Origin of the sequence: Polycladomyces zharkentensis, assembly GCF_016938855.1 — a bacterium.
Lineage (GTDB): Bacteria > Bacillota > Bacilli > Thermoactinomycetales > JIR-001 > Polycladomyces > Polycladomyces zharkentensis.
On sequence record NZ_JAFHAP010000008.1, the window covers coordinates 344,802 to 460,144 of the forward strand.

A 115,343-nucleotide genomic window follows, 5' to 3' on the forward strand; every position below is an offset into this window, starting at 1 on the left:
ATTCAATCATATCGAACCTTATCAAACCATACGGATTTTCCTGTGACAGGCTGGTCGTAAGAAATGACGAAATGCAATACGGTTGGAGCGGATGACGGATTGATGTATTGATGCGGTACATCCCCGTTGAAGCGGATGACATCATGTTCGTACAGTTGATACCGTTCCCCCTCGATCACCACGTCCAACCGGCCGGACATGACCGTGACAAATTCCACCACACCGGGCGGATGCGCCTCCGAATGATAGGAACCATGCGGCTGCAAGTACCCCCGGTACAACTCAAACACATGCGGTTGATGCGAACGGAAAACGGGTTCCACCACAAACACTTCGTCGGGATCGGACAAAACGAACCCCTCTCTTTTTCTGGAGACGGCCACATCCGTCTCCACCGATAACAAGGCAGTGACGGGAACAGACAAACCGTTGGCGATTTTCCAAATCACGGAGAGGGTCGGATTGGCTTCCCCGTTTTCAATTTTGAGCAGCGTTACTTTGCTGATCCCGATTTGCCTGGCCAATGCTTCCATGCTCAAACCGCGGTGGACACGGATTTTTCGCAGATTGGCGCCCACCCGTTTTCCGATGTGCTTCTCTTCCCACGGATTTTCCATCCTGCTGTTTTTCCCTCCAAGTGTCGTTTTCTTTCGATTTGTATATTATAATGAACCAAAAGATAAATAAAGTATACCGATAGGATCGATAAAAGGGGTGATACCCATAGCAGAGAAAACACACGCCCAAACCATCACAGCAAGATCGGAATTCACCGCAGGGGTATTGTCGGCCGTTCCCATCATGGTGGGATACCTTCCCATCGCTGTGGCGTTTGGCATGATCGCTCAGCAGGCCGGAATCCCGCCCCTTTTGTCCGTTTGTATGTCGGCCTTGGTTTATGCCGGAGCCAGCCAGTTTATGGCCGTCAATATGCTGTCGGCGGGAGCGGGAACGTTGGAAATCGTGCTGGCGACGTTCGTATTGAATTTCCGCCATTTTGTGATGGGATTATCCCTGATGAACAAACTGAAAAAGATGCCCGCCGCATGGAAAATGGCCGTCTCCAGCGGCATCACGGACGAAACCTTCGCTGTCGCCTCCTTGCAAAAAGAAACGATCGGCAAGTGGTTTCTCGCGGGACTTGTCCTCACCTCCTATACCACTTGGGTCGTCGGTACCCTGATCGGGGGACTGCTATCTCAGTTCATTCCCCCGAGTATCAGTGAAAGCATGTCGGTGGCGCTGTACGCCATGTTTATCGGATTGCTGATCCCGGCGGTCAGGGACAATGCAAAATGGGGATTGATCGCCTTGGTCAGCATGGGGCTCAATACGGTGTTGGGCATGTTTCTCAGCAGCGGTTGGTCGATCGTGTTGTCCACCGTACTGGGAGGAATGGCCGGAGTTTGGTTGAGGAGGAGGAAGAAAGGATGACCGACCGTCTACTGCTCATCATTTTGGGCATGTCGGTGGTGACACTGATCCCCCGATGGCTACCCGTATGGATCATGGATCGTATCACATGGCCCGACTGGGCACGGGAATGGCTGGACAGCATCCCGTATGCGGCATTGGGAGCATTGATCTTTCCCGGAATTATGTCCGTCACCAACGGAGAACCGTGGATCGGTCTGACCGGAGGGATCGTTGCCGCGGTCCTGGCATATTTGCGGCTGCATATCATGTATGTCGTCTTCGGGGCGATATTGACCGTGATGTTGGTGAAAGCGATTTGAATCAAAATCACCCGGCGGACAAACGGATTTCCCGCCGGGTTTCGTTCCACTTGTGGTTTGAAAATCGGGTTGTAGGAGTCTGTTTTGCAAACTGGTTTTTATTTTATGATTGAGAGACCCCTTATCCGAATGATCCGCTGCCATGCTTCAGAGGCGAACGACAGATCCACCTCGTCCGGCAACCAATCAACCCGGGAGTTCCGGTATTCCTTCACAAATTCAAGGGCTCGGATCAGGCGCCGGTCCTCAGAAGTGGAATCGAGCCGGAGTGTGTCAAACGGAACAGGATCGGACGATGGTTCTGTCGGAAAAACTTCAGAATCAAGGGAAGGTAGTTATTCCCTTGACAAGAAGTGACGGCCTCACAGTCATCGAGAAGGTCGGGGATCCTCCCGCGGGTAGCCAGAACCTCCTTGACTAAGCGTCCTGCTTCTGCGTCTTCGGGATAATCCTGCAAGGCCTGCAGCACTTCAGTGAAGGCCGAAACCAGAGATTCCGTTTTCTCCCGGTGTTGTTCCCTCAACCGCTCCAATTCCTGTTTGGCCGCTTTATGCAGGCTGGCCATCCGTTTAATGAACAGTGTTCCGAGATGGTCGCGTGTCTTTGTTTGCCCGCGATAAATCAGGCACAGGAGAAGCGTGATTCTTTTCTCCTGGGAAAAGTCTTTCATCTCCTGGGCATCCAGAGCTTTCGCCTGGTCTGCAAAATGGTTTACCTTGGCTGGTGGAATACCCTCTATGTATGGTTCCGCGTCGCCAAAGGTGGTCAACCAGGCCAGATGGTCTAACCGATCCCTAATCTCCGACAGTTTGGCCTTTTTGGGAAGGTTTTCCAACCGGTTATAGTCGCTGAAGTACGACTCTCCCCGTTCCAGCAAGTCCTCCAACCGCTGGATCTCCCGACTGTTAAGACGCAGGAACACCATTTCAAAAAAGCTGTCGTTGACGGCTTTCCGAATGTGCCGAGACATTCGGTCCAGTGTGCTGAAAGCGGGAAGTTCAAAGCCTTGTCGGATAAGTTCGGCAATCGCCACGTTAATTAGGTCTGCCGGATGGTCCATGACTTGGGCTGCCTTTTGTACCGCATCCAGGACGACGCGTTTCGCCTCATTCCCAAAGGGCCTTGATCCCTCGAAATTTACGGATGGCCGTCTGGTGCTCATACCGTGTCCGAGGTTTATCGTATCCCGGAACAGTTTCGGGTGGCAGATTCATTCGGACACGGATATGGTCCACGATCGGTGCAGGAACCTCTTCCAACTTGGGGAAATAGCCCAAGCGTTGCGAAGTCTTCAACAGAATCATCGCACTCAACAGGGATTTGGGACCACGTGTCAATTCATATACAAAGCGGATTTCTTCTCCGGAAGGTGTGTAGACACGTTCCAGCTCCTTCTCTGTGTACGAGCGCTTGAGCCGGGGGTAAGCTGTACGTTCGATGGATGCCAATGGTTCGTTTCCCCCTTAAGATGCCGTAATCACTTCCACGCGATCTTTTCCACTTCTGCCTGAAGATCAGAACGTGTCGCCTGAACGTAAATCATAGTGGTGTCCAAGCTGTCGTGCCCCATGATTTGAGCCAATCGGTGAAGCGGTGTCTTTTCCGCCATGACGTACCCAAACCGGTGTCGGAGATCATGGGCGCTAAGGCCCTCCAAACCGGCCAAGCGCATGTACTTTTGAATCAGGTGCCGTAAGGCTCGTTCTGTCAAGCGTTTCCCGGTCTTCTCCGATGGAAACAGGAATTCCGATTCACTTGGCAACGACTTCAGGTACACCGTCAACGCTTCGCGGGCTGTGGCGTTAAGCGGTACCTCCCGCTGTTTGTTCCGTTTCCCTGAACGGACTACAAGTGTCCCGCTCCGCTTCCCGATCGTTATATCTCCGGGTTTGAGATTACATACCTCCATCGTGCGTAGTCCCGTATGCAACATAAGCAGAATGATCGTTCGGTCCCGGATCGTACCATGACGCTGCACTGCGGAGACTAGAGAGGCCTCCTCTTGATCCGTCATTTGGCGCGGGCTGACTTTTTCCATCGCCACCAGTTTGACCGGTCGGGCAGGATTTGCAGGAACCACGCCCCGCTTGACCGCCCATTCAAAAAAGCGCTTGATCGTGATCAACCGTCGGTTGATGGTGGCCGGCTTTAATGAACGGGCAATTTGCATATACTCCCGGTAGCGGATCAATGTTTTCGTCGTGATCATCGCGGGGTGAAACAACGTTTCCTCTTCGCTGTGGCTGTTCCATGTCGCCTCAAACCATTCGGCCAAGTGCCGCAAATCGCTGGTGTAGCCCCGAAGCGTTTTGGGGTTGAGGTCTTCATGTCTGGCCAGATCGTTGATGAAACGATGAATCCACTCTTCAGCCTGATTGGAAATCATGGGAGATTGACTCAAACAGATTCCCCCTTTTGGAGTTTGACTTACATTATCGGACATGATATTCTAAGCTTATCTGAAACATTATCGGACATCAAGAGCCGGATTTTAGCGGGATCATATCCGTTAATTACACTTAACGGACATTCAAAGTGAAACGGAGGAGTCCCCATTGAGTATCGAGAAGGAAGACCTTTACAGGCTCGTGGACCGTCTGGCCGAACAGGACAAAAAAAGCGCCTACGACTTTCTCCGCTACTTGATTGACCGACATAAGAATCCTTATTATCACATTGACCAGTTGGAACCGGACGATGTTCCCTTTAACCAAGAGGAACAAGAACAGTTCGACAGCGAGGACGAGAAGACTGTCTCTCTGGAGGATTTAAAACGTGAACTCAAGCTATAAGGTCGAGCTGAGGCGACCAGCGGCCAAATTCCTCGCCAAGCAGGACCGTGCAACACAAAGACGGATCATCCAGGCGCTGGAGGGACTGCAGAAGGTTCCACCGGAGGGGGATATCAAACCGATGAAAGGACACCCCGGCCTATATCGCCTCCGGATCGGTACATATCGAGCGGTTTACGAAGTGGATCACTCAAAGCGAATCGTCTATGTCAGAGTGATCGGGAACCGTGGGGGATGTTTATAATGGGTGAGAGCCAACGAAAAAGCCGTTCCTTTCGCTAGGAATCGGCTTTTTTCAATAATACCCATTTAAAACCGTATATTTTACACGTATCTCGGACTTACCCCTTCTTACCAACAACCATCGTTACATCGATCGTGACGGAAGAAATACCCATTTGGAGAACGCGTTGAATGTTTTTCTCCGTTGTTCCCCAAGACAGTGGAGTCATGTAAATCAAGTGCTTCAGGTCTGTCGGATTTAGTCTTCTGCTGTATCGGATTTGTCGAGTATCCACCAGTCTGAAATGCTGGCGGAAATGTGTGACCACTCGTTCATTTGAATAAGATTGTTTGTCGGTTTGTCCGTAGAATATATTTCTCAGTTCCTTGAGGTAATCTCTGCCCGGAACAATCTTGATCAATACCCCGTCATCATGAAGCATTCGCGCAAATTCCGAATAATTGGATGGTGAAAAAATGTTCAGGATGACATCGAATTGCTGATCCATGAAAGGACTTTGGGCCAAATCGGCAACGCACCAGATGAGGCCGGGATATTCCCTTGAAGCGATCCGAATCCCATATTTGGATATATCCATACCGACTCCCAATACCTCAGCATCCGTCAAACCCAAACCCTTTACCAAATCCGCCAAATGGGAACCTTCTCCACAACCGGCATCTAATACGTTGATCCGTTTATGGGTGTTTCCGATTCCATTTCTCACGATATCACGGATTTGCTCGACCAATTCACTGAAAAATCCGCTTCTGCAAATAACATGCCTGGACTCAAACATCGCTTTATCATATTTGGCCGGTTTCACCGGGCGTGGAAGCAAGTGAATATATCCATATTTGGATAAATCAAAGCAGTGACCGGTTGAACAAATCAAACTGCTTGCCTCGTTGAAACTCACAGGCGCACCACATAAGGGACACATGAATAGACGACTGTGCTTACGGATTAGACGCTTGGCTCGATCGATTTTTCTCATGTGGCCCACCACACTTTCGGGGCCTTCCGCTCGCGTCCCGAATCCCTGGCCAGACGCTTGTTTGCGGAACTCATACATCCATCTCCCAAAGCCTCGCAGATCGTTATCGGATTCGCAGTAAATCGGCGAGACGCTCCATATTCACGTTGTAGTGAAATGGTTGACCGATCCATCCGTTTTCCGAGCATGGGGGGCGTAATGGAAACAGAGCAGGCAGAGAGGGTCTTCGCTGTCTTTTTATGATAAAAAGCTCCTGTTTTTCCGGGGGTTCTTTTGGGCATAAAAAAGCACCTCACTCATTCGTATTCGGTAATGAGAAAGGTACAGCACAAATAGACCCAACCTCTGGATGCAAAAACGGCTGAGCCTAAATGTTCCGTACCCAAATTTACCGAATGCGAATGAAGTGGATGCCCATGGAATGGATTCCTCCGCTGATTCAACATTGAAGTGGTATCTCATGTCAAGTTTACAATGAAAATTCAGGTCTTGACAACACGAAAATGAACAAGCTTGGATCATCCCTTCGTCCGACACACTATCCGCACCGTTTGGGACATTGTTTCCCGAGCGTCGACTCACTACAAGCTTTTTGGACGTTCCCGCCAGACCTGCTCCAGAATGAGTGCGATCAGCGTTCCCACCATCAAACCGTTGCCCGCGACATATTGGAGAACTGACGGTACGTGAACAAATACTTCGGGGGGCAGAAACATGACACCGGTACCCAACGAAATGGAGACACCGATGATCGTCAACTGCCTCTGGTCCGGTTCCCGACTCCACAAGGAGCGAAGACCGATGCCGACCATTTGGGTGAACGAGGCCAGCATCGCTGCATACGCCACCGGCCCCGGCAACATCGCCAGAAACGATGTCAGGATGGGGAAAAACGAAACGATCACCAAAGCGGCGCAAGCGATCAGGAACGGCATGAGCCGTTTCTGGCCCGTCATCTGAATAAAACCGGCAGAGATGGACAATGGGACCATACCCACAGTGGAAAACAATGCGGACACCGCATTGGACAGACCGCCGACCCAACTGCTGCGATTCAACGTTGGGATTTCTTCCCCCTTGAACCCCACTACCTGTCGGACAGCGGACACACTGGCCACCACATTGGACAGCAACACCAGCGCCATCATCACTCCCGTCACCATCAATCCGAGATCCCACCGTGGCAAGCCCCATGCAAAAAGTGCAGGGAATCGGAAGGGAGCAGTCACACTCGTCCGTTCATGCCACCCAAGCAGGATGAATACCAGCCAACCCACTGCAATCCCGATCAATACTGCGTAACTTTTAACAAATCCCTTTCCCCAGATTGACAATCCGAGCACTGTAAGGAACACACCAAAAGCCGTCAGCGCCATCCCGACAGACATAGGGTGCACCCGGTCGCCAATGCCCAGCATCCCTTTTAAAAACGTCCCGCTCAATTGGATGGCCAGCAACAACAAATTCGTACCGATCACCAAGGGAGAAAACAGCGACAATATCCGGCCCGTCCATCCCGATATCCCCAGCCAAAACAGGACCGCTCCCGTCACCAGCATGGCTCCTTCCAACGCTCGCAACGTAGTGGAGGCCGAAGCACCGGCCTGAACAGAAGAGAGACCGAGGATGACAAAGATCCCCAACCACAGCCCTGCCGGTCCATCCACCACAGGCAGACGGTGACCCCACCGGCCTTGCAAGAACGATGTCAGACCCACCACAAACAACGTACGCTGCATCAGATCGGCCACCTCCACCGGGGATAAGTGGTAAATCTGACCGATGATCACCGGCAGGGCCAACGCATTGGCCAATAGAAATACCAACCATTGCAACGATTCCATCAACGTATCCCACGTGCTGAACACCTTGCGCATCCGGTTCGCCTCACTCTTTTTTCGATTATCGAAAAATAAGTATATCACGCGATCATGATTGCAGTCACCCGCAGGATTGGATAAAATAGTATATGAATATATGATCAAATAATAAAGAAATGAAGTGAGGAACTGACATGAGCCATTTCAAAGCATTGCCGTCACTGGAGCCGCATATCGTCGAAGCGGCCTCGCAAACGTTTAAGGCATTGTCCGACCCTACCAGACTAAAGATTTTGCACCTGTTGTCGATGGAGGAATGCTCCGTCAGCCGCATCGCCGAACAGTTGGGACTGACTCCATCGGCGATTTCCCATCAACTGTCCTATCTTCGCACCTTGCGTCTCGTCAGGCACCGCAGGGAAGGACACACGATTTATTACAGCTGCGATGACGATCATGTGCTGACATTGCTGAGACAAACGATTGAGCATGTTACGCATACATCGAATTAGGGGGGAAACCATGCACCATCATCATGAGCATCATCATGGGCATCATCACGGTCCATTCGAACAACGCATCCGTAACAAAAAGGGATTGACCGTCGCCTTGGTCATAACGTCAACCATCATGTTTCTGGAAATTGCAGGAGGGATTTTCTCCAACAGTTTGGCGCTGCTTTCCGACGCCGGACACATGTTCAGCGACACCGCTTCTCTGGCCTTGAGCCTGTTGGCCATCTGGTTTGCCACCAAACCCCCTTCCCCCCGTAAAACGTATGGTTTTTACCGGTTGGAGATCCTTGCCGCCCTGATCAACGCGATCGCCCTGTTTATCGTTGCCGGCATGATTTTACTGGAAGCATACGAACGCTTTTTCAATCCTCCGCAAGTTGCGGGAAACACCGTACTGATCGTTGCCTTCATCGGATTGATCGCCAATCTGGTCAGTGCGATGGTCCTCGTCAAAACGAGTGATATCAAGGAAAACCTCAACGTCCGCAGTGCCTACCTCCATATCTTGGGGGATGCCCTCGGCTCGGTCGGCACCATTGTCGCCGGACTGCTGATCACCTTTTTTTCATGGGATATGGCAGACCCGATCATCAGCGTGATCGTCGCACTGTTGATCCTCAAAAGCGCCTGGGGCGTTATCCGGGACACCACCCACGTCCTGATGGAAGGTGCACCCCAGACCATTGATCAGGATGAATTGAAACAAACCCTATTGAGCATCGACAAGGTCATCAATGTGCATGACTTGCACATTTGGACGATCACATCGGGGATGGACTCCCTCAGCTGTCATTTGGTGATCGAGGATGACGGCGACAGTCAGCGGATTCTGCAGCAAGCCGTGCGAATCATCGAAGATCGCTTTCAGATTCGTCACACCACGATCCAGGTGGAAACATCGCACATGCAACACGCCGAACTGGAAGTGTAACCTGGTCAAAGGCAGTTGGGATAACCATAGTCCCTCCCGAATGGATCTGCTATATTATTGATGGTGACTTCGGTCACGGGTGGGAGAGGGTCTATCAGGGAAAGAAGGTAGGATATTGCGGAACAAGTTGCGGGAACGGTTTGCTCTTCACAGATACCAAACCACGTGGAAGCAGGAATTGCTGGCCGGCCTGACTTCATTTTTCACGATCGCCTACATCATCGTGATCAATGCGGCCATTTTGGCTGATGCGGGCATTCCGATGCAGGCGGGCATCATCGCCACCGCATTGACCGCATTTGTGGGATGCATGCTGATGGGATGGTGGGCCAACGCGCCGATCGTGTTGGTTCCCGGTATGGGCGTCAACGCTTTTTTCTCTTATACCGTCGTACAATCGATGCATCTGACTTGGCAGGAAGCGCTCACGGTCGTCTTCCTGTCCGGCTTGTTGTTTACGATCGTTGCGTTTACCCGGCTGGTCGACTGGCTGAGTGAAGCCGTGCCCTCCTCTCTCAACGCAGGGATCAGCGTGGGGATCGGATTGTTTCTGACATTGATCGGCCTGCAAAAAGGCGGCATCGTGACCGCCAACGATTACTCCATGATCGCCATGGGCAACTTGGCTGAACCTCGTGTCATCGTGACACTGATCACATTGCTGCTGACCGTCATTTTGATGATTCGCGGCGTGCGCGGCAACTTCCTGATCGGCATCTTGGCCGGGAGCGCGTTGGCGAGCGTATGGGGGTTAATCGAGCGATCCGGCGACACGGATGTGACGCTGCAAACCTATTGGAAAGTGGTGGGTACGCTCACCACTGACGGATGGGATCGCCTGCCGTTCTGGATTGCCACCTTCTCGTTGACGCTGATCCTCGTGTTTGAAAACATGGGTCTGCTTCACGGCATGTTACCTCGGAAAGAACAATTCCGCCGTTCATTTCAGGCCAACGCCATATCAGCCATGACAGCCGGGTTGCTGGGCACCAGCTCCACTGTATCCACCGTGGAGAGCGCTGCCGGGATCGCGGCGGGCGGACGAACAGGGATCACGGCGATCACCACCGGTGTGTTGTTCTTGCTATCCCTGCTGTTCCTGCCCTGGATGCAATGGATCCCGCCAAGTGCGGTCGCACCCGTCCTGATCGTGCTCGGTGGACTGATGTTGGGCAACGTGCGCCGGATCCCGTGGGACGATATGAGCGAATGGTTTCCCGCTTATCTCATCGCCGCCGCCATTCCGCTGACTTACAGTATTGCGGATGGCATGGCATTCGGGTTTATTGCCTATCCGGTGTTGAAAATCGCCAAAGGCCAAGCCAAAAGTGTGCCGATCCCACTGTACATCATCGCTGGACTTTTTCTGCTCAGTTTTCTCTTGCGAATCTGGATGTAAAAACCCCCTGCATCATGCAGAGGGGGAATGCTGACAAATGGGTCAGACGCATGACAAGGTGATTCGTTTTTCTCGCTCGCTCCACCTGTACTCTGTGAGGAAACGGAATCAGGCCGACGCTTTGCTAGAGAAGACCGCGACGAAGCGGTCGGATTAAGAACCGCTCGGGAAACGTTGCAGACGCTCTGGCCCGATTTTCCGTCGTGGAACCCACAGGCTTTGTCCACAAACTACCTTCCCTTTATCACACAGGGAAGGTTTTTGTTTTCTGGTGAGAGGAATGCGGACAAGAATCAAACGTGCAACAACATCTGGGCGATCGTGAAATAGATGATCAATCCCGTGCCATCCACCAACGTGCTGATAAACGGTCCGGAAACCACGGCGGGATCGATACGCAGCCGGTGCAGCACCAACGGCAGGATTGCCGCCACAAATGACGCCCAGATCACGATGACCAGGGCCGACAACGCCACCACAAAACCGATGTCGTATGAAACACCCAACAGATACGCGCGCAAAAAACCGACTACCCCCATGGCGACACCCAAAAAGACACCGACCATCAATTCTTTTCTAACCACCCGAAACAGATCCGAAAACTGCACTTCGCCCATCCCTAACGCCCGCACCAACATACTGACGATTTGGGAACCGGTATTTCCGCCCGTCCCGATCAATAACGGAACGAAAAAGGACAGGGCGATGATCTTGGACATGGCTTCGTCATAATGACTCAAAACATTGGCCGTATAGGCACCGCCCACAAAAAGAATCAACAGCCATCCGATCCGTTTGCGAAACAGCCCCCACACCGACGTTTTGAAATACGGTTCGGTCAGGGGTTGGCTCCCCCCCAGCTTTTGAAAATCCTCCGTCGTCACTTCCTGGATCACATCGATCAAGTCATCAACTGCAATGATTCCAATCATTCGCTTTTGCGCGTCGATCACGGGCAATGCCACAAAATCGTAGCGGAACAACAGCTCTGCGGCTTCCTCCTGTCCCGTGTCGGCGGTGACGGCGATCACGTCTTCCGTCGCGATTTCGGACAGCCGTGTACCGGGATGGGCCAGAATAATCTCCTTCAAAGAGACAACGCCCACCAATTCACCGCGAACGTTGGTTACGTAGATATAGGAAATGATTTCTGCTTCATGCCCTACTTTTCGGACGTGATTCAGCGTTTGCTCCACCGTCCAGCCTTCGCGGGCGGAAATATAGTCAACCGTTGCCAAACTTCCTGCCGTATCTTCGGGGAACGTCATCAACGTGTCGATCTTTTTTCGGTAATCTTCAGGGAGCAGGTCCAAGAGCCGAGCCGCCTGCAGGGGATGAATGGCCAGCAACATATCCACAACCGTGTCAGAGGACATCTGCTTCAGCAAAGGAGAGGTGATCTCATCCTCGAGATGGTGCAAAATCCGATACTGCAATTCGGGTTCGATGTACTCCAACGTCTCCGCCGCGACCGACAACGGCAACATCGAGATCAACTGAAGCTGTTCCTGATGGTCCATTTCACGGAGCATCTCGGACAGGTCATACGGTTGCAACGAACTGACGCGTTCGGCCAACGCTTCTTTGTCCTGACGATCCAATACGGCCCGGATTTCTTCCAACGCTTCTGTTTTCATCCCTCTCACCCTCCTTGGCTACCGTTCGTTCATTTATCATTCCCTCCTGTGCCCGAGAAAGGAACAACTTTTTCAGCCCAATCGAAAAACCCCTCATCAACGAGAGGGGTTTTTTGGCAATAATCACCTATCCGCATGCCGTTATATCCCGACATTCGGTTGCAACACCACTCCCTCGTTGAGTTTTAGCACTATACGGCATAGGTCGGCAACGGATGCCTCCCAGCTACATTAAAAAAGACCTTAATCCGATCTTTCTTGTTGACCCATTGGCGTCTCTCGACATTTTTGGGCAGTAGCCTGTCTCCGTATAGGAGCCTCACCTAACAGAGGAGTCCGCTATTCGATTTTGTTAAAACCCAGCGTTAATATACATGGAAACCAATCCAATGTCAACGATCAATCCATGGCCGCTTCGTTAAGATTTCATTTGGCCGGATTCCCCATCAACGACCGAACAACCGAAGGAAATCCCGTTTGCGCTCCGGTCGTTCGACCAACCCCAACCGGGCGAACAGCGCCAGGCTGAACACGCTCAAGCCTGCCGTAAAAACAGCGATCGGATGATCCCACTGCTGCAGCCAGGGCGGCAACCAAGGATGGATATCCAACCCGTAATCAAGCGCATCATTGAGCAACACCCAAGCACCAGCCAGAACCAGATGAAACGGACGGTATGTGAAAAATCGGCTGTAGAGCACCGCTTCCGCCGCCATTCCCAGATGGGACGACATCAACATCCAATCCGTCCAGTGCAATGCCTGAAAGAACGGGGCCGGCGCCATCCACGCACCCAAAAGAATCATCGCCACCGCCCAAATGCCGTATTTAAACAACGTCACTGCCGCAAATGCTTCCAAAAGCGGACTGCGACGCCCCATTATATACAACAGCAGTACCAATGTGAACAGTGTGCTGGCTGTGGGGCTGTCCGGTACGAACAACTTCAGCCAGCCCTCCGTCATCTCCAGCTGCAAATGATACCAATAAAAGCCATAGACGGAGCCGAGCGCATTGATCACCAACATGCTCCACAGAAACCACCGCCGATCCAGTTGCTCCATCCAAAAACGCCACCAAAACTTCATACCGATTCTCCCTGTCTGTTTCATTTTAAGTAGCAAAAAAGGTGATCATGACGACCACCTTTTTACACTCTCCCTCATTATTTCTGTTTGGCCAGCCATTCGGCCAGCTTTTCCTTTTCAGCTTCCGTTCCTTGGAACATGCCGGGCGGCATCGGTCCAAGACCTTCGTTCATGATTTTGATAATCTCTTCTTTGCTGTGACGTTTTCCCACACCGATCAGGGTCGGACCGTTTACCCCTTCCAGTTTTTCACCGTGACATTGCACGCAGGCCTGCTGCTTGTAAATCTCGTAAGCGGGATCATTGGGCGCCACGATGGAGCCTTTCGGACCGCCCAATTGGACCGGCGGCGGCTGAGTGGCGAGCTGCTTCTCGTGCTCATCATACGCCGCCCAGGTCAGGACGACAGTGGCAATCAGTGCGAGCAGCATGATTCCCGTCGCAACCGGTCGACGCAACGGACGGCGCTCAGGACTCCGATCCAGCCACGGCGCCAAGAGCAGTGCGGTAAACGCGATACCGGGCAAGATCACGGTACCGATGACGACGTAAGGTCCGCCGGCCCATTTGAATTTCAGGAGCTGGTACAAGAACAGGAAGTACCAGTCCGGAACAGGGATAAAGCTCGTGTTGGTCGGATCGGCCAGTTCACCGAGCGGTGGCTCTTCAGCCATGACAGCCGACATGAATCCCACGAGGACGACAACCGCAACCATCCATTCCTTCAACAAAAAGTTCGGGAAAAACGGCTCGGTTTTCCCGGGGAACTCGGAGTAATCTTTCGGGTACATCTTCGGGCGATCGGCACGAATGCGCGAGTCGCCGACATAGATGATTTCTTTGTCGCCCTCACCATGTTGATGTGCCAATGATTTTCCCCCCTAACGCGTGAGCATTATAGCGGCCCGGAAATTCCTTGTCTTCGAATCAGCAGGAAGTGAGCGCCCAAGAGAGCCAGCAGGACCGCAGGGAGGAAGAATACGTGCAATGCGAAGAAACGTGCGAGCGTCTGAGCTCCGACGATTTCTCCCCCTTGCAGGAACGTGGCGATGTACGGGCCGATGTAAGGAACCGATGCCGCGATCTGCACCCCTACTTTCGTGGCGAAATACGCCTTATTGTCCCAAGGCAACAGGTAACCGGTAAAGCCGAGTCCCAACATCACGAAGAAGATCAGCATCCCGATCACCCAGTTGAACTCACGGGGATTTTTGTACGCTCCGGTAAAAAAGACGCGCAGGGTGTGAAGGAACAGCATCACGATCGCCACACTGGCTCCCCAGTGATGCATTCCCCGAACGATGGACCCGAAGGCCACTTCGGTCTGCAGATATTTCACACTCGCGTGAGCGTTCACAATATCCGGCACGTAATAGAGGGCCAAGAACATACCGGACAAAATCTGAATCACGACAATAAAAAAGGTCAACCCACCAAAGCAGTAAATAAATGCTGAGAAATGGTGAGCCGGGTTCACATGCTCCGGAACCTCGTGGTCGGCCACGTCACGCCACAGCGGAGTGATGTCCAGCCGACGATCCAACCATTCGTACATGCTTCGCAACATTCTTGCCTACACCCCGCTTCGCGGTTTAATCTTGCCGAGATACAGTTTGCCGTTTTCCACCTTGGTTTCGTAGGTGTCCAACGGCGCCGGCGGCGGTGTTCCCGGGATGTTGACCCCGTCTTTGTCGTAGCGCCCGAAGTGGCAGGGGCAAAAGTACTCATCTTTGAATTGCGGGTTCCCGTTCCACATCACAGTGCATCCCAAGTGTTTGCAAATCGGAGAAAGAGCCAGGATTTCACCGTTCGGTGATTTCCGGATCCACGCGGTAAGCGTTTCCCCTTCTTTGGGTTCGTACCAACCGTCTTTCCGGTGGACCTTGAATGTGATCGCCCGAGGTTGTTCATTAAATTCATTCACGTCACCGACTTCCACGAACTGGCTTCCTTCTCCCTTTTTCAGCATGGGATCGATGGCAAAGCGCACCATCGGGAACAACACGCCTGAGGCAAGAAAACCGGCTGTGCCCGCCAACGTGTATGTAAGAAACTGACGGCGGGACACACCGGATTTCTGCCGTCCCTGATCTTTGCTCACGACTCGTCCGACCTCCCTCTATGCGGGTTAAACGTCCACCGGACCGGAACCATCTAGCTTACTAGGACATATCCATGATAGCCAACCGTCTCAATGAATGTCAAGAATTCGGAGTCTTCCGTATCGATTGATGACCGAATCGTTAAAAAGGTGTAACGTTTTCCGTCGCCTTCTTTTTATACTGTATCCCTGATTCCTTCTCTTCATTCAGATCATCCCGTTTGCCATAGTCTGATGATGCGTGCCTGCAATCGTTCCGCTTCCGTTTGGATGTCCTGATCCGACACCAACCGGTATACGGTTACCCCGGCCACCAACAGCTTGATGGAATCAGGACTTTGAAACTCTCCCCACTCTTCGGCGAGATCCTCCGGTACGAGCAGGATGAGATGGTGAAACAGGGAACCTCCCAACTGTGACAGAACACTCTCAACATAGGGTCGGAATACTTTCGGACTGGCGCCGCTGTATGGAATCGGCGGCAACAGCAACACCCGCCCCGTCAAGGTCTTCTCCAAGAGATCCGCCACCGCACCGATTCCCGCTGCCTCTTCCAGCTTCGGCTGTTTCTCCTCAAACCGCAACCGGAAGACCGGCAGGAGCAGCGTGTCCAAAAAAGGAGCATACCGCCCCCATTCGGTCGTATCCAACTGACTCCACTTCATTGATTTCCCTCCAACAAAAAAATCGCCCGGCTTACGCCGAGCATTATATCGAACTTAACGATTGAATTCCAGCAGGTTCTTCCATTCTTCTGTCAGCTGTAAAAACGCCGCTTTATTTCCTTCGGCCAGCGCCTGGTCAATTTGACGATAAAGATGTTTTTTTTGAAATTCCTGTACCGCTTTATCGAGGATCATCTCCGCCATCAGACTCAACAGGGGTTCTTGCAACAAGTCTGGTTTTTCCATGGGATTTCCCTCCAATACAGCGGCATATTCAGGACAGGTCGCCCTGTCTTTGAAGCTCAGGCCAATGTAGATTTCTTCATCGGGACAGGAACGGATATCATAAAACGCCGTTTCGACGTCGGTATACACTTTCCGGTTCTTTTGGAAACGAAACGCGGGCATTTGGGAACATTTCGTGGAGATCAACAAAGTCTTGGGCAAACCGCGTAAGTTGTCGACAAAATGAACCCGTTGGAGCAATCGCTCTTCCGAGGAAAGATAGCAAAGCAACCAGGAGGCCTCCCGTTTTTGGAGCTCATAGTGGGTCAAAAACCACTCGATGAACTCCTTTTTCTCGGACGTCGTCACGCAGTCGCTCATCGTTCATCCCCCCATCCCGCGATTGAAAATTGAGATATCTTGTTATTTTATTTATTCCATGGGAAGCGGTAAGTTTCCTTCCGGCAAGCGAAAATTACCGAGTTGGAAAAGGACGGAAAAAATCCTCCTCCATCTCCTTTTCACCCAATCCGGAACCTTGTTGCAAAAAGCGACGTCCCAACGGTGTCATCCGAACCAGCCAACCGCCACCGGAGGCTTCGCCCAAGCACACCATTCCCAGATGAAGCATCATTTTCAACAGACGGTGAAATAATTGTTCTCTCGTCTCATAGTAGTAATCCTGTACCCACCCTTCCAGAGCGACAAGCAGATCGGACGATGACATCCAACGGTCGCCGGCCAGTAAATCGACCCACCGGATCAACACCGGCAAACAGGGTAACGCGTGTCGATACAGACGAATCCAGAAGTGGATCATCTCCCGGGTTTCATCCGGTCCTTCAGTAATGATTTTCCCCGCACCCGCTTCCGTTAAACGGAGATAACCGTCCATTTCTTCGGCGATATATCCCTGATAATACGCATAATCGTAAATCAGCGAAAAACGGTCCGGATATTGATGATAGCGGCGTCCGAAACCGAACCGGTAACCTTTTTTCATAATCAGCTCTTCGCGAACCGCAAATTGCGCCAGCAACCGGCGTTGTTGTTGCCGGTAGATGGCGCCTTCAGACGTCAATTGAACGATATGTTGGGAGACAAAGGACAAAAACCGTTTCAAATCCTGTTGAATCAATCCTTGTTCATCCCGGTAGACCGTCGGTTCCGGTTGATCCCCGGATAGCGACTGCCTTTTGAGTTCCGCCATCACACGCATCACGCGCTGACGAAAATCGAGAGGCACCCGATACAAATGGCGGGAATCGGAGGTAAATCCGGGAAACAGCCAACCGGACCGCAACCCTTTGCTCACCAGTTCACGTGGCTTCCCCTCGTTTTTTCCCCATGCCATCCGCTCTTTGCTGAGCAGATCTTCCATGCTGTACACTTCCCGGGAATCAAGGCAGAGCAGTTGCAAAAAACGCCGCTCCTCCTCTTCCAGCCCGTACACCAGCGCGCTCAAAACGGAAGGACGCCCCAAGTGGCGAAGCAACGAACAGATCATATGATGTTTGGAATGAGCGTCGCCTTCCACCCCATAATGCTCCTGCATACGCCGTAATTGTTCGATGTCCGCGTAAGTCAGCAAATCCGCCAGGTTCACCGCGACCCCTCCATCCCAACTATTTCCTATTCCTTATCATCGACGAAATCGGCGAAACTTACACCTCCGATTCTGGTGATGTCGATGTCTCGTCACGCATGGTAAGCGTGGGGATATAAAGGAGGATGGTTTGTGGAGCAAACTTGTTTATGAATTTGCAAGTAAAAAATCGCACATTTCTTCGTGCGACCGGACCGTGCATTATTGGCACGGAGTGATGTTTCAGCTTTCTGGGATTTACAGAAACGAAGCACACGCCGACCATGGGATATTTGAATCATGGAATGTGCTTTGCCCGTTACCCCTTCACGGGGATAGTCAGAGCGTACACGAAAGGTTGGTATATTCATCGAACTGTGCGCATCCTGCCGGCAGTAGGATTTTGTACGTCATGACAGGAGGTGCTGGTGGCGAAGACTCCCACCGGGTGAAACCATGAGCGTGATCAGGAGGAAACGGCATACTGGTAATAGGTGCGCCGCCCATGCGGATAATGCAGCATTGCTGCACCGTATGGGACACACCCCCGAATCCGGGCCTTGTCCAAAGCGGAAACGGACTTAGGACGACAACAACCCAAGAATCCCACGTCTTCAGACGTGTGGCGTGTCAATTTTCTGCTACATGCGCTTTGAGGGACGGTTTTCCTTCTTCGTCGGGAGAGCGTGGATGGCAATCGGGTACCTCACACGGCGTTGTGCTTCCTCTTCCGTGTCACGCACTCGCAACAGCCGCCCGATCATCAACAAACCTGTACACACCATCCACATTGTCAAGGAGGAGGGACGGATACCCGGCAGGAACAAATGTACACCGTCTCCCAACAAACCGGTCCAGCTTTCGCGGATGGTGGCGGTCCAAGGAAAAACGGGAACAAAAAAGACTGCATGCAACAACGTTCCCATTCCCCATACCGAAGCCAACGACAAGCCGTAAACCTGGTTGGAAACGGAACCCAGTCCCACATACACCATCGCAGTCATCACGGCAACGGCAATATGCGTACCGATCAACATATTGGAGGCTGCATCGCCCGAACCGAACCACTGCCATATGAGAAAAGGAAACACCCATTTTTTCAACAACAGCAGCATGCCGATGACAAAGACCGCTTCCATCAACCACATATGCGGTTTCTCTTTCATCCGACTCCCTCCCCTGCCACAGATGTATGAAAAATGGGACAAAAAAAGAACCGCCTCGCGGCGGCAGGCACAGAACGTGCACCAATGGATAGGAGTGGAGAGAAACCATACTGTACTTTCATTATAGTCATACGATACAGGCAGGTCAACAGGTAATTCCCAATTTTCTGTTTTATGAAAAAGAAGATCCATCCTACAGAACTGCGAGCAACAGAGCGGTTCGGGGAGAGAAAATGAACTCACTGGGGAGACGGGGATGCGCCCCCAACCTGCTGGCCGATGAATGGTCGACCGATGCCGTCATCCGAACGGCCATCGACTGGGTTCACCGTTGTTGCGGTGTTATGTTTTTGAGCGGACAGATTCCCGGGATTTATTACCTGTTTACGTCGTTGATCGTGGTATGGGTGTCTCTTTTCATCTGGCGCGTCCGAACCATGGTTCGCTAAACCCGACGCTTTTTGGACACACTCCTCCCCTTGAAAGTGAATCATCCGGTCCATCCGGTGTTGCTTCGTTTCCAACAAACCTATGGCGTTCCGGTCGGGGAAGAGAAGGGTGACCTTTTTCCCGCGAGCGACCTTTGCGCCGGCGAAACCGTAATGCTAAGGAAAAAGGTACACCCGAATCTGCCTAGTCTCCGGATCAATCCCAAACTTTGCCCGTCACGCTCCCAATTGTTCCAGCAGCTCGGCGAAACCGGGGAAAGACACATCGATGGCGGCCGCATTTTGAACGGTCACTTCGCCCGATGCTGCCAGACCGGCAATCGCCATCGCCATCCCGATGCGGTGATCGCCGTGGCTGTCGCAGACGCCGCCTTTCAATCGGGTCGGACCGTGGATGATCAGGCCATCTTCCGTCTCCTCCACTTGGGCGCCCAATTTGCGCAACTCCGTCGCCGTGGTGGCGATGCGGTTCGTTTCCTTCACCTTCAGCTCGGCTGCATCCTTGATGACCGTCGTCCCTTCCGCCTGGGTCGCCACTACAGCCAACACCGGGATTTCGTCAATCAAGCGCGGGATGAGATCGCCTCCCACTTCCACGGCACTGAGACCATCCGCCGACACCGTCACATCGCCGACGGGTTCACCGCACCATTCCCCTTTCGGTTCCACCACCACTTCAGCGCCCATCATGCGGAACACATCCAAAATACCGGTCCGGGTCGGATTGAGCCCCACATCCCGCACCGTCACACGACTGCCCGGCACCATCAGTGCTGCCGACCAAAGGAACGCTGCCGACGAAACATCTCCGGGTACGCGGACGGATTGACCTGTCAACGTTTGGCCGCCCCTGACGGCCACCCGGCCGGGCTCGGTTTCCAGTTCCACACCGAAAGCCTGGAGCATCCGCTCCGTATGATCCCTGGAAACAGCCGGTTCGCGTACCACCGTCGTTCCTTCCGCCTGCAAACCGGCCAGCAGAAGACACGATTTTACCTGAGCACTGGCCACCCGGCTCACGTGCTCGATTCCCCTCAAATGCCCCCCGCGAACGGCGAGCGGCGTAAACGAACCACCCTCCCGGCCGTCAATGAACGCTCCCATCTCCCGCAACGGTTTCACCACGCGTCCCATCGGACGGCGCGCGATGGACTCATCCCCGGCCACGGCGGAGAAAAAGGGGCGTCCGGCCAAAATGCCGAGCATGAGTCGAATGGTGGTACCGGAATTGCCCACATCCAACCATTGGGACGGCTCGCGCAAACCATCCCACCCTTTCCCCTTGATCAGTACCGTCGTGGGGGTTTCGCGTTCGATCTCCACGCCCAGCCGACGGAAACACGCGATCGTGCTGAGACAGTCCGCTCCCGGCAAAAAACCGTCCACCTGCGTAGTCCCCTGCGCGATGGCTCCAAACATCACCCCGCGATGGCTGATCGATTTGTCCCCCGGCACCCGGACCGATTGATGAAACGGCCGTTTGGGGGTGGATCGGATGATGTCCATGGTTCTCTCCCTCCCGCACTTATTCGATCACCGTATAATCGGCTTGTTTGAGCACCGCCACCGCCTGCGTCAAATCTTCTTCGGTACGGAACGACAATCGGAGTACCCCGGCTTCTTCCTCGCGGTTTTCCATTACACCGATGTTGCTCAAGTTGATGCCATGCTTCCCCAAAAGCGTCGCCACTTCCCCGATCATTCCCGGACGGTCGGGGACGTTTACATAGCATTCATAGGGTCGCAGCAGGATGCCTTTTTTCCTCTCAGGCAACCGCTCGCGCAGACGTCTCGCCCGGTCGAACAGCGCCTCCACTTCCTGCGCATCACCCGCTTCAATCGCCCGGCGGAACCGCTGCATCTCCTCCAACCAGTCGTCCATCAACGACAACATCATCTGGCGATTGCTCATCAGAATATCCCGCCACATCACGGGATGACTGGCGGCAATGCGCGTCAAATCCCGGAAACCGCCCGCCGCCAACCGGTGGAACCACTCATTCTCCTCATTGTAGCGCCCCACCTGGTTAACCAAGCCGGCCGCGATCACATGCGGCAAATGACTGATCGCCCCCACGACCCGGTCATGATGATCCGGGTCCATGATCACCAACTGAGCACGAGTGGCCACCTGCAACAAACGGCTCAACCTTTGCACATCCACCAACGGTGTTTCCGGCGTCGGCGTCAATATGTAATACGCATTTTCAAACAGCAACGGATCAGCCGCTTCCACGCCGGAACGGTGAGAACCGGCCATCGGATGCCCGCCGATGAAAGTGACACCGATCCGGCTCAGCTCCCGGCCGTACCGGACGACCTCCCCTTTGGTGCTGCCGACATCCGAAACGATGCATCCCGGTTTGAGCGGCATTTCCCGCAATTGTACCAACAGACGGGTAATCAGCCCGACGGGAACCGCCAAAAACAGAAAATCGGCATCTTTGACCGCTTTCGCCATATCCGTGGTTCCTTCATCAATGACGCCGGAGGCGCGGGCCAATTCCAACGAACGCTCGGAAACGTCACAGCCGCAAACCGTGCACCCCGTCCGCTCCTTGATGCACAAAGCAAGGGACCCGCCGATCAGACCGATCCCGATAACCGTCACTTTCCCTTGATTCAACGGACTTCGTTCCTTTGCCTGCCCAGACTGACGGCCAATGCGTCCAAGAAGCGGGCGTTTTGTTCAGGTGAGCCGACCGTGACCCGGATGTGCGTCGGATAGCCAAGCGCCTGTCCGGAACGGACGATAATGCCTTGTTTCAAAAGCGATTGAAACACTTCGTCAGCCGGCTTGCCCGTATCCAGCAACACAAAATTACCGTGGGAAGGGAAATGGGACAATCCCCATTCGTGCAACTGGCGGCTGATCGTCTCCACCCCTTCGCGATTGAGACGGCGGCAACGCTCCACGAACGCTTGGTCCGCCAATGCAGCACGGGCAGCCCGTTGCGCCAGACGGTTGACGTTGAACGGTTCGCGAACACGATCCAGCTCCGTCACGACGTCCGGGTGACCGATGCCGTACCCGATTCGGAAAGCGGCCAACCCGTAGATCTTGGAAAACGTGCGCAGAACAAACAACTGCGGATAGCGATCCAAAAGAGAAATTGTATCCGGGTAGGCGGGATCGGTCACATATTCATAATAAGCCTCATCCACCACAACCAGCACATGCTCCGGCATCCGATCGAGAAAACGGACCAATTCGTCCCGATCCACAATCGTGCCCGTCGGATTGTTGGGATTGCAAATCCACACGATGCGCGTCCGTTCGTTCACGGCCGACGCCATCGCCTCCAAATCATGTGTGCCGTCAACCAACGGCACTTCCACCGGTGTGGCGCCCTCCATCCGCGTCAATGTCCAGTATCGCGGAAACGTCCGATCCGCCATCACCGACTCGGTCCCCGGTTCCAGGTAGGCACGGGCCAACATCTGGACGACTTCGTCCGAACCGTTTCCGAAAATCAGGCGCGCTTCGTCCACACCGAGATGAAGAGCCAGTTCCCGACGCAAATCGGGTGCCGCCCCTTCCGGATACATGGCAAAAAATTCCCGTTCGGTGGCCAACGATTCCCACACCGCCGGCGAACAACCGAACGGATTTTCATTGGAAGCCAGCTTGATCACTTCTTTGAGTCCCAGCTCACGCTTTACTTCTTCAAGCGGTTTGCCCGGTTGGTACACAGGCAAACCGCGAATGGCTGCTTTCGGTTTCATGCCACGGGCTCCTCCCACCGTTTTTCTCTCTATCTTACTCTGTTTTCAGCTCCCTGACAAATGCCCGGATCTCGGCGAGCGCTTGTTCCCGTTTGGCGGGATTTTGCAGGGCTTCCCGGCGTTCGCCGATCAAGCGCACCAACGCGCTGCCCACGACAACGGCATCAGCATGGCGGGAAAAACGGCGGACGTGTTCCGGACGCGAAATGCCGAAGCCGATCGCAGTGGGAACCGGACTGACACGCCGGACTTCTTCCAAAAATGCGTCCACATCCCGTGAAAATCCGTCCCGCACCCCAGTCGTTCCCAGTGAAGAGACACAATAGACGAATCCCTGCGCCTGCCCGGCGATCATCCGGACCCGCTCCCGCGACGTCGGCGCCACCAGCGGAATCGCATCCAAACCGTGATCGGCACAAGCAGTACGCAATGCTTCGTTTTCCTCCACCGGCAAATCAGGAACGATCACCCCGTCGATCCCCGCCTCGCGAGCCGTTTTCGCAAACCGGTCAAAACCCATCTGTATCAAAGGATTCACATAAGAGAACAAAACCAATGGAACGCGCACCCCCTGCTCACGCGCCGTTTTGGCCAACGCCAACACACGGGACAGATTCATTCCATGGGACAACGCCCGGGTGGCCGCTTCCTGAATCACCGGACCATCGGCCAACGGATCGGAATACGGTACACCCAATTCGACCACGGCCACCCCTTCTTCGTCCAACAGGCGGAGCAGATCCAGGGTCGTTTCCGGATCGGGATCTCCCGCCACCAAAAACGGAATCAGCCGGACTTCCGACGGTTTCCGCAACGCTTGTTCGATGACCGTCATCGCCGTTTCGCCTCCTCCGCCCGAATCGTCTCCACGTCTTTGTCCCCGCGCCCCGACAAACAAATCAACACCGTCTGCTCCCGAGGCAACGTACGGGCCAGACGCACTGCCTCCGCCACCGCATGCGCCGACTCCAGCGCGGGCAGGATGCCTTCCGTCCGGCAGAGCAGGCGAACCGCGTCCAACGCTTCTTCGTCCGTGACCGAAGTATAGCGGACCCGCCCGGACTCCTTCAGATGGGCATGTTCCGGTCCCACACCGGGATAGTCCAGACCGGCGGAGATCGAGTGCGCCGGTATCACCTGGCCATGTTCATCCTGTAGCAAATAACTGAACGAACCGTGCAACACACCCGGCTTCCCTTTGGACAACGTCGCCGCATGCCGGCCGGTGGACAGGCCGTGACCGGCCGCTTCCACCCCGTGCAGTTGCACATCGCGATCCGCCAAAAACGCCGCAAACATGCCGATCGCGTTGCTCCCGCCGCCGACACAGGCCACCACATGGTCGGGGAGGCGGTGTTCGCGGTACAAAAACTGCGCCCTCGCTTCATCGCCGATCACACGCTGGAATGTGCGCACCATCTCCGGGTACGGATGCGGCCCCACCACCGAACCGATCATGTAAAACGTGTCTTCCACGTGTGTCACCCAATGACGGATCGCTTCACTGGTGGCGTCCTTGAGCGTCCGGGTCCCTGACCGGACCGGCACCACTTCCGCCCCCAACAATTCCATGCGGAACACGTTCAACTGTTGTCTGCGGACATCTTCTTCTCCCATGAATACCTTGCATTCCATCCCCAACAGGGCGGCTACCGTCGCTGACGCCACACCGTGTTGACCGGCTCCGGTCTCGGCAATCAGTTTCTTTTTCCCCATCCGTTTGGCCAAAAGTGCCTGTCCCAACGTATTGTTGATTTTGTGTGCGCCTGTGTGGTTCAAATCCTCCCGTTTCAAAAACAGCCGGGCGCCGCCCACGTATTCCGTCAACCGCTGGGCGTACGTCAGCGGTGTGGGACGGCCGGAGTACTCTTCCAACAGGGTCCGCAATTCCTCGTGAAATGCGGGGTCGGCGATCGCTTCCCGAAACGCCGATTCCAGCTCGTTCAACGCGTACATCAAAGTCTCAGGGACAAAACGACCCCCGAACCGGCCGTATCTGCCGTTTTGATCAACTTGGGTTTCCAATGGGAGTTGGGTTTTCACCGGCTCTCACCCTTTCCACAAACGCCTGGATTTTTTCAGGGTCTTTCCTTCCGTTCGTCTCCACACCGCTGGATACGTCCACCCCGTCAGGACGATATGCGGTGACCAGTTGGCCGACATTGTCCGGCGTCAAACCACCCGCCACCCATACGTCACACGGCGTTTCCCGCCACATGCTTCGGATTTCGGGAATCCGTTCCCAGGAAAACGGCCGTCCCGACCCGCCGCCGGCAGAGTCGAACAATGCCGTATCAATCCACTGTGCATAGGCATCCGGGTCAGGCAAGGGACCGTCCGGAACAACGGAAAACGCCTTGATCACGTCCACTCCGCATGCTTCTTTGATCCGGCGACAATATGCAGGGGATTCGTCACCGTGCAACTGGACGGCGGAAAACGAATACCGTTTCAACCATCGTTCTGCTTCTGGAAACGACGCGTTTTGCAACACGGCCACCGCTTTGACAGACGGAGGCAGCGCGGCCAACAAACGGGGTAACCGCGATTCCGGCACGGTACGCTTACGCCCCGGAACGAGGATGACACCGGCCGCATCCACATCCAAACCGTGAAGCGTCTCGGCATCCGCTTCCGTTTGCAAGCCGCAGATTTTCACCGCTGTTCGCACGAGACCGCCCCCGTCAGCAACGCACGTACCGCCGATTCCGGATCATCCTGACGCATCAGGGATTCCCCCACCAGCATCCCGTCCACGCCGCAAGCTGCCGCCCGTGCCACATCCTGCGGTGAAGCGATGCCGCTTTCGGTGATGACGGGGATCGAATCGGGCAACAAGGGGCATAACCGTTCCGTGGTGGCCAAATCCGTCACAAACGTGTGCAGATCCCGGTTGTTGACACCCAATACATCCGGTTTTGCCGCCAGCGCCCGGTCCAATTCCTCTTCCCGGTGTACCTCTATCAACACTTCCAATCCCAGTTCGTGCGCCCTGCGGGACAGCGCAACGATGCGCTCCTCATCCAATATGGCCGCGATCAGAAGGATGGCGTCGGCCCCGATCAACCGGCTTTCCACCACTTGACTTTCATCAAGCAAAAAATCCTTCCGCAGAACCGGAATGTGGACCGTTTGCTTCACCGCGGTCAGGTAATCCGCCCGGCCGCTGAAAAACGTTTCGTCGGTCAACACCGAAATCGCTGCGGCACCTCCCCGTTCATATGCCGCTGCGATTTGAACGGGATCGACCGTTTCCCGGATCGTACCCTTTGAAGGCGAAGCCGGCTTCACCTCCGCGATCAAAGCCGGAACACCGTTCTTCCGCTTCATGGCCTGCGCCAGCGATCGCACTGGCGGCATACGTTCGGCCCGTTTTGCATCTTCCGATGTCAGGCGGCTTTTCAACCGCTGTACTTCCTCCCGTTTCACCGATACGATTTTGTCAAGAAACACGCGAACACACCTCCACCGAAAACCGAACCATCTCCTCCAACTGGCGCAACGCCGCTCCTTCGTCGATCGCACGGGCAGCCATCCGCACGCCTTCGGCCAGACTGTCAACTCGATCCGCCACCCACAACACCGCTCCGGCATTGGCCAACACGATGTCCCGCGGCGCCCCCGGTTCGCCGGCGAGCACCCGGCGGATCAAACCGGCGCTGGTTTGTGCGTCGCCGCCTGCCACCGCTGCCAGCGGTGCAGGGATCAAACCCATTTCCTCGGGTGTGATGGTATACGTGCGGACACGACCGTCTCGTACCTCGCTCACCCGTGTGGGGCCGGACACGGAGATTTCGTCCAGGCCGTCCATCCCGGCCACCACCATGGCCCGCTCAATGCCCAACATCAACAATACGCGGGCGACCGTTTCCGTCAAATCAGGGTCGTACACGCCGACCAATTGGCGACGAACCCCGGCCGGATTGGCCAGCGGACCCAGCAGATTGAAACAAGTGCGAAATCCGAGGGCTTTTCTTGCCGGCATGACATGTTTCATCGCTTGGTGATACAACGGCGCGTACAGAAAACAAATCCCCGTCTGTTCCAACATGGCGCGTGCAGCATCGGGTGTGGTGGAAATCTGCACGCCCAACGCTTCCAGCACATCAGCACTGCCGCTTTTGGATGAAACAGCCCGGTTGCCGTGTTTGGCCACCTTTACCCCGCAAGCGGAGGCAAGGATCGCGGCGGCGGTGGAAATATTGAACGTACGGCCGCCATCGCCGCCCGTTCCGCAAGTGTCCACGGCGTCGGTCGCAGGCTTCTCCCAGCGAAGCGCCCGACTGCGGAGACTCTCCGCCATTCCGGCCAACTCTTCGGCCGTTTCACCCTTCATGCGCAAAGCGGTCAGCAAACCGGCCACTTGCGCCGGCTCCCACAAGCCGTTCATCAATTCATCCATCACTTGACGGGCTTCGTCACGTGACAAATCGTGTCCTTCCACAACGCGGGTCAACAAAGCAGGCATCGGTATCCCTCCGGTCGATGATGTGCGGGCTGATGAGACGACCGGCGGGAAGAGAACAGAGAAGCAACGGGAGGATCAGTGAGGAAAGAAAAACGACCAAAGCAGAGGCGCTTTGGTCGGAGTTGTCCGTTTCGTTTTCACTCCGCTCCGCTCTGCTATGCTCTTCCCGTCTCGTCTCCAACTCGGCTCAACTCGGCTTACTCATCACTGTATCGGAGAATCCGTCGGGTGTCAATGACTCATTTTTCGCCAGATCCGGCCGAAGCGACCGGGCACCGCGCAAATATACGTGTTCGATCTCCTTCTGACCCCGATTCGTATTGATCAGCAGTAACAGACGAATACAACGCGGCAAACTTCCCGGCACCGGGATTTCATTGGCACACAGTAAAGGAACCATCTCCCATCCCGGAATGGATCGGATGGCCTCTGTCGGAAACACCGCGTTCAAATCGGTGGTCATCGTAACGAACACGCAAGCGATATCCTCCGGCGTCACCTGATTGCGCCGGATCATCTCCCGCAACAATTCCTCCGTCGCCGACAAAATCGGTTCCCCTTCATTTTTTTCCACCGTGGTTGCGCCGCGAATGCCTCGCACCTTCATCTTATTCCTCCTTCAACCGCCGCAACGCTTCGCGTATCACACGCTCCTCGACTCCTTTTTTCACTTCCACCGTACCGATACCCTTGGGCAAAACAAATACGTATTCCCCTTGTCGCGCTTTTTTGTCCCTGCGCATCAGAGTAAGCAATTCCTCATCGGAAAGCGGTTCATCCAAACTTACGGGCAGACCGTACAACGCGAGCAGACGCCGGGTGAACCCGGCCACGTCCCGTGCCGTCCCCAACAGCTCTCCCAGGATCGCTTCTCCCACCATTCCGATCGCCACCGCCTCGCCATGCGTCCAACGACGGTAGCCTGTCACCGCCTCCAACGCATGGCCGATGGTGTGACCGTAGTTCAATATGGCGCGCAGACCGGATTCGCGTTCGTCGCGGGCCACCACCTGTGCTTTGATGGCGCATCCACGCACGATTGCTTCCGTCAGCAGAGCCGGGTCCCGTTGCAACAGCGCCTCATGATGTTGTGCCAGCCACATCGCGAAATCCGCGTCGGCAATCAGTGCGTGTTTGATCACCTCGGCAAAGCCGGAAGCCAACTCCCGTTCAGGCAAAGTGGCGAGTGTATCCACATCAAACAACACCAATTCGGGCTGATGAAACGCACCGATCATATTTTTGCCCAGCGAATGGTTGACCCCCGTTTTCCCGCCCACACTGCTGTCGTGAGCCAACAGTGTCGTGGGGAGTTGCACGAACCGGATGCCACGCATGTAAACGGCCGCCAAAAACCCGGCCAAATCTCCGACCACTCCGCCGCCGAGCGCCAACACCGCGCTGTCCCGATCCATGCCGAAGCGAATCGCTTCTTCCACCAACCGGGACAACTGATCCAGGCTTTTGGAAGCTTCACCCGCCGGCACCACAATCATCCGAACCCGGTATCCGGCCGACTCCAACGGTGTCAGCACGCGTTTGCCGTAATGCGGCGCCACACTGGAATCGGTCACGACCAACAGTGAATGTGCGGGCGTGATTTGACGCTGTTGAAGCCAACGGGGCAAATCCGCATACAAACCGGAACCGACCACGATGGGATAGGACCGATCGCCCAACGCCACTTCCAACGTGCGCATGATCAGAATTTCGCCGCCCTTTCCCTGTACCGCTTCAGTTCATCCAGCAATTCATCCATCGTGTCGCTGGAAAATTTCTCGGTCAATGCCCGGGCCACTTCCCATGCCACCACATTTTCCGCCACGACGCAGGCGGCGGGCACGGCACAGCTGTCGGAACGCTCGATACTGGCCAAGAACGGTTCCTTGCTGTCGATGTCCACACTCCTGAGCGGTTTGTACAGCGTCGGGATCGGTTTCATCACGCCGCGTACCACAATCGGCTCGCCCGTCGTCATGCCGCCCTCGAATCCGCCAAGGCGGTTGGTCCGGCGGTAAAACCCGCGGGATTCATCCCACATGATCTCGTCATGAACCTGGGAGCCTTTCAACCGGGCCGCTTCAAAACCGATGCCGATTTCCACGCCCTTGAACGCTTGGATGCTGACGATCGCTTGGGCGATCCGCGCGTCCAACTTCCGGTCCCAATGCACGTGCGATCCCAAACCGACCGGCACGCCCTCGACGATCACTTCCACGATGCCGCCCAGGGTATCCCCTTCCTTCTTGGCCTCATCGATCAGGCGCATCATTTCCTTTTCCGCCTCCGGGTCCAGACAGCGGACGGGAGAAGCCTCAGCACGTGCCACACATTCTTCCAGCGGCAAGTCCATCGGTTGAGCCGTCACTCCCCCAATGCACACCACATGACCGGCAATGCGAATGCCGCACGCTTCCAACAGCTGGCGTGCCACCGCTCCCGCGGCCACCCGGGCTGCCGTTTCCCTTGCGCTGGAACGTTCCAACACATCACGCATGTCCCGGTGATTGTATTTGATCGCACCGTTGAGATCCGCATGTCCGGGGCGCGGCCGGGAGACCCGCCGTTTTTCCGCTTCTTCCGGTACGGGGTCCAAGCTCATGATTTTCCGCCAATGCTGGAAGTCCTTGTTTTCGATCACCAGCGTGACCGGCGCTCCGGTCGTTTGACCGAACCGTACGCCCGAGAGAACCTGGACTTGGTCGGACTCGATTTGCATCCGGCGTCCGCGTCCGTATCCTTTTTGACGCCGGGCCAGTTGTTCATCCACTTTCTGTTTGGAGAACGGCATACGGCTCGGCAGTCCTTCGATAATCACCGTCAATTGGGGGCCGTGCGATTCCCCCGCTGTCAAATACCTCATTCGCGACCTTCCTCTCCACTTTCGCGCTTTTTAGCTTCTAATTGCTAAAGAGTGTCAGTTGCTTGATATGATACCATACGATGAGCCGACTGAAAACGCCTTGGCTGTTCATGATCATTCATGGCGCAGAGGGGAATGCCTCTTTTTTTCAGCTCCCGACAGATTCAATGGATCAATACGGGGTATTATTCAAAATACTATGCATAATGACGATGAAACGGATTTGATGCGAGCAAACCCGCAAATTTCCGGAAACGATGACGTGTCAACAAATCAGCCGGCCTTCAAGAACAAGACGTACAGCAGGAAGTCCCCCTGACCATGATCAAGCATCATCGAGGGCTCATTCAAGGGAACCGTGTTGTGGACAAGCTGACGTGTTCTGACGAACACCGTCTCACGATTGCCTGGAAAGACATGAAAAGCATTCGTGAGCGGACAACATTCATGGCGCACATCAACTTCGCCGGAATACCCGGCAGAAAGCCAAGAAGGCAGGAGTTCCCGTATTCTTGGTTGATCCAAGAAACATCAGTCGCACCTGCCCTCGTAAAGATTGGATTCATTGTCAGTCTTGCGGGATCACTGCCTCCGCTGACAATGTGACATCTCGTAACTTTGCGAGTGGGACAGCCGTCAACCTGCCGAACACAGTGATTTTCTGATAAACCGCAACGCCCCGTTTCACAGGTGGGCAGTTTACATCATTGTACACAAGAAGCGACAGGCGCTCAATACACAAAAAACCCGGTGTCGTTTGACACCGGGTACAGATTGTATGCCATGGTTCGTGCCACTTAATAAGCGTGGCAATGAAGTCCCCTTCTGTCATCGGGCGTAACTTGGGCTCCATTGTCGAAGCGGAGGAGATTGGCCGCAAGACACCAGTTCGCGTTGGCGCCAGTGAGCTTTTCGATATAGGCTTTCCGACCAAGATCTGCGAAACATGAAGGCAACAACCAAAAGTATCCAGAAGCAACTTCCTCCACCTGTTCCCTGCAAGGAAGCGGATCATGCAGCTTACCCGACAAGTCCCGAGTGCGCTTCACTTCGAGAAAATTGCACGCGATGCCATTCCTGCGCTTTCCGGACTTCGCCCGGTCGGGCTTATCTCCTATCCGCTTCGCACAGAAGGATGGCTGCATTCCCACGAGCGGCCGTTTTGCTGTGCGAAACAGGGACACGACACCCTGTACCATTTTGTCAGCAATCTCCCGGTGTCAAGTTACACCGGGAAGTCGTCGGCAACCCGAGTCACCGATCAGCAAGGGTGCTTTGTCCAGTCCGCTTAATCCAAAGACGCCAAATCCATCAGCATGAAATGCGCATTTTCCCCAGCCGTGATCACGATGCGGGAGAGATCAGTGATACGGGCCGTATCTCCCGCTTTCAACGTATGTTCCCCGTTCAATTTTACGCATCCTTCAATCAGAAACAGATACATCAAGCGTCCGTCTTCCTGTTCATGCGTCAATGAACGCCCCGCATCCAACTGCGCCAGATACACCGTGACATCCTGATGGATCGACAGTGCACCTTCCCGAGGTTTACCGGAGACAACCGGCAGCAACCGGTTGTGTTGCGCTTCTCTGGGGAAAGATGCTTGTTCCCAGGAAGGGGTCAAACCCCTGCGTTCAGGATAAAACCAGATTTGCAGAAAATGGACCGGTCGTTCATGGGAGTGATTGTACTCCGAATGGAAAATGCCCGTTCCCGCCGTCATCCGTTGTACCTCACCGGCGCGGATCAAACCTTGGTTACCCATGCTGTCCCGGTGTTCCAACACACCGTCGATCACATAGCTGATGATTTCCATATCCGCGTGAGGGTGCATACCGAACCCTTTTCCCGGCTGCACGATATCGTCGTTAAACACACGGAGCGGTCCGAAATGAAGATTGTTCGGGTCGTAATACTCCGCAAACGAGAAACTGTGCCGTGTCGTCAACCAACCGTGGTCGGCCGTATATCTTTCTTCAGATGGAATAATGCGAATCATGGTCCCTCACCTCAATCAAATTGTAGAATCAAATGGCTCAATGAACCGTACTGATAGCTTTGATGATACACCCGAGCGGTACGGTTGTCATCGCCCGCCCCCATCGCGATATACAGCGGCAAAAAGTGTTCGGCATCCGGTGTGGCCCGGAGGGCATGCGGTGCCAAGCGTCGGTAGTGAAAGAGTGAATCGGTGTCCCATTCCCCCATGCGATCGATCAGCCAATCATCGAATTGCTTCGCCCATTCATCGGTCTGATCCGGCGCATCAAAGTTCATGTAGCGGAAATTGTGAACCGTGGCGCCGCTGGCGATGATCAGGATGTTGCGTTTTTTCAGGGAGGAAAGAGCCGCCCCGATCCGGTACTGCTCTTCAGGTGGTAGAGAGGGATTGACGGAAGCCGCGATCACCGGGATGTCCGCCGCCGGATACATATGGCGCAAAATCACCCACACCCCGTGATCCAGCCCCCGATGTGCATCCAGCACCGCCTCAATCCCGTGGTCTCGCAGCAGCTTCTGCACCGTGTTGGCGACGTGGACCGATCCTTTTGCCGGATAGGCAATCTCATACAGTTCTCCCGGAAAACCGCCAAAATCGTGGATGGTATCTTGAATCTCATCCGTGGCCGTCAAAGTCAGTCTCCCACTTACCCAATGGGCGGTGAATACCAGGATCGCCTCGGGTCGATCCAGTTTCTCCCCCAACCGCCGCAAGTCCCGGGTGTATGCGATGTCCTGTACGGCGAGGAGCGGGGAGCCGTGAGCGATAAAAAAGGAATGGGTCAACATTCTCTCCCCCTCAGCCGATCAAAACGTAGGAACCGGGACCGATCAAAGCCACTCCAACGGCTACCGCAATCAGAACGACATTATACTCAATCCCACCGTTGGTAACCCAATAACCGTTTTTCCCGTGCACTTTGAAGATGGCGACCAACATTGTCAACACGATCAGGGCCGCACCCAAAGTCGTTCCTACACCAGCCGCAAACAGCGCCCCTCCGATCACTTCGGCCAGACCGGCCAACAACGCCATCCACCAACCGGGACGCAACCCGATCGATTCCATCCAACCGGCCGTTCCTTTCAACCCATGGCCGCCGAACCAACCGAACAGCTTCTGTAAACCATGACCCACAAACGTCAAACCTACCACCAATCGAATGATCAACAGACCCAGATTCATCATGTTCCACTCACTCTCCTATTGTTTATTGCTATATTTTTATCAGTAATTTACTTTACATCTGTATCATACGATTATAACTTACTTTTGTCAAGTAACTATGATAAAATAAAAATCCAGGAGGTGATGGCCATGCACTCACATCATCTTTGTCCCAAATTCGAAGCCGCTTTTGAACTGCTGGGGAAACGGTGGACCGGATTGATCATCCGGGCATTGATGGACGGTCCCCGACGGTTTCGCGACATCTCCGACAGCATCCCTCAAATGAGCGATAAAATGCTGTCCGAACGCTTCAAGGAATTGGAAGCCGCCGGGGTGTTAAAACGCCACATTTATCCGGAAAAACCCGTGCGGATCGAATATGCGCTTACCGAAAAGGGAAAAGCACTGCGACCGGTGATGGATGCCGTTCAGGCATGGGCCGAAGAATGGGTGGATTTGGAAGAGGGGAATTGAGGATGAAAAAGAAAGAGACCCATCCGTGGGGAAGGTGACCATGATCCAGCGAGCGACATTTGAGCACGTTAACGGTAGCGTGACGGGAAGCTTCAGAAACAATCCGTTTTTGACCCGAAGCACCCCGGATCATCATGACAGCCCGGAGTAAATTCCGGGCTGTTGTTTATCCGATCCATTTGTTGATGGTTTTGTCGTAGGTGATCAGTTCCTGTTCACCAAACCAGAGATTGATTTCCCGTTCCGCGCTCTCAGGTGAATCGGAACCGTGGATGATGTTCATCCCCACACTGATACCGAAATCACCGCGAATCGTACCGGGCGCGGCGTCGGCGGGATTGGTTTTGCCCATCATTTGCCGTGCTCCGGCGATCACGTTTTGACCTTGCCACACCATGGCGAACACCGGACCGGAGGTGATGAAGTCGACCAATTCGCCGAAGAACGGCTTCTCTTTGTGCTCGGCATAATGTTTTTCAGCCAGCTCCCGGGAGACCGACATCAATTTGGCCGCCACGAGCTGATACCCTTTTTTCTCGAATCGAGACACAATTTCGCCGATGAGTCCGCGTTGTACCCCATCCGGCTTGACCATCACAAACGTTTTTTCCATGGTTTCGCCTCCATGCTATGTAAATCGCCCGTTGAAAGGGCTACCACATGGTAGCCCAACGGAATTGTATCAGATTCAGTCGGTTAAAAGCAAACATGGTATCAGATCATTGTACGGATCAAGTTTCAGCTCAGGCAATGACGAGCGACATTCTAATACGTGCGCGTGCCTACAAACCTGGCGATCATACGCAACGATTCCCGCGCGTCGCATGGCGGCAAGGCGTCCACCATTGACAGCGCCTTCTCCAAATACCGTTCAGCCAGGTTGAGCGAAAAGGGGATCCCTTCAGCATGGCGGACGCATGCCAACACCTCGTCCAAGGACACCTCTTCACCGCGTGAACGCAAATACGCCAAAATCCGTTCACGGTCCTCCCTTTTTCCGTAGTGCAGCGTATGAATGACCGGCAATGTCACGTTTCCCTGTCGCAAATCGCTCCCAGCCGGCTTGCCGAGTTGTTGTTCGTTCCCTGTCAAATCCAACACGTCGTCGGTAATCTGAAACGCCATGCCCACATAATATCCGTAACGGTATAACACCCGCACAATCTCCTCGGAAGCATTGCTTGCCAGCGCCCCCAACTGGCAACTGATCGCCATCAAGAGCGCCGTTTTCCGCTTGATTCGGTGCAGATAACGCAGCAAATGCTGACCGGCGTTATAGAAATCGCGGATCTGTTCGATCTCCCCCCGGCACATCTGTACAATCGCCCGGGACAAAATACGGTGAATCCGCGGATGGTCGATCCGGGAGACCACTTCCAATGCGCGGGCAAAAATGAAATCCCCGGTGTACATGGCGATGCGATTGTCCCATTGGGCCCTTACCGTTTTTCTGCCCCGCCGGGTCTCCGCATCGTCGATCACGTCATCGTGCACCAGTGTGGCCATGTGAATCAGCTCCAGAGGGACGGCGATTCTTTTTAACCGCTCCAGATCATACCGGCCGAACCGACCTGACAACAATACGAAAACAGGTCGGATCCGTTTCCCCCCTGCATGGAGCAAGTGGCCGGCCGACGCCGCCAGTTGGCTGTCCCGGGACGCGACCGTTGCCGACAGCTCCCGCTCGATCAATTGCAAGTCATTTTTCAAGTCTTCATAAATATCCTGGAGTCTCATGACATTCACCTTGGTTCGCCCATACTTGTGCCCGCAGGCAAATCCAACATCTCAATCCGCACATTCGGGGATAACAGCCCAATCTCGGCGGCACGTCGATAATACGCTTCCAATCCTTCCAATTGAGGCTGGCGCAAATCATAACACAACCCGTTATAATACTTCCGCCAGAACGCCTCATCACCACCCAGTTGACGCTGCGCCTCGCGGATGACCGGTATGGGATCAAGTCGGCTTCGTTCTTTGCTGGCAAAGAACCGTTCATATACTGCATACAACTCATCGGGCCGCTCCTTCACCACTTCCCTGCGTACCGCCCAAACCGCAAACACCATGTCCAACCCGGTCCGTTGGTACCATTCCCACCCCATATCCAACACGCGGTATCCCGGATTTTCCCACTGTGCCCGAATGGCATCGTCACCAATCAACAGAGCGGCATCCGCCTGCTCCATCATCTCACCGAGCGAAGGCGGCAAGGTGATGTATTCGGGATTTCCCCCCTCAAATCCATTGAGCAGTACCTTCAACAACGCCACTGACGAAGCCGAGGTGTTGGTAAGCGCGATTTTGGCCGAACGCAGATCGGACAAATCGGCATCACGCGTAAACAAAAAAATGGAACCGACCCGCCCCCTGGCACTGACTGATAAATCCGGCAACAGGACGTAGTTTGGATACTGTTCGGCATAGGCGAAAGAGGAAATGGGTCCCATGTCGACCTCTCCGGCGGCCATGAGCCGGTTCAATTGGGACGGCACCATGGGCACCAGCTCCACCGGCAGCCCGTCCGCCTCAAAATAATGGTAAATCGGCAAGACATTCGTAAACGCGATTCGACCGATTCGCAGGGGTCTCATCGCCTTCCCTCCCATCGTCGATACAATTGGTGCGGAACCGACATCTGATCCAGCACCTTACCGGCCACGAACCTCACGATGTCGTCCAGTGTTTCGGGACGGTGGTAGAAAGCCGGCATTGCCGGAACGATTTTGACGCCGATTCTGGAGAGACGCAACATGTTTTCCAAGTGAACAGGGGACAACGGGGTCTCGCGTGGCACCAATACGAGCGGCCGTCCTTCCTTGATCATCACATCCGCCGCCCGTTCCAGGAGATTGGTGGACAATCCGGCAGCCAGTTTCGCCAAGGTCCCCATCGAACAGGGGATCACCGCCATCCCGTCCACCGGATAAGAACCTGAGGCGATTGAAGCCCCGATGTCCTTGATCGGATGATGGATCAGCCGTCCGGGCAAATGCCGCCACCGATCGCGAAAAACCGTCTCCCGGACGGACACATCCCAATCGTGCTCTTCCTTCAGTACCCGCCAGGCGGCTTCCGTTACCACCAAATGCACCTCGTGTCCCTGGCGAAGCAGTTCTTCCAGCAAACACAATGCATAGGGGGCGCCGCTCGCCCCCGTCATACCCACCACAAACCGTTTGGCATTCATTTGAGCATCACATCCGCCATCGCAAAGAGGAACACGATCACGCTCAATACGCCGTTCATCGTGAAAAAGGCCGTGTTCAGACGGGATAAATCATCGGGTGACACGATTCGGTGCTCATAATACAGGATCACCAATGCGATCAATACCCCGACACCGTACCACGCACTGAGCGGTGTGATTTGGATCAGCAGGATCAGACCGATGGCGGTTCCGACGTGCATCCATGCCGAATAGCGGAGTGCACGGGCCAGACCGAATCGTGCCGGAATGGAATATAACCCTTCCCGGCGATCGAAATCGATGTCCTGACACGCATAGATGACATCAAATCCTGCCGTCCACAACGTCACCGTCGCAAACAACAGCCATGCCGTCGCGTCCAACTGCCCGGTGGTGGCCACCCATCCGCCCATGGGCGCCAAACCGAGCGCCGCCCCCAGCACCAGATGGCACGCCCAAGTAAACCGCTTGGTGTAGGAGTAAACGGTCAACACCAACACGGCGACCGGCATCAGTTTGACGGCCAGTGGGTTTAATTGCCAGGCAGCCACAAACAGCAGCAGGAACGAAAAGAACACGAACACCCACACGGCCGGGACCGAAATTTTGCCAGCCGGAATCTCCCGCTGCGCCGTTCGCGGGTTTTTCGCATCGATATGGCGGTCGATCAGCCGATTGAGCGCCATTGCCGCACTGCGCGCACCCACCATGGCGACGGTGATCCAGACGATCTCAGGCCAGGTGGGCAGACTGCCCTCCACCATCACGTTGCCCAGTACGGCCCCCAGATAGGCGAATGGCAATGCAAACACCGTATGTTCAAACTTGATCATATTGAGAATGATCCTGAGCTTTTGCCACCATTGCATCCTGCATCGACCTCTCCAGCTCTCATGCATTCCGTTTCTTGATACCGATGTGCACCGCCGCAATCCCGCCGGTCAAGGGATAGACCCGAACCGATTCGAATACACCCATTTCTTCCATGATGCGTGCCAATTCCTTGTGATCGGGAAATTGAACCAATGATTCCGGCAACCAGCGGTATTGTTCGTACCGTCCTGCCAACCACTTGCCCAGCCACGGCAGAATCCGCCGAAAGTACAGATAGTATACCGCGCGAAACGGTGCCCAGGTCGGCTTGGACAATTCCAGGGATACCACCTGACCGCCCGGTTTGACCACACGGGCCATTTCACGCAATACGTGACGGTAATCGGGCACGTTTCGCAAGGCGAATCCGATCGTCGCGTGGTCGAAGGTGTTGTCCGCAAACGGCAATGCCATCGCATTGCCATGAATCAAGCGGATTTGCCGGTCAAGTCCCCTTTCACCAATTTTTCTCTCCGCCTCTTTCAGCATGTTTTGGCTGAAATCCAGCCCCACGATCTCTCCCGTTCCCGAAGCCTCCGCCAGCGCAATCGCCCAGTCGCACGTCCCGCAACAGACGTCGATGGCGGTGTCGCCCTGCTTGACCGCCATCATCTTCATGGTGAACTTGCGCCAAGCCTTATGACGCCTGAAACTGAGGATCGTGTTCATCCGGTCGTAACGATGGGCAATGCTTTCAAAGACACTGTGGACAAACTGCTCTTTCGACCGAAACATTTTGTCCTGATCCACCGACATGATTTCACCCTTCCCGGATTAGCGGCTCTCCCAATACCGAAGCAAATCTGCGCCGGATCGCCTCCGCCCATTCTTGGCGCGCTTCCGGATGCTTCATTCCTTCCAGCCTGGATTGGATCTCCCCCAGCAGAACGGTTGGAACCGATTCGTCGGTCAACCACGGAAATATCTCCTTCACACCGGGTGAGACGAGGTAATCGAGCGCCATCAAGCGCTCTGCCAGCGGACGCCATGGATGGCCCCACCGGTTTTCTGCATGAAAAAAATCGGCCAACGCCGCAAGCAATTCGCCCCGGATTCGCCGAATCAAAGGAAGCCACACCGAGGATGACGTTCGTGTATCGTCGCGCAACGCATACAAACGCATTTTCGCTTCGTTGATGCGGCAGGTTGCCTGGGCCAAACATGCTACGACTTCCACTTCCCCCTGCTCGCTCAATAAACGGTAAAACTGACTGGAATAATAATCACCCGCCAACACGGTGAGTTGACGTATGCGCATTTGCTCTTCCGTTCGGGGCTTGTCCAGGGAGACCGTTTCGTGAATGTCCAAGGCCATCTGCAACAAAGCGGTCGCCGTACACAACCGGCGAATCCGTGAAACGGGCAGTTCATGCGACTTCAACATCATATACAATACCTGCACAAAAAAAGATGGCACATGGGGTCGGCCGAGACAGCGCTTGACAAACGGGTTTTCTGCATAATGAGCGACTTCTTCCACGATGGATTCCCATTCGGTATGTACGGACGTCATGTCGCGCCCCCCACCTACAGACAAATCGATGACACAATCTTCTCGTCCAGTATACCATAATTTTGGCGAAGCGACACGAATCACCTCTTCAGACGGTCGGGTCATCAGTATCGTTTCACCTCAAAAAACCGTTCCATCAGTTGTTGGTACGACCACCCGGACTCCTGCTGCACGGGACTCTCACACAGATCCCCCCGTGTCGCCCGAACCGTCATCAGCGGTGCAGGGGTCGCCGGTGATGCATCATATACTGTCAGACGAACCGATTCCACATTATCCGTTTGCGTGAGCGTACGCTGAATCAGGAGATACATCTCCCGGTACTGCTCACTCGTCAAACGGGCCGTCGACAAATCCAGCGATAAACGGTTACGCTCCCACTCTACGTGATGAAGCCGCATCTGCATCGGTTGGCGGGATAAAAAATCAACCAGCGTCCCCTCCGTCAAATGAACCGGCTTTTCCACCCGAAAAGCGGGAAGCGATCCACTCTCGCGGTTTGACAGCACCGGTGCCAACGACAACAATGCTGCCAGCATCACGGACAAAAACACCGACGCAAACAACGCCCGGGCCAATCGCTCCAAGACCCTTCCCCCTTTCCCCGTCCTGAGACCATTGTATCGGAACGGCGGGGAAATCATGCCTCCCGGTGTTCACTCATCCGTGTCGATCGTTCCATATCGCGTTAAAATCGTCGCCTTGCCGCGGACCTTGATCGCTGAAGTGTGTTCCGTAAATTGTGCGATCATCACTTCTCCCTTGTCCAGCTTTTCCGAGTGATGAAATCGTGTATCCTTGCCCCGTGTCAACCCGATCACATTGACCCCGTTTTCTTTCGCCTTGATCACGATATAATCGCTTGTAATCGGTTCCATCCCCATCGCCTCCTCTATTGATCAATCACACTATGCCTCAATCGCCGACACCTGTCAATGGAGTATCAACAAAAGAAAAAGACTCTCCGACCGTTCGCGGAGAGTCTGGTTTGGTCGGGCTAGCCGGATTTGAACCGACGACCTCTTGCGCCCCATGCAAGCGCGCTACCAAGCTGCGCCATAGCCCGACATCGTTCCAAGATATATCTTGAAGCAGAAGCGACATTCATTAATATATCTCGGAACTGGATTTCTGTCAAGGGATGTCGGGAAAATTTTTTTAGCGAATTCCGATCAGGCTCAGCGCCTCCGCACGGGCCGCTGCATTTTCGGCAAATATGCCGCGAACGGCCGATGTGACGGTTTTGGAACCCGGCTTTTTCACGCCCCGCATCGTCATGCACATATGTTCGGCCTCCACCACGACGATCACACCGTGAGGATCCAGTTTTTTCATGATGGCATCCGCCACGGTCGCAGTGATGCGCTCCTGCAGTTGCGGACGCCGCGCAACAGCCTCAACCGCCCGCGCCAATTTGCTGAGACCGGTCACACGACCGCCGCGGGGAATGTATCCGACATGCGCTTTTCCGAAAAACGGAACCAGATGGTGTTCGCACATGGAGAAAAACGGAATATCCTTCACCAATACCAACTCTTCATGCTCTTCGCTGAATATGACCGAAAAATATTCGCCGGGGTCCTGATCCAATCCGACAAACACTTCCTCATACATTCGAGCCACACGAGCCGGTGTATCCCTCAGACCTTCCCGGTCCGGATCCTCTCCGATCGCCTCCAAGATCATCCGCACCGCGGTTTGAATCTTTTCGTGATCTACTCGCATCTTTCATTTCGCCTCCACATAGTCTGTCCATTTGACATTGATTCCTATGCCGACTGTCCGCTGGCGCAATTCTGAAACGTCCCCGCCATTATACCATAAAATAAAAAGGCCCGGGATACGGGCCTTGACGTTCATATGTACCCCCACAGGCTGAAGCCTGTGATTAGTACCTTTCATTACTTGTTCACTTCGTCCTTCAGCGCTTTGCCCGGTTTGAAAGCCGGAACCTTGCTGGCCGGAATGGTGATTTCTTTTCCGGTTTGCGGGTTGCGCCCTTTGCGGGCAGCGCGTTCACGTACTTCGAAGTTGCCAAACCCGATCAGTTGCACTTTCTCGCCGTTTTTCAGCGCTTCGGTGATGGCTTCCAACACGGCTTCAACGGATTGGGTGGCATCTTTCTTCGTCATTTGGGTTTTTTCCGCCACTTTGGCAATCAATTCCGTTTTGTTCACAACCCTCACCTCCTCTCTCAAGACCCCCTTCGCTTCACCGCCTACCGCACCTTCCAAAGCTGGAAAGTAGGCGATACTCAGGCGGTCGTGAGGGACAAACCTATAGTAATACAGACAGTGGGGAGAATTCAAGGGGATTCGTACCCATCTTTGCGAAAAACAGAGCAAAAAAAGCACTCCAAATGAGCGCTTTTTGAATGGAAATCCATTTTTATAAGATGATGGCAATCAGTCCGCCCGAACCTTCATTGATGATCCGCTCCAGTGTCTCCTGCAGTTTGTAACGGGCGTTTTCCGGCATCATCGACAATTTGGCTTGAATGCCTTCCCTCACGATCGAATTGAGCGACCTGCCGAAAATGTCCGATTCCCAAATTCTCAATGGATCCTGTTCGAAATCACGCATCAAGTAGTTGACCAGCTCTTCGCTTTGCCTTTCCGATCCGATGATCGGGGCAAACTCGGAATGTACATTCACCTTGATCATATGAATCGACGGTGCCGTCGCCTTGAGCCGGACCCCGAACCGGGAACCCTGTTTGATCAGCTCCGGCTCATCCAGCGTCATTTCGTCCAGCGTCGGCGCGGCTACCCCGTAACCGGTCGTCCGGACCATTTTCAGCGCTTCCGCTACCTTGTCATATTCCCTTTTGGCTCGCGTGAACTCCACCATCAATTCCAACAAGTGATCCTTTCCGCGAATTTCGACTCCGACCACTTCGGTCAGGATTCGATCGTACAATTCATCCGGCGCGTACAGATCGATCTCGGCAATACCTTGCCCCATGTCCATACCGGAGAGGGCGGCCCGCTCGATGAAGTCGTACTGCACGAATTGGTCCACCACGGCATCGACATCGCGCAGACGCCGGATATCCTTTACCGTTTCACGGACGGAGTTCTCAAATTCCTGACGCAACCAGTGATCCTCATCCAGCACCATCACCCAGCTCGGCAGATTGACGTTCACCTCATGAACCGGAAACTCGAAGAGTACTTCTTTCATCACTTGCAGAATCTCTTCTTCACCCATGTTGGCCACTGACAGTGCCATCACGGGGATGTCGTATTTCTCGGCCAGCTCCTGTCGGAGCGCCTGCGTTTGCTCCGAGTAGGGGCGGTTTGAATTGAGCACCATAATGAACGGCTTGCCGACTTCTTTCAACTCCTCAACCACCCGCTCCTCCACTTCTTCATACGCATAGCGGGGGATGTCGGTAATGCTGCCGTCCGTTGTCACCACTACGCCCAATGTGGAATGTTCCTGGATTACCTTGCGCGTGCCGACTTCGGCCGCTTCCTGGAAAGGAACGGGATCGTCAAACCAAGGGGTGTTGATCATGCGGGGGCCGTTCTCATCCTCATATCCTTTGGCCCCTTCGATCGCGTAGCCGACGCAGTCCACCAAACGGACATTGATGTCCAATCCTTCGCTGACATGAATTTTGACCGCCTGATTGGGCACGAACTTGGGCTCGATCGTCGTGATTGTCTTGCCCGCCCCGCTGTGCGGCAGCTCATCCGTCGCCCGAATGCGGTCGGATTCTTCACTGATGTTGGGAATCACCACTTGTTCCATAAACCGTTTGATAAACGTCGACTTCCCGGTGCGCACCGCACCGACCACCCCGAGGTAAATATCCCCTCCTGTCCGTTCCGCAATATCTTTGAAGATATCGACTTTTTTCACGAGAACCCCTCCTTCAATGGTTCCGTTACCATGATCAACGGATTGTCGCCGGTGCGAAAAGGGCGCTCCCTTCCCCTCCGCTGTTCCCGTACGATTTTTGGACACTATAAATATATGAGGGCATTTCCTCTTTATGATACCGGTCAAAAAAAAGAGCCGCTTTTTGCGGCTGAGAATCGGCCAAGCGGTAGAAACCTCCCGTGATTTCGAGTGCGCATCCGGTAATTCCGTGACGAGCAAATGCTTCAGAGGCAAGCAAAGACCCGGAAAGCGCAGGAATGAAATCGCGGGCAACTTCCTTCCGGTGAAGCGTTACTTTGCCTGCGTCCTGCGTTCCTGGTCAGAGCGACCATGACCCACTTCCGTGAGGGCACAGGTGGAGCGAACCCCGGAAGCATTTGGACAATTATCTGCAGACAGACTCCGGTGGGAGGGTTCCCATTTTCCGTTGTGAGCTTCAGACGGGAAATCCGAACCCGTGAACTTTTGCCGCTGATCACCAACGAAACGGCGTTTGGGAAGAATGATTGTCTTTTTCCTGTAATTTGGTGCGAAACCCGACCACTTTCACCGACGCTGACAGCCTTCCAAGCAGAAAAGCGGCCAATACCAACACCACGGTCAACGCATTTGTCTCCATCCGTCTCAGTCCTTTGCGTGTAAAATCAGACTCGTTTGTTTTCACATGTATGAAAACCTGGGGACAAATATGCTTTCCGTGATTCACGCCAAGGCAGCCCGGCTGAATCTCCCGCTATTCTCCCGCACAGGAGCAAACCAACTCCCCGAGAAACCGGGTTGGGTCTCTGGTCGCCTTGGGCAAGCGTTGCCGCCTGACTTCACAACCCCAAACGAAAAAGTCGGCTCCCCTCTTTCAGGGTAAACCGACTGAGCCTTTTTCCTTCTCCTGTTTCGCCTATGCTCAAAAGATCACTCGCCGGATTGGGTCATCCTTCGCCAGCCAAATCAACGAATGGCAGCCCCCGGTTAACCGCTTACCTGACCCGATCCAGAACCGGTTCCCCTTTTACCAACCGCATCGGTGGTGTATGTGCCGGAAGAAACAACGACTGTTTTTCCAGCCAACCCACCATATCGGTCCCTTCGGGGAGACGCTTCGAAGACTGTTGCAGGTATTGCATCACATCCATTCGGTAATCCACGTACAGCCGCCCTTTGTCGTCAATCAACAAAGGAAGCTGCAATTGGGGGTGGTATGGACTGGGAATCGTCACCGGGTCCGTCCGTAACACCCGGTAATCGATCGTATAGAATCCGTTCCCTACCGAGGCTGCGAATGGCCATTTCCCGTTTTTCTCATGATAAACCTGTATGGCCGGCTGAAACTCCCGCAGCTTTTCCGTCACCCGCAGATCATACAGACGGACCGTCAACCGCTTGTCCACCACCGTCAGCACATAGATGAAATCCCCGCCCTGCTCAAACGCGCTGGGCGGAATTTGGCTGATATAACCTTGCAATTTGGAAAAATCGATCATGTATTTCCCGTACAGAAATGGCGCTTGCGGGGCACTCTCCTTGATGGGCAACCGATTCCCCTCATTCTTTCGATACGCGTCCACCGCCGACTGCACCGTCGCCACATGCTGGGGCAGATGTGCGATGTCCTGACGGAGATGCTGGGGATACATACACCCCGTCATGATCAGGAAGCCGAGCAAAACAGCGATCCACCCGATCCAACGTTTCATCGTCCATCCTCCTCTTACAAAAACGAACGCATTCCAAACAAAAAAGCCGATATCAAGGCCAAAAAGGCGAAAATTTTCCAGAAACCCCGCCAGATTCGCCCCCGGCTCAATCTGGACAGCGCGATCAGAAAATTGGCCAACACCAGCAAAATCAGCGCCATCATCACATCCACGACAGTTGTCCCTCCTCGTTTCTCCTACAGTATAGCAAATCCACGGATGCCTACCAACGAAACGGGCGACTGTCCTTATTCTTCTCTGGTGCAAACGCATAGGATAGGATGACAAAAGCCCGAGTGGAGGAAATTCCGTTGAAACCGACAAATACGCGTGTCAGAAAAGCAAAACCGAATCCCCGTCGTCGCACGCAAACCCGCAAGCCCCGACAACCCACGACCAAACCGGTTCAAGCCGAACCGCTCTCTTCACTCAATCTCGCCAGCATCATCTCCGGGTTTGCCAATGTCCGTTCGACCCTCCAGGACTTAAGTCAATCCATCCAACGGATCGAACGTATCATGGACTCAGCATATCAGATGTTTGAACTGGCTCAGCACTTCATGGCCAACAGACGTGGCCCGCGTCGCCCTCTCTTCCCCTTCGGCCCGCCGAGAGGCTTCCGAAACCGTCCACCGTCCCTGCCGTTTCCGGGTGGCAACCCCAACAACCCCGGCAACCCCGATAGCACCGGTCCTCCTTCGCCGCTGGGATTACTGGGCAATCTGGATTTGCGTCAACTGTGGAACTTGCTGCAATCCCCACTGTTGCAAGCCTTTCTGAGATCGTTTGCCAAAGTGAGCGAATTTCCCGAAACCGAAAACGAACGACACCAAAAACAGGGGTAACGCAACCGGCGTTACCCCTCTCATCGATCCATTACCGCTTCAGCCAACTGAGTCTGGTCCCTAACCCGAATTCTAAGAGCTGATATTGATCGGTAATGGTGAGCTGTACTTACAGGATATGATGTTATCCACAAAACCGGTACCCAACCAATCGCCCAATCCTACCATCCCTGGACAATTTCCTCCATCTCGTTTGTCTTGCCACGACACATCAGATCCTCGACCGCTTGGCGCGGATCTTTCCGGTCGAACAAAACCGCGTGCAATTCGTTGGTGATGGGCATCTCCACCTGATATTGCCGAGCCAAACGGTAAGCGGCCCGCGTCGTTTTCACGCCCTCGACCACCATCCCCATACGTTCGAGTACCTCATCCAAGGTCATGCCCTGGCTGAGCATGTGCCCCGCACGCCAGTTGCGGCTGTGGCGACTGGTGCATGTGACCACCAGATCCCCCACACCAGCCAGTCCGGCAAAAGTGATCGGACGGGCACCCATCGCCATGCCCAACCGGGCAATCTCAGCCAACCCGCGAGTGACCAAGGCGGCTTTGGCATTGTCTCCAAAGCCCAGTCCGTCGGATAAACCCGCCCCCAATGCGATGATGTTTTTGAGTGACCCTCCGATCTCCACTCCCACCATATCGGGATTGGTGTAGACGCGGAAATACGGATTGATCAGATAAGACTGCGCCATCTCTGCCGTTTGTTGCCGTTCGGATGAAACCACGACAGTCGTGGGCGATTTTTTTGCCACTTCCTCCGCATGGCTCGGTCCCGACAATACCGTGATCTTCTCCCGAAGCGCGGTTGGCAGTTCCTCCTTCAACACTTCCGACATCCGTTTGAGCGAATCCAGTTCAAATCCTTTCGACGCATGGACAATCAAGGCGTCCTTCCGCAAATGGGGTGCCGCCGCACGCGCCACTTCACGCATTGACTGAGACGGAATCACGAAAAGCACCATCTCCCGGTCGCGTATCGCTTCTTGGATCGACATGGTGGCACGCACGGACCGGGGTAAACGCACATCCGGTATGTATCGGGAATTGCGGTGCTGTTCATTGATTTCCCGCACCGTCGATTCCCGTCGGGCCCATATGATCACTTCAAAACCATTGTCCGCCAATACCGTCGCCAGGACAGTTCCCCAACTGCCTGCTCCCAGCACGGCGGCCGTTTTCTTTGACATGCACTTCCCTCCATCCGATCATTCCTATCGTCGTTCCTTTGATCCCAACCGGCGTTCGGTTCCGGCAAGCAACGAGCGTATATTGCGGGAATGACGGATGACGGCCAGCAGTGCGATCACCAGACTCACCGTAAAGTAAGGAGAAGGATACCCGATCCAGCCGATCATGATCGGCAAACCGACCACGAAGATCAAGGAGCCGAGCGATACGTAACGCGTCAAAACGATCGAGGCGATGGCGAAAATCCCGGAAATCAGCGCTGCCTGAAAAGTCAGAACCGCCATCACCCCGATGGTGGTTGCAATACCCTTTCCACCGCGAAAGCCCAGGAATATCGGCCAATTATGCCCCACAATCGCCGCCAAGCCGGACAAGATCATGGCGGCAGGGGAGCCGTCTAACCAGTACCCCAAACCGACTGCCAGCATTCCCTTCACACCGTCCAGCAGAAATACCAGGACAGCCGGTCCTTTCCCCACTACGCGCAACGTATTGGTGGCTCCCGCATTGCCACTGCCATATTGCCGGATATCAATCCCCTTTGCCAAGCGTACGATTACATAACTGAAACTGATGGAACCGATGAGATAAGACAACAATACTGCCAGGCCAATCATGATCGTCTCCCCTCAAGCCACGAGTTTCCTCTCGTTCTATTCGTTCCTTTTACGCAACAACAATCGTAAGGGCGTTCCGTGGAAACCGAACGCTTCGCGCAACCGATTTTCCAGATACCTTTGATAGCTGAAATGCGCCAACTCGGGATCATTGACAAACAACACGAATGTCGGCGGTTTCACGGATACCTGGGTGCCGTACAAAATCCGCAGACGCTTCCCTTTGTCCGACGGCGGTGGTGTCGTCAGTACCGCATCGGTCAACACTTCGTTCAGCACGGAAGTGGACACGCGCATCGCATGTTGCTCGGCGACCTCATTCACCATCGGCAGAATCGTGTGCACCCGCCGCTTTGTTTTGGCGGAGACGAACAGGCTGGGCGCATAATCCATAAAGTGGAACTCATCCCGAATCTCCCTGCGAAAACGGTCCATCGTCTTGTCATCTTTTTCGACCGCGTCCCACTTGTTCACCACGAAAATGGATGCCCGTCCCGCTTCATGCGCATAACCGGCAATCCGCTTGTCCTGCTCGGCAATTCCGCGCTCCCCATCCAACACCACCAGTACGACGTCGGAACGTTCGATCGCCTTGAGCGCGCGCAACACGCTGTACTTCTCCGTGGTTTCGTACACTCGTCCTTTTTTGCGCATACCGGCTGTATCGATCAGAACATATTTTTGCCCGTCCCGCTCAAACGGCGTGTCGATCGCATCCCGGGTGGTACCCGCCACCGGACTGACAATCACCCGTTCTTCCCCCAAGATCGCATTGACCAACGACGATTTGCCGACGTTGGGCCGGCCGATCAAACAGACGCGGATCGTGTCTTCATCATACACTTCCTCTTCCAAATCGGGGAACAACTCGACGATGCGGTCCAGTAAATCACCTGTCCCTGTACCATGCAGGGCGGAGATCGGAAACACATCTCCAAATCCCATTTGGTAAAAATCATAGATCACTTCCCGATGGTTGGGATGATCCACCTTGTTCACCCCGACGACCACAGGCTTGTTGGAACGATGAAGCAGGCGCGCCACTTCTTCGTCGGTTGCGGTCATCCCTGCCTGACCGTCGACGAGAAACAGAATGACGTGTGCCTCTTCGATCGCCAACTCGGCTTGGTGTCGGATATGGTCCAACATCTCGTCATCGCCGCCAAACTCCAGTCCACCGGTGTCAATCAGGTGGAAGGAGCGCCCGTTCCATTCTCCGCGGCAATAGATCCGGTCACGGGTGATCCCCGGTTTATCTTCCACGATGGCGATTCTTTCCCCTGCTATCCGATTGAAAATGGTCGATTTCCCCACATTGGGCCGACCCACAATCGCTACTACTGGCAAACTCATCTGCTACCTCTCCTCAAATCGTACAAATCCGAACCTGTCAGCCAGACATACCTTATCTTATCCGTAAAACCACGATTAATCAACCAGAAAAGCGGCCTGAACCGCTTTCTCCCACCCTTGGGGCGACGTTTTCCGGTCCAGTGGCCGCTCGCGGAAAGCCGTCCACTCATTACTCTGATCGGTGAACGATCGGGCACACCCCGGTCAAGTTCCCCGCTTCTCCCGCCCCATGCAACTGCCGTTTCACCTGTTTCACCAAATCGACCAACGTCGGGTAACTGCGTGTGATCCCCCAAGCTGCGATCGGTCGGCCGATGATGCGGATGCCATAACGCCGGGACAATGCTCCGCCCACTTTGGTCATCATTGTAATACACCTCAACGCGCCGACAAAGTGAAAGGACTCAGGATCGGCACCCGCCAGCACCAAGATCGATTTGATCGTTTGAAGCGCTGCCGCGGGCTGGCCGCCCAAGCCCATCGTATATACGCGAAATCCTTTTTCGTCCTTTCCCTTGTAAAAAAGAGACCCGAGATGACGGTCATCGGATCGGTCGAAATCGGGTAATGCCATAATCTCTCGCACACCGGGAACCCGTGAATCCGGCAGTCTCCCCAAATGAATCGCTGCGGCGATCACGGATGAATGTGCACTGCCGTAACAATGATAGATGATGTTCACCGTTTCAGCTCCTTTGCCACCTGCGGGAACAGACGCGGTACTTGTTTTTCCAGTTCATGCCACGACCGCACCCGTGGACTGCGGGATATCAAAAGGATCATCTCCCAATCCAGAGGAGAAGACCCGACCAGCGGCAGGAAATAATGGATTGCCCTTTTGACAACCTTCCCGTTTTGCCTGACCCCACCGAAAAACAGCGCATAACCGTCCTCATTTGAGCCTGCCGGCCACAACCGACCCACCTGCGCCCAATCCATGCCGGTTTTTCGTCCCCATGCCACGACATCTGCGGGAACCCCATCTTTCCGCCAGCGATGGGCGTCCCCGTAAGCCGCTATCAGCGCAGCGGCTCCGTCATCCTCACTGAGATAAATCCTCCTCTTCATGAATGCCTCACGACGATCACGGTCTCCGGCTCCAGTTCATGCGCCATACCGTCCAATATGTTGGCCAGAGTCGCACTGAAGTGCTGCACCTCTTCCGTTGATTGTGCCAAAAAAACGGGAACCGCACCATTGCCCATTCGGTCCGGTTTACAGGAGACGACAGCCAATATGGATTGTGAAATGGTGATATCGATCATGACAATCCCCTCCCGCCCGACGCAGTGTTGCGATGCCGGGCCTCCATCGGCATGCGGATGGCGCTCTCCAGCACGGGTACACGAGCCACGGCATCGATGACTTTCTGCTCATCCTTTTCATGCGGCAACACCAGAATTCCCAATCGACCGTCTTCCAGCTTCCGTTTGGCGATCGGCACCAATCCGGCATCCCCGGTATCGCGGTAGACCCCCAGTGTGGCCGAAACATCGTGCAGAATCGCCTGTCGTTGTCCCAAGTTGGCCAATGTCACCACACTGACGTCATTCAGCGGCCGAACCACCACCCCCACCCCGTGTCGTTCGATTCGTTCCCGATCCCCTTTCAGCCCCACGTTCATCAAATGAATGTCGTCCACAAACAGGTTGGCCCCCTCCCAACGCAGGTTTCCGAGGCGAATTTCGGCAATTTCCCGCAGGACTTTCCCGGTGCGCAGGCGGGCTGCCACGAGGATCATGACCAATCCCGCGATGACGCCACCGTACCAGCGATGGCTGATCACCACGACGAGGGAAGTGATAAACGATGAAAAAATGACCAAATAGTTTCGCCCTTCAAATACCATGGCGATTCCCTCGATATAGGAAGAGCCGCGAGGCACCAGTTCCATTTGATCCAGTTTGGACATCGTTTCCCGTTCCATATTGCGAACTTCGCGAAATTGTTGTGCTGCCAGAGCCAAAAACGTGATGGCCGTATAGTTGCGATCCAACAATGCGGGGACAGCGACGGCGCCCATACCGGCGGCGATCAGCCCCAACGACAAATGCATCACGTGCCCGTGCGGGTATGTGGGGTAGTGCCGATAATCGGTCCGCAACATCAACAGCCGTGTCACAAAGCCGGCCATCACACCGATGATCACCGCCCACGTATACAGGTCCAAACGCATCATCTTTTCTATCATCCAATCCCAACCTCCCCGTCCTGATCAACGCGTTGTTCGAAACAGCCGCACACGAACCCAGTCGGTCGTTGATTTCCCGCACAGATGCACGGTCAACCATCCCGCCAAGAAAAGCACCACCGTATCCATCCATGCCCCGTTTCCGATTTGAAGCGGCCGAAACATCTGGCGATGAAGGATCAACCAAATTCCATCCGCTAAAAACAGTCCGCCCAGTACAGCAACTGTTCGATCAATCCAGTTTTTGTGCCCCGTCCACAGAAGCAACCACAGCAACCCCAACATGATCCCATGGAGCCAGAATCCTGTAAAAGACGGACGCGTCCAAGACCATTCCCTGATCAGAAAAAAAACCACACCGGCCATTGCCATACTGTTCAACAGCTTTCCCCATGCGCGACGGTCGCTTTTGGTCAATAACACCAAAAATCCAGCCGCCAACCACAACCAGGACAATTGAACATGCACATCCGGCGTGATTTGCACTTCCAACGGGAATACCAGCCCCCATGACAACAACCATCTGCGGAATCGTATCGGATCTTGCACATGGAATGCTTGGTGGATCTGCGGCAACCAGCCGGTGACTGATAAAATCCAAACGGTCCAGACGCATAGTTGCGCCGGAATACCCGGTGCCAATGTCAAAACGCTCCTTTGTCATAAAAAAATGATTCCATCTCACTGTATCATGTAGTATGCGCCTTGATCCGTTTTTTAGCATGAAAAAACCGGCGAACTTGAAAGTTCGCCGGTTTTCGGTCCATGTCCGGAAAACTTATTTCAAGCGGCGGAGTTGGTCACCGAACACGTCGCCCAACGTGACATTCAATCCGCCGTTATTGTTGTTGCGGTCAACGTTTTGCAGTTCTTTGCGCGCTTCTTCCTGTTCGGCATCCTTGATGCTGAGGCTGATCCGTTTTTGTTCCGGCATCATATCCAGCACCTTGACGCGCACCTCTTGTCCCTCTTCCAATACTTCAGCAGGTGTGGCGATATGCTTGCGGGAGATTTGCGAGATGTGAACCAACCCTTCCACGCCCGGATACACTTCGACAAAGGCACCGAAGGAAACCAGACGTTTCACGGTACCGGTAATCACATCACCGACTTTGATCTCATCCCCCACTTTTTCCCACGGACCCGGTTGCGTTTCCTTGATGCTCAAGCTGATCCGCTCGTTATCGCGATCCACTTTGAGCACTTTCACCTGTACTTTGTCACCTTCGGCCAATACGTCGGACGGATGTTCCACCCGGTTCCAAGCCAGCTCGGACACATGAACCAGACCATCCACGCCCCCAATATCCACGAAAGCGCCGAAGTCGGTGATCCGCTGTACCGTGCCTTCAATCACTTGACCTTCCTGCAAGCTTTCCAGTGTGGCCCGTTTCTGCTTCTCAGCTTCCTCTTCCAAAACCGCTTTATGGGACAGGATCAATTTGTTTTTGGAAGGATCGATTTCGATGACTTTCAGCGGCAAGGTACGTCCTTTGTAATCGGAGAAATCTTCCACAAAGTGACGCTCCACCAAGGAGGCCGGGATAAAGCCGCGAACGCCTACGTCTACGACCAAACCGCCTTTGACGATGTCAGCCACAGTCGCTTCCAGCGTTTCGCCGGATTCAAAATTCCGTTGCAGTTCCGCCCAGGCGCGTTCGGCATCCACCGCACGTTTGGACAGAATCAATTTATCCTCCTCGTCGTTGACGCGCAGCACTTTGACCTCCACTTCCTGTCCTTCCTGCAAAACGTCGGACACTCGATCCACATGGAGGCTGGACAACTCTGAAATCGGGATCACACCGTCAAATTTGTATCCGACGTCCACCAATGCCTGGTTGTCCTCCACCTTGGTCACTTTGCCCTTGACCACGTCCCCACGCTTCAACGGAGTCACTTCTGCCATTTCGGATTTCATTTCTTCCACCATGACGACAACCTCCTCATTTCCCTGCAAGCTGATCAGTCAATCTATCCTCTCCAAAAAATTAGAGAGCGAATGAAAACGAATGGACCGCCCGCGAGCCGGCACTCCGACGAGTCCGATGACAGGGATCGTTTTACGTGATGGCTGGACCTTCCCCATCACAACCCCCTACGATCCGGCATGTGATCGAAAACAAACGGGTGATTCCCAATGATTCGCAAGAATGGGGAAATGCCCACTCCTGTGATTTCAAGAAGACATGCGCCCGCTTTCTTTCATGATGCCCAACACCAACGGGATCAGAATGACCAGCCCGCCGATCATCCCGACCACTGCACCTATTTTTCCCAATCGCCAAGCCACAGAGAGCAGGAAGAATCCGACCAAAACGAGAACCATCACTCGCGGAAAACGTTTGACGACCGCAAGCGGATGCTGTCGCAAACGAAGCGTCAACAGGAGCCATACAACCAGAACAGCCCCGATCATCACCTTCATTGTCCGCTTCCTTCCTCGATCAGACGCCGGATTTCCGTCATGATCCGTTTGGTCGCTTCCTTGGTCGTCTCCGTGTTCACCTTGGTCTCCAACCACGGTGTCAAATCAACAGGGGGACCGAAACGAAGGCGGATGGGACGGAAAAGTCGGTAAGGGCCGATGATCGCTGCCGGCACAACGGTCGCTTTGCTTTTTAATGCGAGGAATGCCGCACCGGGTCGGCCATCGCCCAACTCCCCGGTTTTCGAACGCGTCCCTTCGGGAAAGATGACCAAAACCCGTTTCTGTTCCAACAATTCCAGAGCAAGTTTGATCGCACGTTTATCGGATGCCCCCCGTTTGACGGGAAACGCTCCCAAAGCTTGAATCAGCTGTCTGAGCAGGGGTATGCGAAACAACTCCTCTTTGGCCATGAAATGCACTTTGCGCTGAAGTGCCGAACCGACCAGCGGAGGGTCCAGATTGCCGATATGATTGCAACAAACGATAACAGGGCCGTCAGCCGGGATGTGATGCGCCCCATCAACTCTCCAGCGATAAACCAAGGTGAAAAAACAACGGCACACCCAACGCGCAAATGGATATAACATCTTACTCTCCACCGCCCACTTTGGTTCGACAGAGTTCCAAAATTCGCTCCACCACATCGTCGATGGAACGGGACGTGGTGTCGATTTCCACTGCATCATCCGCTTTGCGCAAAGGGGCGTGTTCACGAGTGGTGTCCGCTTCGTCCCGTCGTCGAATCGCTTCTTTCAATTCCTCCAAATTTGCGGAAAATCCGCGGCGCATCATTTCCAGATACCGCCGACGGGCACGCTCCTCGATGGAAGCGGTCAAAAATACTTTCACATCGGCATCGGGCAGCACATAGGTGCCGATGTCCCGGCCATCCATGACAACACCAGTCTTTTGTGCAATCGCCCGTTGTTTCTCCACCAATGCCTCCCGGACACCGGGGATTCGGGCCACTGCCGACACCTGGGCTGTCACCTCGGGGGAGCGGATCTCTTCGGTTACACGAACACCATCCACCCAAATGTCTGTCGGATGAATATCGATTTGGGTCTGCTGCGCCAAACGCGTCACAGCCACTTCATCCGACGGATTCACCTGCTCGCGCAGGGCTTTCCAAGTGACTGCCCGATACATGGCGCCGGTATCGACATACGTCAGTCCCAGCCGGTCCGCCACTTGTCGGGCAACCGTACTCTTCCCGGCACCTGCCGGGCCGTCGATCGCGACTGAAAAAGACTTCATGCCCACGATTCCTCCCATAAGCGGGATGAAATGAAAACGAGCAGGTCGAGCCTGCTCGATTGTGGATAACTTTATTCGATTCAACTCGATTTCAAGTGATCCCCTATCGAAAAACTCCGACCGTGAGACAGACAGCGATTTCGCAATCCGCTATGTATTCCTTTGTTGTCAATTCTGTTTTTAGGTTACCACAAAACCCTGTCCCGTGCAATGACCTTCACCATTTTTTTCTGTCATTTTCCCGCTGGTGGTGTGGGATCTTCGTTCACGTGAAAGGGAGGAACAGGACAGGGACCGTATCCCCGGTGGTTTCACGGGATAAACGGTCCCGTTTAAAATTTCGCGTTCTCCTTCCGGCTTGCTCGGCCTTCACCCTGCAAAGGCAGACATGCCGCCCCGCACTTCGGCTGTCGTTACAACGATGTCGTATCCGCCTTTTTCACCTTATCCACAAATTCTTCCCGTCCGTTGTCCGCATTGATGAAGATGCGGTACTGGTCATCTCCCAGCCAACCGACAAACTCGTAGCACAGGACGGGATTGCCGTCTTCACCGTAGATGACAGCCAGATTGCTCTTCTCCAGATTGAGCCGGGGATTGACCGCCTTTTCTGCCTGTTTCGCAGACAGGCGGGGACGGTGAAGCGATTTCATCACGGGATGATTGAACACGTAATCATTGGCCTGCAGCGCCATGATCTCTCCATTGTCCAGCGCCACCTTCACCGTGACGGTTTCCGGATAGATCAACACTCCCCGTTCTTGGTGAACAAACGTAAACGTCGCTGTCCGTTGCGAGGAATCATACGAAACGGCCCGCATCGTTGGATAGCCCAGCCGGTTTAAAAACCGCGATGCACGCTGCTGCGCTTCCCCGATTGACAACCGTTGCCGCTCAACCGGTCTGTCGAACATCAACCATACCAGATAGCCGCCCTTTTTGGTGAAGTCCGCATAAACCACATAACCGTCCTCCCGCTTCAACCGGGCGGAGTACGTTTGAAAGTCCCCTTTGCGGTTTTCCGTCACCACGATGCCCCGCGTGGAAGGCCGACCCAGCACAAACGCCAGTTTGTTTTTTACTTCCTGCACCGTTGCCGGCTTTCCGGGAAGCCGCACATATTGTTGTTTTTTCCTGGCTTCCTGGTTGTGAATGGTGGGTCCCCAATCCACTTCGGAATAAGCGTCCATCGTATTGTCCACTTTGCGGAACCCGTCAATGATGGTCGTGTCCATCTTTTTCCCTTCCGTGGCCAGCGCCAGTTCCACATCCATCCAACGCAAATTGCGCGACAACACCTGGGACTGCACTTTCTGCAATTCTGTCTGCACCTGACTCGCCCGTTCGTACAATGACCGCAGCGTGCCCCATTCTTTGTCCGTCAACGGTTGTTTATCAAGGTCCCTCAATCCGACGCGAAAACTGAAATCGCCCATCTTGGACAAAAATTCCTCTGTCTTGTTAAATGGCATCAATGTCAGCGGCAATTGGGAAAGATCGCTCTGCGCAGCATAAGTGAGCCGCCAGACATTGGTCAAGCAGTTGACCATGGATGGCCGCGTTTGTAAAACCAACGTTTTGCCCAACTCATCCTGCAATTGATCCAAGTGAAAATTCAGCTCGTGAAACGCTCGCTGATACTGGTTTTCCGCTTTGATCAGCACTGCATTCTTATCCTGGTTCTCTTGATAACCCCACACCACCGTACCGATCAGCGCGATCACGGCAATGGGAAACAGTATCGCGGCTATGCGTCTGTACACGTCATGATTCCTCCCTCTTCAACGACAGAAAATATGTTTGCCGATCCGTTTGACCTGCGGACGATTCCAGATCCATTTGGATGTGGCGGTAGCCGGATTGAAATAGTACAAACATCCTGACACGGGATCCCAACCATTGATCGCGTCCATCGCCGCTTTTTTGGCGGTCGCGTCGGGTGTCAACCAAATCTGACCGTCCGATACCGCCGTAAACGCTCCCGGCTCAAAGATGACACCCGGGATACTGTTGGGAAACTTGGGTGACGCCACCCGATTCAGAATGACGGCGCCGATGGCGACCTGCCCGATATACGGCTCTCCTCTTGCTTCCCCGTAAATCGCATTGGCCATCAACTGGATATCATTCGCAGAAAACTTTCCGCTGTATTTGCCCACACGGGCGGCGGAAGTGTCAAGAGAACCGGTGAGACAGAACACGAGGGTGAAACAGCTGACCAGGAGTAAAACGCGCACCGGAAACTTCCGCTTCATGCTTTCCCCCTCCATGATATTGCCTTTGGAGGTAGTCTGGGCCAAAGATTCCCCCTTTATGCAACAAAAAAAGCCGGTTTCAACCGGCTGTCACTGGCTGACAGTGCCTTGCGGTGAGACACTGTCTTTCGGAAACGTCCAAGCGAAGCATGTCACTGTTTCAGCATCGCTCGGTATGGATGTCAAAATCGGTTTGATTATCGCACAAACATTGCTTGAAACCTGTTTCAATTTGTCCTTTTCGCATACGTCCTTTCAGTACGAACCGCTCTCCGCAACGCTTGCAACGAATCCGCACCCAGTACTTGTCTTTGTTCATATGCCGCTCACCCTGATCCGTTCCCAACGTGTATGATCATTTTACCCAAATCCGTCACCTACGATACGGATACCTTACGCGTTATGTGTTCGGCAATTTTTTCTCCATGAAAGCGTCCGTTTTCGATGAAGATTTTGTTGGCGTCATGTCCCGCCGCAATGACTCCGGCAATATAAAGACCCGGCACGTCGGTTTCCATTGTGTCGGGATCATGGGTCGGTTCCCCCGTCTTTGGATCGAACGTCACCCCCAATGTTTCCATCAGGGAACGGTCCGGTCGGTATCCGGTCATGGCGAATACCGCATCATTGGCAATTTCCAACCGCCGCCCCTCCTGCTCCAGAACGACGGTATCCGGTTTGATTTCCCGTACTTCGCTGTTCCAATACATATGGATCCAGCCTTTGCGGATCGCGCTTTCGATTACCGGCTTCAACCAGGCTTTGACACTGTCGGTAAACGCCGATCGGCGATAGGACATCGTCACCTTTGCCCCGGCCCGATAGAGTTCCAACGCGGCGATCACCGCCGAATTTTTCCCTCCGACCACCAGCACTTCCAATCCCGAAAACGGATGTCCTTCCTCAAAATAATGATGTACTTTGGGCAGATCTTCTCCGGGAATCCCCATCAAATTGGGATTGTCATAATAACCGGTGGCAATGACGACGTGACGGGTTCGATACTGAAGGGATCGACCGTTTTTCTCCGTCTGTACGTCAAAAACGCCGTCGTCGTCTTTCTCCACGCGCACCACTTTTTCGTACGTACGGATGCGTAAATCATATTTTTCCGCTACCGTGCGATAATATACCAACGCCTCGTGACGGGTCGGCTTTTCACGGGCGGTCACGAACGGCACATCCCCGATCTCCAGCAATTCCGGGGTACTGAAAAAGGTCATGTGTGTGGGAAAATGATAAATCGAATTGACCAAGCATCCTTTTTCAATCACCAACGGGGAAAGCCCCCGGTTTTTCGCTTCCACCGCAACGGATAATCCACACGGTCCCGCTCCGATGATGATCAGATCTTCCATTGCTTCACCACCCCTGACGATGAAAACACCCTGAGACAGGGTGTTTTCTATTCAGCATTTCTTTATTATTTTATTATACCCAACCGCGGAAACGGGAGGCTTCGGCCATTTTTCGCACGCCCACCATGTAAGCGGCAAGGCGCATGTCCACGTTGCGGGATTGTGCTGTATGATAGACGTTTTCAAATGCTTTGACCATGATTTCTTCCAGTTTCCGCTCCACTTCTTCTTCGGACCAATAATAACCCTGATTGTTCTGTACCCATTCGAAATACGAAACCGTCACGCCACCTGCACTGGCCAACACGTCAGGGACGAGCAAAATCCCCCGCTCGTGCAGAATGCGTGTCGCCTCCAAGGTGGTCGGGCCGTTGGCCGCTTCAACGACAATGTTGGCACGGATGCGATGCGCATTGGATGCTGTAATTTGGTTTTCCACCGCTGCCGGTACCAAAATGTCGCAATCCAACTCGAGCAGTTCCTGGTTGGTGATCGTATCTTTGAACAGCTTGGTTACCGTTCCGAACGAGTCGCGTCGATCGAGAAGATAGTCGATATCCAATCCGTTTTCATCATACAAACCGCCGTAGGCGTCGGAAATGCCGATAATCTTGGCCCCCGCATCACTCATGAACTTCGCGAGGAAGCTGCCGGCATTGCCAAAGCCCTGGATTACAACCCTGGCGCCTTTGATGTCCAGGTTGCGCTTCTTGGCCGCTTCGCGGATCATGATCGTCACACCTTTGGCCGTAGCCGTCTCCCTGCCCCGGGACCCGCCCAGCACGAGCGGTTTGCCGGTGATGAATCCGGGGGAGTCAAATTCGCGAATTCGGCTGTATTCATCCATCATCCACGCCATGATCTGTGAGTTGGTAAATACATCCGGCGCGGGAATATCTTTGGTCGGACCCACAATTTGGCTGATCGCCCGAACATAGCCGCGTGAAAGCCGTTCCAATTCGCGGAAGGACATCTGCCGCGGATCGCAGACGATCCCGCCTTTCCCGCCGCCGTACGGCAAATCGACGATTCCCGCTTTCAAACTCATCCAAATCGAAAGCGCTTTCACTTCATTTTCCGTTACATCCGGATGAAAGCGCACACCGCCCTTTGTCGGACCGACTGCGTCATTGTGCTGTGCGCGGTAGCCTGTAAACACCTTGACGGAACCATCGTCCATCCGCACCGGGATTCGGACCGTCAACACGCGCAAAGGCTCCTTCAACAGTTCGTAGACATGCTCCGGATAACCCAGCTTCTCCAGCGCCTGCTTGATCACGACCTGCGTGGATGCGAGTACGTCGAGGTTTTCTTTCGGTTCCACGGATTCGTTGGTCCTCTCAGACTGTTGTCCCATCCCTTACCACCTCAAAAGAAAGTTCCCATCAATCCAATGCTCAGTATACACTTTTTTTCAAAAAAACATGGGGTCGTCCTTACACAGTATACAACACATCCCCTATTGAAGAAACACCATTTGTCTTGACGAATCAATGAAGGGAGACAAAAAGCCATTTCAAAAAAAATGAAATTCCATTCCTAATGAATGAATATGCAGGGGACAGCGGTGGATCACCCACGAGGGGAAACGCGGTTTTTTTGGGAGATACTGCTCACCGCCTGCGGTCCGTTTCGAAGCGGACATGTATTGCTTCCGGCGGGGTGAACCGGAAAAACAAACGCAGAACGCAAGAATATACGGGTTGACCTATTTTTGAAAGAAGCGCAAAATCGATTTTGGGGAACGATTACAGGGAACAGGGGAAAATCGTGACTGAATATCACCGGCATCCGGATCTCCTTGAAAGGAAAGGATCGAACCTTATGACGCGAACTGCGTTGCTCCTATTTGCTCATCCCGATGATGAAACGTTTACTTGCGGCGGGACCATCGCCAAATATGCCCATGATCCCGGTGTAAGAATCATCCTGTATTGCGCCACGCGGGGCGAAGCTGGCAAGGTGGGGGACCCTCCTTTATGCCGTCCCGAAGAGTTGGGTGATGTGCGCGAAAGGGAATTGGCACGTGCAGCGAAAATCCTCGGAATCCACATGGTCATCCAGCGGAATTTCGGCGACGGGAAGTTGTCCCGCTTGCCCAGGGAGGAATTGACCAAGGACATTTTACAGGTGATGGAGAAAGTACGCCCCGACGTCATCGTCACCTTCCCGCCTGATGGCATCTCTGGCCATGCCGACCACCGCGCATTGCACCAAGCTGTTGTGCAAGCCTGTGATGAGGCAAAAAACCGCTGGAATTTCAAATTGTACTATGTGGTCATACCCCGATCAACAGCACCTGATGCGGGAGCCATTTACACCACACCCGACGATGATGTCACCACCTCGGTTGATGTGACAGCCCATCGGCAGGCGATCATGGAAGCATTGCGCCAACATCGCACCCAGCACTTGTCCATCGAACGCGTGTTTCCGGGAGTGTTGGCTGGAGAGTGGCAACGACTGCGCACAACGGAATATTATCAGCTGGCAATGCAGAACGGCCGATGGCTGTTGCAACCGGATTTGAAAGAAACGGATTGGTGGGGATAAAGGTTTACCGACCGTGGAAAAAAGCAGGGGCCGACTTCCCTTTCACACAGGGAGTCAGCCCCTTACGTGTATCCATCAAACATACGCACCGGACCGATGCGTACGCTTATTGGCCAAAATAGCGGATCAATTGATCGATCGCATGGTTCGTCATTACCGCTTTACCGTATTCGGCCAACATATGTTCGGTCAGCGTGGAAGGTTCTCCGAATTCAGTCAAAATGGCGATGACGGCTTGCAGATAATCCGTTTGGATTTCTTCGTCAAACACGAGGAAGTATTGATTCTGGTAAGCGTACACCTTGCCGCCCCCGCGAATCAAAGACCGCAAGCGGATCGCCGCCTGAACGAGATCTTCGAAATCCGAAAAGCGGAAAATGATCTGCTCACTTTCCTCCAGCGTCACTTCCAACTCATACATGTCGTCATCGAGATCGTCCTCGGGCTCAGGGGTACGACCGCGGGTGACTACGACCACCATCCCCTGCGTCGGAAGGGCAAACACTTCTACCGCCACAGGCCCCGCAATCTCAAACCCCAGCTCCTGATACGCCTGTTCCATCATGTCATTGAACAGTTCGTGCACCTTGGGGATATCTCGCCACATGTCCTCTTTGTTGATCCCGCGATCTAGTAGATCGTCCATGGATAAGTAGAAGCGGACCTTGTCTCGCCCTAAACGCTCGACGCGCATGGGTTTACCCTCCCTCGCTGGAGACCTGCTCCATACAGCGTATGAGGGTGAATTGCGTTTCGTTACGCAAACAGGTCTCCAATTTCTCTCTTTAATTACATGATACATCATATGGGCGGGGAATGCACCTGAACATCCTGTTGCAAATAAAAAAAGAACCCCTTTGACGGGTTATCGTCGATCCTCATTCCAATAGAATGGAGGGGGCACCCGGAATCGAACCGGGGATAAGGGATTTGCAGTCCCGTGCCTTACCACTTGGCTATGCCCCCACGTTTTGGCAGGGGCGGTAGGAATCGAACCCACACTAGAGGTTTTGGAGACCTCCGTTCTACCATTAAACTACGCCCCTGCGTGATGGTAGCGGCGGAGGGCCTCGAACCCCCGACCTCACGGGTATGAACCGTACGCTCTAGCCAACTGAGCTACGCCGCCACACATGGCGGAGAGAGCGGGATTCGAACCCGCGCGGGGCCATTCGGCCCCCTAACGGTTTAGCAAACCGTCCCCTTCGGCCACTTGGGTATCTCTCCGCTTCATTTGATGTGACAATTTTTATCTTAGTATGATTGTCCCACTGTGTCAAGGGGGATTTGAGGTGGTATCGGAGAACCCGTTCCTCGCGTCCCGCGCTGAGGCAGCCGTATATTTCCCCCACCCGAGCGCGCGCCACTTTCGATAGAGGAGCCACCCTTCCCGCACCCCGAACAGCACCAAAACCGTTACGGCATGCCCGCCCAATTGAGAGATCCCGTACCATCCCAATCCGATCCCGGTCGCACAGCGAATCAACTCAAGACGGCGCAGGGGGTGGCTCCACGGAAACGGCCACTCCCACATCCGGACGAAGGAGCGGATGCCCCATCGAGCCACCACAAACGAACAAGGCAGAAAACTGGCCAAAAAAACCCAATAAGGCCATGATAAATATCGTCGCCATCCCTGCCAATCATCCGGAAACAACCGCACTGTCACCCACCACCAACCGATTACACCGGCCAACTCCATCCATCCCCGCAAGCGCATCCGTGTCACCCCTCCGTCTTTTTCCATGTATATCGCGAAGGGGATTGCGGAATAACACTTCATTGAAGACGATCCCAATCCAAATGAATTCGAATGCCGGTGATACAATCAATGACAAAATGGGCGATGATTGCGGGAACCAGTGATCCGCTCCATTCGACCAACATGCCGAAGCCCAGACTGACTGCAAACACCAACAACATCAACGGAATTCGTTTCCAATAGCGAAAATGCACCAGCGTGAACAACAGACAGGAACCCCACAGCCCGATCAAAGATTGTAATGCACCGCGAAACAACAACTCCTCCGCCACCGCTACCAGACAAGCGATCCACACAATGTGTACGGGGGAGCGTCCTTGAAACAACAACCGGTTGATCCCACCGTCATCCCACCAATGAGCGGGAGCCATCCTCGTCAACACAATGTCCACCGCTACCACCAACAGGCCAAATCCCAGTCCGCTCCACCACAGAACGGGATCTTGCCAGTAAAACAGGCGATGCCATCCTCCATCCATCCATTGCAGGAGGAGAAAGCCTGTCAGCATCAATATGGCTTGTGACGCATAAAGATGGAACAACAGCCTGCGGGAGTCGTCTTTTTGATTGGCCTGCAACATGTTTCACCCCTTAATGTCTTACATTCCCAACAATCGGCAAAATTCATGGTTGTTCGCCTGTTTTCGTTCATCGACTTGCAATTCTATACAACTCGTTCTAAAATGAGGTGTGAAACAGATTAGGTTCAAAACAGATTAGGTTCAATTGGGGACTATATGGGAGGAGATTTTTTACATGCGTACTTGGGTAGACAAAGACACTTGCATTGCTTGTGGTGCTTGCGGCGCCACCGCCCCTGACGTGTATGACTACGACGAAGACGGTATCGCTTACGTGATCCTGGACGACAATACCGGTACGGCCGACGTTCCGGAAGAGCTGTGGGACGACGTGCGTGACGCACAAGAAGGTTGCCCCACGGACTCCATCAAAGTGGAAGAATAAACCGACGAAAAGCTGCTCTGATCGAGCAGCTTTTTTCAGGTCAATCAGCGTCAGCATCCAGATACAGGCGAACCGCCGCCAACCCGTCATCCACGTTGACAACGCGACGAAATCCCTGGTTGAGCAGGAAATTGGCGGCATAGATGCTGCGGATGCCATGGGCGCAAAGCACATACACCGTTTTGTCCCGATCCAGCTCGTGCAACCGATTGGGAAGATGATGCAGAGGGATCAAAATCGCACCGTCCAGATGATCCGCTTCCCATTCCTCAGGTTCACGTACATCCAGGATAATCCCGTCCCCCAGTTCTCCTCTCCGGTACTGACGGGCGAACACTTTCGGCGAAATATGATACTGCTCCTGAGAATCCATCCCAACGCCTCTTTTCTTTCATTCTCCCATCCATTGTACCACAAAGATTTCAACCAAAACGGATTTGCTTCGGCACGCCAATCCGACTACAATGGTGGGTAGAGCGAGACTGACAATTCCGATGGTCCCGTTCGATGGAAACATCCGTACATAAGGAGGATAAACGAGACATGGCACAACAAGAATTGATCGTGGATGCATTTATCGAAATTCCGACCGGCAGTCAAAACAAATACGAATACGACAAGGAAAAAGGCGTGTTCCGTCTGGATCGTGTGTTGTACTCCCCGATGCATTACCCGACCGAATACGGTTATCTGGAATCCACCTTGGCCGAAGACGGCGATCCGTTGGATATCTTGGTATTGACCACCTTCCCCACCTTCCCGGGATGCGTCATCCGCTCGCGCGTGATCGGCGTTCTGCTGATGTCCGACGATAAAGGCCAAGATGAGAAACTGTTGGCGGTGCCTGCGGACGACCCGCGCTGGGACAACGTAAAATCCCTGGATGACGTCGCACCGCACGTGTTGAAAGAAATCGAGCACTTCTTCCAAGTATACAAGGATCTGGAGAATAAAGAGACCAAAATCGAAGGCTGGAAGGATGCCCAATTTGCAGCAGACCTGTACCAAGCCTGCCTCAAACGCTATCAAGAGCAGAAGTAATGTAAAACCCCGGCTTTTGCCGGGGTTTTTTGTAGTTTCAGTTAAACGATTCAGGGCACTGCCACCTGCCAACGAACCGAAACCGTGCAATGAAAAGGTTCTTCCGGATCCACTCTCCCGAATGTGCCATAGATTGTTTTCAACCGCCTATATAAGACATTTCCACCTTTTTGCGGTCACGTATCCGGGTGTTTTTCAATCGCTCGTCAGAATAACGGTCCCGTCGTTGGTTCCAGACTTCGCGAATGCGTGCTTCCAGTTCGTCGTCGCTCTCCCCCGCGCGCAACGGGCCGCGGAGGTCGTATCCCTCGGAAGCGAACAGGCAGGTGTACAGCCGTCCGTCTGCGGACAGTCGCGCCCGGGTGCAAGTGGAACAGAAAGATTCGGTCACCGAGGAGATCACCCCGATCTCCTCCTCTGTTCCCCGGTAACGATAGCGGGAGGCGACCTCACCGTAATAGTTGGGTTCCGCCGGTTCCAAGGGCATTTCCCTGTGAATCCGCTCGATGATCTCCCTTTTGGACACCACTTGGTCCAGGTTCCACCCGTTGCTGTTGCCCACGTCCATGAATTCGATGAAGCGCAGGATGTGCCCCGTTCCGCGAAAATAGCGGGCCATGGGGATGATCTGCCCGTCATTGACCCCCTTCTGGACAACCATGTTGACCTTCACCCTCAGCCCGGCACGACTGGCTGCCTCGATCCCCTCCAACACTGATCGGACATCGGAACGCCCCCCGTTGATTTCGGCAAAGATTTTGTCATCCAGCGCGTCCAAGCTGACGTTGACCCGCTTCAGTCCGGCTTCCTTGAGGGCGCGGGCCTGTTTGGCGAGTAAAGAGCCGTTAGTCGTCAGGGCAATGTCCCGAATCCCCTCCACACCGGACAGCATCCGGATCAGATCGGGCAACCCGTTTCTGAGCAGAGGCTCGCCTCCGGTGATCCGGATCTTTTCCACGCCCAGCCTGGCAAAGATCCGCACCAGACGGGTGATTTCCTCAAAGCGGAGGAGAACCTCCCGCGGAAGAAACTTGTAATCAGGACCAAACACTTCTTCAGGCATACAGTAGCGGCAACGAAAATTGCAACGGTCCGTCACGGAAATGCGCAAATCCCGAAGCGGACGGCCCAACGTGTCCTTGATTCCGGTCATCGTCTCACGTTCCTCCCTCCCGCCTTCGAAGCAGACTTCTCGTCTCTCTCCTTCTCTTCATTTTACCGAGATGGCGGAAGAATGGATAATAAATCTTTGATTCCGGACCGATTCGTTTTGCGAGGGGCTTGTCAGCTTTTTGTTCGAATACTGGAAATTGCCAACTGAAAGCCCTCGTTTCAATCGTAGGGTGAAAGACGGTTTTGTCAGGGGAATTTCCTTCGTTCGCAGCTCATCCGGTCAGGATTACGGTAGGTCACGGTGGAAGTTTCCGGTGGCGAAGACTCCCACTGCGTAAATCATGAGAACGAGAGGTAACCAGCGTAGCGGTAACAGGTACGCCGCTCATCCGGAAACATTAAGAGCAGCAAATGAAACGGGGAGATGACGGCTGAATCCAAAATTTTGGTTCACTCTGTTCCCATGCGATCACCGTGTTTCCCACGAATCACATTCGAGCTTCTGTCACGCGGACGGAAGGCAAGCCGCAAGGCGCTCTTATAAGCCTGAGGAGTGTCGATATCCAGCACGACACCTGGATCTTCCACTGGCAGAATCGTCCGGTTCCGTACAGTGCGAAGCACTTCCTTCGCCCCGCAATCCCCCTTCAGCCCCGCCAAATTCATCGACCGGACATTCCCCAAAAAAACCGGATGACCGGGAATACCCCGGAAGCAGGGCCGGACGACGATGGGTTCGGACTCTTGAAAGGTGTGAAGCTGTTTGAGGCTGCTTTCAAAGATTTGCCGGATTGTTTCTTCCGCAATCAGGGGTTGATCGCCCAAAAACACCATCGCCGAGTGGTATCGGCCTTCTCCACTAGCCAAACCGGACAAAAGGGACGTGCTCTGTCCGGCGTCGTAATCCCGGTTGACCACCCAGCGGAAGCGATGGTCCTCGATCCGGATCAATCGCCTGATCTCCTTCTCCCGGTGACCGACCACGGCAACCACCTCCGGGAAGGGGAATGCAAGTGTCTTCCGGATTACTTGCTCCAACAACGGCATGCCTCCCCATTCGAGGAGTTGTTTCGGCGTCCCCATTCGCGAAGATGTCCCCGCAGCGAGGATCAGAGCAAACACACCGGTCTCCATGGTCAACACCTTTCGGCATCGGTTTTCAAAATTGCCGCTGCTCACAACCATCTCCCCACCCAAATAACGAACGAATCACAAAGAGAGGGAAACCGGCCGCGTTCATTTTCGGACGGGTTGGTGAATGCTGTCCCTTCCCCGCAAAAACCCGCCCGCGTGACCCTTTCGAAACGCCAGAATCTCCGACAGAATGCTGATCGCCACCTCCTCCGGTGTCTCGGCACCAATGTCCAAACCTACGGGATTATACATCCGGGTCAGTTTCTCTTCCCCGAAGGTCACCCCTTCCTTTTCCAATGCCTCCAACATCCGTTGACAGCGAGATCGTGGCCCAAGCACGCCCACATAAGGAGCGGGTGAATTCAAGGCAAGCCGGATGGCAACCCGATCACGCTCCAGGTGATGGTTCATCACAACAACATACGTACGTCTCCCGATGATCACGCGTTCCTCCCATAAACCCGAATCGGCCAGAATAATCCGGGCTCCCGGAAAGCGATCCTCGGTGGCGTAGGCCGGGCGCGGATCCACCACCGTCGTTTTGAACCCCGCCTGGACAGCCAACTTTACCAGCGGAATCGCGTCATGGCCGGCACCGAAAATCATCAGTTCCGACGGAGGGAGGTTGACGTCGACGAAAACCTCCGCCTCCCTGCCTCCGGGCAAGGAAAATCTGCATGTTTCCGACTTGGGGTACAGGGCCTCCAGTTTTTCTCGTGCCCGTTCGACGACCAACCTGTTCAAGTCCTCATCGCCCAAGTCTCCGAGGGGTTCGCCGTTCTCGGGGACGAAGAGGCGCATCCCGGTTGGAAGGCCCGGGAAAGGAGAAAACGCCAGCAATGTGTTCAAAACAGCCGCCCGCTCTTTCTTGAGGCACTCGGTCCATGCGGCAAAGGGGTCGCGATCCGGATCTTGCCGTTCGTTTTCCTTCCGTACGCTCATGAGGATGCCTCCTTTCCCGCAAACCCGTCGAATGATGGCGGAGCACCCGCGTCGTTCGTCCCACTCCACGAAACCGGTTCAATCAACACGTCGACGGTACCCGGGCAGCCCAGCCCCAATCCCCACACGAGATCCTCATCCAAATCGTAGCGTTTGAGGACCGGTTTACCGTCTGCCATCACTTGTTTGGCCACTTCCGCTACGTCCGGCTCCAAGCAACCGCCGGAGATCACACCGGTCATCTTACCTTCTTCGTCGATCAGCAATTTTGCGCCTTCCCGGCGATAGGCGGATCCCTTCACGCGGACAACGGTGGCCAGTGCCATCTTTCTCCCCGCCCGCTTCCCCTCTTCCATTGCCAGAGCGATTTCCCGATTCTCTTTCACGTCCGTCATCACCTCCGGGAATGGTTGCGTGAAGCCAATTGTTGGAAGGAGCCCGGGTCACAGGCCTCCGTAACATGTCCATACGGGAACGAGCCAACATCGACAAACACAGCTTCACGTTCATGCCAAGCTGATCGGCTTCTCGTCATATCCATGTTGAGAGGGAAACATCTCCAACATCGTCCCCTTTCGGGTAAGAACGTTGGTGAAATGGAGAAACCGTTCGGCCAACTTCCTCGCAGAACAATGGATTTCAATTTCCCACTTGCCAGATCCCGCTGATCGGACAAGCTTCCACTCCCCTGTGAACGTCCCCTTTGAAGAGCCGTACCAGTGTGGAACCATACGGGAACGTGCAGGAACGATGAAGAATCATGATCAACGCCGGATCATTGGGGCACTAAACATCCTGTGTACGCACAGACAACGGCGTCACAGGCACGGAGGAAGGTTGAAAAATCTGACTTTCCTCCACCGCCTGCCGCCAACTTTCCAAGTCGTGTACGTCGACCAACCGATGGATGTACGGCATTGCGGCGGACATACCGCTCGAGATCGGCTCGTATTCAGGATCTCCGAGCAGAGGATTGAGCCACACCACATGCCGGACACGTTCAGAAAGCGTCCGCAGAGCGGAGCGCAGGCGCTCGGGATGGCCGGCGTCAAACCCGTCTGATGCGATGATCACGAAAGTATGTCGCCGCAATAGACCACCGTATTTGTACAGCAACTCCTCAAGCGCTTCTCCGATGCGCGTCCCGCCCTTAAGTTCTGCCAGTTCCGACACCGGGATTCCCTGAATCGCTTTGCGCGCCACCAGATGTGTGACGCGCTTGAGCCGAGTCGAGAAGACGAACACTTCGCAGCGCAGGCGCAGACGCGTAAACGACCACGCAAGGGTGGTCATGAACGGAGCATACTCCTTCATCGACCCGGAAATGTCGATCAAAATCATAACCGATGGCCGATCCGGACGATACTGTTGCCAATGCAGGCGGAGCGGTTCTCCCACATAACGAACACTCCCGCGCATCGTCGCGCGCAGATTCACCCGATCGCGCCCCCCACGGCGAAACCGTCGCCCCGGTGGACTGTCAAATTGTCGTAAAGCCCGCTTGGAGACGGCCAATACCGCCCGCAACCGAGACGGATCGGCCTGCAGGGCGTAGCGTTCTCCCTGACTCGGACTGGATCCCGGTTGCATGGCAAAACTCAAGATGGGCGGGTGATCCTGCGTCACAGTTGGACTTCGCGAATTACCGGACCGTTCCTCCGCTTGAACCCGTTTCTTTTCTTCCAGTCGCGTACCCTGATTCAAAAAGTGGCGCTTGAACAGATGCGGAAACGATGCCCACTCGGCCGGCGATCGGGCGTAGACCGAGCGCAGTGCCAAAAAGAGTTCTTCCGGCATCGACAGGTCCGCCTCCGTCAAGCACCTGAGCGCGGTCAACGTCTCCGGCGTGCCCACACGAAACCCGTGTTTTCGCAAAAAAGGGGTAAACTCCCGCACCTGACGAATTACCGCTGCAGTCATCCCCGTCAGTCCGGACAGGTCTAGGCGTTCCACAACAGAGCCAGTCCTTTCTCTCGAACCAGTTCCATATCTTCCTGCGTCTTCAACAGGCACCCGAGCGTCAGTCGGGTGACCGATTCATCCAACTCTCCTGCCGCCAGCTCGGCAACAGCACGCGCCCAATCAATCGACTCCGCCAATCCGGGAGGTTTGAGGAGCGACCACTTGCGCAACCGGCGCACCGCGCGTGCTATCTGGCGGGCGACTGTTGGAGCCACATCGGGTACATGGAGGGCAATGATCGCCGCCTCCTGCTCCACACTCGGATAATCCAACCAATAGTAAAGACAGCGCCTCCGCAACGCATCCGATAAATCACGCGTGCGATTGGATGTCAGAATCACCGTCGGCGGTACTTCAGCCCGATAGGATCCCCGTTCCGGAATCGTGATCTGGAACTCTGACAGAAACTCCAGCAACAGCGCTTCAAATTCTTCATCCGCCCGATCCACCTCGTCGATCAACAGAACGGGGGCGGGTTTGGTCTTCAACGCACGCAGCAATGGCCGTTCAATCAAGAAACGGTCGGTGTAGATGTCCGGCGCCTTACCCCCGGCCTCGCCGGAAAATGCAGCCCTGGTCAACAACAGCTGTTTAGGGTAATCCCAATCATACAATGCATGTGCAGCATCCAATCCCTCATAGCACTGCAGACGAATCAACTCCACACCGCGAACCACTGACACCGCCTTGGCCAGCTCGGTTTTGCCGACACCGGCCGGCCCCTCCAACAGCAGAGGCCGGTTCAAACGCTGTGCCAAGTAGAGTACCATGGCCAGTCCTTCGTCTGCCACATATTTGGCGTCCTGCAAATGTTTCCGCAACTTCTCCACACGATCGTCCACCATTCATTCCCTCCGCACGGCGGCCCCGGTATGTCAGTCCGTCGTCTCGGGTTCCACCGTCTCCGCCGACGTCGCTGCCACCTGTTCCGACACGGATGAGAGTGCCTCACGCAAATTGGCAAACAGCTTTTCTGTGATTTTCCTGGCTTCATTGTCAATCATCCGACCGCCGAGACTGGCGATCGGTCCGCTGATCGCAGCGTCACATCGCCAATCCAGTTTCGTTCCGCCACTTTCCGTGTCACCGAGCGTGACTTTCGCTTTCATATCCACGCGGCTGCCCATCCCTCCACCTCGGACGGAGAGTTCAGCAGACACTTGCGGCTCGATCACTGACACTTCCACCATCATGTCAAACTTGCCCCGTACGGGCCCGACACCGACGCGGACAAGTGTGCGAAAGCGGGTCTCGCTCTCCACATCCAGCTTCAGAAGATCCGGAACACACGGTCCTACCCGATGCGGATCCATGATGAACTCCCACACAGTCTGACGCGGTAATTCAATGGCAAACTCTCCTTGATAGGTTCGCACCTGTATCCCTCCTTGCCGGAATCGATCGTCGCGCCCACTTTACCGGGTAATCGCGTACGCTTCCGGTTCTCGTTGAAATTTCCGTAAACAGTGAGGACAACAGAATCCATATGTCTTTCCTTCATGTACCGTACGATAAGGCGTGTTGTCGAGATCGACAATCATTCCGCAAACCGGGTCGACACCCGTCCCCAGCCGCTGCGCCGTGGCCGCGGGCGCAGCCTTCTCGGTGGCCGGCTGCGTGTTTACCGCACCTGATGGCGGGTGGTAGCGGACTTCCACCTGCCGGCGCCGCCGCTCGATCATCTGCGCAAAGATGCTGAGTGCGATCTCCTGCGGTCCCACAGCGCCAATGTCGTAACCGGCAGGCGCGGCGACAAAATCGCAAAACTCTGCCGACGCTCCCGCGCTGAGCAACGCTTCCCGCAGTGAGCGCCAGCGCTTCGGACTGATGACCACCCCGGCGTAAGCTAACGGGAACTCCCAAAGTGCCAACAGTCCATCATCATCGTACTGTCCCATCGTCGCCACCACCGCGTACATGTCCGACTCATATACCTTCGATACGTTTGTTTTTAAACGGTCTGCCGGATCATTATCGTTCCCTTCCATTTGCTCCAATGCCAGTCGCCGGGGAAACCACCCAAACTTCGGAGCCAGTTCCTCCAGCGCCAAGGCAACGGGAGAATCTCCGATCACAAGCAGGAGCGGATCCGGGAGCTTCGGTTCGATAAACAATTCCACCTCGCCCTCAGAATGGCAGGTCATCGGTAAAACCGTTACCCCCTCCTCCGTCTCGGCGGGTGGATTGGCAGTAATGAGCAGTAATTGGCTCTGACCCGTTTTGAGACACTGCCGAGCTTGATCCGTCACCAATCCGCGCGTACATTGACCTCCGACAAATCCGAACATCCGGCCGTCGGAAGTAACAACGGCCCGGTCACCCACGTTGGCCGAACTGGGTCGGACCCGACGGACCACGGTCACCACAGCGTAGGGTTCCCGTCGCTCCTCCAACAAGCGAATCTCGTCCGGTATTGTATGCATCCGCGTGATCCGGCAGAGGTACCCCCTGCCGGAACCACCTCCTTGCCCAACTTTTTCTGTGAATCCTGCACCTGCCCATACCGGATCGCCCGCGCTGATCGATGCAGGAAAACAACCCGGGGGCGGCCGGCTCTCAGATGGTCCTGTTGGGAGAAGCCGCTTCCGCCCCGTCCTTCTGTTCAAGCCGTCACTCGGTCACTCCGTGCTCGCGCAGGATTTTCCACACCTTCCACGGGTAAATGGGCATGTCAATATGTTCGACCCCCAGCGGTGCCAGGGCGTCCACCACCGCGTTGACAAACGCCGCCGGCGAACCAACGTTCGGTGACTCACCCACTCCCTTCGCCCCGATGGGATGGTGCGGCGAGGGCGTCACGGTCCGGTCGGTCTCCCACTTCGGGGTGTCCAACGCGGTCGGAACCAAGTAATCCATCCAGTTCGTCGCCAGACAGTTTCCGTCCTCGTCGAAGGGGATATCCTGCATAAACGCGATCGCAAAGCCTTCCGTCAATCCCCCGTGCACCTGCCCCTCGACGATCATCGGGTTGATCACGGTGCCGCAATCGTCGACAGCGAGAAAACGGCGAACTTTGACCGCGCCCGTTCCCTTGTCGATGTCGACGACCGCAATATATGCACCGTGGGGAAAAGTGAGATTGGGTGGATCATAATAGTACGTGGCTTCCAACCCGGGCTCCATTCCCTCCGGCACATTGGTGTACGCCGCAAATGCGATGTCTTTCATCGTGACAGTCCTGCTGGCAAGGCCTTTGGCGGAAAATCCGACGCCATCAAACACCACATCGTCTTCCCCCACTTCCAGCAGGTGTGCCGCAATTTTCTTTGCCTTTTCGCGGATCCGCCGGGCGCAGAGCGCTGCGGCACCACCGGCGGTCGGGGTGGAGCGGCTGGCGTAGGTTCCCAGTCCGTAAGGGGCGGTGTCAGTATCCCCCTCTTCGACGATGACATCATCCGTACTCAGCCCCAGCTCCTCAGCGATGATCTGGGCAAACGTCGTCTCATGCCCCTGTCCCTGGTGACGGACTCCCAAGCGGGCGATCACTTTACCCGTAGGATGGACACGAATTTGGGCGCTGTCGAACATCTTGATCCCCATGATGTCGAAGGTGTGGCTCGGCCCTGCACCGACCACCTCGGTGAAGGTGGAGATACCGATGCCCATCAATTCCCCTCGGGCCCGCTTTTCCGCCTGCTCCTTGCGCAACTGTTCATAGCCGATTTTCTCCAGCGCCAACGCCAGCGTTTTCTCATAGTCACCACTGTCGTAGGTCCAACCCGTCGGAGACTTGTAAGGGAACTGTTCCTTACGGATGAAGTTGCGTCTCCGCAACTCAGCCGGATCAACGCCCACACGACGAGCGAGCACATCCATCACGCGCTCGATCAAATATGCCGCCTCGGTCACGCGGAACGAACAGCGGTAGGCTACCCCGCCGGGTGCCTTGTTTGTATAAACGCCGTCGACCTCGACGAACGCCTCCTTGAAGTCGTAGGAGCCGGTAACGATGCTGAACAGTCCAGCCGGGAATTTGGACGGATCGGCCGCCGCGTCAAAGGCTCCGTGATCGGCAATCGTTTTTACCCGCAATGCCAGCACCCGCCCGTCTTCTTCAGCGGCGATCTCGGCAGTCATGTGGTAATCGCGGGCAAAACCGGTGCTGGTGGTGTTTTCGGTACGCGTTTCGATCCACTTGACGGGTTTGCCCAGCTTGAGCGAGGCCACGATGGCGCATACATATCCGGGATAAACAGGGACCTTGTTGCCGAACCCTCCCCCGACGTCCGGTGAAATCACGCGAATCTGGTGCTCCGGCAGGCCGCTGACCAACGACAAGACTGTGCGGTGCGCATGCGGAGCTTGGGACGTCACGTACCATGTCAGCTTCCCGGTCGCCGAATTGTAGTCGGCGATACAGCCGCACGGTTCGAGCGGCGACGGATGGACGCGGGGAAAGCGCACATCCTGCTTGACCACCACCGGGGCGTTTCGGAACAGTTCTTCCGTCGCTTCCTTGTCGCCGGCTTCCCAGTGAAAAATGAGGTTGGACTTCTGCTCCCTGTCCTCACGCAGAATCGGCGCGTCGGACTCGAGCGCCTTGAACGGATCGACGACGACGGGCAACGGTTCGTACTCGACATAGACCAACTGCGCGGCATCTTCTGCCTGCTCACGCGTCTCAGCGATAACCGCGGCGACCTCCTGGTACTGAAACAGCACCTTGCCGGTTGCCAGCACCATCTGTTGGTCATTGGCCATGGTCGGCATCCAGGCCAAGTTCATCGCCGCCAGATCTTCACCAGTGATCACCAGCTTGACGCCCGGCGCTTGCAGCGCAGCCGAAGTATCTATGCTCTTGATCCGCGCATGCGCATACGGGCTGCGGACCAAACACATGTACAGCATGCCGGGCAATGAGATGTCATCGAGATAACGACCTTTGCCGCGGATGAAACGCGGGTCCTCCTTGCGCCCGACGGACTTGCCCAATGGACGCAACTCAGTCTGACGAACTGCCACTGGCTGCCACCTCCTTGGAAGGTTCAGCAGATGCATCGGCCAATTTTACAGCAGCCGATCGGATGGCTTTCACGATGTTCATATATCCTGTACAACGGCAAAGGTTTCCAGAAATCCCCCTCCGGATCTCCTCTTCCGACGGGTGCGGGTTGGTTTGCAACAGAGCGTAGCCGGACATCAACATGCCAGGAGTACAGTAGCCGCACTGCAGACCATGTTCCTCCCAAAACGCCGTTTGCAACGGGTGCAACTGGCCGTCCCGTTCCAACCCTTCAACGGTCATCACATCGCATCCGTTGGCCTGAACAGCCAACACCGTACATGATTTGACCGCCTTGCCGTCGAGCAATACCGTGCAGGCGCCGCAGCTTGTCGTGTCGCATCCGACGTGGGTACCGGTAAGCCCCAGGTCATCCCGCAAATAGTAGACCAGCAGCTTCCGCGGCTCCACATCGGATTCATATGTCTGCCCGTTGACGCGAACCCGGATCTTCATCGGAGTACCACCTCTCCCTGCAGTTCTTTGGCGATATCGGACAATCCCCGCTTGGCGAACACACGCAGAACATCCCGCTTGTACTCCGCGCTGCCGCGCAGATCATCCGTCGGATCGGCATCTTCCGGAACCAAGCGGGAGACGGCCTCAATCGTCTCCGGCGTCAGCTTCTTGCCCAGCAAGTACTCCTCCGCACGCTTCCCTCGCAACGGAATCGGGCCGCATGCGCAAATGCCAAACCCCGCCTCGGCTACGGTCCCGTCGGAAGCAATCGAAACGTGGATGGCCAATCCCGCAATCGCGAAGTCCCCGGCTTTCCGTTCAATCTTCAGATACCTCCCGGCCGTCCGGCCCGCCGGCGTCGGAATGAGTACCGCCGTTGCGATCTCGGTCTCCTCCAGCGCTGGTGTAAACGTGTCCACGAAAAAGTCGTCGATGGGAATCTGCCGTTTCCCTCCGGGCCCGATCGCCTCCACCTGGGCATGCAACGCCAACATGGCTGCCCCCCAGTCGGAGGCCGGATCAGCGTGTGCCAACGACCCGCAGACCGTGCCCAGGTTGCGCACAAGAGGATCGGCGATCCAGACGGCGGTTTCGGCCAACAGCGGGTACCGGGCCCGCAACTCATCCGCATGCTCCAGCTCCGAGTGTCTGACCAACGCTCCGATCCGTAGGAAACCGTTTTCTTCTCGCCACCCTTTTAACTCATCAATACCGTTGATGTCGATCAGGATCGGTGGTGCAGCCACACGCAGTTTCATCATCGGCAGCAGACTCTGTCCCCCGGCGAGCACTTTCGCGTCGTAGCCGTGACGCTGCAACAGTTCTATCGTCTCCGTCAGCGTGGTGGGGGCTATGTACTCAAATGAGTTCGGAAACAACGCAGTACCTCCTTTGATGATTGTTTTGCCTTGCGGCCGAATGGACGCTTCCAATCCCGAACACCATACTGATCGGCCTGACTTGATTGTCTGCAAATGGCGGAGTCCACGATAAACGGATCCCCATCGTCTCGACAACCGGACACCATTGTGGTGTGAGCAAATTCAGTAAGCGGTTTCAAATAAGGTTGAAGACGGGGAATGATGGATGTTGATTCGGATCTCCTTCAAACACAGCGATATGCAACGATATGGCACGACCGATCTGACTGCTAATCATCCATATTTCCTTCATAACGCCGGACACCCGCACGCTTTATATCGGGGTTGCCTATTTTTTATAATAAGCAGAATAAATGATGAAGTCAATTATTTTTATATATTTATAATTATTAAAATATTGATCGAATATTGATTGAAATGTACGAGACTGGTGATCTGTTGATGGATAAGAGATGATAACATCGTTAACCAAAGAGTATTTACTTGTTCCGGGTAGACGATCTTAGGGCAGTCGATCTCCTGCCATGGGTATCCGACCTGCCAACCGCTCGTAATTTTCAAGTCGTAAGGCTTGTCAGTATCCGGTGTCAACCCGACGGCTTCACTTATAAGCCATAGCGATCCTAGTGAAACGGCCGTATTGCCAACTATTTTACCGCTAACTACGAATCCAGAAAGGCCCACTGAGGCCTTCTGCTTTTCGTTCTGATGACTTTTTTCCGGATGACCATTTCCCTGTCCACGTTATTGATACTCTTTCATTGGATTGGAGATCCCTCATTCTGATAGATGATTTGGCCGATACGGGGACCGCGACCAAGCGACAGCTGCTTGTTGTTACCGGCTGGACTGCAAACCGGCTGAAATTCACCTCCAATGGATCGGTAAGCGTGAAAATGAGGAGGTACCTTATGGTTTCAGCATATAAAGGGGATCATAGACGCGCGCTCATTCGCTGAATATAGCAGGAATTCGCCACATCAGTGATAATGTAGGATTGGACACCACATTGTGTTTTCGGGCTTTTTGTGCAATCGAGAACCCTCTGTGTTATCCCCGGGTATCTCCTATTTGACGACCGGCCATTTCTTCTTCCGCAGTGCGTTCATTAACTCCGGTCCCACATGCAAGTTGCTCTGTACCAGCTCAGAAGGAGTCAGTGCCATCCACTGGTTCAGCGACACGTCTTCATATCGGTCAGTCTTGAATATCTCAAAAAACCACAGGCTCTTGTCACCGATGTTCTGGATGTAGTGCCCGTAGGAACGAGGTACATATCCTACATCACCGGCCCGATAATTGAAAGTTCGGGCCTTGCCATTCGCTGCGAACACCGTCATGCGTGCCGTGCCCGAGAGGTAATACTGCCACTCGTCGCTATTCGGATGCCAATGCATTTCCCTCATTCCGCCCGGTTTGACTTCTACCAGCGCCGCTGCAATTGTAGTCGAAACGGGGAAGTTGGTGGAATCGACGATTCGTACCGTCCCGCCCGGGGTTACGATCGGCTTCTGCGCCAGCAGCCGGTGTGTGAAGGGCTGTGGCACAGTACCGTATGGAGACCGTACCTTTTGACTTTCCAGCGGACCGGGTACTTTCGCTTGATAAATGTATCGCTGTTCTGTCGGGATGTGGGCAAAGGCGCTTTCCGGCACACCGAAATTCGCCGCCAACACATCCTTCGGTGTGTGCGCGAACCAATCGGAGATGGAGAGAGTGTTGAGGTCGGAGAAACTGCCGTCGTCGAAAACAAGCAGAAACTCGCAACCTTCCTCCAGCCCTTGAATCGAGTGTGGGATTCCGGCGGGAAAATACCACAGATCGCCTGCACCGACATCGGCGATGAAGTTCCGTCCGTTCTGATCAACCGCGGTGATGCGTGCCCGGCCCCAAAGCATGTAGGACCATTCTGCTTGCTGATGCCAATGTAACTCACGCACACCACCCGGCGTCAGACTCATGTTTACACCCGCAAGCGCGGTTGCGATCGGCAGTTGTCTGACCGTCACTTCCCGTGACCAGCCACCGTGATTCAACTGCATATTGGTGTCGGAGAAAGAGAACTTCAAGTTGGGGATCGTTCCGGCGTCGGTTTCCGGTGGAACCAGCATATCAGGGTTCTCAAGGTCGCGCATCACATCCCGCGGGCCGAAATCGGGCGCGCCGGCGCCATCATCCCTTATCGGCTGCGGTATATATGCCTGATTCCGAGATTGGTTTTTCATGGATATGCTCCCTTTGTTTTGGAGGTCAGTCGGTTTTTATAGAATATGCTCCTCTGGTTTTGGATTATTACGTGCACTGCACGTGAACAAAGCAGTCCTTCTGCGCTATTCCACTATCGTGAAAATCTTGCATATCTCCGGCGGGCGAAAACTGGACAGGATGCCATAACAAAGGTGGATATGATGCGCCAAAGATTCTCGTGTACATTGTTTTGTTTCTTGGAAAGCAAATAAAAAAGACACCCGGCAATGTAGCCGAATGTCTCTAAAGTGAACGAATATCTCAACCAAAGCCTGCTGATGATGATTCCCGCTCTACAGGGAATCTTTCCACTATCCTTAACGAATTACGAGTACGCCGCAAGTCGCCTTCAAAAGGCGGCTTTTAAGTTAAAACTCTCATTATCTAACCATCGATTCTCTTGCAAATGGTAATACCTATCACGATCTGCATCCCGAATCATACAAGGAAGCGGATAATTCTTACCCCCAGCCTCTTCAAAGCATTTAGCAAACCATTTGACAAAATAATTTCGACCAAATTCAATCAGCTCATCTTCCAGCTCCGTATCCTCATCTTCCTCCTCGTCTAACGGTAACTCATCAAAGTCGATGTATTGAGTAAGATCCACCGAGATGACATGGGTTGGGTGAGGATGGGGGTGCGAGACACTTTCGGCTGAATAGGCCACGACAGCTAGAAACTCACCATCCAGCTCAGTATCAAAAAGGAGAACATTCGTTTTTTCAGGATGATTTTTTGCCAATACTTCCTTTATACCGACAAGCGTTTTTTCCTTCTTCTCATGAATACTTTCAATCACTTTTTCCCTTAAACGTTGCCCGTCCAACTGATTCACCTTTTAGACCCTCCCCATGTTTGGCGGCCACCAGTATGCGGATTCTCCCTCACAGAATCTCCTCTTTAGTTAAAGACTTAAACAGTGAGAAGATGATCCCAAGAGAAATCAAGTAGACAATCTTAGCTGATAAACAGACATAGAAACGTCACCAAGCAGATTCGAAATGTGAGAGGGACCAAGCCTTCCCGCTCCTGCGCTCGCTTTCTTTTCCCGCTCGATTTATAAAAATATCGGACACCTTAAGACACGGTGTCCGCTGAACCTGCATCATTCTTCCGGCGACAACAACCCCAGTTGTCGTGACAACTCGTAGTGCAAGGACTGGACACCCGTGGGAAAGCGAATGACAACCTTGCGTCCGGGGGCCACACCGCCGATCGGCGCCACTTCGATGACTTCACCTTCTCCCCATTTGACGTGCCGGATTCGATCGCCCACGTGGACAGCCTCGCCGTGAAACTTCTGCTGCGGCTGCGGACGCCGGGATGAAGATGCCGGTACAGACACGGATGGCCTCCGCTTCTGTTCCGTGTCCGATCCCTCTTTCCGATCCACTCCGTCCGCAAATCCCATCTCACGCAAAAACGGGGACGGTGCCACCCGTTTGCCTTGACGCGTCCGACTGACCGACAGAAACAGCTCCCTTTTCGCCCGCGTGATGCCCACATACAACAATCTCCGTTCCTCTTCCCACGCTTCCGCTTTTTTGTGTTCAGGCACCTGCAAACTGCGCCGGTGCGGAAGTACCATGCTATGTAGGCCAATCAGGAATACACGGTCAAATTCCAGCCCTTTTGCCCGGTGAAACGTCATCAAGTGCACACGGGGTTGTTCCGGTTGGTGAGACACCACTTCATTGACTTTGGTAACGTGGCCCAACAGCTCGTCCCGGCTGGAAAACTGGGTCGCTGCCACCGCCAGTTCCTCCACCGGTTCCTTCACCGCAGATTCGTCATTTCCGGTTTCCCGGGCAAATGATGAGAGAAACGCATCGTAACCGATCTGTTCCCGGATATGGGCAACCGCCTGTGAGGCATTCATCCCTCGCAACGCCGCCACATCCGCAGCCAACTTCTGCAACAGTCTCCGCTGGTAGGGTTCCAAACCGGAGAGATCCGCCAACGCCTGTATCAACGATTGGCCCGTCTTTCGGGAGATTCTCCACGCTTGATCCATCCAGTCTTCCCCGAACAGATACCGTTTCGGTTTGTTGATGACACGCACCAGTGCATCCCAATCGTTCGGATTATCAGCCAACCGTAAATAAGCCATGATATCGAGCACTTGCCAACGGCGGTAAAAAGACGCATCCCCCTCCGCCACCGCAAAAGGCACATCCGCCCGCACCAACGCGTCGATCAACGCACGGGCCTGTGTGGATGTCCGGTACAACACTGCCGTTTCCACCCCGTCGTCCAAACGGGCGAGAATCTGCCGCGCCTCCTCTTCCTCGTCAGCCGGCTCCATCCACACCGGGTCGGGTCCCTGTTTGCCCGTACCGTTCAGTGTTTTCTCTTGCCTGCGCCGATTATGGCGAATCAACCGTTGGCCCAGTTCGATGACGGAGTCGGTGGAACGGTAATTGGTGGACAGTACAATCGTACGGCAAGGAGAAAACCATGTGCGAACCTCCTGCATCAACCGCGGATCACTGCCGCGAAAGGAATAGATCGCCTGGTCGTCATCCCCGACGACAAACAGATTGCCGCTGGGCGGAGCCAATATACGCAATGTCTCAAACTGCACCCGGTTGATGTCCTGAAACTCGTCCACCAGGATATGTTCCCAATACCCGCACCACACGGATTGATGCCGGGGGTCCTGAAGCAAACGATACGTTTCGACGAGAATGTCGTCGTAATCCCACACCCCGTTCATTCGTTTCCGCGATTCATACGCTTGGTAAAGGTCGCGAAACAGGATGTTCTTTTCCTTTTTCACCTTCAACCGCTCAGGCAGGATCAAATTTCCTTTGCACAAACCGATCTGGTTGAGCAAAGTGGATACCGCCTCGTCATCGGCCGGCTGTTCCCGCTCGATCAACAGTTGCCGCAACCACTGCGTTTGCTCCGTTTCCTTCAGTAAACGCGGAACGGAACGCCCCGACCGACGCAGCAGGGATAAAAAAAGGGAGTGAAAGGTACCGATCCACAATCCGTTGTGCGGTCTTCCCGCCGCTTGTGTCAAACGGTTTTCCATTTCCCTTGCGGCGGCACGTGTGAAGGTGACCACCATCAGCCGTTCGGGTGACACCCCTTGCTCCAACAAATACAAAACACGGCGCGTCAACACCGTCGTTTTGCCGCTTCCAGGACCCGCAAACACAACAGCAGCTCCTTCCCCGTGCGTCACTGCGGCCTTCTGACTGTCGTTGAGATCCGCCGTCAAAAAGGTCCCGGTTCCCTGCATGCTCCCCCTCCTTATCTCCCATTTCCGAGACAAGTCCGATATGGCGCCCCTCCATCGTATCACAAAGAAAATTGGGCTGAACAGAGAGCAAAGCAGATCCCGGCCACATTCAACGCGAAGACAGGTCAATAACGAACATTCCATCCTCTCCAACAAAAAATGTTCACATTTCAGGCTGTTGACACCTCTTTACGTCCATGGTAAAGTAAATGCCAAACTTTCCGATAAGCTTGAATCCCATGTTAACAGCGAGGAAGGAGCCAAGCGGTAAAACGGAACCCTCAGAGAGCCGGTGGTCGCTGCGAACCGGTGGTCCGTTGCCGTGGAGCACTCCGGAGCTGTCCGGCTGAACCCTGAAACAGGCAGTAGGCCGGAACGGCGGAGCCGTTATCCCAGGGTCGCCTTCGGGCAGACCCGCCGAGGCTGCAAGTGCAAACTTGCGGCGAATGAGGGTGGCACCACGAGCCTCTCGTCCCTCACCTGCCATAGGAGTAGGTGTGCAGACGAGAGGCTTTTTGATTGTGCTCAAATTTTGGAAGGAGGAAACAGTATGCCGTTCGCAGACAAAACGCATTTGCGCATCCCTGGTCCCACACCGATCCCGCCTCGGGTGCAATGGGCCATGAACCAACCGATGATCGGACATCGCAGCGGGGAATGTTCCCGTTTGGTGGTAGAAAACAGCCGACGGTTGCAACCCGTGTTCGGAACGGATCAACCGGTACTGCTCGTCACCGGCAGCGGGACGTCCGCACTGGAAGCGGCCGTGGTCAACGCCGTCGCCCCCGGTGAGGAAGCGGCCGTCGTCGTCACGGGCGCATTCGGCGACCGATTCGCCAAAATCGTCACACGCTACGGGATACCGTTGCGTCGTTTGGACATTTCCTGGGGCGAAGCCTGTCAACCGGAAATATTGGCGGGTTTCCTCCGGCAGCATCCGCAGGTCAAAGCGGTGTTTCTCACCTATTGCGAAACGTCCACCGGTGTGCTCAACCCGATCCGTGAGTTGGCCCGTACCGTTCACCAACATTCCGACGCATTGGTGATCGTTGACGGTGTCAGCTGTTTGGGGGCAGTGGATTGCCGGATGGACGAATGGGGCGTCGATATCATGGTGACCGGTTCTCAAAAAGCGCTGATGTTGCCACCCGGTCTCGCCTTCATCGCCGTCAGTGACCGGGCATGGGAAGTGATCGAACGCAATCCGCGATCGCGGTTTTACCTGGACCTCGTCGCCTATCGCGACAACTTGGCCAAACAGACCACCCCATACACACCGGCCGTTTCATTGCTGTTCGGCTTGAAAGAAGTGCTCAACCTGATCGAAGAAGAAGGACTTCCGGCCATCGTGGCGCGCCACCGCCTGATGATGGAGATGTCACGCGCCGGGGTTCGCGCATTGGGATTGGAATTGTTGGCACCGGATGCGTTCGCTTCCCCCACCGTGACAGCGGTCAAAGGCGGCGAGCAACTGGATGTGGAAGCGTTCCGGAAAGAATTGCGCCAGATCGGCGTTGTCGTCGCCGGCGGACAACAACACCTGAAAGGGAAGATTTTCCGCATCGGTCACATGGGTTATTGCGATCCGCTGGACGTATTGACCGTTTTCAACGCCATCGAACTGGCATTGTTCCGCATGGGCATGCCTGTTGAACTGGGTTCCGCCGTAAAAGCTTGCGAGGAGGTTTGGGCAAATGTATCGCGTACTTATCACGGATCCGCTCAGTGACCAAGGCATTGAACGCCTGATCGAAGCAGACGATGTAGAGGTCGTGAAAAAAACGGGTCTGAACCCGGAAGAATTATTGGCCGAGATTGAACATGCCGACGCTTTGCTCGTCCGCAGCCAGACCAAAGTCACCGCCGAAGTGATTCAGGCCGGCAAAAAACTGAAAGCCATCGGCCGCGCCGGGGTGGGTGTCGACAACATCGATGTCGCCGCCGCCACCAGCCGCGGAGTGGTGGTGGTGAACGCGCCGGACGGCAACACGATTTCCACCGCGGAACACGCCTTTGCCATGTTGATCGCGCTGGCGCGCAACATTCCGCAAGCGTACCGCTCCACCATCAACGGAGAATGGAAACGGAAGCAGTTCGTCGGCGTGGAACTGCACAAGAAAACTCTCGGGATCGTAGGTCTGGGCCGCATCGGGACGGAAGTGGCCAAACGGGCGCACGCATTCGGCATGAATGTGGTCGCTTTCGACCCGTATCTGACTGCGGAACGTGCCAAAAAGATCGGCGTCACCCAGGCCACCTTGGACGAATTGTACGCCCAAGCGGACTTCATTACCGTTCATACGCCTTTGACCAAAGAAACCCGCCACCTGATCAACCGGGAGGCGTTTGAAAAAATGAAGACCGGCGTGCGCATCGTCAACTGCGCCCGTGGCGGGATCATCGACGAGCACGCGCTGTTGGAAGCGATCCAGGCCGGGAAAGTGGCCGGTGCCGCGTTGGATGTGTTTGAACAAGAACCGCCCGGCAAGCACCCGCTGTTCGACTTGCCGCAGGTGATCGTCACCCCGCATTTGGGCGCCTCCACCGTGGAAGCACAGGAAAACGTGGCGATCGACGTATCGGAAGAGATCCTTCACATCTTGCGGGGTGAACCGTTCAAAAACGCCGTCAATCTGCCATCCATCCCGGTGGAGCTGCAGGAAAAACTGGCACCGTATCAAACCCTGGCCGAAAGCCTCGGTCAGTTTATCGCCCAGGCTGCGCCGGGTGCACTGCATGCGTTGACCGTCACGTATTCCGGCGAACTGACGGAACTGGACACCGCGCCGCTCACTCGGATGATCATCAAGGGAGCACTCTCTTATCACCTGTCGGACGTCAACTATGTCAACGCACCGTTCCTGGCGCAACAGCGCGGCGTGAACATCACCGAACAAAAAACGTCACAAACGCGCGGATTCACCAACCTGGTCACCGTGGAGATCACCACCGATCAAGCACAACGCAAAGTGTCGGGCACTCTGCTCAACGGCCTTGGACCGCGCATTGTCAAAGTGGATGAATATCCGATCGACGTGGTACCGGAAGGACATCTGCTGCTCATCCAGCACCTGGATCAACCCGGTGTGATCGGTCGAGTGGGTACCCTGCTCGGAACCCGCGACGTCAACATCGCCTCGATGCAGGTGGGGCGCAAACAAATCGGCGGACAAGCCATCATGATGCTGACCGTCGACAAACCGGTCTCCCCCGACATCTTGGCGCAGTTGGCCCAATTGGACGATGTTCAATCGGTCAGGGAAATTGATCTTTGAAACGACAAACTCCGTTCCATTCACATCGGGTTGTAATGCTCTTCTCTCAACGAAACCCCTTCGTTTCGGCGAAGGGGTTTCGTTCTTGGATGAGAAATGGCGATTTTCCGATGATCGGCGATTCCGTCAGGCGCTCATCTCCTTTTGTTAGTCGGCCTGCGCTTGCCTTGTTTCCCTCACCAATCACGTGATACCATGATGAGGGCCTGTCCGGTCATTAATCAGACGATACTTTTCCCAGGAAAGGAACCTTCACAAACATTTTCCTCCAAGCACAGCGCACGTTACCCGCGGCCAGCTTTCTTTCCTGCGGGCAAACGAGCCCGGGAAAAACGATACGGACGTGATGGATCAAACATGACCCGGAAACACCGCCATGGTGAATCGAGAGGAACCCTTTTCCCCAAGTGCAAGTTCATCAATTGGAAACAGGAGGGATTCATGTGAGCGAACAACGGGTTGCCGTCGTCACGGGCGCCAGCAAAGGATTGGGCAAAGCAATCACTTTGCGACTGGCAAAAGGCGGTATCACCGTCGTGGCATGCGCACGCAGTGAAGGGTTGTTACAGGAACTGGCCCGGATGCATCCGGATCGGATCCTTCCGTTTGTCTGCGATGTCACCAACGAAACGGATGTGCAGGATGCGATCGCCTACACCGTGGAAACATGCGGTCGATTGGACATCTTGGTCAACAACGCCGGATTGGGCCGGTTCGCTCCCGTTCACGAATTGTCCGTAGAAGATTGGGATGCCATGATGAACGTCAACCTCAAAGGCGCCTTTCTCTTCTCCAAACATGCGATCCCCCATCTGATCCGGCAAAAGGGGCATATTGTCAACATCTCCAGCGTCGCCGGAACGGTCACCTTTGCGGGAGGCGGCGCCTACTGCGCTTCCAAATTCGGCCTGATGGCACTGAACGACGTGCTGACGCAGGAATTGAAACCGCATGAAGTGAAAGTGACCGCGATTTGCCCCGGTTCGATTAAAACGGAGTTTTTCGGGGGTTCCGTCAAACCGTACTACCTCGAACCGGAACACGTCGCGGAAACGGTTTGGCATGTGGTGACTGCACCGCCCGGCGTCATTTACAATCAGGTGATCATGCGCCCACAGGTACCGCCGACAGAGCAAAAGAAATGAAAAAGGACGCGGATCAACCGCGTCCTTTTTCGCTCTCTCCCGCTGCGTCGGTGGGAGTGCCGATCGGGAGCTGCACCGCAAACGTCGTTCCTTCGCCCACTTTGCTGTTGACGGTCACATTGCCGCCATGGGCGTTGACGATATGCTTGACGATCGCCAAACCCAATCCCGTTCCCGCCTGCCCGCGGGTCCGAGCTTTGTCCGCTTTGTAAAACCGTTCAAAGATGAACGGCAAATCCTCCTCCGGGATACCGGAGCCCGTATCCTGCACGATGAGGCGAACGGAACCGTTGGTCCGCATCGCCTGCAACGACACCTTGCCACCCCGGGACGTATGGCGGATGGCATTGTCCACCAAATTGGTCAACACTTGCTCCATTTTGTCTTCATCCCAATAGACGGTCGGCAGATCCGGCTCCACTTCGCCCGTAAGCTGTACACCTTGTTCCCGGGCAATCGTGTGGAATTTGCGCAACAGACGTTCCACCAATTCCGACACCCGCAAACGGGAGCGCACAATTTCGACATGTCCCGCTTCCATCCGCGCCAAATCCAGCAACTCCCGTACCAAACGTCCCATGCGTAACGATTCGTCATGAATCACCTGTACCAATTCACGCCGTTCTTCCGGTGATTGGGCGATATCGTCCAACAGTGCCTCGCTGTACCCCTGGAGCATGGCCAGCGGTGTGCGCAATTCATGGGAGACGTTGGCAACGAAATCTTTGCGCAACTTGTCCAAACGGCGCTCATCCGTCACATCGCGCAATACAGCCACCACACCGCGTACCTGTTCGTTGGCGTACAGCGGTGCCATCACCACCGCCCATGTACGACCGTGCGCTTCGATATCGCCGAACTGTTCCAGTTCGTCTTCGACCACCGTCTCGAAAATCTCCCGCAAGGGCAACGGTAACCGCTCTTTGGGATCGTCCGAAACGGTTTCCTCCATTTCGTCAGCCCACGCGGACAGGAATTGTTCAGCCGGCGGGTTGGTGAGCACAATACGTCCATTGGCATCCAGCGTGATCACCCCGTCGGCCATACTGCGCAAAATACTGGCCAACTGTTCTTTTTCATGGGAGAGCGCGCGGACCAGCTCCTCCAACTGCTCCGCCATACGATTGAATGTCGCCGCCAAATCCCCGATTTCATCCCGTTCATGCTGACGAACGGGAACACGAATGTTAAATTCTCCTTCAGCCATGCGTTCCGCCGCTTTTTTCATCTGCTTCAGCGGTTGGGTGATCCGGGTGGAAAGGAAGAAAGCAAAAATGGTCGTCAAAAAAAATCCGACAATGGCGGAGTAATAGATCCACCTTTTGATGTCCGTTTCGCTTTGCAGTTGATTCTGCGTCCGGTAGAGCACCACTGCTCCCTCAATGCGGGACCCTTTTTTCAGCGGTACGGCCACCATCAGGATGTCCTCTTTAAACAGAGGAAACGGCATCCCCTCGCCTTCCTCCACGAACACCCTGTCTTTCATGACGACCGTTTCTCCGCGCAACACGCGATCGATATCCGTCTTTTCCAGAAGCTGTTGCCAAGGAACGTTGGCGATGGTGGGCGAAACGCCGATCGGCTCGGCAGCCCCGTCCGGTCCGAGGACAATCATATACGTATCGAACAACTCCGAGATCCTCAGCATGTCACTAAGGTATGTCCCGCGTTTCGCCCCTTTTTTCTCCAGATCATGCTGGATCTTGTGCGCCAATGCCAACAGGCTTTCCTGTTGGCTGTGTTGGTGGGTCTTTTCCACCTGGTCGCTCAGGAACGCACTTAGCATCACCAACAGCAACGTGACCAAACCGATGATGGTCAGCCACAACTTACCGACAACACTTCTCCAAATCAATCCTTCGGCACCTCGAGCTTATACCCCACGCCCCACACGGTTGTGATCATCTTGGCCGCTTTTGCGGAGGCGCGGTTCAGTTTTTCGCGCAATCGTTTGATGTGCGTGTCCACAGTGCGCAAGTCACCGAAAAACTCATACTGCCAAACATCGCGCAACAATTCTTCCCGTGTGAACACTTTGTCCGGTGAACGTGCGAGATAATGGAGCAGCTCATATTCCTTGGGCGTCAACTGCACCGTTTTGCCACCCGCACGCACTTCGTGCGCATCATGATCGATCGTCAGATCGGGGAAGACGATCACATTGTGCGTCTCGGTGTCCGTTTTCAGATACGCAGTAGCCGACGAACGGCGCAAAACCGCTTTAACCCGATGGACCAACTCGCGTGGGGAGAACGGCTTCACCACATAATCGTCCGCCCCGGCCTCGAACCCCTCCACCCGGTTACCCTCTTCTCCCCGGGCGGTCAGCATGATGATCGGGGTCGCCTTTTTTTTGCGAATGCCGCGGCAGACATCCACTCCGTCCATCCCCGGCAGCATCAGATCCAGCACGATGAGATCGTAATCGGTTTCCAACGCCTTGGCCAAAGCGGTTTCCCCGTCCTCCGCCTCCTCGATTTGGTACCCCTCCCTCTCCAGATACATGGTGAGCAATCGGCGGATGCGATCCTCATCATCCACGATCAAAATACGTTCCCGCTTTTCCATTAACCTTCACCTCACTGGCACAACCTCTTCTTTCACGGATTATGCATAAGAATGGAGGCCGGCGATCACCAGGTTGATCACAATCAGATTCAACATGATGATGACAAATCCGATCACCGCCATCCAGGAGGACTTCAGCCCGTGCCAACCACGGGAAAGGCGCAAATGCAGATAGGCACTGTAAAACAACCAGGTGATGAGCGCCCATACTTCTTTGGGGTCCCATCCCCAAAAACGCCCCCATGCTTCCTGGGCCCATATCATGGCGAAAATCAGGCCGCCCAGCGTGAAGATGGGGAATCCGATGGCGATGGCACGATAGCTGATTTCATCGGCTATCTCCAACGAAATGTTTTTCACCATGGGATAAAGCAGCTCACTGATCCGTCTGCGTGCCGCCAACCGGATCAAACCGTAGAGAACCAAACCGGACAACACCGACCAAATCACCGAGTTAAACTTGCGGGCCGCTTCCTGTCCCTGCATCCAGGACGGCGCTTCAAACAACGGTTGCGTCATCCCCAAAAATGGCTGCATCCGCAACACTTCTCCGCCGTTCGGTCCCACGATTGGCGGCATTTCGTACACCTGCACCAATTGCTGCCCTTCAAAGGTGTGCTGGATCTCCGCATGATAACCGGCCATCGAAAACGCAAAGCTGGTGAGGATAAAGCCGATCAGCATCACCAACAGGAGAAGGGTTCCCTCCAATACGGCAGCACCGGTGGTTCCCCGTTCGTGACCGACAGCACCGATCAGATAAATCAAACCGGCCACGAATCCGACGATGAACGCTCCTTCCCCCAGTGCGGTGGTGGTGACGTGGATGAACAGCCAATAACTTTGCAACGCCGGGATCAACGGCTCCACTTCCCGCGGAAACACGGAAGCGTATGCCAACATGATCACCGCGATCGGCATGGCAAACGCCCCGAGCACAACCGTCCGATACATGTAGAAAATGACAATGAACGCAAGCACGATCGTAAACGAGAGGAACGATGCGAATTCAAACATGTTGCTGGTGGGAAAATGGCCGCCGATGATGATCCGCGTGATGATGAACATCACTTGAAACAACACGCCCACAATGGTGAGCATGATGCCCAACCGGGACCATCGCCTTACGTGAACCTCTTCACCCGTACTCCACTTTTTCCCCACGATGGCGATGACAAACACGACCGAAGCCAACACGTACAAAAAAAACGTACACAACAGCAGATTTTCCATTACTTTTTCCCAAACCATTTTTCATCACTCCTGCCCAAGCTGGGTCAAAGACAACTTCAGGCCTGCCCGTTCAGCGATCTGTTCCACCTCGCGTTTCAGTCCGAACCAGTTTTTATTGGTATGAGCGCCCAAATACAGTCTGCCCTCGTGCCAACGCAGCCAGACCCGTCGATGTTGCCAGTAAAAGCCCATCACCAGACCGATCATACAGACCGCCGCGCCGAAAAAGATGACAGGCAAGCTTTTGTCCACGCGTACCATCAGCCCGGACTGGTCAACCACCTGCAACCCGGTCATATTGATGTCATACCGATTGTTTCGATTGATATCGTCCAGGTTGGTCTGCGCAATCATCCAGGACTTCTCACCCTGCTTCAATTCCGGCGTGATCACCTCAAAAACGAAAGCCGGACGGTTGGGAAACTCCGATTTGGTCGCCGGTCGATCCCCTTCCATCGTAAAGTCGGGGAAATAGTTCAAAATCCGCACGGTTCCCCCGTTTTGAAGCGGATAGGACTCTTTGGGGTGATACAGATTGACGGTAAACGTACCGACGCTTTTTTTCGTCTTCTTATCCGTCACCGTCATCTGCAGCGATACGGGCTGGTTGGGCTGAAATCCCGACTGGAACAGCATCAAACCCTTGTATTCCATCGGATGATTTACCATGATCATCTTGCGTGATACCGGTTCCAATCGCCCGGTCTGCGGATCTTGCCGCATCAGCGTGATATCTGATTTGTACTGTTTCACGGTCGGTTGGGCATTCTCCTTTTTGCCCGGCAGTTCTTTCGGATCGTAGAACTCCACTTCCGCCTTATTATTCTTCACATAATAGGGCATCTCCGGCACCTTGGCCATTTCGCCCTCACGCACCCATACAAACTGGTCCAGGTACCAACCGGGTACCAAGCGCAACAATGCACCAAACAAAAAGAGAATCAGCCCGATATGATTGATATAGGGGCCCCAACGGCTGATCCGTCCTTTCTCGGCCAGCAGGGCATGTCCTTCCCGGCGCACGTGAAAGCGCCGGTTTTGCAATTGGCTCGCCAACCGGTCGAGCAATGCATCCCGTTCTTCTTCAGGTACTTCCAGCGTATGACTCACTTTTTGGCGGGAAATAAACGAGAGGTCCTTGGTCACTTGCTGGTTTTTCAACGCTTTGTACAGCGGGATCACGCGATCCAGGCTGCATACGACCAATGAGATGCCGATCATGGCCAGCAAGGTGACATACCACCATGAATCATACATGCTGGACAGACCCAGCTTGTAGAACCACTCACCCCAAATTCCGTACTGCTCCACGTAATATTGAGCAGGATCGGGTGACGGCACATAACGCTCCTGCGGCAAAATCGTACCGATCGCCGAAGCGATCAGCGTGATGAGGATCAGCACGATCGCCACTTTTACCGAAGAAAAAAAGTTCCACACCCGGTCAAACCACGTCGTTTGATAGGTTTGGGACCGGCGGGCCTTCCCCTCATATCTCATCTCCAACGGACGCTTCTCATCGTTGTCCTCTTCCAGCGGCTTTCCGCAGTACTCGCACAGTATGGTACCGACGGGGTTATTGTGTCCGCATCTGCATTTGGTGTTTTCCATCTGATCGACCCCCGTTACGGCATTGAATCCCTTCCTATATTATAATCGTGACCATTTTTTGCACCCTTTGGCCAATTTGAAGATTGTTTGAAAGATCTAGAGATCCAACAAACGCTTGAGCCGCTCCAGTTCACGGGGCTTCAGCTCACGATAGGTTCCCGGTTTCATCGATCCCAGTGTCAGAAAGGCGATCCGCGTCCGGATCAGATGAACCACCGGGTGCCCGATCGCCTCGCACATACGGCGGACCTGACGGTTGCGCCCTTCATGGATGACGATCTCCAACACAGTGGTGTTGCGACGTTCCTTCACCCGACGCACTTGGGCCGGAGCGGTCCACCCGTCCTCCAGCCGAATCCCGCGGCGCAATTGATCCAACTGTTCCTCCGACGGATGACCTTTTACCGTGGCCAAGTAACATTTATCCGCCTCGTATTTGGGATGCGTCAGCCGGTTGGCCAGCTCCCCGTCATTCGTCATCAGCAACAATCCCTCGGTATCATAATCCAATCGTCCCACCGGGTACACCCGCTCATCGATCTCACGGAAATAATCGGCCACCGTTGGGCGTCCCTGCGGATCGGACATGCTGGTGATCACACGAAGCGGTTTGTAGAACAAAAAGGTCCGCTTCCGTTCCGTCATGATCGGTTTGCCGTCCACTTCGATCCGATCCAGCGCCGGATCCACCTTTCTCCCCAGCTCCGTGACCGTTTCCCCATTGACACGAACCCGTCCGTCCAAAATCATGTTTTCGCATTTCCGACGCGAGGCCACCCCCGCATGCGCCAAAACCTTTTGCAATCGCTCCATCATTTCACCTCAATAGTCATCTTATCCATCCGGAACGGGATTCACAAGGCAGGCGAAAATGTGTCACCAAAAAGACCAAAAAAAAAAGACGCCGTCAAGGCGAGATCAGACAGCTTCTATATGAAACAGCGGAAACCGTTCAGCGCTTTTTCCCTATTCCTCAAAATCGGTGCTCGCAACCTTTCCTGAGCAGAATGAAAATGGCCGTCTAAGGTAAATGGATCGTTTTGATGTGCTGTAAATTCCAATACACCGTTTCCCTTTCCGCTGTGACAAGAGCCAGCCTGTTATTTCCGACCTTCTGCACAAGTCCGATTTTTTCACTGTTGTCCCCACCATCGATGACCACAATATGATTCTCCAATTTTTTGCATTGCTCTTCAAAGGTCCTGGCCAATGGAATGGAAGTGGGGTTGACGGGAAGGTGCTGATGGCTCAGTGAATAAGGCGTTGTCTCTTGATTATTGTAGGGAATCAGCCATTTGACATGGTGCATGGAAATAAACAATGTTTTGTACGCGGGAGAATAAAAGACAAAGTAGTCATTCATGATGCTGGTCAAATATCCATGAATCGATTTGTTCCCCGTCACGTATATTTGAACAAATTGTCCTTTGGCGTTTGTTAATATTTTACGAAATGAAATGGATTCACTGGCAAGCGGTATTTCCGGTTGAGAGACAAACGGGAGTGTTTCATCCATTGTGGCTTCCTTCAACCGCTGAATATGAACAATCGGAATATAGAAGAATTGTTGGGTTTTGTTATTGTATACAACAATGATATCCAACCCGATATCAAGCAGGGTGCCTTTGCAGAAATTTTTCCCTGATATCTCGATATCTATATATTTTCCAATAAGATGCTGATAATCACTCATTTGAATTCTCCTTTCTTCCCGCATGAGACTAAAACAGCCAAGAAACCCAGTAATACAAGACAACCAACGTAACCAGCGTTGCAGGTGGAACGACCAAAAGCGTAATTTTTACATACTGCCCCCACGTAATCTTGACTTTTCCGCGTTTTACGATATGCATCCACATCAACGTCGCCAGCGTACCTATGGGAAGAAGTAACGATCCCATATCGCTTCCGATGACATTGGCGAGATAGGAGATTTTTAGGGTGAGCGGGTCGAGATGCATATTGGTTAACGTGAGTGTTCCAACCATCAGTGCAGGATGATTATTAAATATATTGGACAGAAGAGACAGAAGCACCCCCATCATCACACTCGCATGCAGCAGGCTTCCGGAAACCATGGGTTGCATGAAATGAATGAGCCACTTCGTTAACCCTATGTTATGCAAGCCGTAAATGATGACGTACATACTGAAGGCGAAAATGAAGATATACCAAGGCGTTTTTTTCAGCATATCGGTCGGGGATATCTTGAAGTAAATCCATCTCCATCCCAACAAGATGAGAGAGCCGATGACCGCCATGACAGAGACGGGAATCCCAAAATAAGAAGCGACAAAGAGGCTGATGCGGACGGCAAACACGAAAATGAGGATGTTGCGCATAAATCGGGAACGTTCCTTTTCCGAGGACGATGAAGCGGGCATTTTGAGCGGATGATAAGTTGGATTTGTGAAGCCGATGACGGTAGTAGGGACCACTCTTGGAAGGACTTTGTAAAAACGAAGAAACAACAGCAGAACCAGGAACAACAATCCAAGCGTGGCGGGAACAAACATCATCGCCGTATGCATATACAAATCCATATGCACAATTTTCAGTGCGATTAAATTCACAATATTACTTACTCCAATGGGGGCGCTGGAAGCAGTTGCGACCAAAGCACCGGACAACAAATACGGTATTTTTTCATGGTTTTTCAATCTCATGTTATTCAGCAAGAACAGCAAAATCGGTGTCGTGATCAAAATACTGCCATCATTATTGAAGTAAACCGTCATGATAAAACACAACAGGTTGACATACCAGAACAGGCGTATGCCTGATCCTCTCGCTTTGGCAGCAAGTTTCTCCGCCATCCAGTGAAAGAATCCAAAGCTTTCCAAGACAGTGGCCATCACGATCGTTGCCATAATGGTGATGGCTGCACCGCTGATTGTTTCCGATATTTGACCCAGCTCTGAAACGGAAACACTTCCACTGAGCAAAACAAGAATCGCACCGATCGTGGCTGGAACCGCTTCATTGATCCCGCCGGGTCTCCAAAAAAGAAAGAAAAGCGTAGCCAAAAAAGAAAAAACGGTCATCCAAACCATGGGCTGAAACATGTTTTTACTCCTTTCATTCCAGCAAATTGTTTATGATGAGATACACGATGTAACCTCCTCCGTGTACACGTGTACTGGTCGGCAATTGTCGATCTCTTCCATCTATCCTTTCTATCAATCTGTACTATATGTATATGTATCCGGACAAGAAAAGCGCTGGGCACGTCCCTGTTCTTTCACAATTCCACTAAAATCTAGCAACGTCATCTCCCGTTTATCCCGTGCTTGAAAAATAGATTTGCGTGGAACCGCACAACCAAACAAAAAAAAGCACCTTACTTACAGCGAAGTAAAGTGCTTTACCTGAAGCCGTCTGAAGTCCGGGGTACCCGCCGGAAATACGCATGGGTTATTTCAAAGGCGGAAACCGATCATGGAGTACCATGGGCAGTCGTTCACTCTCCTGCCGGTTCAACGGTGATAACCGTATTCCGTCCCTGTTGTGTCCGATGAAGATCCGGTAATGATGGGAACCTTTGCTCGCGGGGATGACTTTGGGAGCGTGTTCCGATACTTTGGTTGTGCCATTCAATCCGATCGGTTGGATGCGATCGCCGGGTCAGCGCATGCCATCCCTCCGGCATGACTCAACCATACACCATCACCACTATGAACCAGGACGCCAGCATCCCCGCCAAGTCGGCCCACAATCCCACCTTGACGGCATACAGCGTGCGCCGGATGCCAACCGCACCAAAGTAAACGGTCAGCACGTACAGCGTCGTGTCCGTACTTCCCTGCATCGTGGAAGCCAGCCGCCCGAGAAACGAATCCGGCCCATATGTACGAAAGATGCTTTCAACAAATGCCAGTGAACCGGCACCACTAATCGGGCGCAACACCGCGAGCGGAATCACTTCCTTCGGGAAATGAATCCCATCCACCAATGGCGACAATAAGCGTAGGTAAAAATGAAGCGCACCTGTTTCCCGAAAAACGGAAACCGCCACCATCATTCCGACCAAGTGGGGAATGAGCTGAATCGCGGTGGGGAAGCCTTCCTTGGCCCCTTCCGTAAAACTTTCATACACCGGCACTTTGCGAAATGTGGCATACAGGGGAATGAACGCCAAAATGGCAGGCAACATCAGCTTGGACAAAAAAGAGACAACTTCGACCACTTTTTCATCCCCCCGTTTATTTGATCCAATATGTCCCAGGGCGTAACCGGTAAATCCTGTCCAATCGCTTTGCCTGTTCGCTCCACCTGCATCCTGCAAGGAAGCAGGGCCGCTCCTGGCGGAGCGCAGGACGCGAGCAAAGTACGCTGCGCTTAGCGGAAATTGCCCGCGAATTCCCATTTCTGCGCTTCCCGGATCTTCGTTCAGCCTGGCTTGGTAAGTCACTGCCGGGAAACATTGTCCCTAACGGACTTGCTCATACACATCCTAGTGACCGGACCGTTTCTCCCATTGACTGCGATAGAGGCGGTCCACCAGGATCGCCGTCAGTGTCGCGCATCCGGTTGCAAACAAGGTCGTTCCGATAATTTCCGTCGGATCGACCGATCCGTATTTCATGCGAATCCCGATAATCGTCGCCGGAATCAGCGTAAATCCGGAGGTATTCAGGGCGAGCAGGGTGCACATGGCCGGGGAAGCCGTTTTTGGGTTTGGGTTGAGCTTCTGCAATTCTTCCATCGCCTTGATGCCCATGGGGGTGGCCGCATTACCGAGACCAAACAGGTTGGCCGTCATATTGGACAAAATGTAACCCATCGCCGGATGATCCGGCGGTACCGACGGAAACAACACACGTACCAGCGGCCGCAGCAGCCGGGCCAGCTTCTCCAACAGCCCGGCGTCCTGTGCGATCCGCATCATCCCCATCCAAAACACCAAAATGCTGATCAGGCCGATACAGACGGCCACCCCTTCCTTGGCTCCCTTCAACGCGGCGGACGTGACCAGATCCAATCTCCCCTGCAGGGCGGCAGCCACCACTCCGCTGGCGATCATGAACATCCATATGTAATTAACCACTGCCCCCCGCCCCCATTCCCATCAGGTTCCGAAACACGTCCATCCATTCGGAAAAGACGGAAGGCTCGTCTTGATACCGTGTCACAAGCGGAACCGCACCGACGGGTTGGCCGTTCACCAGCACGCGGACCGTCCCCACACGCAGCCCCTCGCGATCCATTTTTTTCAGCGGATAGGAAAGCACCGGTTCGACAGATACTTGATGCCGTTCCTCCTCCGTCAACGGATAAACGAACGGTCGCTCGGCGGTCACTCGCAACACCAGCTCTCCTTTTTTCTCCCCTTTTACCGTCTGGAAGGCTTGCCCCTTTTTCACCAGCTCGACGGGATGGAAACGCTGAAATCCGTACTCCAGCAATTGCATCGAATCATTCCAGTCATCGGGTGCGTTCAACGTAACGGTCACCAACTGCCTGCCATTCCGCGTGGCGGAAGAAACCAACGTTCGACGCGCTTTTTTGGTGAATCCCGTCTTGACCCCGTCCGCGCCTTTGTAAAATCGGAGCATCTTGTTTTTGTTATACCATTTGCGGTGCCATTCTTCTCCCGGCCACGGAACGGTTTTTACCTGCGTCCTGACAATTTCCCGAAAAGTGGGGTTTTTCAACGCATAAGCGGTCAGCCGCGCCAAATCTGCAGCGGAGGAATAATGATCCGGTGCATCCAGTCCGTGCGGATTGGCGAAATGGGTGTTTTCCAATCCGAGATAGGCCGCCTTCTCATTCATCATGTAGACGAACCCTTCCACCGATCCGCCGACATGCCGGGCGATCGCCACCGCCGCATCATTGCCGGATCGGAGCATCAGGCCGTACAACAGATCCCCCATCCGAATCTGTTCACCCGCTTTCAGGTAAATCGACGAACCTTCCACACCGACCGCCTCGGGAGGAACGCTCACCTTGTCGGTGAGACGGCTGTTTTCAATCGCCACGATGGCCGTCATGATTTTGGTCAAACTGGCGATTGGCAAGCGCTCATCCGCATGTTTGGCATATAACAGTCGACCGGACTGCACATCGATCATCGCCGCCGCATAAGCACTCACCCGGGGCTCAGACGAGCCCCATCCCCAACCGAGCGAGCCGATCAGTCCGATGATCAAAAGGATAAACGCCCCACCTCTGAAATGCCGCATAACCCTCCCACCCCAACCATGGTTTGTACACATTTATATGCCGGTGGGACAGGGATATGAAAAAAGAACAACAAAAAACACCGCCCGCTTTGCCGGAAACGGTGTTTCTTCCGTTATATATCCATACGGGGAGGTTCGCATCCTCCTTGTTTGTCCCTTTTTTTCAACGTGTTTTGCACACGTTCCACCAAACCGGGTGCAAAATCGATCAAACGGTCAAACAGGTGCGTGTTGCCGTCCATATTCAATAAACGCACCCCTTTCTCCCCCACCACGAGGAACGCCACCGGCGTAATCGAAACTCCGCCGCCGCTGCCTCCTCCGAAGGGCAATTTGCCCGACGACTGACCGTTGCCGCCTTCCCGTTGTTGTCCCTTGTCCCCTTGGGAACCGTCGTCGGCATAGGCGGTGTCGAATTCGCTCCCGCCCGCCGCAAACCCGAAACCGACGCGTGAGACGGGAATAATCACACTGCCGTCCGGCGTTTCCACCGGATCCCCCACGATGGTATTGACATCCACCATTTCTTTCAGGTTTTCCATGGCGGTTGACATCAGTCCCTGAATGGGATGTTCAGCCATGTTTCGCTTCCCCCCTTACCCGGAAATTGAGCAATAATCGTATACCGGCAAGGATAGCGTGCCCGATCCGAAATCGCACTATGCATTGGAAATCGGTCTCCAGATACGCCTTGTCAAACACCGGGTCCACCTGGATCTGCGGCGGACGTTCCCATTGCACATAAGCACCGGCCACCCCGACGACCGTTGATTTCACTCCCCAGGCAAGGCCGGTCAGCACGCCGGTTTCCGCCGCGTCCCCCGTTCCGATCGCCGAGCGCCAACTCAGGCTCTCCACATGAAAGCGCCTCAGCAGGCCGCGTAACCATAGATGCAAATGATGGACGTGTTCCCTGAGCCAAACAAATTGCCGGTGCATGCGCCGGAGTACACCCCACGACAAGCGTTCCTGCCAACGCCTCCGACTTTGACGGACGGTTGCCTTAAGGTTCAGCTGCCATTTTCCGTCTTCCGTCATGCCGAACAGCTGGAGTGATGGCACTGTCCATCGCAGACGGAACCACTTCCACCACCGGAAAGTAATGTTGATCCGGTCGTCCGTATGTACACGCTTGTATTGAATGTGACAGCGAACCGTTGTCAAGCTGAGTAAAACCACCATCACGCCCAAACCAAGCAAGATCCACAACAGCGTATTCATTCCTCGATCCTCCTGCCGTCTATTTTTAGCTTGGGCATTTATTCCTGTTTGCATACAATTGAGAACCGCTCGTCTTGCGTTTTATGAACAATTGAAAAATGAAGCAAGAAAAGTCGTGCTGAATTACACACAGCCGTTGATGCAAATGGATGGAAACCGATCAAGGTACCGGCAGTCACATCCGACACTCGCTTTCAACCCAATCCGAAAGGGCCGGGTTTTCCGGCTCGCTCATCATCATCGATAATTAGGGCCATATCCATATGAAAAGGCGCGGAATGTCCCGCGCCAATGAAATGTATTTGCATGACAAAGTTTCCCACGGTACCGCACCCATGACGCCTATCCGGGCGACCGTATCCCATTCTTCCGGACAATGGGCGAGCAAAGCGTCCCATACGAATCGGCAGTGGTCAATATCTGGACAAGGCACAACAGAGAAGTGCGAACGAGGAAAAGAGCAGTCAAACCTTCTTCGTCAAGGCAGTCCGCTCCGCCTCGATTTCCTCCAAAGACTTTCCACTTGTTTGTGGTGCCCAAATGACTCCTATCAAGCCACTGACGATAAGGAATCCGGTGAGAATCCAAGCCAACGTTGTGAACCCGGTGGCCGTTAGCACTGGTACAAACAAACTCCAGATACCAAGTCCGATTCTGATGACGGCGAAAGCCAAGCCTTGGGCCGTACTGCGAATCATGGTCGGAAACAGTTCAGAAGACCACAGTTGGAAGAATGCTTGTTGACCAAAACCACTCGCAAAGCCACCCAAAAACACATGCAGCAAAGCAACAACAGGCGTTAACGGAAAGAGCGCCAGAAGTGACATGCCGATCACTTGTATCAAGGCACTGACTCCGAACAAAACGCGCCGGTTAACACGATCACTCAAAGGCATGAAGATGAGCGCAGTGCCAATGACTCCGAACAAAAATCCCAAGCACTGCATGAACACGCTGGTCGCCTGACTGTTCCCCCCCACTGTTTCCAAAATGTATGGAAGGAAAAATCCGGACGTCCCCGCTGTGAGATTCCAAATTCCGTACATGGAAATCAAAAAGACCAATGCGCCCAAGTGCGGTTGGGTGAAAAGATCTCGATAACCATTTGCCACGCCAAAATTCTTGGACACAGTCCCCGCCACAGTGGATTGCACTGAAGTAGCGGTTTCCACAGCATTCTGCCAACGTACCGATTCGACCATGCCGCGACGCAATAACCACGTGACGATTGCAACGACAAAGAGATGAGCAAACAACAACCTTGCACCCAAGATCCCCAGCGGAGAAAGCACCAAGGACAGCAACAGACAGACAATCGGTCCCATGTTCCACAGAACTTGCGCCATACCACTCAGCTTTCCGCGTGCTTTAGCTGGCGCATATTCTGCAATGATGGTCCATGATGCGGGGACATCTGCACCAACGGCCAACCCCACAATGAAATAACCGATGGCTAACATCCAGGCATTGACGGCAAAGATGATCCACAACATACCAAACGCATAAACCAACAAATCCCAAGAGTAAATTCTTTTTCGACCAAAAAGGTCACAAATTCTCCCGCCAATCAGGGCTCCGATCCCGGCCGAGATGGCATTTGAACTAAAAGCGGCCAACAGTCCGAGAGCGGTGTTGGACATGTGAAAATAGCTCTGCCAGAGACTCAAACTGGCTGCTCCCGCCACAATCGAGCCTGAGTCGATGTAGTTGGCCATGGAAGCCAATAATGTCCACTTCCACTGCTGTTTTGAGTTTTTCGGGTCCTCGAGACTAGCCACAGTACCTGCACTCTTCATAACGACACCCCCAAACAAATTTTTATTAAATATTCTGTATTTATTGTTTTGTAATCGGTTTCAACAAACATGCGACGGACCTTTCGTCTAATTGGCAACCTGATCCTGCAGTGGGTAGTTGAATTGATAGACACCGGAACCCAATTCCATACACACACCCTCATTTACTTGTTTGAAACAATGAATACCGTTGACTTTCTCAAGTGGTCTGTCGCCCTCCCTAACAGCGCTTAATGTCGCATGCGGCAAAACCACAGTTGCCGTAGTATTAGCGGGAATTCGCACAAAGACTTCCATGTGTTGTCCATCCACAAATCCCCAGTGAGCAGCAACCTCACCATACATGGTCTGCAGCGATGCTTTGACATACTTCAACGCAGGCTCCGGTTTCGGGCGAATCAAAATGTGTTTGTACCCAGGGTGCTCCTCATCGGTATCGATTCCGGCCACTACACGGTACAACCATTCTCCGACTGCTCCATACGCATAATGGTTAAATGAATTCATATCGTCACTCCAAAACGATCCGTCGACTTTGATGCTGTCCCAATGTTCCCACATTGTGGTGGCTCCCTTTGTCACCTGATAAAGCCAAGACGGATAATCTGTCTGTAAAAGCAACTTGTATGCCAGAGCGTTGTATCCGTTTTGAGACAATGCATGGCATAGATACGGAGTACCGACAAAGCCGGTTGAAAGGTGACAGTTGTTGTCTTCGATGTATTTTGCCAATGTTCGCGCAATACGCCCCCGATGTGACTCATCCACCAAATCGAACCACAAAGCGAGTACATGGGCGGTTTGCGTTGGAACAGACAGACGACCATTGGGCGTCACAAACTCTCGGCGGAAATGTTCGACGATATTTTTGTAGAGCGTTTCATATTCCTCAACATCGTCGTGTTTGCCGAGTACGCGTGCCGCCCGAGCAAGCAGGCGCGTCGAATAGGCATAAAAAGCGGTTGCGATGTAGTCTTCGTCCGTGGCACCTTTGTAACTGTTCTCCTTGGCGTCCAAACCGAGCCAATCCCCGTAGTGAGATCCTGTATTGTACAAGTACTCATTGTCTCCCTGACTGCGCATGTACTCTACCCAAGCCTTCATACTGTCGTACTGTTCTTCCAACAAACGCTTGTCTCCGTAGCAGAGGTAAACCGTCCACGGGCAAATCACAGCCGCGTCCGCCCATGCCGACGATGAGCTTAAGACTTCACTATCTTCAGGAAAGATGTTTGGAATGACGGATGGTACACCTCCACTCGGCCATTGATCCGCCTTGAGATCCCGAAGCCACTTGGTGAAAAATGGCGCCACATTCATGTTAAAGGCGGCCGTGCGAATAAATATTTGTGCGTCACCCGTCCAACCAAGTCGTTCATTACGCTGGGGACAGTCTGTCGGAATATCCACAAAATTCCCCTTCTGTCCCCACAAGATGTTATGCTGCAACTGATTCACAAGCGCATTGGAACACTCAAATCGACCCGTCTGCTCCAAATCCGAGTGGATGACACAACCGATAAAGTCGTCCAGCTTTACATCGCCGGGGACACCTTCAATTTGCACGTAACGGAAACCTTGATAAGTAAAGTGAGGTTGATACCACTCTTCCCCCTCGCCCTTGCAAACATAGCGAATCGTCTGTTTTGCCTTACGCAGATTCCCAGTGTAAAAGTTGCCATCCCTGTCCAAGACTTCCGCATGTCTCAAAACGATCTCGGTTCCGGCGGGCGCCTTCACTTTGAAACGAATCCAGCCGACCATGTTCTGCCCCATATCCAGCACTTTCTCACCCGCAGGCGTGTGGATGAGACGGACCGGCCGAATCTCTTCCACGATGCGTGTCGGCATGTTTTCTTGAGCGACCAACATATCTTTCCCGCGGGGTAATACAGTCACCCCATACCAGTCGCTGTCATCGTACTCTGCAGTACTCCATCCCGATCTTTCCAATCTTGCATCATATATCTCCCCATGATAAATTTCCGACATGAGTATCGGTCCAGTCTGGGATGTCCACGTTTCGTCCGAAACGACAGTTTGGTTGCGACCATCTGCATACTGGATGTGCATCTGCAGCAACACTGCTCTTTGGTTCCCGTAAACGTTCCGAGCCCCTTCCCAACCGAGCTCGCCCTTATACCAGCCATTCCCAAGAATCACACCAATCGCATTGGCGCCCCCCCGCAAGTGATGAGTAACATCATAGGTTTGGTACTGCAGGCGGTTGTTGTAACTGGTCCAGCCAGGTGTCAGCACCCAGTCTCCAACCCGTTCTCCATTTAGTTGGAGCTCATACAACCCCAGACTGGTTACATACACTCTCGCTGTTTTTACCTGTCCCTCAATTGTGAACGTGGTCCTTAGTAGCGGGCAGACTTGCGTTTGGTCCGTTTCAAATTCTGGGGTAATCCACTTTGCCCTCCACTCGTCGGCACGAAGGAGACCCATTTCAAATAGCGCAATTTCGCTCCATTCTGACATTTCCCCCTCTTGGTTCCAAGCTCGTACACGATAGTAATATCTCGTGCATGATTTCAGAGGAGGCCCTTCGTACTCCACATGGACCGATTGATCCGATCGTACCTGTCCCGTGTCCCAAATCACCTGCTGAAAATCAGGGTCATTCTCCGAAACCTGGATTTGATAGGCAGTCTGCATCACATCGCGAGCATCGGATTGAATTTGCCAGCTGAACCTTGGCCTCAATACGTCGATGCCAATGGGATTCTCCTTGTACTCGCAACGAAGTTTACACACGCTGAAACTCGTCACGACCATCACCTCTTATTGTGAAATCCACAGTTTCTGTTTTGATGCGTTTCTCCAATCAAGCTCATTCTCCCATCTTCTTCAGCGTGAATTTCACCTCCCGTATCCAAATTTGTGGAAGATCGAGGCACCGCCGCGTTGAACATGTCCAACACAGCTTGTGCCTCATTGGATTCATCTTTGTACAAATCCTTCACTGCACCGTACGTGAAGGGTGGATTGATTGCTGAAATCACGGAGGATAGCGATTTTCTGATTCTTCTACCCAAGCAAATCCCTTCACACTTATTTACTTCCGGCACTACTTCCGCTTTCGCTTACAGTCCCTGATCAAACTTCCGCAGTGATGACCTTGATCCGGACCTCACGCAGCGACTCGATCATGCTTGGATCAACCTCGTCATCGGTGATGATGGTGTCGATATCGCTTACATCCGTAATCGGCGCAAACGCACGCACGCCGAACTTGCTCGAATCGATGAGCAAAATGGCTTTGTCACAGTTTCGAATCATCTTCTCTTTCACCCGTGCCTGCTCTTCCGTGGCCTCGCTCAACCCGTACTGCAGATGCAACCCTTGACAGGAGAGGAACGTTTTCTGAACGTGGTAACCCTCCACGGAGCGTTCCGCCAATGGACCGACGAACGAAAGTGACCGAGGCACCAAAACACCTCCGACGGAAATCACCTGGATATTCTCCTTGTTTCTGAGCTCCATGACGACCTTAATGGAATTGGTTACTACCGTGAGCGGAATATCCGGCAAGATGCGTGCCATCTGCCAAGCCGTCGTACTTGCATCCAATGAGATACAGTCCCCGGTCTCCACCAACTGTACCGCTTGAAGAGCGATAGCCTTTTTCTGCTTAATCCTCTCGATCTCCCGTTCTTCAAAAGGAATTTCAAGGGGACGTTCCTCTCTTGCCACCGCCCCGCCATGCGTGCGGATGACCTTCCCTTCCGCCTCCAATTTATCGAGATCACGCCTGATGGTCTCCTCCGTGACTTGGAAGAGCTTGCTCAGTTCAGCGACACGGATGCTTCCTTCGGACTGGACGAGTTCTATGATCTTTCGATGACGCTCAGCTACCAACATCTCTCTTTCTCCCACCACTTTTGTTTTGTATCGAAGTCTTTTGTACCACGAATCCTTACGGGCAGCAGCGATCCGTACAACTGCCGCCGCCTGGAACCAGACACGGTGTCCCGTTCCCCCAACCAACGAGAAATTGCAACGGGTTTTAACGGGGGAACGCAGCTGCGACACCACCGTCGACCGTGATCATGCAACCCGTTGTTTTTGCGGACCGCTGGGACGCCAGGAACAGGATCGCCTCGGCAATGTCTTCAGGCAATACGTTGACATTCAAGATGGTGCGCTTGCGGTAATACTCCTCAAGCTCGTCAGGATGAATGCCGTATGCGCGCGCCCGTTCTTCCCGCCAGCTCGAACTCCAGATGTTCGACCCTTGCAGAACGGCATCCGGCAAAACGGAATTGACGCGAATGCCGCGGCTACCGCCTTCCACAGCCAAGCAACGTGCCAAGTGCGTTTCCATCGCTTTTGCGCTGCTGTAGGCGGAGGTGTCTTTGCCGGCGTAAATGGCGTTCTTCGACGTCACGAAAACGATGCTGCCGCCGATTCCCTGCACTTCCATCACACGGAACGCCTCGCGCGCAGTCAGGAAGTAACCGGTGCCGAGCACCGCCAGGTTTTTGTTCCACTCGGCCAGCGATGTTTCCGTCACGGGCGCCGAGCTGGCGAGTCCCGCATTCGATACCAGGATATCAATGCCTCCGTACTTGAGAATCGTTTCCGCAAGAGATCGCTGCACCGCGTTCTCGTCGGTTACATCAAGATAAACCGCGGCGGCCCGCTCCTCGCCGTACAACGCGTTGATCTCTTCCGCCAAGCGATTGGCATTTTCCAACGCCAAGTCTGCGATCACGACGTGAGCCCCTTCCTCCGCCAACCGTTTGCAGGTCGCACTGCCGATTCCTCCCGCGCCTCCTGTGATAAAAGCGACGTACCTGGACAGCTCTTTCTCGGGCGGTGCAAGTGTGAGCTTGTACAGCTCCAAAGGCCAATACTCGACGTCGAACGACTCTTTTTCATTGAGGGAGACAAATTCGCCCAAAGTCGCGGCGCCGCGCATCACGGCCACGGCGCGGTGGTACAAAGCGGCGGCGATGTCCGCCATCTTCTTCGACTTGCCTGTGGCCACGACCCCGAGCCCTGGGAGCAGGATGACACGGGGATACGGATCGCTCATTTGTTCATTTCCTTCGCGGTTGCGCTCAAAGTATGCCATGTACTCTTTTTTGTAACGTGCAAGCCCGTCGCGAAGCACCTGCACGAGGCCGTCCACATCCCTCGTCGTCGGATCCCAGTCCACATAGAGCGGCACGCGCTTTGTATGGACGAGGTGATCCGGGCAAGCAGCACCGACTTGAGACAACTTCTCTGCATCCCGACTGCCCGTAAAGCGCAGGAAATCTTCACTGTCGTCGAACGTCAGGACCACCCGTTTGTTCTCCGACACCATTCCGCGGATAACGGGCAAAATCCGAGCCGCAATCTCTTTCCGAACTTCTTGGGGAAGCGCCTCATACTTCACGCCTCCGAAGAGTTCCTGTTCATTCACGCGGTCCTCGATATATTGACGGGCTTCCTCGATCACGTTCAGCGTGTTGCGGTAGCACGCTTCCGAAGTGTCTCCCCAAGTGATCAAGCCGTGCTTCTCCATCAGGACAAGCTCACAATCCGGATTCGCCGCCACCGCTTCTGCGATCAGTTTGGACAACCGGAACCCTGGCCGAATGTATGGGACCCACACCATGCGCCGGCCGAAGATGCGCTCCGCAATCTCCTTGCCGTTTTTCGTGCAGCACAAGGAGATGATGCTGTCCGGGTGCGTGTGATCCACATGGGGAAACGGCAAAAAAGCGTGCAACAGCGTTTCAATTGACGGACGCGGATGGCGACTGTTGAGCATGCAGTACGACAGGTACTCAACCATCTCCTCGTCCGTCATGGATTCCCGCTCCATTAATGGCAACACATCGTTCAAGCGGAGTGCCGTAAAATTCTTATCCGTCGCATCAGCCAGATCCGAGCCACTTCCTTTCACCCAGAGCACTTCCACCTTTTCACCGCGGAAGTCGGTCTCCAGGGTCTTCATGGATGTATTTCCGCCGCCCCAGTTGCAGACCGATCTGTCAGCTCCCAGACGGTTGGACCGTTTGACAAGATCTGATAAGGCAGCATGGAGATCGTAGCTGGTTTTCATGTCTGTCGTCCTCCTATCAGGTATCGTGCGCGGAATTCGCCAACTCAGAATCCGATTGAAGTGAATGGTGCATCTTCAGGAGCCGGACAAACCTTTCGTAAGCCGCATCCCATCCTTCCCGCTGCGAGGTCGGTCGGTAGACCTTCTTCTCGAAGGAACGATCCACCAACGCGGGAATATCTGAGATACCGGAAAGTTCGTTGGACGCGATCAATTGCGCGCATAGGTTTCCAATCACCGTCGCTTCGACAGGCCCCGCGATCACGATCCGGTTCGTTGCATCCGCCGTCCACTGGCATAAGACAGTGTTTTTTACACCGCCTCCGACAATGTGAATGATTGGCAAGGATTTCCCCGTGATCTCCTCAAGCCGCTCAATCACCCAGCGGTACTTCAAAGCCAAGCTTTCCAAGACGGCGCGGCTGATCTCACCAGGACTATCCGGAACAGGTTGACCTGTTCGTCTGCTGTAATCCTGAATGGCTGCAATCATATCCTCCGGCGCCAGAAAATCAACCGCATCCGGATCAAACAGCGTCTTCAGCGCAGGCGCTTCTTTTGCGGCCTGCATCAAATCGACAAAATCGCAGTTCACTCCCGACCGGAGGAACATACGCCGAACTTCCTGCAGAATCCACAAACCCATCACATTTTTTAACAGTCGGTACACTCCGCCGACGCCGCCTTCGTTTGTGAAGTTATGAATCCTCGTCAAATCCGTGATGATCGGTTCGTTCGACAAAACGCCGACCAAAGACCATGTACCGCTTGAGATGTACACAAAGTCATCCGTCTCATACGGAACGGCAAGCACCGCTGATGCGGTGTCGTGCTCACCAACATTGACCACGTCCATTCTCCCTGCAGCCGTTCCGGTCACCAGTTTCTTGCGGACGGACCCCAGCTTCCGTAAGGGTGGAACGACCGGTAAGAACAGATCTTTTGGAAGACCCAGTCTGTCGATCAGATCATACGCCCACGTCCCGAGTCTGGGATTGAAGAGCTGCGTGGTCGTGGCATTCGTGAACTCGCTGGCCATCTCCCCCGTTAAAAAGTAGTTGATGAGATCCGGAAAGAGCAGCAGGTGACGGCTGCGTTCCAGGAGTTCAGGACGATGGAGGCAGAGATACTTCAATTGAAAAACGGTATTGATCTGAAGTATTTGAATCCCGGTCTGTTCGTACAGCGATTTCGCGGGAACCCGGGCGAAAACTTCGTCGAGCACTGAACCGTGCTGGGGATTACGATAGTGACGCGGATTGGCAACCAGCTCGCCGTATTCGTCGATAAGACCAAAATCAACACCCCACGTATCCACGCCAACGGTTGAAGGGATCAGCCCCTCGCTGCAGGCCTTGACGAGGCTCTCCTGAATCTCGCTGAACAAGTTCAGAAAATCCCAGTACAGCGTGTCACCAAGCCCGACAGGATGGTTCTGGAAACGTTTGATCTCACGCAGGAAAAGCCGTTCCCCGTCGTACTCGCCGATGACGGTACGCCCGTTGCTCGCACCCAGGTCCACCGCGAATCCGCGCCAAATGGCCATTTTCGTCACCACCCTTGGCCGCCGATACCGCGCTCCAGGATCTTTTTCGGATACTCACTCTGCAAGTACGCGGCCAGCGGATCTTGCGGCAACCCCATCTCTTCCCGTACGAGAGCAAGCAGCGGTCGCACATCCGTTTCAAAGGCGTCCTTCAGGATCGACTCGGCGCGAATGACATCCCCCTCTTCTTGTGCTTTTCTCAATGCATCCCGCTGCACAAGCAACGCTTTGGCAAAGGCCGTTTGAATGTTGACAACGGATTTGATCATCGCGGGAATTTTGCTCTCAATGCTGTGGCATTGGTCGATCATGTACGAGATGTTTCGGGCGCACTCGGCTGTCGCCGGGTCGTTTTCCCCGTCTATCAGCTCGTTACAGATCAAAAACAGCTCGTACGGATCAATGGTGCCGACCATAAGATCATCATCCGCATATTTGCGGTTGTTGAAATGGAAACCCCCGAGTTTCCCTTCGTCCAAAAGAAGGGCGACAATGTGGGGGATGTTCGTCCCTTGCGGATGATGGCCCAAGTCGACCAGGACCTGCGCCCGTTCACCGAGCTTTAAGCAATAGTGATAAGACATGCCCCAGTCCGCGAGATCCGTGTGATAGAAGGCCGGCTCGAAGAATTTGTACTCTATCAACATCCTCGCGTTCTCCGGAAGCGCCTCGTAAGTTTGGGATAACGCCTCGAGCATATAGCGCTTCCGCTTGCGGATGTGGTCTTGTCCGGGGTAGTTGGTCCCGTCAGCAAACCATAGACTGAGCACATCCGACCCGACCAACTTCATGATCTCCACGCATTCGAGAATGTGTGAAATCGCTTTCTTGCGAACTTCTTCACGAGGATGACAGACACTCCCCAACGCAAAGTCGTCATCCTGAAACAGATTTGGATTTACCGCACCAATCTCAAGTCCCAACTCGTTTGCGTAACTTTTTAAGTGAAGGTAGTCATCCACTTGATCCCACGGAATGTGGATCGCAACCTTTGGACAGATTCCGGTCAAGCGATGAACTTCCGCAGCGTCTTCCAGTTTCTCATACGGATTGCGCGGAACCCCGACCTGTTTGTATACCTTGAAGCGAGTCCCACAATCAGCGTATCCCCAGGAGGGTGTTTCGATCACTAAGTTCTTGAGCCGGTTTTTCACGGTCTCAACGGAGATACCCTTATCTTCATGCACTTTGACCCACAACTCAATTTCGGCTTGGGATACCACGATTGCCCCTCCTCAACCGCTAGTCAAAATAAGGGATGGTTGTTATAAGCGTAAAGTTGGGTTGCGTGACGTCCAACCGACTATATTGCACAATCACGTCCTGGCTGGATTCCAGCTCAATCTAGTACGGCACGTCCCGTGGAAGTACAGTTCCCCCTAATTGTTCGGGCTGATCGAGGCGGATGTGTTTACACCGTTTCGCCGGAATCGAAACCTGTACACCGTGGATCGGATCACGATCTTCAAAGTAAAAATGGAACGTCAACTCGGCTGTTTCTTCGGAACAGTTCAGTACACAAACTGATTCATGACTCTCCCACTTTTCTCCCTGTCCCGTACTTGGCAAGAACGCGTCAGGGATGTACCAGCGCTTGGCACCTGCCACATACACCCACCTCAATTTTTATATGAACACCTGATGTAAGAGCAATTTTGTCACGCTTTCACGCTCAACCATGTTTGTGCCTGTATTGGGTATGTTGCCAATCACGGCACTTATAGCTTGTTTTGGCTTCCATCAAGCATGAATTCCCATCTTAAGTCCACGAAAGTTTCCACCATCTCCACACGAAACCAGTATCGCCATGCCTTCAGATCACGCAACCGCTTTCAAACAAATCAAGAACAGTCAAGTTCTTCACAGACAATATCTACTGCCCGCGTAGCCTGTGCGATATTCCATCGTCACATTTCTGCCAACCATCAGGGAGCAGCTTATTTTCATCCATATCCGCAGCCTTATAGGCACCTGATCTTATTTGTTTATCTTGCTTTCAGATGAATTGGATATTTTGTTTTATTTTGTTTATTTGCTTTTTGTTTGTTTTCTCGCTATTAAAATATCTCATCCTTATCCTCCAGTCAACATGAAACGGCTTTCATTTTTCATAAACAGCCATGATATCGCCCGATAAATCGGACAATTTCAGTTCGTAAATCCATTTTTCTGTGTTTTCTTTTGTTTTGTTCTGTTTTTAACCCTGTTTTCCTCAAGCAGGCACCCTGATGCGACAGAACGCATGGATCTAAGCTGTTACCACCATCCCAACACGGTGCCCCTCCGATACGTTCGTCATCTCATCGATGACAATCGCCCCTGTCCCTGCAAACATCAGAAAATACGTACCCATGAATTCTGCAACCATTTCCTGTGCATGAACGTCATGATCCGCACGTCACCCTTATCCCTTCCTCTAAGTCATCCATCTCCTAAGCATGTCCAGTAAACGGGACAACAAACTTTGCATGAAAGGAAAATCGGGTCCAGTCCAATGAGTTAAACCCCACTGTCCCTGACACGTTCTTTGACCAGACCGGCGTTTTTCAAATTGGCTCATATGCTGGACACGGCGGGAAGGCTCATTTTCAGGTTCTCGACCAACCCGCAAATGATCAACTCCACTTCCTTCAGCAGTGCCCATATCCTTATCGGCTCTCCCCATGCTTTGTGACATGCGGTGAGCAGATGTATGTCCAAGCATCAGCCCATTGATGTATGATCATATGATGATATTTTGTCAAAAAACAACCCCGCCACATCGGGAACGATGTGCGGGGATTGTTTCACCCTTCTTTCTCCATCTGATCCTCTTCGGTCGAGATTGCCGTCTCCGACACAGCATCACGGTCCACACCCAAGCGCCTGTACAATTCCTTTCGTTCTGCCTCCCATTCTGCCCAGTCGAAAATCGTATCGGGCATGGGCAGTTCGTCCAAACTCTTCAACCCGAAGTAGTCCAAAAACTCGCGTGTGGTTCCGTACAGGATGGGACGGCCCAATCCTTCGGCACGTCCCACTTCCTTCACCAATCCTTTGCGCACGAGGGATTGGATGGTACGTTCGCTTTTAACGCCCCGCACTTCCTCCACTTCCATGCGCGTGATCGGCTGACGGTAGGCGATGATCGCCAACGTTTCCAAAGCCGCACGGGACAAAACAGACCGATTGGGCGCCTGGGCCAGTTTTTCGAAATACGGGCTGTGTTCCGGCAAGGTGGTCATCTGGTATACCTGTGCCACTTCGACGATCTGCACACCACGGCCCGCCTGCCGCCATTCCTCTTGCATCTCGCGAATCGTTTCCCGAACGGTGCGGACATCGGTTTCCAGATACTCGGCAATCTCTTTGGGATGCAAACCCTCCTCACCGGCGGCAAACAGCAACCCTTCAATGATCGCTTTCCTCTCCCGCGGTTCCAAGCGACTGATCCCCCCTCACATCTGCCGCGACAATCCACAAATCGTCAAACAGTCGTTCCTGTCGGCAAATGATGCGTTTGGCCTTCATCAGCTCCAAGATCGCCAAAAACGTGGTGACGATCCATTCCCGGGTGATACGACCGCGTTCCACCAGACGGGAAAAGCGAACAGCCCCTCCCTCGGTGCGCAACCGTTCGATGATCTCGCTGATGCGGTCGCCGATCGAAATCTCCTCCCGCGAGACCCGGGCCACTTGTTGCGATTCTTTTTGCTGGCGGAGTACGTCCACGAAAAACTGCAACAAATCGTCCGGTCGGATTCCTTCCAGCGGATTCCGTTCCCGTGCATACGGCGTGAGATCCATCGGGGGACGGGAGTAGACCAGGCTGCGGCTGGATTCGTGTTCCCGCAACACGTCGGCCAGCTTTTTGTACTTCTTGTACTCCAACAGCCGCTCGATCAACGCTTCACGCGGGTCGGCCTCTTCCTCCCACTCGGCATATTCGTCCAATTCCATCTCCGTTGGTTCCTGCCGCGGCAACAACATTTTGCTTTTGATGGCCAGCAATGTGGCCGCCATCACCAGGAACTCGCTGGCGATCTCCATCTCCCATTCCTGCATCGCTGATAAGTATTCCATGTACTGATCGGTAATCCGCGCGATCGGTACCTCGTAGATGTCCACCTCGGCCCGTTCGATCAGATGGAGCAACAGATCCAACGGTCCCTCAAACGTGTCCAGTTTGATTTTGACGTCCACATGCGCTTCCTCCCGGACGTCCGCCGATCAGCCTCGGAGTTCCCGCTGCAGATTGGCCATCTCAATCGCCGCGGTCGCCGCTTCCCAGCCTTTGTTTCCGGCTTTGGTACCGGCCCGTTCGATCGCCTGCTCGATGGTGTCCACGGTGATGACGCCGAAAATCACCGGCAAACCATGTTTCAAAGCGGCTTGAGAAACGCCCTTGGCCACCTCATTGCACACGTAATCAAAGTGAGGCGTCGCCCCGCGGATGACCGTCCCCAACGCGATCACCGCGTCGTATTTACCCGAAGCCGCCATCTGATCGGCGATCAAAGGAATTTCAAACGCACCCGGCACCCAGGCCACTTCGATGTCCGCCTCATTTGCACCGTGCCGAATAAGGGCATCCTGCGCACCGCCCAAAAGCTTGCTGGTGATAAACTCATTGAACCGGCTCACCACGATACCGATACGAAGACCTTGCGCCACCAATTTTCCCTCGTACACTTTTGCCACGATCCGTGCTCCTTTCTTCATTGTTACAGATTGAGCATATGTCCCATTTTGTTTTTCTTGGTCAACAGATACCGTTCATTGGATTCATTGGGCGGGATCTGGATCGGCACCACTTCGACCACTTCCAGCCCGTACCCCTTCAAACCGGTGATTTTGCGCGGGTTGTTGGTCATCAAACGCATCTTGCGCACACCCAGGTCTCGCAAAATTTGTGCACCGATCCCGTAATCGCGCAGATCGGGGCGGAAACCGAGTTTCAAGTTGGCTTCCACCGTATCCAGTCCCTGTTCCTGCAATTTGTAGGCTTTTAACTTGTTCAACAGTCCGATGCCCCGACCCTCTTGTCGCATGTAGAGCAATACGCCCGATCCCTCATCGTTGATCCGCTTCAACGCTGCATGCAGCTGGGGACCGCAGTCACAGCGGTGCGAACCGAACACGTCACCGGTCAGGCATTCGGAGTGCACCCGGACCAGCACCGGTTTGTCCGGATCAATCTCTCCCTTGACCAATGCGACATGTTCCCGGTCGTCCACTTCATTGGTGTAGCCGATGGCCGTGAATTCGCCAAACTCCGTCGGCATTCTCGTCGCGACAACGCGTTCGACCAGTTTGTCTTTGCGGTTGCGGTACTGAATCAAATCCTGAATCGTGATGATCTTCAAATCGTGTTGCTTGGCGATCTCCATCAGGTCGGGCACGCGGGCCATCGTACCGTCTTCCTTGATCACTTCACAGATGACACCTGCCGGATATGCCCCGCACATCCGTGCCAAGTCAACAGCCGCTTCCGTGTGGCCGGCCCGACGCAACACCCCGCCCTTTTTGGCGATCAGCGGAAAGATGTGACCCGGACGACGGAAATCTTCAGGGCGCGTCTTCGGATCGATCAAGGCCCGAATGGTGGCCGACCGCTCATGAGCGGATATGCCGGTCGTGCAGCTGACGTGATCGACGGACACCGTAAACGCCGTTCCATGCGTATCGGTGTTGTGGTGCACCATCGGCGGCAGGTCCAACTCCTGCGCCCGTTCCTCGGTGATGGGCACACACACCAGCCCACGCCCATACTTGATCATGAAATTGATCACTTCCGGCGTGGCCTTTTCCGCCAGCGCCACGAAATCCCCTTCGTTTTCGCGGTCTTCGTCGTCCACCACAATGATGACATTTCCTTGCATCAATTCGTAAATGGCTTCCTCAATCGGGTCGAAGGAATACATCTCCCCCGCCTCCTTTCGCACATGTTCAACCGCCGGGCGGTTTGATCCATCCCTTGGGAATACGTTGCCCATTGTCCATTGACCAGGGTGTGTCTGGTGAATACTGCACACATTGCTTTCCGGTGCTTACCGGCTCGCTCCATCTGCCCTGCGGGGAAGCAGATGATGGCCGCTACAATCCGGTCAGCACAGTTCGCAGGCAAAATATGCTTTGTCTTGAGGAAATGGCCCGCGATTTCAATCCAGCGCTCCCCGAGTCTTCGTTTGCCTGGCAAAACATCGCTACTTACAGCATGACCAGACACGCTCCAGACCTCTGTCCATTTCGCATCCTGTCAAACAATCATGCGAATCCGTTTTGCCGGAGTGTCTCCAGCGTCAACCCTTCGTTCTCTTTTGTCTTGCCCAGCATTTTGGCGATATATTTGCCGATCATATCACACTCGACATTGACCGGATCTCCCACTTTGGCCGCATGCAATTGGGTATGGGTCAAGGTATGGGGGATCACCGATACGGTGAAGAAATCTTTTCCCACATCCACCAACGTCAAACTGATCCCGTTAACCGCAACAGACCCCTTTTCCACCATAAACCGAGTCAGTTCCGACGGAACCGAAATGCGGAACAGCACCGCATTTTCATAAGGCGTTCGATCTGTGATCGTACCGACGCCGTCCACGTGTCCCTGGACGAAATGACCACCCAACCGTTGTCCCGCGGCCAATGCGCGTTCCAGATTGACCGGTGAACCGACGGACAGGGAACCCAGGTTGGTTCGTTTCATCGTTTCCGGCAT

The 115,343-nt window shown here is 54.1% G+C and carries 118 protein-coding genes, 5 tRNA genes, 2 pseudogenes, 1 riboswitch and 1 other annotated feature (1 of these 127 only partly in view); of the genes and pseudogenes, 18 read left to right on the forward strand and 107 right to left on the reverse strand.

Features of this window, described 5'->3' with window-relative positions:
• Window positions 1–2: 2 nt before the first annotated feature.
• The gene (locus JQC72_RS08870) at window positions 3–617 is read right to left on the reverse strand and encodes a helix-turn-helix domain-containing protein (protein WP_205494882.1); all 615 of its coding nucleotides are present in this window, start codon (window positions 615–617) and stop codon (window positions 3–5) included.
• Window positions 618–714: 97 nt separating this feature from the next.
• Between JQC72_RS08870 and JQC72_RS08875 the strand changes: the two genes are divergently transcribed.
• Window positions 715–1,434 (forward strand): AzlC family ABC transporter permease, encoded by a 720-nt coding sequence (locus JQC72_RS08875; protein WP_335342420.1) that lies wholly within the window; start codon window positions 715–717, stop codon window positions 1,432–1,434.
• Window positions 1,431–1,736, forward strand: a complete 306-nt coding sequence (locus JQC72_RS08880; protein WP_205494884.1) for an AzlD domain-containing protein — start codon at window positions 1,431–1,433, stop codon at window positions 1,734–1,736. Before JQC72_RS08875 ends, JQC72_RS08880 begins: the two co-directional genes overlap by 4 nt.
• A gap of 232 nt (window positions 1,737–1,968) precedes the next feature.
• On the opposite strand, the gene JQC72_RS08885 is transcribed toward JQC72_RS08880, so the two are convergent.
• Genes JQC72_RS08885 through JQC72_RS08895 form a run of 3 tightly spaced genes read right to left on the reverse strand, consistent with a single transcriptional unit; the run spans window position 1,969 to window position 4,137 of the window.
• The gene (locus JQC72_RS08885) at window positions 1,969–2,898 is read right to left on the reverse strand and encodes a DUF4158 domain-containing protein (RefSeq protein WP_205494886.1); all 930 of its coding nucleotides are present in this window, start codon (window positions 2,896–2,898) and stop codon (window positions 1,969–1,971) included.
• The gene (locus JQC72_RS08890; RefSeq protein WP_205494888.1) at window positions 2,843–3,184 is read right to left on the reverse strand and encodes a DUF4158 domain-containing protein; all 342 of its coding nucleotides are present in this window, start codon (window positions 3,182–3,184) and stop codon (window positions 2,843–2,845) included. Before JQC72_RS08890 ends, JQC72_RS08885 begins: the two co-directional genes overlap by 56 nt.
• A 29-nt stretch (window positions 3,185–3,213) precedes the next feature.
• Window positions 3,214–4,137 carry a tyrosine-type recombinase/integrase gene (locus JQC72_RS08895; RefSeq protein WP_205494891.1) on the reverse strand — a complete coding sequence of 308 codons (924 nt, stop codon included), beginning with the start codon at window positions 4,135–4,137 and terminating at the stop codon, window positions 3,214–3,216.
• Window positions 4,138–4,291: 154 nt separating this feature from the next.
• On the opposite strand from JQC72_RS08895, the gene JQC72_RS08900 reads away from it, so the two are divergent.
• Both JQC72_RS08900 and JQC72_RS08905 read left to right on the forward strand, forming a co-directional pair.
• The gene (locus JQC72_RS08900; protein WP_205494892.1) at window positions 4,292–4,528 is read left to right on the forward strand and encodes a hypothetical protein; all 237 of its coding nucleotides are present in this window, start codon (window positions 4,292–4,294) and stop codon (window positions 4,526–4,528) included.
• Complete coding sequence (locus tag JQC72_RS08905) at window positions 4,512–4,772, forward strand: type II toxin-antitoxin system RelE family toxin (protein WP_205494893.1); 261 nt, start codon at window positions 4,512–4,514, stop codon at window positions 4,770–4,772. Before JQC72_RS08900 ends, JQC72_RS08905 begins: the two co-directional genes overlap by 17 nt.
• Window positions 4,773–4,869: 97 nt before the next feature.
• Here the strand turns inward: JQC72_RS08905 and JQC72_RS08910 are convergent, their stop codons facing one another.
• Both JQC72_RS08910 and JQC72_RS08915 read right to left on the reverse strand, forming a co-directional pair.
• Window positions 4,870–5,826, reverse strand: coding sequence for a putative RNA methyltransferase (locus JQC72_RS08910; RefSeq protein WP_335342421.1), 957 nt, complete (start codon window positions 5,824–5,826; stop codon window positions 4,870–4,872).
• Window positions 5,827–6,329: 503 nt separating this feature from the next.
• Complete coding sequence (locus JQC72_RS08915; protein ID WP_205494895.1) at window positions 6,330–7,625, reverse strand: purine/pyrimidine permease; 1,296 nt, start codon at window positions 7,623–7,625, stop codon at window positions 6,330–6,332.
• 137 nt (window positions 7,626–7,762) lie between these two features.
• Here JQC72_RS08915 and JQC72_RS08920 point away from each other — a divergent pair, with 137 nt between their 5' ends.
• The 3 genes from JQC72_RS08920 (at window position 7,763) to JQC72_RS08930 (ending at window position 10,413) form a co-directional block, all read left to right on the forward strand.
• Window positions 7,763–8,080 (forward strand): ArsR/SmtB family transcription factor, encoded by a 318-nt coding sequence (locus JQC72_RS08920; RefSeq protein WP_205494896.1) that lies wholly within the window; start codon window positions 7,763–7,765, stop codon window positions 8,078–8,080.
• Between the two features lie 10 nt (window positions 8,081–8,090).
• Window positions 8,091–9,014, forward strand: a complete 924-nt coding sequence (locus JQC72_RS08925) for a cation diffusion facilitator family transporter (protein ID WP_205494897.1) — start codon at window positions 8,091–8,093, stop codon at window positions 9,012–9,014.
• A 115-nt stretch (window positions 9,015–9,129) separates the two neighbouring features.
• Window positions 9,130–10,413, forward strand: coding sequence for an NCS2 family permease (locus JQC72_RS08930; RefSeq protein ID WP_205494899.1), 1,284 nt, complete (start codon window positions 9,130–9,132; stop codon window positions 10,411–10,413).
• 293 nt (window positions 10,414–10,706) lie between these two features.
• On the opposite strand, the gene mgtE is transcribed toward JQC72_RS08930, so the two are convergent.
• From mgtE to JQC72_RS08975, 9 genes are all read right to left on the reverse strand, one after another.
• A complete protein-coding gene (gene mgtE, locus JQC72_RS08935) occupies window positions 10,707–12,050 on the reverse strand; it encodes a magnesium transporter (RefSeq protein WP_205494901.1) in 1,344 nt (447 codons plus the stop codon).
• Window positions 12,051–12,214: 164 nt separating this feature from the next.
• A riboswitch (M-box (ykoK) riboswitch) is annotated at window positions 12,215–12,388 on the reverse strand.
• Between the two features lie 108 nt (window positions 12,389–12,496).
• A complete protein-coding gene (locus JQC72_RS08940) occupies window positions 12,497–13,138 on the reverse strand; it encodes a DUF1405 domain-containing protein (RefSeq protein WP_205494903.1) in 642 nt (213 codons plus the stop codon).
• Between the two features lie 77 nt (window positions 13,139–13,215).
• On the reverse strand, window positions 13,216–14,007 hold the full coding sequence (locus JQC72_RS08945) for a menaquinol-cytochrome c reductase cytochrome b/c subunit (RefSeq protein ID WP_302104643.1): 792 nt from the start codon (window positions 14,005–14,007) through the stop codon (window positions 13,216–13,218).
• Between the two features lie 26 nt (window positions 14,008–14,033).
• A complete protein-coding gene (gene qcrB, locus JQC72_RS08950) occupies window positions 14,034–14,705 on the reverse strand; it encodes a menaquinol-cytochrome c reductase cytochrome b subunit (RefSeq protein ID WP_205494905.1) in 672 nt (223 codons plus the stop codon).
• Window positions 14,706–14,711: 6 nt separating this feature from the next.
• Complete coding sequence (locus tag JQC72_RS08955; RefSeq protein ID WP_335342422.1) at window positions 14,712–15,239, reverse strand: QcrA and Rieske domain-containing protein; 528 nt, start codon at window positions 15,237–15,239, stop codon at window positions 14,712–14,714.
• A 212-nt stretch (window positions 15,240–15,451) separates the two neighbouring features.
• On the reverse strand, window positions 15,452–15,904 hold the full coding sequence (locus tag JQC72_RS08960; RefSeq protein WP_205494907.1) for a DUF2487 family protein: 453 nt from the start codon (window positions 15,902–15,904) through the stop codon (window positions 15,452–15,454).
• 54 nt (window positions 15,905–15,958) lie between these two features.
• Complete coding sequence (locus JQC72_RS08965; protein ID WP_205494909.1) at window positions 15,959–16,510, reverse strand: ReoY family proteolytic degradation factor; 552 nt, start codon at window positions 16,508–16,510, stop codon at window positions 15,959–15,961.
• Window positions 16,511–16,604: 94 nt separating this feature from the next.
• Complete coding sequence (locus tag JQC72_RS08970) at window positions 16,605–17,735, reverse strand: hypothetical protein (RefSeq protein WP_205494911.1); 1,131 nt, start codon at window positions 17,733–17,735, stop codon at window positions 16,605–16,607.
• A gap of 620 nt (window positions 17,736–18,355) precedes the next feature.
• Window positions 18,356–18,880: a hypothetical protein gene (locus JQC72_RS08975; protein WP_205494913.1), complete on the reverse strand. Its 525-nt coding sequence runs from the start codon at window positions 18,878–18,880 to the stop codon at window positions 18,356–18,358.
• 233 nt (window positions 18,881–19,113) lie between these two features.
• Here JQC72_RS08975 and JQC72_RS08980 point away from each other — a divergent pair, with 233 nt between their 5' ends.
• Window positions 19,114–19,329, forward strand: a complete 216-nt coding sequence (locus JQC72_RS08980; protein ID WP_205494915.1) for a hypothetical protein — start codon at window positions 19,114–19,116, stop codon at window positions 19,327–19,329.
• 216 nt (window positions 19,330–19,545) lie between these two features.
• On the opposite strand, the gene aroA is transcribed toward JQC72_RS08980, so the two are convergent.
• The 11 genes from aroA to aroC all read right to left on the reverse strand — a co-directional run bounded on the left by aroA (window position 19,546) and on the right by aroC (window position 30,386).
• A complete protein-coding gene (gene aroA, locus JQC72_RS08985; protein WP_205494917.1) occupies window positions 19,546–20,835 on the reverse strand; it encodes a 3-phosphoshikimate 1-carboxyvinyltransferase in 1,290 nt (429 codons plus the stop codon).
• Window positions 20,836–20,854: 19 nt separating this feature from the next.
• The gene (locus JQC72_RS08990; protein ID WP_205494919.1) at window positions 20,855–21,955 is read right to left on the reverse strand and encodes a prephenate dehydrogenase; all 1,101 of its coding nucleotides are present in this window, start codon (window positions 21,953–21,955) and stop codon (window positions 20,855–20,857) included.
• Entirely contained in the window at window positions 21,952–23,055 is a 1,104-nt protein-coding gene (hisC, locus tag JQC72_RS08995) for a histidinol-phosphate transaminase (RefSeq protein ID WP_205494921.1), read from the reverse strand. Before hisC ends, JQC72_RS08990 begins: the two co-directional genes overlap by 4 nt.
• Before the next feature lie 34 nt (window positions 23,056–23,089).
• A complete protein-coding gene (gene trpA / locus JQC72_RS09000; RefSeq protein ID WP_205494923.1) occupies window positions 23,090–23,890 on the reverse strand; it encodes a tryptophan synthase subunit alpha in 801 nt (266 codons plus the stop codon).
• A complete protein-coding gene (gene trpB / locus JQC72_RS09005) occupies window positions 23,887–25,098 on the reverse strand; it encodes a tryptophan synthase subunit beta (protein WP_335342423.1) in 1,212 nt (403 codons plus the stop codon). Before trpB ends, trpA begins: the two co-directional genes overlap by 4 nt.
• Window positions 25,064–25,726 (reverse strand): phosphoribosylanthranilate isomerase, encoded by a 663-nt coding sequence (locus tag JQC72_RS09010; RefSeq protein WP_205494925.1) that lies wholly within the window; start codon window positions 25,724–25,726, stop codon window positions 25,064–25,066. Before JQC72_RS09010 ends, trpB begins: the two co-directional genes overlap by 35 nt.
• On the reverse strand, window positions 25,711–26,508 hold the full coding sequence (gene trpC, locus JQC72_RS09015; protein ID WP_205494927.1) for an indole-3-glycerol phosphate synthase TrpC: 798 nt from the start codon (window positions 26,506–26,508) through the stop codon (window positions 25,711–25,713). The genes JQC72_RS09010 and trpC overlap by 16 nt, the downstream gene beginning before the upstream one ends.
• Window positions 26,498–27,523, reverse strand: coding sequence for an anthranilate phosphoribosyltransferase (gene trpD / locus JQC72_RS09020; RefSeq protein WP_205494929.1), 1,026 nt, complete (start codon window positions 27,521–27,523; stop codon window positions 26,498–26,500). The genes trpC and trpD overlap by 11 nt, the downstream gene beginning before the upstream one ends.
• A 187-nt stretch (window positions 27,524–27,710) precedes the next feature.
• Window positions 27,711–28,130 (reverse strand): chorismate mutase, encoded by a 420-nt coding sequence (gene aroH / locus JQC72_RS09025; protein ID WP_205494930.1) that lies wholly within the window; start codon window positions 28,128–28,130, stop codon window positions 27,711–27,713.
• A gap of 1 nt (window position 28,131) precedes the next feature.
• Entirely contained in the window at window positions 28,132–29,223 is a 1,092-nt protein-coding gene (aroB, locus tag JQC72_RS09030) for a 3-dehydroquinate synthase (RefSeq protein WP_205494932.1), read from the reverse strand.
• 2 nt (window positions 29,224–29,225) lie between these two features.
• A complete protein-coding gene (aroC, locus tag JQC72_RS09035) occupies window positions 29,226–30,386 on the reverse strand; it encodes a chorismate synthase (RefSeq protein WP_205494939.1) in 1,161 nt (386 codons plus the stop codon).
• Window positions 30,387–30,898: 512 nt separating this feature from the next.
• On the opposite strand from aroC, the gene JQC72_RS09040 reads away from it, so the two are divergent.
• The gene (locus tag JQC72_RS09040; protein ID WP_302104650.1) at window positions 30,899–31,051 is read left to right on the forward strand and encodes a hypothetical protein; all 153 of its coding nucleotides are present in this window, start codon (window positions 30,899–30,901) and stop codon (window positions 31,049–31,051) included.
• Between the two features lie 623 nt (window positions 31,052–31,674).
• On the opposite strand, the gene JQC72_RS09045 is transcribed toward JQC72_RS09040, so the two are convergent.
• Genes JQC72_RS09045 through JQC72_RS09055 form a run of 3 tightly spaced genes read right to left on the reverse strand, consistent with a single transcriptional unit; the run spans window position 31,675 to window position 33,576 of the window.
• A complete protein-coding gene (locus JQC72_RS09045) occupies window positions 31,675–32,385 on the reverse strand; it encodes a pirin family protein (protein WP_205494940.1) in 711 nt (236 codons plus the stop codon).
• Between the two features lie 11 nt (window positions 32,386–32,396).
• On the reverse strand, window positions 32,397–33,173 hold the full coding sequence (locus JQC72_RS09050) for a DODA-type extradiol aromatic ring-opening family dioxygenase (protein ID WP_205494941.1): 777 nt from the start codon (window positions 33,171–33,173) through the stop codon (window positions 32,397–32,399).
• A gap of 13 nt (window positions 33,174–33,186) precedes the next feature.
• Window positions 33,187–33,576 (reverse strand): DoxX family protein, encoded by a 390-nt coding sequence (locus JQC72_RS09055; RefSeq protein ID WP_205494942.1) that lies wholly within the window; start codon window positions 33,574–33,576, stop codon window positions 33,187–33,189.
• 129 nt (window positions 33,577–33,705) lie between these two features.
• On the opposite strand from JQC72_RS09055, the gene JQC72_RS09060 reads away from it, so the two are divergent.
• Window positions 33,706–34,032: a winged helix-turn-helix transcriptional regulator gene (locus JQC72_RS09060; protein WP_205494943.1), complete on the forward strand. Its 327-nt coding sequence runs from the start codon at window positions 33,706–33,708 to the stop codon at window positions 34,030–34,032.
• A 166-nt stretch (window positions 34,033–34,198) separates the two neighbouring features.
• Here JQC72_RS09060 and ndk read toward each other — a convergent pair whose 3' ends face one another.
• The 16 genes from ndk to JQC72_RS09140 all read right to left on the reverse strand — a co-directional run bounded on the left by ndk (window position 34,199) and on the right by JQC72_RS09140 (window position 45,363).
• Window positions 34,199–34,645, reverse strand: a complete 447-nt coding sequence (ndk, locus tag JQC72_RS09065) for a nucleoside-diphosphate kinase (RefSeq protein WP_205494944.1) — start codon at window positions 34,643–34,645, stop codon at window positions 34,199–34,201.
• 152 nt (window positions 34,646–34,797) lie between these two features.
• Window positions 34,798–35,769, reverse strand: coding sequence for a polyprenyl synthetase family protein (locus JQC72_RS09070; protein WP_205494946.1), 972 nt, complete (start codon window positions 35,767–35,769; stop codon window positions 34,798–34,800).
• A 5-nt stretch (window positions 35,770–35,774) separates the two neighbouring features.
• Window positions 35,775–36,629 carry a menaquinone biosynthetic enzyme MqnA/MqnD family protein gene (locus tag JQC72_RS09075; RefSeq protein ID WP_205494947.1) on the reverse strand — a complete coding sequence of 285 codons (855 nt, stop codon included), beginning with the start codon at window positions 36,627–36,629 and terminating at the stop codon, window positions 35,775–35,777.
• Window positions 36,626–37,225: a UbiX family flavin prenyltransferase gene (locus JQC72_RS09080; protein ID WP_205494948.1), complete on the reverse strand. Its 600-nt coding sequence runs from the start codon at window positions 37,223–37,225 to the stop codon at window positions 36,626–36,628. Before JQC72_RS09080 ends, JQC72_RS09075 begins: the two co-directional genes overlap by 4 nt.
• Window positions 37,222–38,094 (reverse strand): UbiA-like polyprenyltransferase, encoded by an 873-nt coding sequence (locus tag JQC72_RS09085; RefSeq protein WP_205494949.1) that lies wholly within the window; start codon window positions 38,092–38,094, stop codon window positions 37,222–37,224. The genes JQC72_RS09080 and JQC72_RS09085 overlap by 4 nt, the downstream gene beginning before the upstream one ends.
• 22 nt (window positions 38,095–38,116) lie before the next feature.
• Window positions 38,117–38,854, reverse strand: a complete 738-nt coding sequence (locus JQC72_RS09090) for a demethylmenaquinone methyltransferase (RefSeq protein WP_302104653.1) — start codon at window positions 38,852–38,854, stop codon at window positions 38,117–38,119.
• Window positions 38,855–38,858: 4 nt separating this feature from the next.
• The gene (locus tag JQC72_RS09095; RefSeq protein ID WP_205494950.1) at window positions 38,859–39,611 is read right to left on the reverse strand and encodes a heptaprenyl diphosphate synthase component 1; all 753 of its coding nucleotides are present in this window, start codon (window positions 39,609–39,611) and stop codon (window positions 38,859–38,861) included.
• A 104-nt stretch (window positions 39,612–39,715) separates the two neighbouring features.
• Window positions 39,716–40,198 carry a GerMN domain-containing protein gene (locus JQC72_RS09100; RefSeq protein ID WP_205494951.1) on the reverse strand — a complete coding sequence of 161 codons (483 nt, stop codon included), beginning with the start codon at window positions 40,196–40,198 and terminating at the stop codon, window positions 39,716–39,718.
• 69 nt (window positions 40,199–40,267) lie between these two features.
• Window positions 40,268–40,489 carry a trp RNA-binding attenuation protein MtrB gene (gene mtrB / locus JQC72_RS09105; RefSeq protein ID WP_205494952.1) on the reverse strand — a complete coding sequence of 74 codons (222 nt, stop codon included), beginning with the start codon at window positions 40,487–40,489 and terminating at the stop codon, window positions 40,268–40,270.
• A 111-nt stretch (window positions 40,490–40,600) separates the two neighbouring features.
• Window positions 40,601–40,677, reverse strand: a tRNA-Pro gene (locus JQC72_RS09110).
• A gap of 92 nt (window positions 40,678–40,769) precedes the next feature.
• Complete coding sequence (gene folE, locus JQC72_RS09115) at window positions 40,770–41,336, reverse strand: GTP cyclohydrolase I FolE (protein WP_205494953.1); 567 nt, start codon at window positions 41,334–41,336, stop codon at window positions 40,770–40,772.
• A 176-nt stretch (window positions 41,337–41,512) separates the two neighbouring features.
• Window positions 41,513–41,788, reverse strand: a complete 276-nt coding sequence (hbs, locus tag JQC72_RS09120) for a non-specific DNA-binding protein Hbs (protein ID WP_205494954.1) — start codon at window positions 41,786–41,788, stop codon at window positions 41,513–41,515.
• A 211-nt stretch (window positions 41,789–41,999) separates the two neighbouring features.
• Window positions 42,000–43,478, reverse strand: coding sequence for a stage IV sporulation protein A (gene spoIVA / locus JQC72_RS09125; protein ID WP_205494955.1), 1,479 nt, complete (start codon window positions 43,476–43,478; stop codon window positions 42,000–42,002).
• A 496-nt stretch (window positions 43,479–43,974) separates the two neighbouring features.
• Window positions 43,975–44,118, reverse strand: a complete 144-nt coding sequence (locus JQC72_RS09130) for a hypothetical protein (protein WP_205494958.1) — start codon at window positions 44,116–44,118, stop codon at window positions 43,975–43,977.
• A 355-nt stretch (window positions 44,119–44,473) separates the two neighbouring features.
• Window positions 44,474–45,190, reverse strand: a complete 717-nt coding sequence (locus tag JQC72_RS09135) for a YphF family lipoprotein (RefSeq protein WP_205494960.1) — start codon at window positions 45,188–45,190, stop codon at window positions 44,474–44,476.
• A gap of 14 nt (window positions 45,191–45,204) precedes the next feature.
• Window positions 45,205–45,363: a hypothetical protein gene (locus tag JQC72_RS09140; protein ID WP_205494962.1), complete on the reverse strand. Its 159-nt coding sequence runs from the start codon at window positions 45,361–45,363 to the stop codon at window positions 45,205–45,207.
• Window positions 45,364–45,501: 138 nt separating this feature from the next.
• On the opposite strand from JQC72_RS09140, the gene JQC72_RS09145 reads away from it, so the two are divergent.
• The gene (locus JQC72_RS09145) at window positions 45,502–46,035 is read left to right on the forward strand and encodes a hypothetical protein (protein WP_205494964.1); all 534 of its coding nucleotides are present in this window, start codon (window positions 45,502–45,504) and stop codon (window positions 46,033–46,035) included.
• A 161-nt stretch (window positions 46,036–46,196) separates the two neighbouring features.
• Here the strand turns inward: JQC72_RS09145 and JQC72_RS09150 are convergent, their stop codons facing one another.
• The 14 genes and pseudogenes from JQC72_RS09150 to JQC72_RS09215 all read right to left on the reverse strand — a co-directional run.
• Window positions 46,197–47,225, reverse strand: coding sequence for an NAD(P)H-dependent glycerol-3-phosphate dehydrogenase (locus tag JQC72_RS09150; protein WP_205494965.1), 1,029 nt, complete (start codon window positions 47,223–47,225; stop codon window positions 46,197–46,199).
• Between the two features lie 24 nt (window positions 47,226–47,249).
• Entirely contained in the window at window positions 47,250–47,843 is a 594-nt protein-coding gene (gene plsY, locus JQC72_RS09155) for a glycerol-3-phosphate 1-O-acyltransferase PlsY (RefSeq protein WP_205494966.1), read from the reverse strand.
• 36 nt (window positions 47,844–47,879) lie between these two features.
• Entirely contained in the window at window positions 47,880–49,196 is a 1,317-nt protein-coding gene (der, locus tag JQC72_RS09160) for a ribosome biogenesis GTPase Der (protein ID WP_205494967.1), read from the reverse strand.
• Between the two features lie 169 nt (window positions 49,197–49,365).
• Complete coding sequence (locus JQC72_RS09165) at window positions 49,366–49,878, reverse strand: DUF3189 family protein (RefSeq protein ID WP_205494968.1); 513 nt, start codon at window positions 49,876–49,878, stop codon at window positions 49,366–49,368.
• Window positions 49,875–50,264, reverse strand: coding sequence for a hypothetical protein (locus JQC72_RS09170; RefSeq protein WP_205494969.1), 390 nt, complete (start codon window positions 50,262–50,264; stop codon window positions 49,875–49,877). Before JQC72_RS09170 ends, JQC72_RS09165 begins: the two co-directional genes overlap by 4 nt.
• Window positions 50,261–50,461: a capping complex subunit for YIEGIA gene (locus tag JQC72_RS09175; protein ID WP_205494970.1), complete on the reverse strand. Its 201-nt coding sequence runs from the start codon at window positions 50,459–50,461 to the stop codon at window positions 50,261–50,263. The genes JQC72_RS09170 and JQC72_RS09175 overlap by 4 nt, the downstream gene beginning before the upstream one ends.
• Window positions 50,458–51,387: a YIEGIA family protein gene (locus JQC72_RS09180; RefSeq protein ID WP_205494971.1), complete on the reverse strand. Its 930-nt coding sequence runs from the start codon at window positions 51,385–51,387 to the stop codon at window positions 50,458–50,460. The genes JQC72_RS09175 and JQC72_RS09180 overlap by 4 nt, the downstream gene beginning before the upstream one ends.
• A 24-nt stretch (window positions 51,388–51,411) precedes the next feature.
• The gene (locus tag JQC72_RS09185) at window positions 51,412–52,029 is read right to left on the reverse strand and encodes a YphA family membrane protein (RefSeq protein ID WP_205494973.1); all 618 of its coding nucleotides are present in this window, start codon (window positions 52,027–52,029) and stop codon (window positions 51,412–51,414) included.
• A gap of 136 nt (window positions 52,030–52,165) precedes the next feature.
• On the reverse strand, window positions 52,166–53,320 hold the full coding sequence (rpsA, locus tag JQC72_RS09190) for a 30S ribosomal protein S1 (protein WP_205494975.1): 1,155 nt from the start codon (window positions 53,318–53,320) through the stop codon (window positions 52,166–52,168).
• Window positions 53,321–53,566: 246 nt separating this feature from the next.
• Window positions 53,567–53,815: a hypothetical protein gene (locus JQC72_RS09195; RefSeq protein WP_205494977.1), complete on the reverse strand. Its 249-nt coding sequence runs from the start codon at window positions 53,813–53,815 to the stop codon at window positions 53,567–53,569.
• Window positions 53,812–54,405, reverse strand: a complete 594-nt coding sequence (locus tag JQC72_RS09200) for a lysophospholipid acyltransferase family protein (RefSeq protein ID WP_205494978.1) — start codon at window positions 54,403–54,405, stop codon at window positions 53,812–53,814. Before JQC72_RS09200 ends, JQC72_RS09195 begins: the two co-directional genes overlap by 4 nt.
• 1 nt (window position 54,406) lies before the next feature.
• The gene (gene cmk / locus JQC72_RS09205) at window positions 54,407–55,075 is read right to left on the reverse strand and encodes a (d)CMP kinase (protein ID WP_205494979.1); all 669 of its coding nucleotides are present in this window, start codon (window positions 55,073–55,075) and stop codon (window positions 54,407–54,409) included.
• Window positions 55,076–55,488: 413 nt separating this feature from the next.
• Window positions 55,489–56,838, reverse strand: a complete 1,350-nt coding sequence (gene ypeB, locus JQC72_RS09210; RefSeq protein WP_205494982.1) for a germination protein YpeB — start codon at window positions 56,836–56,838, stop codon at window positions 55,489–55,491.
• Between the two features lie 18 nt (window positions 56,839–56,856).
• Window positions 56,857–57,213, reverse strand: a pseudogene (locus tag JQC72_RS09215) (cell wall hydrolase); the annotation flags it as partial.
• A 175-nt stretch (window positions 57,214–57,388) separates the two neighbouring features.
• On the opposite strand from JQC72_RS09215, the gene JQC72_RS09220 reads away from it, so the two are divergent.
• Window positions 57,389–57,685 (forward strand): hypothetical protein, encoded by a 297-nt coding sequence (locus JQC72_RS09220; protein WP_205494985.1) that lies wholly within the window; start codon window positions 57,389–57,391, stop codon window positions 57,683–57,685.
• 22 nt (window positions 57,686–57,707) lie between these two features.
• Here JQC72_RS09220 and JQC72_RS09225 read toward each other — a convergent pair whose 3' ends face one another.
• Complete coding sequence (locus JQC72_RS09225) at window positions 57,708–58,688, reverse strand: YpdA family putative bacillithiol disulfide reductase (protein WP_205494987.1); 981 nt, start codon at window positions 58,686–58,688, stop codon at window positions 57,708–57,710.
• 73 nt (window positions 58,689–58,761) lie between these two features.
• Window positions 58,762–60,045: a Glu/Leu/Phe/Val family dehydrogenase gene (locus tag JQC72_RS09230; RefSeq protein ID WP_205494989.1), complete on the reverse strand. Its 1,284-nt coding sequence runs from the start codon at window positions 60,043–60,045 to the stop codon at window positions 58,762–58,764.
• A 467-nt stretch (window positions 60,046–60,512) separates the two neighbouring features.
• Here JQC72_RS09230 and JQC72_RS09235 point away from each other — a divergent pair, with 467 nt between their 5' ends.
• Window positions 60,513–61,241, forward strand: a complete 729-nt coding sequence (locus tag JQC72_RS09235) for a PIG-L deacetylase family protein (protein WP_205494991.1) — start codon at window positions 60,513–60,515, stop codon at window positions 61,239–61,241.
• Between the two features lie 106 nt (window positions 61,242–61,347).
• On the opposite strand, the gene JQC72_RS09240 is transcribed toward JQC72_RS09235, so the two are convergent.
• The 7 genes from JQC72_RS09240 to JQC72_RS09270 all read right to left on the reverse strand — a co-directional run bounded on the left by JQC72_RS09240 (window position 61,348) and on the right by JQC72_RS09270 (window position 63,584).
• Complete coding sequence (locus JQC72_RS09240) at window positions 61,348–61,935, reverse strand: genetic competence negative regulator (protein WP_205494993.1); 588 nt, start codon at window positions 61,933–61,935, stop codon at window positions 61,348–61,350.
• Between the two features lie 198 nt (window positions 61,936–62,133).
• Window positions 62,134–62,207 (reverse strand) — tRNA-Cys (locus JQC72_RS09245).
• A 6-nt stretch (window positions 62,208–62,213) separates the two neighbouring features.
• Window positions 62,214–62,287 (reverse strand) — tRNA-Trp (locus JQC72_RS09250).
• 6 nt (window positions 62,288–62,293) lie between these two features.
• Window positions 62,294–62,370, reverse strand: a tRNA-Met gene (locus tag JQC72_RS09255).
• A gap of 5 nt (window positions 62,371–62,375) precedes the next feature.
• A tRNA-Ser gene (locus JQC72_RS09260) sits at window positions 62,376–62,468 on the reverse strand.
• Window positions 62,469–62,517: 49 nt separating this feature from the next.
• A complete protein-coding gene (locus JQC72_RS09265; RefSeq protein WP_205494994.1) occupies window positions 62,518–62,961 on the reverse strand; it encodes a hypothetical protein in 444 nt (147 codons plus the stop codon).
• Between the two features lie 59 nt (window positions 62,962–63,020).
• Window positions 63,021–63,584: a CPBP family intramembrane glutamic endopeptidase gene (locus tag JQC72_RS09270; RefSeq protein ID WP_205494995.1), complete on the reverse strand. Its 564-nt coding sequence runs from the start codon at window positions 63,582–63,584 to the stop codon at window positions 63,021–63,023.
• Between the two features lie 175 nt (window positions 63,585–63,759).
• Here JQC72_RS09270 and JQC72_RS09275 point away from each other — a divergent pair, with 175 nt between their 5' ends.
• Window positions 63,760–63,969, forward strand: a complete 210-nt coding sequence (locus tag JQC72_RS09275) for a ferredoxin (RefSeq protein ID WP_089968348.1) — start codon at window positions 63,760–63,762, stop codon at window positions 63,967–63,969.
• 40 nt (window positions 63,970–64,009) lie between these two features.
• Here the strand turns inward: JQC72_RS09275 and JQC72_RS09280 are convergent, their stop codons facing one another.
• A complete protein-coding gene (locus tag JQC72_RS09280; protein ID WP_205494997.1) occupies window positions 64,010–64,342 on the reverse strand; it encodes a rhodanese-like domain-containing protein in 333 nt (110 codons plus the stop codon).
• Between the two features lie 170 nt (window positions 64,343–64,512).
• On the opposite strand from JQC72_RS09280, the gene JQC72_RS09285 reads away from it, so the two are divergent.
• The gene (locus tag JQC72_RS09285; protein WP_205494999.1) at window positions 64,513–65,010 is read left to right on the forward strand and encodes an inorganic diphosphatase; all 498 of its coding nucleotides are present in this window, start codon (window positions 64,513–64,515) and stop codon (window positions 65,008–65,010) included.
• Window positions 65,011–65,149: 139 nt separating this feature from the next.
• Here the strand turns inward: JQC72_RS09285 and moaA are convergent, their stop codons facing one another.
• From moaA to JQC72_RS09355, 14 genes are all read right to left on the reverse strand, one after another.
• On the reverse strand, window positions 65,150–66,163 hold the full coding sequence (gene moaA, locus JQC72_RS09290; protein ID WP_205495000.1) for a GTP 3',8-cyclase MoaA: 1,014 nt from the start codon (window positions 66,161–66,163) through the stop codon (window positions 65,150–65,152).
• 410 nt (window positions 66,164–66,573) lie between these two features.
• A complete protein-coding gene (locus JQC72_RS09295) occupies window positions 66,574–67,302 on the reverse strand; it encodes a nucleotidyltransferase family protein (protein ID WP_205495001.1) in 729 nt (242 codons plus the stop codon).
• Window positions 67,303–67,359: 57 nt separating this feature from the next.
• The gene (locus JQC72_RS09300; protein WP_205495002.1) at window positions 67,360–68,199 is read right to left on the reverse strand and encodes an XdhC family protein; all 840 of its coding nucleotides are present in this window, start codon (window positions 68,197–68,199) and stop codon (window positions 67,360–67,362) included.
• Window positions 68,196–68,585 (reverse strand): XdhC family protein, encoded by a 390-nt coding sequence (locus tag JQC72_RS09305; protein WP_205495003.1) that lies wholly within the window; start codon window positions 68,583–68,585, stop codon window positions 68,196–68,198. Before JQC72_RS09305 ends, JQC72_RS09300 begins: the two co-directional genes overlap by 4 nt.
• Window positions 68,586–68,985: 400 nt before the next feature.
• Window positions 68,986–70,152, reverse strand: coding sequence for a vWA domain-containing protein (locus JQC72_RS09310; RefSeq protein WP_205495004.1), 1,167 nt, complete (start codon window positions 70,150–70,152; stop codon window positions 68,986–68,988).
• Window positions 70,140–71,006 (reverse strand): AAA family ATPase, encoded by an 867-nt coding sequence (locus tag JQC72_RS09315; protein WP_302104661.1) that lies wholly within the window; start codon window positions 71,004–71,006, stop codon window positions 70,140–70,142. Before JQC72_RS09315 ends, JQC72_RS09310 begins: the two co-directional genes overlap by 13 nt.
• A gap of 30 nt (window positions 71,007–71,036) precedes the next feature.
• Entirely contained in the window at window positions 71,037–71,537 is a 501-nt protein-coding gene (locus JQC72_RS09320) for an SRPBCC family protein (protein ID WP_205495006.1), read from the reverse strand.
• A gap of 39 nt (window positions 71,538–71,576) precedes the next feature.
• Window positions 71,577–72,584: an XdhC family protein gene (locus JQC72_RS09325; RefSeq protein ID WP_205495008.1), complete on the reverse strand. Its 1,008-nt coding sequence runs from the start codon at window positions 72,582–72,584 to the stop codon at window positions 71,577–71,579.
• 187 nt (window positions 72,585–72,771) lie between these two features.
• Window positions 72,772–75,123, reverse strand: coding sequence for an aerobic carbon-monoxide dehydrogenase large subunit (locus JQC72_RS09330; protein ID WP_205495009.1), 2,352 nt, complete (start codon window positions 75,121–75,123; stop codon window positions 72,772–72,774).
• A complete protein-coding gene (locus JQC72_RS09335) occupies window positions 75,104–75,619 on the reverse strand; it encodes a (2Fe-2S)-binding protein (protein ID WP_205495010.1) in 516 nt (171 codons plus the stop codon). The genes JQC72_RS09330 and JQC72_RS09335 overlap by 20 nt, the downstream gene beginning before the upstream one ends.
• Window positions 75,616–76,500, reverse strand: a complete 885-nt coding sequence (locus tag JQC72_RS09340) for an FAD binding domain-containing protein (protein ID WP_205495011.1) — start codon at window positions 76,498–76,500, stop codon at window positions 75,616–75,618. The genes JQC72_RS09335 and JQC72_RS09340 overlap by 4 nt, the downstream gene beginning before the upstream one ends.
• 1,070 nt (window positions 76,501–77,570) lie before the next feature.
• Window positions 77,571–78,728 (reverse strand): oxalate decarboxylase family bicupin, encoded by a 1,158-nt coding sequence (locus JQC72_RS09345; protein WP_205495012.1) that lies wholly within the window; start codon window positions 78,726–78,728, stop codon window positions 77,571–77,573.
• Window positions 78,729–79,099: 371 nt separating this feature from the next.
• Complete coding sequence (locus JQC72_RS09350; protein ID WP_205495013.1) at window positions 79,100–79,588, reverse strand: hypothetical protein; 489 nt, start codon at window positions 79,586–79,588, stop codon at window positions 79,100–79,102.
• A 270-nt stretch (window positions 79,589–79,858) separates the two neighbouring features.
• Entirely contained in the window at window positions 79,859–82,000 is a 2,142-nt protein-coding gene (locus JQC72_RS09355; RefSeq protein ID WP_205495014.1) for an ATP-dependent helicase, read from the reverse strand.
• A gap of 242 nt (window positions 82,001–82,242) precedes the next feature.
• Window positions 82,243–82,480 (forward strand) — a binding site (T-box leader).
• A gap of 70 nt (window positions 82,481–82,550) precedes the next feature.
• Here JQC72_RS09355 and JQC72_RS09360 point away from each other — a divergent pair.
• The 3 genes from JQC72_RS09360 (at window position 82,551) to JQC72_RS09370 (ending at window position 86,420) form a co-directional block, all read left to right on the forward strand.
• On the forward strand, window positions 82,551–83,729 hold the full coding sequence (locus tag JQC72_RS09360) for a pyridoxal-phosphate-dependent aminotransferase family protein (protein ID WP_205495015.1): 1,179 nt from the start codon (window positions 82,551–82,553) through the stop codon (window positions 83,727–83,729).
• The gene (serA, locus tag JQC72_RS09365; RefSeq protein WP_205495016.1) at window positions 83,695–85,275 is read left to right on the forward strand and encodes a phosphoglycerate dehydrogenase; all 1,581 of its coding nucleotides are present in this window, start codon (window positions 83,695–83,697) and stop codon (window positions 85,273–85,275) included. The genes JQC72_RS09360 and serA overlap by 35 nt, the downstream gene beginning before the upstream one ends.
• Before the next feature lie 443 nt (window positions 85,276–85,718).
• Window positions 85,719–86,420 carry an SDR family oxidoreductase gene (locus JQC72_RS09370; RefSeq protein ID WP_205495018.1) on the forward strand — a complete coding sequence of 234 codons (702 nt, stop codon included), beginning with the start codon at window positions 85,719–85,721 and terminating at the stop codon, window positions 86,418–86,420.
• A gap of 13 nt (window positions 86,421–86,433) precedes the next feature.
• Here the strand turns inward: JQC72_RS09370 and JQC72_RS09375 are convergent, their stop codons facing one another.
• The 24 genes and pseudogenes from JQC72_RS09375 to ribE all read right to left on the reverse strand — a co-directional run.
• On the reverse strand, window positions 86,434–88,275 hold the full coding sequence (locus tag JQC72_RS09375; RefSeq protein ID WP_302104666.1) for an ATP-binding protein: 1,842 nt from the start codon (window positions 88,273–88,275) through the stop codon (window positions 86,434–86,436).
• Window positions 88,272–88,988, reverse strand: a complete 717-nt coding sequence (locus JQC72_RS09380; protein ID WP_205495020.1) for a response regulator transcription factor — start codon at window positions 88,986–88,988, stop codon at window positions 88,272–88,274. Before JQC72_RS09380 ends, JQC72_RS09375 begins: the two co-directional genes overlap by 4 nt.
• Window positions 88,989–89,027: 39 nt before the next feature.
• Window positions 89,028–90,239 (reverse strand): c-type cytochrome biogenesis protein CcsB, encoded by a 1,212-nt coding sequence (ccsB, locus tag JQC72_RS09385; RefSeq protein ID WP_205495022.1) that lies wholly within the window; start codon window positions 90,237–90,239, stop codon window positions 89,028–89,030.
• A gap of 6 nt (window positions 90,240–90,245) precedes the next feature.
• The gene (locus JQC72_RS09390) at window positions 90,246–91,832 is read right to left on the reverse strand and encodes a cytochrome c biogenesis ResB family protein (RefSeq protein WP_205495024.1); all 1,587 of its coding nucleotides are present in this window, start codon (window positions 91,830–91,832) and stop codon (window positions 90,246–90,248) included.
• A gap of 96 nt (window positions 91,833–91,928) precedes the next feature.
• Window positions 91,929–92,645 (reverse strand): pseudouridine synthase, encoded by a 717-nt coding sequence (locus JQC72_RS09395; protein WP_205495026.1) that lies wholly within the window; start codon window positions 92,643–92,645, stop codon window positions 91,929–91,931.
• A 208-nt stretch (window positions 92,646–92,853) separates the two neighbouring features.
• Window positions 92,854–93,525: a YwrJ family protein gene (locus JQC72_RS09400; protein WP_205495028.1), complete on the reverse strand. Its 672-nt coding sequence runs from the start codon at window positions 93,523–93,525 to the stop codon at window positions 92,854–92,856.
• A gap of 28 nt (window positions 93,526–93,553) precedes the next feature.
• A complete protein-coding gene (locus tag JQC72_RS09405) occupies window positions 93,554–94,897 on the reverse strand; it encodes an arsenic transporter (RefSeq protein ID WP_205495030.1) in 1,344 nt (447 codons plus the stop codon).
• Between the two features lie 587 nt (window positions 94,898–95,484).
• Window positions 95,485–96,018 (reverse strand): spore maturation protein, encoded by a 534-nt coding sequence (locus tag JQC72_RS09410; RefSeq protein ID WP_335342436.1) that lies wholly within the window; start codon window positions 96,016–96,018, stop codon window positions 95,485–95,487.
• A gap of 267 nt (window positions 96,019–96,285) precedes the next feature.
• On the reverse strand, window positions 96,286–96,879 hold the full coding sequence (locus tag JQC72_RS09415; RefSeq protein ID WP_205495032.1) for a nucleoside recognition domain-containing protein: 594 nt from the start codon (window positions 96,877–96,879) through the stop codon (window positions 96,286–96,288).
• On the reverse strand, window positions 96,872–98,017 hold the full coding sequence (locus JQC72_RS09420; protein WP_205495033.1) for a D-alanyl-D-alanine carboxypeptidase family protein: 1,146 nt from the start codon (window positions 98,015–98,017) through the stop codon (window positions 96,872–96,874). Before JQC72_RS09420 ends, JQC72_RS09415 begins: the two co-directional genes overlap by 8 nt.
• A 113-nt stretch (window positions 98,018–98,130) precedes the next feature.
• Window positions 98,131–98,598 carry a GerW family sporulation protein gene (gene ytfJ, locus JQC72_RS09425; RefSeq protein ID WP_205495035.1) on the reverse strand — a complete coding sequence of 156 codons (468 nt, stop codon included), beginning with the start codon at window positions 98,596–98,598 and terminating at the stop codon, window positions 98,131–98,133.
• Entirely contained in the window at window positions 98,591–99,238 is a 648-nt protein-coding gene (locus JQC72_RS09430) for a DUF2953 domain-containing protein (protein ID WP_205495037.1), read from the reverse strand. Before JQC72_RS09430 ends, ytfJ begins: the two co-directional genes overlap by 8 nt.
• Before the next feature lie 464 nt (window positions 99,239–99,702).
• Window positions 99,703–101,034 carry an MFS transporter gene (locus tag JQC72_RS09435; protein WP_205495038.1) on the reverse strand — a complete coding sequence of 444 codons (1,332 nt, stop codon included), beginning with the start codon at window positions 101,032–101,034 and terminating at the stop codon, window positions 99,703–99,705.
• An 87-nt stretch (window positions 101,035–101,121) separates the two neighbouring features.
• Window positions 101,122–103,809, reverse strand: coding sequence for a family 78 glycoside hydrolase catalytic domain (locus JQC72_RS09440; RefSeq protein ID WP_335342424.1), 2,688 nt, complete (start codon window positions 103,807–103,809; stop codon window positions 101,122–101,124).
• A gap of 327 nt (window positions 103,810–104,136) precedes the next feature.
• Window positions 104,137–104,901 (reverse strand): DeoR/GlpR family DNA-binding transcription regulator, encoded by a 765-nt coding sequence (locus JQC72_RS09445; RefSeq protein WP_205495040.1) that lies wholly within the window; start codon window positions 104,899–104,901, stop codon window positions 104,137–104,139.
• A gap of 145 nt (window positions 104,902–105,046) precedes the next feature.
• Entirely contained in the window at window positions 105,047–107,095 is a 2,049-nt protein-coding gene (locus tag JQC72_RS09450) for a bifunctional aldolase/short-chain dehydrogenase (RefSeq protein ID WP_205495041.1), read from the reverse strand.
• A 16-nt stretch (window positions 107,096–107,111) separates the two neighbouring features.
• Window positions 107,112–108,641: a rhamnulokinase gene (locus JQC72_RS09455; RefSeq protein ID WP_205495042.1), complete on the reverse strand. Its 1,530-nt coding sequence runs from the start codon at window positions 108,639–108,641 to the stop codon at window positions 107,112–107,114.
• 5 nt (window positions 108,642–108,646) lie between these two features.
• Window positions 108,647–109,864, reverse strand: coding sequence for an L-rhamnose isomerase (rhaI, locus tag JQC72_RS09460; protein ID WP_205495043.1), 1,218 nt, complete (start codon window positions 109,862–109,864; stop codon window positions 108,647–108,649).
• 19 nt (window positions 109,865–109,883) lie between these two features.
• Window positions 109,884–110,255, reverse strand: a pseudogene (locus tag JQC72_RS09465) (sensory rhodopsin transducer).
• 1,172 nt (window positions 110,256–111,427) lie between these two features.
• Complete coding sequence (gene scpB, locus JQC72_RS09470) at window positions 111,428–112,063, reverse strand: SMC-Scp complex subunit ScpB (RefSeq protein WP_205495045.1); 636 nt, start codon at window positions 112,061–112,063, stop codon at window positions 111,428–111,430.
• Window positions 112,032–112,823 carry a segregation and condensation protein A gene (locus JQC72_RS09475; protein ID WP_205495046.1) on the reverse strand — a complete coding sequence of 264 codons (792 nt, stop codon included), beginning with the start codon at window positions 112,821–112,823 and terminating at the stop codon, window positions 112,032–112,034. The genes scpB and JQC72_RS09475 overlap by 32 nt, the downstream gene beginning before the upstream one ends.
• A gap of 27 nt (window positions 112,824–112,850) precedes the next feature.
• Window positions 112,851–113,321, reverse strand: a complete 471-nt coding sequence (ribH, locus tag JQC72_RS09480) for a 6,7-dimethyl-8-ribityllumazine synthase (protein WP_335342425.1) — start codon at window positions 113,319–113,321, stop codon at window positions 112,851–112,853.
• 23 nt (window positions 113,322–113,344) lie between these two features.
• Window positions 113,345–114,544: a bifunctional 3,4-dihydroxy-2-butanone-4-phosphate synthase/GTP cyclohydrolase II gene (locus JQC72_RS09485; RefSeq protein ID WP_205495051.1), complete on the reverse strand. Its 1,200-nt coding sequence runs from the start codon at window positions 114,542–114,544 to the stop codon at window positions 113,345–113,347.
• 343 nt (window positions 114,545–114,887) lie between these two features.
• Window positions 114,888–115,343, reverse strand: the 3' portion of a protein-coding gene (gene ribE / locus JQC72_RS09490) for a riboflavin synthase (RefSeq protein WP_205495053.1). Its footprint extends 186 nt past the window's final position; 456 of the gene's 642 nt are visible here — the last part of the coding sequence; its start codon lies off the right edge, out of view; the stop codon is at window positions 114,888–114,890.

Excerpts from the sequence above, each read along its gene's own strand:
- JQC72_RS08870 (WP_205494882.1), bottom strand. The coding sequence starts at position 617 with ATGGAAAATCCGTGGGAAGAGAAGCACATCGGAAAACGGGTGGGCGCC.
- JQC72_RS08880 (WP_205494884.1), top strand. The coding sequence starts at position 1,431 with ATGACCGACCGTCTACTGCTCATCATTTTGGGCATGTCGGTGGTGACA.
- JQC72_RS08885 (WP_205494886.1), bottom strand. The coding sequence starts at position 2,898 with ATGAGCACCAGACGGCCATCCGTAAATTTCGAGGGATCAAGGCCCTTT.
- JQC72_RS08910 (WP_335342421.1), bottom strand. The coding sequence starts at position 5,826 with ATGTATGAGTTCCGCAAACAAGCGTCTGGCCAGGGATTCGGGACGCGA.
- JQC72_RS08915 (WP_205494895.1), bottom strand. The coding sequence starts at position 7,625 with ATGCGCAAGGTGTTCAGCACGTGGGATACGTTGATGGAATCGTTGCAA.
- JQC72_RS08920 (WP_205494896.1), top strand. The coding sequence starts at position 7,763 with ATGAGCCATTTCAAAGCATTGCCGTCACTGGAGCCGCATATCGTCGAA.
- JQC72_RS08925 (WP_205494897.1), top strand. The coding sequence starts at position 8,091 with ATGCACCATCATCATGAGCATCATCATGGGCATCATCACGGTCCATTC.
- mgtE (WP_205494901.1), bottom strand. The coding sequence starts at position 12,050 with ATGAAAACAGAAGCGTTGGAAGAAATCCGGGCCGTATTGGATCGTCAG.
- JQC72_RS08940 (WP_205494903.1), bottom strand. The coding sequence starts at position 13,138 with ATGAAGTTTTGGTGGCGTTTTTGGATGGAGCAACTGGATCGGCGGTGG.
- qcrB (WP_205494905.1), bottom strand. The coding sequence starts at position 14,705 with ATGTTGCGAAGCATGTACGAATGGTTGGATCGTCGGCTGGACATCACT.
- JQC72_RS08960 (WP_205494907.1), bottom strand. The coding sequence starts at position 15,904 with ATGAAGTGGAGTCAGTTGGATACGACCGAATGGGGGCGGTATGCTCCT.
- JQC72_RS08965 (WP_205494909.1), bottom strand. The coding sequence starts at position 16,510 with ATGAGCGACTGCGTGACGACGTCCGAGAAAAAGGAGTTCATCGAGTGG.
- JQC72_RS08975 (WP_205494913.1), bottom strand. The coding sequence starts at position 18,880 with ATGAAAGAGAAACCGCATATGTGGTTGATGGAAGCGGTCTTTGTCATC.
- JQC72_RS08980 (WP_205494915.1), top strand. The coding sequence starts at position 19,114 with ATGAACTCACTGGGGAGACGGGGATGCGCCCCCAACCTGCTGGCCGAT.
- aroA (WP_205494917.1), bottom strand. The coding sequence starts at position 20,835 with ATGGACATCATCCGATCCACCCCCAAACGGCCGTTTCATCAATCGGTC.
- hisC (WP_205494921.1), bottom strand. The coding sequence starts at position 23,055 with ATGAAACCGAAAGCAGCCATTCGCGGTTTGCCTGTGTACCAACCGGGC.
- trpA (WP_205494923.1), bottom strand. The coding sequence starts at position 23,890 with ATGACGGTCATCGAACAAGCGTTGCGGAAACCGTCGGAAGTCCGGCTG.
- trpD (WP_205494929.1), bottom strand. The coding sequence starts at position 27,523 with ATGCCTGCTTTGTTGACCCGCGTTGTGGAAGGACACGATTTGTCACGT.
- aroH (WP_205494930.1), bottom strand. The coding sequence starts at position 28,130 with ATGAAGGTGCGAGGCATTCGCGGCGCAACCACGGTGGAAAAAAATGAA.
- aroB (WP_205494932.1), bottom strand. The coding sequence starts at position 29,223 with ATGCGCACGTTGGAAGTGGCGTTGGGCGATCGGTCCTATCCCATCGTG.
- aroC (WP_205494939.1), bottom strand. The coding sequence starts at position 30,386 with ATGAGGTATTTGACAGCGGGGGAATCGCACGGCCCCCAATTGACGGTG.
- JQC72_RS09045 (WP_205494940.1), bottom strand. The coding sequence starts at position 32,385 with ATGATTCGCATTATTCCATCTGAAGAAAGATATACGGCCGACCACGGT.
- JQC72_RS09055 (WP_205494942.1), bottom strand. The coding sequence starts at position 33,576 with ATGATGAATCTGGGTCTGTTGATCATTCGATTGGTGGTAGGTTTGACG.
- JQC72_RS09060 (WP_205494943.1), top strand. The coding sequence starts at position 33,706 with ATGCACTCACATCATCTTTGTCCCAAATTCGAAGCCGCTTTTGAACTG.
- ndk (WP_205494944.1), bottom strand. The coding sequence starts at position 34,645 with ATGGAAAAAACGTTTGTGATGGTCAAGCCGGATGGGGTACAACGCGGA.
- JQC72_RS09070 (WP_205494946.1), bottom strand. The coding sequence starts at position 35,769 with ATGAGACTCCAGGATATTTATGAAGACTTGAAAAATGACTTGCAATTG.
- JQC72_RS09075 (WP_205494947.1), bottom strand. The coding sequence starts at position 36,629 with ATGAGACCCCTGCGAATCGGTCGAATCGCGTTTACGAATGTCTTGCCG.
- JQC72_RS09080 (WP_205494948.1), bottom strand. The coding sequence starts at position 37,225 with ATGAATGCCAAACGGTTTGTGGTGGGTATGACGGGGGCGAGCGGCGCC.
- JQC72_RS09085 (WP_205494949.1), bottom strand. The coding sequence starts at position 38,094 with ATGCAATGGTGGCAAAAGCTCAGGATCATTCTCAATATGATCAAGTTT.
- JQC72_RS09090 (WP_302104653.1), bottom strand. The coding sequence starts at position 38,854 with ATGTCGGTGGATCAGGACAAAATGTTTCGGTCGAAAGAGCAGTTTGTC.
- JQC72_RS09095 (WP_205494950.1), bottom strand. The coding sequence starts at position 39,611 with ATGACGTCCGTACATACCGAATGGGAATCCATCGTGGAAGAAGTCGCT.
- mtrB (WP_205494952.1), bottom strand. The coding sequence starts at position 40,489 with ATGGAACCGATTACAAGCGATTATATCGTGATCAAGGCGAAAGAAAAC.
- folE (WP_205494953.1), bottom strand. The coding sequence starts at position 41,336 with ATGCGAGTAGATCACGAAAAGATTCAAACCGCGGTGCGGATGATCTTG.
- JQC72_RS09130 (WP_205494958.1), bottom strand. The coding sequence starts at position 44,118 with ATGGAGACAAATGCGTTGACCGTGGTGTTGGTATTGGCCGCTTTTCTG.
- JQC72_RS09135 (WP_205494960.1), bottom strand. The coding sequence starts at position 45,190 with ATGAAACGTTGGATCGGGTGGATCGCTGTTTTGCTCGGCTTCCTGATC.
- JQC72_RS09150 (WP_205494965.1), bottom strand. The coding sequence starts at position 47,225 with ATGTCAAAGAAAACGGCCGCCGTGCTGGGAGCAGGCAGTTGGGGAACT.
- plsY (WP_205494966.1), bottom strand. The coding sequence starts at position 47,843 with ATGATTGGCCTGGCAGTATTGTTGTCTTATCTCATCGGTTCCATCAGT.
- der (WP_205494967.1), bottom strand. The coding sequence starts at position 49,196 with ATGAGTTTGCCAGTAGTAGCGATTGTGGGTCGGCCCAATGTGGGGAAA.
- JQC72_RS09170 (WP_205494969.1), bottom strand. The coding sequence starts at position 50,264 with ATGAAGAGGAGGATTTATCTCAGTGAGGATGACGGAGCCGCTGCGCTG.
- JQC72_RS09175 (WP_205494970.1), bottom strand. The coding sequence starts at position 50,461 with ATGATCGATATCACCATTTCACAATCCATATTGGCTGTCGTCTCCTGT.
- JQC72_RS09180 (WP_205494971.1), bottom strand. The coding sequence starts at position 51,387 with ATGATAGAAAAGATGATGCGTTTGGACCTGTATACGTGGGCGGTGATC.
- rpsA (WP_205494975.1), bottom strand. The coding sequence starts at position 53,320 with ATGGTGGAAGAAATGAAATCCGAAATGGCAGAAGTGACTCCGTTGAAG.
- JQC72_RS09195 (WP_205494977.1), bottom strand. The coding sequence starts at position 53,815 with ATGAAGGTGATGATCGGGGCTGTTCTGGTTGTATGGCTCCTGTTGACG.
- JQC72_RS09200 (WP_205494978.1), bottom strand. The coding sequence starts at position 54,405 with ATGTTATATCCATTTGCGCGTTGGGTGTGCCGTTGTTTTTTCACCTTG.
- cmk (WP_205494979.1), bottom strand. The coding sequence starts at position 55,075 with ATGAAGTCTTTTTCAGTCGCGATCGACGGCCCGGCAGGTGCCGGGAAG.
- JQC72_RS09220 (WP_205494985.1), top strand. The coding sequence starts at position 57,389 with ATGCAACAAAAAAAGCCGGTTTCAACCGGCTGTCACTGGCTGACAGTG.
- JQC72_RS09225 (WP_205494987.1), bottom strand. The coding sequence starts at position 58,688 with ATGGAAGATCTGATCATCATCGGAGCGGGACCGTGTGGATTATCCGTT.
- JQC72_RS09230 (WP_205494989.1), bottom strand. The coding sequence starts at position 60,045 with ATGGGACAACAGTCTGAGAGGACCAACGAATCCGTGGAACCGAAAGAA.
- JQC72_RS09235 (WP_205494991.1), top strand. The coding sequence starts at position 60,513 with ATGACGCGAACTGCGTTGCTCCTATTTGCTCATCCCGATGATGAAACG.
- JQC72_RS09240 (WP_205494993.1), bottom strand. The coding sequence starts at position 61,935 with ATGCGCGTCGAGCGTTTAGGGCGAGACAAGGTCCGCTTCTACTTATCC.
- JQC72_RS09265 (WP_205494994.1), bottom strand. The coding sequence starts at position 62,961 with ATGCGCTTGCGGGGATGGATGGAGTTGGCCGGTGTAATCGGTTGGTGG.
- JQC72_RS09270 (WP_205494995.1), bottom strand. The coding sequence starts at position 63,584 with ATGTTGCAGGCCAATCAAAAAGACGACTCCCGCAGGCTGTTGTTCCAT.
- JQC72_RS09275 (WP_089968348.1), top strand. The coding sequence starts at position 63,760 with ATGCGTACTTGGGTAGACAAAGACACTTGCATTGCTTGTGGTGCTTGC.
- JQC72_RS09280 (WP_205494997.1), bottom strand. The coding sequence starts at position 64,342 with ATGGATTCTCAGGAGCAGTATCATATTTCGCCGAAAGTGTTCGCCCGT.
- JQC72_RS09285 (WP_205494999.1), top strand. The coding sequence starts at position 64,513 with ATGGCACAACAAGAATTGATCGTGGATGCATTTATCGAAATTCCGACC.
- moaA (WP_205495000.1), bottom strand. The coding sequence starts at position 66,163 with ATGACCGGAATCAAGGACACGTTGGGCCGTCCGCTTCGGGATTTGCGC.
- JQC72_RS09300 (WP_205495002.1), bottom strand. The coding sequence starts at position 68,199 with ATGAGCGTACGGAAGGAAAACGAACGGCAAGATCCGGATCGCGACCCC.
- JQC72_RS09315 (WP_302104661.1), bottom strand. The coding sequence starts at position 71,006 with ATGGTGGACGATCGTGTGGAGAAGTTGCGGAAACATTTGCAGGACGCC.
- JQC72_RS09325 (WP_205495008.1), bottom strand. The coding sequence starts at position 72,584 with ATGCATACAATACCGGACGAGATTCGCTTGTTGGAGGAGCGACGGGAA.
- JQC72_RS09335 (WP_205495010.1), bottom strand. The coding sequence starts at position 75,619 with ATGAAGATCCGGGTTCGCGTCAACGGGCAGACATATGAATCCGATGTG.
- JQC72_RS09345 (WP_205495012.1), bottom strand. The coding sequence starts at position 78,728 with ATGAAAAACCAATCTCGGAATCAGGCATATATACCGCAGCCGATAAGG.
- JQC72_RS09355 (WP_205495014.1), bottom strand. The coding sequence starts at position 82,000 with ATGCAGGGAACCGGGACCTTTTTGACGGCGGATCTCAACGACAGTCAG.
- JQC72_RS09360 (WP_205495015.1), top strand. The coding sequence starts at position 82,551 with ATGCCGTTCGCAGACAAAACGCATTTGCGCATCCCTGGTCCCACACCG.
- serA (WP_205495016.1), top strand. The coding sequence starts at position 83,695 with ATGTATCGCGTACTTATCACGGATCCGCTCAGTGACCAAGGCATTGAA.
- JQC72_RS09380 (WP_205495020.1), bottom strand. The coding sequence starts at position 88,988 with ATGGAAAAGCGGGAACGTATTTTGATCGTGGATGATGAGGATCGCATC.
- ccsB (WP_205495022.1), bottom strand. The coding sequence starts at position 90,239 with ATGGTTTGGGAAAAAGTAATGGAAAATCTGCTGTTGTGTACGTTTTTT.
- JQC72_RS09390 (WP_205495024.1), bottom strand. The coding sequence starts at position 91,832 with ATGGAAAACACCAAATGCAGATGCGGACACAATAACCCCGTCGGTACC.
- JQC72_RS09395 (WP_205495026.1), bottom strand. The coding sequence starts at position 92,645 with ATGGAGCGATTGCAAAAGGTTTTGGCGCATGCGGGGGTGGCCTCGCGT.
- JQC72_RS09400 (WP_205495028.1), bottom strand. The coding sequence starts at position 93,525 with ATGAGTGATTATCAGCATCTTATTGGAAAATATATAGATATCGAGATA.
- JQC72_RS09405 (WP_205495030.1), bottom strand. The coding sequence starts at position 94,897 with ATGTTTCAGCCCATGGTTTGGATGACCGTTTTTTCTTTTTTGGCTACG.
- JQC72_RS09420 (WP_205495033.1), bottom strand. The coding sequence starts at position 98,017 with ATGCGGCATTTCAGAGGTGGGGCGTTTATCCTTTTGATCATCGGACTG.
- ytfJ (WP_205495035.1), bottom strand. The coding sequence starts at position 98,598 with ATGGCTGAACATCCCATTCAGGGACTGATGTCAACCGCCATGGAAAAC.
- JQC72_RS09430 (WP_205495037.1), bottom strand. The coding sequence starts at position 99,238 with ATGAATACGCTGTTGTGGATCTTGCTTGGTTTGGGCGTGATGGTGGTT.
- JQC72_RS09435 (WP_205495038.1), bottom strand. The coding sequence starts at position 101,034 with ATGAAGAGTGCAGGTACTGTGGCTAGTCTCGAGGACCCGAAAAACTCA.
- JQC72_RS09445 (WP_205495040.1), bottom strand. The coding sequence starts at position 104,901 with ATGTTGGTAGCTGAGCGTCATCGAAAGATCATAGAACTCGTCCAGTCC.
- JQC72_RS09450 (WP_205495041.1), bottom strand. The coding sequence starts at position 107,095 with ATGAAAACCAGCTACGATCTCCATGCTGCCTTATCAGATCTTGTCAAA.
- JQC72_RS09455 (WP_205495042.1), bottom strand. The coding sequence starts at position 108,641 with ATGGCCATTTGGCGCGGATTCGCGGTGGACCTGGGTGCGAGCAACGGG.
- JQC72_RS09485 (WP_205495051.1), bottom strand. The coding sequence starts at position 114,544 with ATGTATTCCTTCGACCCGATTGAGGAAGCCATTTACGAATTGATGCAA.